Raw genomic sequence first — 115,343 nt, 5'->3', positions numbered from 1 at the left:
GTTGCTCTGCGAAATGAAGAAGCCGCACGCCAACAGAAGCGCGATCAGCGGCCCGATTTCAGCGAGTGACGGCAAGCGTTCGGCGAACGGGCGCGAGTGCCCGGCGGGCGCGGAGGGAGTCGACATGATAGGTGTCCTCAATGCATGAATCTGACGGACTGTGCGACAGGCACAGCCGTCATCCGTCGGCGGCCCGGGAAAGTGGGCCGCCATTCAGTGCCTGTTACTTGTTGCCCCAGCAGTTGTCGAGGCCGAACTTCGTATCCTTGCTGTCCACGCCGGACATCGGCTTGTCGGTGATCAGCGTCACGCCCGTATCCTGATAGCCGGAGACCTTCTTGCCGGTTTTCGCGTATTCGACACCGGCTGTCACGCCGAGCGCGGCCATCTTCAACGGATACTGCTGGGAGGTCGCCGCAATCGCCCCAGCCTTCACATTGCGTACACCTTCGCAGCCGCCGTCGATCGAAACGATCATCACGCTCTTGTCTTTGCCCGCGGCTTTGAGCGCGCGATACGCACCTGCGGCGGCCGGTTCGTTGATCGTGTAGACCACGTTGATGTCCGGCGATTTCTGCAGGCAGTTTTCCATTGCTGTCTGTCCCTTCGCCTGATCGCCGCGGGTGTCCTGGCTGCAGACGATCGACGGATCGCCTTCCTTCACGCCGAAGCCTTCCAGGAAGCCGTTATGGCGCAGTACGCCAACCGATACGCCGGGCGCGAGGTCGAGCGTGGCGATCTTCGCGGGCTTGCCGTTCATGGCCGTTTTCGCGTACTTGCCGATCAGTACACCGGCTTTGAAGTTGTCGGTGGCGAAGAGGGCGTCCGTGGCATCTTGCGGATCGGTCGGCGTGTCGAGCGCGATCACCATCACACCGGCGGCGCGCGCTTTCCTGATGCTCGGCACGATCGCCTTGGTGTCGCTGGGCGTGATCAGAATCGCTTTCGCGCCGGCCGTCATCATGTTTTCGATGGCGGTGACCTGGCTCGCGTTGTCGCCGTCGAACTTGCCGGCGGCGGTGAGCAGCTTGGCGCCGTCTTTCGCGGCGGCCGCCTCGGCACCCTGTTTCATCTTCACGAAGAACGGATTGGTGTCCGTCTTGGTGATGAGACCGACGACAGGCTGATCGGCTGCCTGGCTTGCGCTCGCGCACCACACCGCCGATGCAGCGACGCATACCGACACGATTTTCCTGGCGACAGGGTCCCTGCGGGAATTCAGATTCATGGGACGCTCCTCCGGTTATTGGTCACGACGTTATGAACTGCGGGCGGCGGCACGCGCGAACGCTGCGCGCTTGCCGCCTGTTTGCAATCCTTTTTGCAATCTGCCTGGAACCTGTTTGGAATCTGAAGCGATTCAGTTGCAGCCCGAAGCCGGACGACTAAATCACTTGAGTTGATTTAGTAAAGCAGGCGCGGCGATGCCCGTCAAGAACGCGATCGGCGGGAAGTCGGCGTGCGGAAGCGCCCGCCAGGGCGGCGGGGCATATGGGGCGGGGCTTTTCGGGAATGCTGCAATGCAGGATGGTGCGCCGGGACTTCGGGAAAGTCCTGGCATGCCTGCAAGTCAGTTGAAATACCAGATGGTCTTCGACGACGGACACCGGCTGCCGTCGCGCAGGTAATCGTCGGTGGCGGAGCCGAACGCGATGTGCGCGATGTACGCAATGTCCGTCGCGTTCGGCCGCATCACATTCTGATGACATCCATCACGGTCTTCTTGCTGCCCTTGAACTGATAGATCGTGATCGCAGCGTCCCGCAAGTCGCCGTGCGGGTCGAACGCAATGTGGCCGATCACGCCGTCATAGCTCGTGGCGGGCATCGCGGCGAGGATTTTCGAGCGGTCGGTCGAGTTCGCTCGCTGCATCGCGTTATAGATGACGTAGACGGCGTCATACGTGAACGGAGCGTAGGCGTCTATCGGTGTGCTGAAGCGCGCCACGTATCGTTTATCGAAGTCTTGACCCTTCGGCATTTTTGACAAGGCAAGTCCGGCTTCCGAGCATGTCACGTTGTCAATCGCGCTGCCGGCAAGTTGCGTCATGTTTTCCGTGCAGGCGCCGTCGCCACCCAGCATCTTTGCGGTGATGCCGAGGTTTGCCGCCTGTTTCGCCAGCGGCCCGGCCGTTGCGTCCGAGCCGCCGTACATGATTGCGTCGGGTTTCAGACCTTTGATTTTCGTCAGAATGGCCCGGAAGTCGATGGCTTTGTCCGTCGTCGCATCGTGGCTCACAATGACGGCGCCTCGTGCTTTGGCTGCCTTTTCGAATTCTTGCGCGAGACCCTGGCCGTATGCGGTCGAGTCGTCCACGATTGCAATACGCTTTGCGTGCATGGTGTCGACTGCATAGCGAGCCAGAGCCGGCCCTTGCAGTGCGTCGGTCGCGACGACGCGGAAGGTCGTTTTGAAGCCCTGTAGCGTATAGGTGGGATTGGTCGAGCCTTGCGAAATCTGCACGAGGCCGGCCTCGCTGTAGATCTTCGATGCCGGGATCGAAACGCCGGAGTTGATGTCGCCGACCACGGCTACCACGCCATCGTCGACGAGCTTCTGGGCGACTTGCGTACCGGTGCGTGGGTCGGCAGCGTCGTCCTGCGCGTCGAGCTGCAAACGGACCGGCTTGCCGCCGATAACCGGATGCTGGCTGTTGATCTCGTCGACTGCAAGCTTCGCCGCATTTTCGCTGTCCTTGCCCATATGCGCGAGCTGGCCTGTCAGCGGCGCGGCATGACCAATCAGGACCACGACCGGCTCCGCGGCGAAGCTCGCGCTGCCCGCACCAAGCAGCAGCGCGGCGGCGCCCGTTTGCAGCATACGATTCAATTGACTGGACGAGGGTGACATGGGCGGCTCCTTGATTTTCGGTTCAATGAGTGTTCGACCGCCAAATTCTTCCGTCCAACGACTTATTTTATTGACCGGCAATAGATAAATCTGATCGCTTCCCAGGGCTTTCCCGATAGGCCGCCCCTTGCGCGCCGAGCCGCGATGATCACAACAAAAAGTTGTTCCGGTCGGCCAGTTTTTGTTGTCACGCACCTGATTTTGCGGCGCTAAACTCTGCCCATCTACCGAAGCTGTCCGTTTGCACGGCCGCGACACCTGGAACCTGATGATGCGTTCGCTGACAGTACAAGGCGCCTGATGAATGTCCGTTTTCTCGAAACGTTTGTGTGGCTCGCCAAGCTGCGCAATTTCCGGCTGACTGCCGAGCGCCTGCATGCGACGCAGGCTGCGATCTCCAGCCGGATATCTGCGCTCGAGCAGGAGTTCGGCGTGCGTCTGTTCGATCGGGGGCCGCGCGATGTCAAGCTGACCCAGGAAGGGACCAAAGCGCTAGCGTTCGCCGAACAGATTCTGAAGCTCACGAACGACATGCTCGCAAGCGTAAGCGACCGCTCGCATGTGAGCGGATTGTTGCGGGTCGGCGTGATGGAGTCCGTCGTGCATACGTGGCTGCCCGAGCTGTTGCGGCAGGTGCGCGACGAATATCCGAACCTGACGATCGAGCTGACGTGCGACACCTCGACGAATCTGTCCGTGCAACTGGTGAATGGCAACGTGGACATCGCTTTTTTGAGCACGATGGTCACCGGCGCTGACGCGGAAAATGTTTCGCTCGGCGCATTGCCAATGCGATGGGTAGCGAGTCCATCGCTGAATCTGTCGGCTGAAGCACTATCGGAAGCCGAACTGGCGAGTTTCCCGATTGTGAGCTTTGCCCGTCATTCATCGCCGCATGTGTTTGTCGCCGGGCTGTTTGCAGCCGCCGGCGAGCCGCACGTGCAAATCAACTGCGTGTCTTCGGTCGCGGCGATCATAAGGCTCGTGCTCGACGGTTTCGGCATCGCGGTTCTGCCCACCGCGTTCGTGACCCGTGAGCTGGACTCCGGGCATCTGCAACTGCTGAAAGTGACGCATCGAGTCCCTGAACTGCCGCTTTTCGCATCTTTCCGGCGAAGTCCGGACAGCTTGCTATGCGAGTCGATCATGCATCTGGCGCAAAAGGTCATGCGAGAGTTCAGCCTCGAGAACGGCCCGGATATCGCGCTCTTTCCAGACACCGACGAAGCGCTGCCGACTCATTGAGTGGCACCCCGTGATGTTTTCTTCTATTATCAAAGGCCCGAACCGAGATGCCGACGACCACGCCTCTGAGCATTCAGGCGCTTACTGCCGACGCTTTCGAACCCTATGGATGGATGCTGGGCAAACCCTTCCCAACGGATAGCGCGGTGCCGTCGTTTGCAAGCCCGTCATCCGACTTCTGGCGCGAGCATCTGTTCGATGCCGGCCTGTCCGGAAATCCTGAAGTTTTGTGGGTCAGATACCGCGATCGCGAAGCCGAGGTGCTGCGGCTCGAGGCACATTGGCTTACGGAGCAGGCCGTGGTGCCGCTCACCGGACCTGTCGTGCAGATTGTCGCGACGAGTACGCCGGATGGGCAGCCGAACCTTGATTCGTTGGCTGCCTTCGAGGTGCCCGTAGGGGAGGGGATCTGCATGCGGCCGGGTTGCTGGCACGCCACGCGCGCCTTGCAGAACGAAGTGACGTGCCTCATGCTGACGCGCCGCTCGACGACGCTCGACCTTGCAATCCATCTGCTCACAGGCGCTCCCGCTGGCGAAAGCGCGATTCGGCAGATCCCGCCGCACCAGCTTGTCGGCGCGCGCGGCCTGAAGCCGGCGCCGATGCTTCAACGAGATGCTGAAGTTCGGTAGACCGGTTCGGAATCCTGCGCTATTTTCAAGCCAGCGGCTGCTCGAAGCAGCCTCGCCGCAGAAATTCAGCCGCGCGCCACCAGCGTTTGACGCCTGGTCTCGAGCTGGGTGACGACACGTTGCAAGACTCGCTCGGCGCGCCCGGGCGTCTGCACGAACTTGCAGCCAATCACGAAACGCCGGTCGCCCTTCGGCGTGGTCATTTGCCGTGGCGCGACGATTTCCAGATCGAGTTGCAGCGTGCCGAAGCTGCCGAGCTGCAGCGTGACATCGCGCAGCACGGTGCCGCTTTCCAGTGAGCCGAAGCGCTCGTCGGCGGTTTTCAGCGCCACGCCGCCCAATGAGAGATCCTGCAGTTCCAGCCGGAACGAACCGCCGTCCGCGCATGGTCCGCTGGCGGTGTAAGGATCCAGCACGGGCGTTTGCACGCGGAAGAATTCGCGGCGTTGAACGTAGTAGAGGAGGGTCGGGAAGGATGCCTCGAAAGCCGGCCGCCCTTCGAACATGACCGGATCAGCGTTCAGCGTCGTGAACTCCGTGCGTATGCCGTCCGGCAAGCTGCGGAAGATCAACTGGCGTGCGGACGCGAGCGCATGGTTGTCCACTTCCACGCTGCCGGCGTCGAAGATGAAGCGTGCATTGCGCGAATCGACGTCGAGCACTTGCGTCACGATCTGGCGACCGTTGAATTCCACCGTCACGAAGTCCTGCCCGCTCATCAGCTTGCGCAGGCAAACCGCGATCTGCAGGGGATGGTGTTGGGCGAAGGGCGAGTCCGCGTCGATGGTTTGTCCTGCGACGTCGGCGTCCTGCAGAAGGTCGGCAATCATTTGAATATCCCTGCGTGTTATGGCCTTGGCCCGGCCGGTTGGGGGAGCACGGGCGGCATGTGACGCATGCCGGCGCTCGGCCCTTTCCCTAACTGTTTGCAGGGACCGTGCCAACTGCATGGATAGACTGGTTGAAGCGGCGTTTTTCGGCGCGAAGCCACGTGCCACGGGCGTTTGCGGATTCTGGCTCCGCGCGCGAGGAGGGATGCACGCAAGCTTCGCTACGTAACGTCCGCAGCGCTGTTACGGCCACGTTACGCCGAACGCGACACGCCAGTGGACGCACGCACGACCAGTTTCGGCGCGGAAGAAACCCGCATCGGCACGCTGGCCGCGAGCGGGCGCTCCGCTTGCCCATACGACGATTCGATCAGTTCGCGCAGCAGCGAGACCGCGAGATCGGCGACTTCGACGGTCGGTACGGCGACCGTCGTCAACGCTGGCCGCGACTCGCGCGCGAGTTGAATATCGGTAATGCCGATCACGGACAGATCGCGCGGCACGTTCAGGCCGAGATCCGCCGCGGCATGCATTGCGCCGAGCGCCGGCAGATCGTTGGTCGCGAAGATCGCGGTGAGTGTCGGATCGGCTTTCAGCAGCTCGCGCGCCGCGGTGTAGCCACCCTGGATCGTATCGGGCGCATGCTCGACCCGGCCTTTCGGCACACCGGCTCCCTGCAGCGCATCGACAAACCCCTGATAGCGGGCCGCGTGAATGCCCGAGGCTTTGCTGCCGACGATCGCGCCGATCCGCCGATGGCCGAGTTCGAGCAGATGCGTGCCGGCCAATTCACCTGCCAGACGAAAATCGACCGCGACGCACGGCAAACCCGGCGGCTCGTTGGGTCTCTCCCACATGCACAGCACCACGGGCGTACCGCGCGATTCGGTCGTATGCAGGTCCGTGAAATCGAGGTTTGCATTTGTCACGAGCACGCCCTCGGAAAGCGTGCCGGCGATCTGATCGAGGTACGCCCGCCCGATCAGCGGATCTTCGTTGGTATTGCAGATGATCACGAAATGTCCACTGCTGCGCGCCGCATGCTCGACGGCGAGTGCGAACTCCGGATAGAACGGATTGGCGATGCTCGACACCATCAACGCCAGCGTCGGCGCGCGGCCCTCGGCAAGCGCGCGGGCCGCCAGGTGGGGGCGGTAGCCGAGCGCGTCGACCGCTTCCAGCACCCGCTGCCGGGTGCTCGCGCCGACCCTGCCGCGATTGCGCAACACGTTCGATACCGTGGCAGGCGTGACACCGGCACGGCGTGCGACTTCGCTGAGTGTGGGCATGGCGTTCCAATATATGAGATGACTGTCCGACATTTGCATCGCGGCTCAAGGCGCGGCACCATTTGCCGCACAGACAAAACGATATCGGAGACAGGCAAGGCCCACGATCGCATGCGATCGATTTTTTTCGGCCGTGCTGATTAAGCGCTTAATCTTCGATGTCGAGCCGATTAAATCACGGAGTTGATGCAATGGCGAGCATTTCGTTGAGAGGCGTGCAGAAGGCGTATGGCGACGGCGCACCGGTGATTCGCGACGTCGACCTGGAGATCGGTGAGAACGAGTTTTGCGTATTTCTCGGTCCGTCCGGCTGCGGCAAATCCACCTTGCTGCGGATGATCGCCGGCCTCGAAGACGTGACCGACGGCGACCTGTCGATCGCTGGGCGCCTCGTCAACGACGTCCCGGCGGCGCAGCGTGGCGTGGCGATGGTGTTCCAGAGCTACGCGCTGTTTCCGCATATGACCGTGTTCGAGAACATGGCCTTCGGCCTCAAGCTTGCCAAAACCCCGAAAGAAGAAATCGACCGCAAAGTGCGGGAAGCCGCGCGGATCCTGCAACTGGAGGCGCTGCTCGAGCGCCGGCCGAAGGCGCTGTCCGGCGGCCAGCGGCAGCGCGTGGCGATCGGCCGGGCCATTGTGCGCGAGCCGGGCGTGTTTCTGTTCGACGAGCCGCTCTCCAATCTCGACGCAACGCTGCGTGGCCAGACCCGCATTGAAATCGCGCGGCTGCATAAGCAGTTCGCCAAAGCCAGCGTGGTGTACGTCACGCACGATCAGATCGAGGCCATGACGCTTGCCGACAAGATCGTGCTGCTGCACGCGGGCAAGGACACCGAGCGCTACGGCAGCATCGCGCAGATCGGCGCGCCGCTTGAGCTATATCACCGGCCGAGAAGCCGCTTCGTCGCCGGTTTCATCGGCTCGCCGCGCATGAATTTCCTGCCGGGGAAGGTGAGCTCGGTCGATCCTCAAGGCGTGGTCATCACGCTCGATCACACAGATGAAAACGTGCGCGTGCCGGTCAACGGCGATGGCCTTCATGCATCGCAGGCCGTCACGCTCGGCGTGCGCCCGGAGCACCTGGAATTCCTCGGCGCGGAAGGTTCGGAAAACACGCAGGATGCCGTGCTGACCCGCACCGTGTCGCTCGTCGAACAACTCGGCGAGCACAGTTATGTCCACCTCGATCAACCCGGTGGCGCCGCGTTGATCGCCAAGGCGCCGGGCGACACCCGCCTCGCGCCGGGAAACCGCGCCGGCTTGCGCGTCCCCAGCCGCGCCTGCCACCTGTTTACCGAAGACGGCTTTGCCGCCGCTTCGCTCGAATCCGTCGAAAACTACGCATAGGGGACATTCGGATGCGCCTTGGAGTCTGTTATTACCCGGAACACTGGCCGGAGTCGATGTGGGAAGACGACGCTCGCCGGATGAAAGCACTTGGCATCCAGCAGGTGCGAATCGCCGAATTTGCATGGAGCCGGATGGAGCCGACGCCCGGCGAATATGACTGGGGCTGGCTGGATCGCGCGGTCGACGTACTCGGCGCCGCCGGATTGCAAGTGGTCATGTGCACGCCGACGGCGACGCCGCCCAAGTGGCTGATCGACCGCCATCCGGACATTTTGCCGATTGGCGCCGATGGCCGTCCGCGGGCGTTCGGCTCACGCCGTCACTACGATTTTTCATCGCCTTCGTATTTCACCGCGTCGCAGCGAATCTGCACGGCGGTTGCCGAGCGTTACGGCAAGCATCCGGCCGTTGCGTACTGGCAGACCGATAACGAATTCGGCTGCCATCACACGGTGGTTAGTTATTCGCCGGCGGCAGTGGGGCGCTTTCGCGAGTGGCTCAAGGCGCGCTATCAAACCATCGACGCGCTGAACCGCGCATGGGGCACGGTGTTCTGGAGCATGGAATACCGCAGCTTCGACGAAATCGACGCGCCGGTGGCGACCGTGACCGAAGCGCACCCGTCGCACCGGCTCGATTATCGGCGCTTCGCCTCCGACGAAGTGGCACGCTACAACCGCATGCAGGTCGAGATCATCCGCGCGCATTCGCCGGGGCGGCCGGTCGCGCACAATTTCATGCAGCTCTTTACCGAGTTCGATCACTACAAGGTGGCGGCCGATCTCGATGTGGCGACCTGGGACAGCTATCCGCTCGGCGCGCTGGAAGAGCAGTGGTTCGCGCCGGAGGTGAAGGCGCGCTGGCTGCGCTCCGGGCACCCTGACTTCGCGTCGTTCAATCACGACGTGTATCGCGGCATGTCGAAGCTGCCGCTGTGGGTCATGGAGCAGCAGCCCGGCCCGGTGAACTGGGCGCAATGGAATCCGGCGCCGCTGCCCGGCATGGTGCGGCTGTGGAGTTGGGAGGCATTCGCGCACGGCGCGGGCTGCGTATCGTATTTCCGCTGGCGCCAGGCGCCGTTCGCGCAGGAACAGATGCACGCCGGTCTGAATACGCCTGATAACCGGCTCGATGTTGGCGGCAACGAAGCCGCGCAGGTTGCCGACGAGATTCGCGCGGTGCTCGCCGCGAACGCCGATGCCAATGCCGCGATTCGCTCGAAAGTCGCGCTTGTCTACGACTACGAAGCGAAGTGGCTCTTCGAGATTCATCCGCAGGGAGCGGATTTTCACTATCCGCGCTTCGCATTCGAGTACTACTCGGCATTGCGCGCACTTGGCCTCGACGTCGATATCGTGCCGGTCGATGCGGCGCTCGACGGCTATCGTCTGATCGTCGTGCCGCCGTTGCCGGTCGTGCCGGCCGATTTCGCCGCGCGGCTGGCGAGTTCGGGCGCGCAGGTCGTGCTCGGCCCGCGTACCGGTTCGAAGACGCAGGACCTGCAGATTCCGGCCAATCTGCCGCCGGGCGCGCTTGCCTCGGTGCTGCCGCTGCGCGTGTGGCGCGTCGAATCGATGCGGCCGAATGTGACTGAAGCCGTGCGGCTTGAAGACAGCGGCAACGCGAGCGCGGAAGACGGCGTGGCGCGCCACTGGCGCGATTTCATCGAAGCCGCAGGCGACAGCGGCAACGATGCAACGGAGGCGCTCGACGTACGTGCCCGTTTCGCCGACGGCCATCCCGCCTACGTGAAAAGCGGCGCGTTCCATTACCTCGCGAGCCTGTTCGACGATGCGCTCACGGTTCGTCTGTTCGCGCGGATTGCGCAGGAGGCCGGCCTCGACCCGGTTGCGCTCGGCGACAGCGTGCGCCTGAGCCGCCGTGGCGAGTTGACCTACGTGTTGAACTACGGCGACCAGGCGCACACGCTGGCCGATATCGCCGACGACGCATTCGTGATCGGTTCACGCACCGTCGAACCGCAGGGCGTGGCCGTTTATCGATCAGGGAATTGATCTGAAGCGCTGAACGAAGGATTCCATGTAGTAACAACAACGACGCAAAATCACGGAGCAAAGGAGACAGCAACATGGCACTGAAACCTCGCAAGATTCTGCTGGCACTCGCGCTGGCCGCGGCGGCCGCAGGGGCCTCCGTCGTCAGCACGGCGCAGGCCGGCACGCTCGCGGTCAACATCGCGTTCAAGGGCGCGAGTCAACGCGCCGTCTGGCAGTCCATCATCGACGACTTCAAGAAAACGCATCCCGGCACCGACGTGAAGGTGTCGTTCATCGACGAAGAAGCGTACAAGGTCCAGCTGCCCGGTTGGCTCTCCACCGTCGCGCCCGATATCGTCAACTGGCATGACGGCGAACGGATGGCGTATTACGCGCAGCGCGGCCTGTTCGAGGATCTGAGCAGCGACTGGGTGAAGAACGGCTGGAACGACATGTATGCGTCGACGAAGGAAGCGTCCTCGTATAAGGGCAAGCAGTACGCCGCGCCGACCGTGTACTACTCGTGGGGCATGTTCTATCGCAAGGATCTGTTCCAGAAGGTCGGCATTGCCGGCGAGCCGAAAACGTGGGACCAGTTTCTCGACGACTGCAAGAAACTGAAGGCGGCAGGCATTGCGCCGATTGCCGTGGCAGGCCGCGATTCATGGACGCTGGCGGGCTGGTTCGATTATCTCGATCTGCGCTTGAACGGCAACGCGTTCCATCAGAAGCTGATGGCGGGCGATATCGCGTACACCGATCCGCGCGTGAAGAAGGTTTACACGACGTGGAAACAACTGATTGACGCCGGCTATTTCATCGACAACTCGCTCTCTTACGATCTGGACGCGGTGCAGCCGTTCCTGTTCCAGGGCAAGGCCGCGATGATGCTGATGGGCACGTTCATCACCGGTGGTTTCCCGCCGAGCGTGAAGCCGGAAATGGGTTACTTCCAGTTCCCGATCATCGACGCGAATGTGCCGACCGCCGAAGAGGGGCCGGTCGAATCGCTGAATATTCCGACGAAGGCGAAGAACAAGGCGGATGCGCGTGCGTTCCTCGCCTTCGTCGAAACGCCGGCAAACGGTGCGAAGCTCGCGGAGGGGCTCGGTTCGCTGTCGGCGAACAGCAAGTCGCCTGAACCCGAGGATCCAATCTCGAAGATCGGCTTCCAGATTCTCGCGAACACGAAGGGCGGCATTGCGCAGTTCTACGATCGCGACATGACGAAGGAAATGGCCGATGAAGGGATGAAGGGAATGCAGCAATTCATTTCCGATCCTTCGAAACTCGACGACATCCTTGCGCAACTGGAACAGACGCGTAAGCGGATCTACAAGAAGTGAGCGGAAGTGGCCCGTTGACGCATAAACGGGCCGCCAACCTAAGCGTCAACTCGCTACGTTCGATCGGGAGAATGATCGTGTCGCATTCCGTCACCCGTCATACCGTTGGCGGTCCTGCTGAACCCGGCGATTCCGGCTTGCCCGGTGCAGGCATGCCGGCATCGGGCGGTGCTACGCGCGGCGGGCCGCCTCGCGTGGCGCGCCGGCGCCGTCCGTCGCCGACCGCGCGACGGCAGCGCCGCGCCGCTTTTCTGTTTCTCGCGCCGGCCTGCGTGATGGTGGCGATCTACGTCGTATGGCCGATCATCTCGACCGTGCGCCTGAGTTTTTTCAATTGGGATGGGATGACCGACCCGTCTTTCGTCGGTCTCGCCAACTATATCGAGTTGTTCCATACGCCGACGTTCTACACGGCGCTGAAGAACAACCTCATCTGGCTGCTGCTGTTCCTGCTTGCACCGCCGATGGGGCTCGCCGTCGCCCTCTATCTGAACCAGGCGGTGGCCGGCATTCGCATCGTCAAATCGCTGTTCTTCGCGCCGTTCGTGTTGTCGGGCGTTGTGGTCGGTTTGATCTTCTCGTGGTTCTACGACCCGACCTTCGGCTTGCTTGCGCTGATCCTCGGGCACGGCGTGCCGGTACTGGGCGATCCGCGTTACGCAACGCTCGGGATTGTGTTCGCGGCGCTGTGGCCACAAACCGCGTACTGCATGATTCTTTATCTGACCGGTTTGACTTCGTTGAACGCCGAACAGATCGAGGCCGCGCGCATGGAGGGGGCGCGTGGCTGGTCGATGCTGTGGCACGTGATCCTGCCGCAATTGCGGCCCACCACCTTCATGGCGATCGTCGTCACGGTGATCGGCGCGTTGCGCAGCTTCGATCTGATTTCGGTCATGACCGGCGGCGGACCGTTCGAAAGTTCGACGGTGCTCGCGTACTACATGTACGACCAGGCGATCAAGTACTACCGTATCGGCTATTCCGCAGCGGTGGCCGTGGTGCTGTTCGCGATCATGCTGGTGTACATCGTTTATCACCTGCGCCGCATGCTGCGCACCGAGCAATAAGGAGCCGGTCATGTTTCCGATCCCGATCGACAAATGGAAGCCGCTCACGCGCCGCGCGTACAAACTGACTTTGCCGCTCGCGCTGCTGATCTGGCTGCTGCCGATGATCGCGGTGCTCGTGACCTCGGTGCGTTCCACCGAGGAGCTGAGCGAGGGCAATTACTGGGGCTGGCCGAAGCACTTCGCGATGTTCGACAACTATCGCGAGGCGCTGACGACTTCCCCGATGCTGCACTACTTCTGGAACAGCGTGCTGATTACGGTGCCGGCCGTGGTGGGGTCGATTGCGCTTGCGGCCATGGCGGGTTTCGCGCTGGCCATCTACCGGTTCCGTGGCAATTCCACGCTGTTTGCGACGTTTGTCGCGGGCAACTTCGTGCCGGTTCAGGTGTTGATGATTCCAGTGCGGGACCTGTCGTTGCAGCTTGGTCTGTTCAACACAGTGAGCGCGCTGATTCTGTTCCATGTGTCGTTTCAGACCGGATTTTGCGCGCTGTTTCTGCGCAACTTCATCAAGCAGTTGCCATTCGAACTGGTTGAGGCGGCGCGCATCGAAGGCGCGAACGAATGGACCGTGTTCTTCAAGATCGTGTTGCCGCTGATCCGTCCCGCGCTTGCCGCATTGGCAATTCTCGTATTCACCTTCGTGTGGAATGACTACTTCTGGGCCTTGTGTCTGACGCAAGGTGACGACGCCGCGCCGATTACTGTCGGTGTCGCGGCGTTGAAGGGACAGTGGACCACTGCGTGGAATCTTGTGTCCGCCGGGTCGATTCTCGCCGCGTTGCCTTCTGTCGCGATGTTCTTCGCCATGCAGAAGCATTTCGTGGCCGGCTTGACGTTTGGCGCGACGAAGGGCTGAGCTTCGCTAGTTCACGTTGAAATGCACGCGAATGTCTTGCCGGCTTTCGACAGGATGCCCTGCCTGCATCGCTGGAAAAAAACGCCATTTGCGCAGCGCTTCAAGAAGGATCTGGTTGAGCCGGGGATTGGGCGTCGGTTTGATGAGCTCCACATCGACCGATCCGTCAGTGTGGATCGCGAAGCGGGCCGTCGCGACGGTTTGATACGCCTGCTCGCGCAAATCGTCGGGGAGTTGCGGCAACGGTTGGGAAATGGCATGCGCCGCGGCGTCGCCAACTGATTTTGCGGACGGTATAGCGGTTGCGCTTTCGTCGGAGGGGGCGGCAGTGCGCGCGGGCGGCTCGGCGGCCGTCTTCGGCTCTTGCATTGCGGGCGTCGACTGAGCCGGCGGTACGTTTTGCACCGGACGCGCCTCCGGCTTCGACGGCACAGTGGGTGGCGTGCGCGAATGCGTCGACGTGTGAGCGCGCGGATCAGCAGCTTGCCGTGGTTTGCCCGCAGCGGGCTGGACGGGCTGAACGGGCGCAGGCGGAGCCACGGAAGGCGTCGCAACTGTAGCTTTCGGCGGATCGAGTTCCATCACCCGCATTTCGAGGGGCTTGTCCTGCACGCGCGCGGCGGGCGACGGACGCAACCAGTGCCCTACCTGAATCAGGAACGCTATCCATACGATTAGCGCGACCAGTACCGCCAGTGCGAACCGTATCGACGGAGAATCGCCTGCGGCGACGGCCACGCGCATCCGCTTATTCACGATGTACGGCGATCAGGAACCGCTCGGCGCCGGCACGGCGTGCGGCCAGCATTGCCTGAACCACCACGCCGTGGCCGGCAGCGTCGTCGGCGGCAATCACGACATTGCCGTCCGGTTGCAACAGCCGTTTCACCATCGGCTCGATCTGATCGAGACGAACTGACTGATGGTTCACAAAGATCGCGTTGCTGCTGTCCACGGAAATCGTAAGCGGTTCATGGGCGGCCATTTGCTGTGCGCGGCCGGCCGGGAGATTGACCTTGACGGCGTCGAGCCGTTGCATCGCGAGCGATGCGAGCATGAAGGTCGCCAGCAGAAAGAACATCACATCGATCATCGGAATGATTTCGATGCGGCCGCGCTTTACCGCGCGCGAACGCTTGAACTTCACGGCAGCGCTCCCGCGGGCGTGTCGGCAAGACGGATTTCGCCGAGCCGTGCATTGGCGAAGGACTCGAGTTCGTCCATGAGCCGTTCGAGCCGGCGCGAGAAATAGTTGAATGCAAAGAGCGCAAACAGCGCAACCACCAGGCCGATCGCGGTCGCCACCAACGACTGTGCCACGCCGCCTGTCACGCCGCCTGGATCGACGAGGCCATCGCCACCGAACAACTGGAACGAATGCATCATGCCGACAATGGTGCCCAGCAGACCCAGCAAAGGCGCTGCCGTCACGATGGTTTCCAGCACCCAGAAACCTTTGCTCATGTCGCGTTCGATCTGCGAGGCAACCGATTGCGCCTTTGCTTCGCGCAGCCACAGCGGCACGGAAGGATCGGGCGCCCACGGCGCGCTCATGCGTCTGAACGCGTTCTGACTGGACGCATCCTTTAATCTGCCGGCCCAATCGAGGGCCGAGCCGGGCGCGGCGATTTCGTGCGTGATGGTGTGCGCGTTACCCTGCGTTCCCGGCAAGCGGCCAAAGCGCAGAAACACATACGCCCGCTCGAGCGTAATCGCGACCGCCAGAATAGCGAGTAGCGTCAGCGGATAGATGACCCATCCGCCCACGCGTACCGCTGCCAGAACACTTGCCCAATCTTGCATGTCCTACCTCTTCTTCGCTCTGTATAGCCTGACGGAATCAGAAATTCTTGGTGATGCCGGCGTAGACGGCGAAGTGCGGGCCATACTGCGGTGCGCCCACGCCGATACCCGATCCGTCGCGCAACTCATAGACGCGGTTGAACGCGTTGACGACCATCAGCCGTGCGTCGAACTTCCCGATCAGCGGCTGATTGAAGTGCTGTATCACGCCGAGATTGACCTGCGCATAGAGCGGCAGCTTGTCGGTGTTCGCAAAGCCGCTACGCAAACCGCTTCCCACCAGCCCGTCGAACGTGAAAGTCGTTCTGCCGAGATCGTAGGTTCCACCGAATGAAGCGGTAATGCGCTGGTCGTGATCCAGGTAGACCCAGTGATCGTTGATATAGGCGAGTTCCGCGGGGTCGAAATTGAACTGTGCCGAATCGATCTGGGTTCCCTGTGCGCGGCTCCACGCGAGATTCATGTACGCCGATACATTGTTCTGCTTGTAGTTGGCCGTGAACTCGACCCCGTACACGCGACCCTGCCGGTAGTTGAACGGCGTGAAGATGAGCGCGGAACCGAACTGTCCTTCGTCGAGCAGGTTGGTCGACTTCTTGTAGTAAGCGTCGAGTCCGACCGTGACGTTCGAGCCCAGGCGCTGGGTCACGCCGAGATCGAAATAATGGCTGCGTTCCGGTTGTACCTGGCCGTTCTCGCTCGACGGACTCTGATTGGTCGTGCCGTTAAAGCGGCTGATCGTCGAGCCCGACACCAGTTCGAACGCCGGTGGCGTGAAATAGCGCGCGTAGCCGGCATGGAGCGTCGTTGTCGGCGTAAGCGCATAGACGAGGCCGATGCGCGGGCTAAGCTGGCTCGCGCTGACGTACTCGTCCATCTTGTCATAGCGCAGGCCATAGTTCAGCGTGAGCTTGTCGGTGAGTTTCCACTCGTCCTGCACGTAGGCGCTATACAGATAGCCGGTCTTGCTGCTGGAGTCCTGAATATTGAAGGGTTGATCGGATAGCTGGTTGCCGTTGCTGTCCGTCGCGAATACGTTGACACTGTCGTTGAACACCGCGTGTTCTTGCTGGAAGAAGATCCCGGCCCGAACCGTATGCTTGTCGTTCAGCCGCCAGGTCGTGTCTACCTGCGCGCCGTTGGCCGAATTGCTGTGAAAATCCTGCGACGCCACGCCGTTGAAGAGCAGATCGCCAACCGGATCGGGATTGAACTGGGTTCGCGTGTAGCGCGTAAAGAGGGCGACCTGATAGTCGAGCGCGCCGCCATTGGTGCCCTGAAGCGCGACCACGGCAAAGTTGTTCAACTCCGATTGCGTTTCGTTCAACTGGCTTGAGTCGAAGGTGTTGTTGCCGTTGAGCGTGAAGTTGGTCTGTAAGCCCGGCGTGTTCGGAATCTCGAACTGGTTGCTGGTGGTGCCGAACATCACGCTCACACGCGTGAGCGGGTTGATGATGTACGACATGTAGCCGAACGCATCGCCCTGACGGGTGTGGTCGTGAATCGCGTTGGCACTCGAAGTGGGATTCTCGATCCCGAGGTTGTTCATGCCGACCGAGCCGCTGAAGTAATAGCTGAACGGCCCCTGGCTGCCGAATACATCCGCGCTGGTCTTGATCGTCTGATGGCTGCCGCCGAACACGTCGATGGACCCGCCGTTGCCTGCATCGCCGGACTTCGTGCGGATGTCCACGACGCCTGCGGTGCGGTAGCCGTACTGCGCCGGCAATGCGCCCGTGAGCAGGTTGACCTGGTCGATGATGCGAGTGTCGAGCGACTGGCCGAAACCGCTGATCGGCTCGGGAATGATGATGCCGTTGATGCGGTATTGCAGGTTCGCGTGGTCTCCGCGCACGTGCAATTGACCATAGGAATCGCTTGCCACGCCGGGCGCCTGCAGCAACACCTGGTTCAACGGCGTGTCCTGTCCCGCGGGCAGGGCGTTGATATCGGCCTGGCTGAAGCGGTACACGCTGCTGCCGGTTTCCGGCTGCAGCCCATTGCGGGCCCGATCGAGACGTTTTGCATTCACCTGAACGTCGAGTGTGTCGCTTTGAGCGAGTTTGATGCTGACCGCGCCTGGCGCGCCCGCGGTGGTGGTCGCGATGCTGCTGCCGCTCGCGAACCCCGGTGCCGTGACGACAACCGCATAGGTGCCCGGACTCACGTGAGCGATCGCGAAATGGCCGTCCGCGTCCGTTTTTGCTTCGCTGATGGCGGCGCCGCTTGCGGTCTGAATGCTCACCGTGGCGTTCCGGACGGGCTTGCCCGCTGTGTCGGTGACGGCGCCCGTCACCGAAGCGTCGTCGGGCGCGGCATGGACATGAGCGGCGATAGCGAACAGCAGCAAGGCTGCGTGAGAGACGCGCGTGCGGTTTTTCATCTTTGTTTATTCAGGGTTGAGCACTGGATGGATGCGTTTCCGTCTTGTCGACGTTCTTCGGCTACGCCGTTCGACGCGCCAGAATGTTATATCATTACATCGGTAAACGAAAATAACAACTCGACGAAGAGCGTGCCGAGCGCTTTGGGGGCGAGAGATGGGTGTTTGATGCGCGAGTGGCGGCCCGGATTCGGACCGCCATCGGGTTAGCGCAGGGTGCGCCGCGATGGGGCTTACTTGTGCTGTGCCAGCTCCGGCACCAGCGAATGATGCGCACCGACGCCCGCTGCCACGCCGGCCGCCGACGCAAACGTCGCGTTGGTCATCTTGTTCGACACGTCGCCCGCCGCATAGACGCCTTCTACTGTCGTCTGCTTCAGGTCGTCGACCCTGATGACGGGCCCAAGCGGCGCGTCATCGAATGCACAGCCGAGTTGTTCAGCGAGCGTGCTGTTTATGTGCGTCCTCGGTGCGACGAACAGCGCGTCGATTGCGACAACGCGTCCATCGGCCAATCTGAGCGCCTCGAGGTGCGGAGCTTGTCCGAGCAATTCGACTACCGGCGAGCGCTCGATGCGAACGTTGCGCGCCGCCAGATGGGCAAGTTGTCCTGCGTCGGGCTCGAAGGTGCCCTGCGTGAAATACGTCGTCGGACCCCAGTCGGGAATGAGGAGCGCCTGGTAAGCCGACAACGGATGATTGCCCAGTACGCCGAGACGCCGGTCCCGAACCTCGTACCCGTGGCAGTACGGGCAATGCAGTGCCGTCCTGCCCCAGCGCTCCTGCAAGCCCGGTATGACGGGCAGTTCGTCTCGCACGCCGGTCGCGAGAATAAGCCGGGAAGCCGATTCAATGCGGCCGTCCGAAAGCGCGACGCTGAAGGCGTTGTCAGTCCGTTGCGCGGTGACAGCCTCGCCTTTGACCCACTGAACCGTTGGGTAGGCCGCAAGCTGCGACGCAGCTTCGCGAATGATCTCCGCGGGCGGTTTGCCATCCTGGCCGAAGAAGCCGTGAGCGTGCGAGGCAAAACGGTTGCGCGGCAAGCCGGTGTCGATGATAAGCACGTTCCTTCTGGCGCGCGCAAGCTGCATGGCGGCCGACAGGCCCGCGAAACTCCCGCCCACAACGATCACATCATGCTGGGTATGCATATCCTTTCTCCTGGTTTGTGCCGACGTCCACATCGATGGGCTATGGTCAAAATGACGTCAACCGCTTCATGAAACATCACGAGTTGCATGATAGGGCGATGCTATACTTAACGCAACTTCGAATGTTGCGTGAGTGGGTTCGTCCGCCATGCTTCCTGAACCTGAGGCGATGAATGAGAACGGATAGCCGCCTGTCGCGAATGCTGCATGCCCTGATTCACATGGACCGGCATGATGGCCCGCTGACGTCTGAAACGATCGCGCAGATGCTGGGCACGAACCCCGTCGTCGTGCGGCGCATGCTGGCCGGGCTAAGAGATCAGGGGTACGTGCAGTCCGAGAAAGGGCACGGCGGCGGTTGGATCGTGTCGAAAAATCTTGATGAACTGACGTTGCTGGACGTCTACCGGGCCGTCGGGGAGCCACCGATTTTTTCCGAACTTTTCACGGAAGATCATCCGGAATGTCTCGTCGAGCAAGCCGTCAACGTCCGTCTGTCAGAGACGGTTCGAGAGGCGGAAGCTGCGTTGCTTGCGCGGTTCGGCGCAATTACAGTCGGGATGCTGGTACGCGATTTCGACGAACGGTTTGCACGCAGCCAGCAGCCGGATTCGACGCGCCGGCCCGCGCGCCGGTCTAACGAAAAATCTCGGCAATGAGGTTAGCCACGGTCCGGATGCGCTCGCTATCGCGCAGGGCGGGATGCAGCACCATCCACACGTCCTGGTCGAGCGCCTTGATGTGCTTCTCGACGCAGACCAGGTCGCTCGTGGTGTCGCCCGCGAGTTGAGCCAGCACGCCGAGCCCGGAGCCTCCCAGCACGCCGTCGAATACGCCCATGCCATAGCTGCTGCGCAGCGAGGGTGCCGGCGCGCCGGGCAGGCTCTTCAACCATTGCGTGGCAGGGTGATCGGGCTGCCGGTCGTCATAACCGACGAACGACAGCTTGTCCCATTCCTTGCGCACGATCGCCGCCTTGTGGCGCAGATAGTAGTCGCGCGAACCGTAGAGCCCAAAACGGATCCTGCCGATGCGCCGGACATACAGATCGCCCTCGTCGGGGCAATCAGACCACAGCGCGATGTCCGCTTCGCGGCGGGCAAGGCTATATGGCCGCCTTGAAGTCAGCACTTCGATGGCGAGGCCGGGCAGCCGATCCTGGAACGAACCGAGCAGCTTAAGCAAAATGTAAGAAGGCCATTCGACGGCATTGATCCGCACCGTGCCGTGAGCGGCTGCGCCCCCGGTCACGTCCGCGGCGCGCTCGATCTGGTGGGCGAGATCCTCCATCTGCTCGGCCCAGGCCAGCACCCGCGCGCCGAAGGCCGTGACCGTGCAGCCCGACGGGACCCGGTCGATGAGCGGCTCGCCCAGCCGCCGTTCAAGCTCGGTCAGGCGGCGCGACAGGGTCGGCGCACTCAGATCGCATGCCGCAGCGGCCGCTCGCATGGTTCCGCCGCGCGCGATCTCCACCAGAATCCGCAGGTCGTCCCAGTCTATGTGTTCCATTTTTGTAACGCTAAGTTTTAAAATTGGGCATAGCATAACGTGGATCGCGAGGATAGCATTGGACCTGGCCGTACTCGTCCCAGCATCTGGCAAGGAACCCAAGGGTTTCACCGGGGGTGGCGGCAAGTGTGGCGAACCTGCCCATCACGCGACTCAACGGCTATCAGTACGTAGACCGAACGAGCAAAAAGGAGACATTAATGATTCGTCATTTCCAACCGGCGCGGCGTCGCGCTATCGTAGCCAGCGCGGCTTTCCTCGCCGTATCGATTCTGCCGATGCCCGCAGCGTTCGCCCAGACTGCCCACAAGCCGAAAGTCGCTCTGGTGATGAAGTCGCTGGCGAACGAGTTTTTCCTGACCATGGAAACCGGCGCGAAGAACTATCAGAAGCAGAATCCCACGAAATTCGATCTCGTCACGAACGGCATCAAGGACGAGACGGATACGGCTAACCAGATTCGCATCGTCGAGCAGATGATCGTCTCGAAGGTCGACGCACTCGTGATCGCCCCGGCCGATTCCAAGGCGCTGGTGCCGGTGCTCAAGAAAGCGGTCGACGCCGGCATTATCGTGGTCAACATCGATAACCAGCTGGATCCGGCCGTGCTCAAGTCGAAGGACCTGAACATACCGTTCGTCGGCCCCGATAACGCGAAGGGCGCGCAGAAGGTGGGCGATTATCTGGCCAAGCACCTCAAGTCGGGTGACAACGTCGCCATTATCGAAGGCGTGTCGACCACCACCAACGCGCAGCAACGCACGGCCGGCTTCAAGCAGGCCATGGCAACGGGCGGCATGAAGGTCGTCTCGCTGCAATCGGGTGAGTGGGAAATCGACAAGGGCAACGCCGTCGCGAGCCAGATTCTGAATGCCAACCCGGACGTCAAGGCGCTGCTGTGCGGCAATGACAACATGGCAATCGGCGCGGTCTCGGCGGTGCGCGCGGCAGGCAAGGCCGGCAAGGTGCAGGTGGTGGGCTACGACGACATCGACGCGATCAAGCCGATGCTCGCCGACGGCCGCGTTCTCGCCACCGCGAATCAGTACGCCGCCAAGCAGGCCGTATTCGGTATCGATACGGCGCTCAAGGCGCTCGCCGAGCACAAGAAGCAGTCGGAATTGTCGGGCGTCGTCGAAACGCCTGTCGATCTGGTCACCAAGTAAGACTGGCACAACGCGTGGCCCGGCCCGTACGCATGGCGGGCCACGCTGCCTGATCTTTGTCACCGCTTTATCGATCTGATGTCTACTCCCATCCTATCCTTGACCGATGTCCCGCCCGTGCTGAGCGTGCAAGGCATCGGCAAGACCTACGCCGGGCCGGTGCTCGCCGATATCTCGCTGGAATTGCACGCAGGCGAGGTGCTGGCGCTGACCGGCGAGAACGGCGCGGGCAAGAGCACCTTGTCCAAGATCGTCGGCGGTCTCGTCACGCCGACCACCGGCTCGATGACGCTGGGCGGCGCGGCTTACGCACCGGCCAGCCGCAAGGACGCCGAGGCGCTCGGCGTGCGCATGGTCATGCAGGAGTTGAACCTGCTGCCGACTCTCTCGGTGGCGGAGAACCTGTTTCTGAACCGTTTGCCGCAGCGCGGCCTGTTCGGCCGGATCGACCGTACGAAGCTGCGCGAAGACGCCCGGCACGCAATGGCGCAAGTCGGGCTCGACGCGATCCACCCCGACACGCTGGTGGGCACGCTGGGCATCGGGCATCAGCAGATGGTCGAAATCGCGCGCAATCTGATCGGCGATTGCCGCGTGCTGATTCTCGACGAACCCACCGCGATGCTGACCGCCCGCGAGGTCGACCTGCTGTTCGAGCAGGTCGAGCGGCTCAAGGCGCGCGGCGTGGCGCTGGTATACATCTCGCACAGGCTGGAAGAGTTGCGGCGGATCGCGCGCCGCGCCGCGGTGCTTCGCGACGGGCGGCTCGTCCATGTCGACGAAATGGCCAATCTGTCGGCCGACCGCCTGGTCACGCTGATGGTGGGACGAGATATCGGCGAGCGGATCGATCTGGGCGAGCGGCGCATTGGCGGCGTGGCACTCAAGGTCACGGGCATGACCCGCGAACCGGCCGTGCGCGATGTGTCCTTCGAGGTGAAGGCGGGCGAAATTTTCGGCATCAGCGGTTTGATCGGCGCGGGCCGCACGGAACTGATGCGGCTCATCTATGGGGCCGATCGCGCGGATGCCGGCATGGTGTCGATCGCCCATGGCGGCGGTCCACTCGAACCCGTGAAAGTCTCGTCGCCCGCGGATGCCGTGAAGAACGGCATCGCACTGATCACCGAGGATCGCAAGGGCGAGGGCCTGCTGCTGACGCAGCCCATCGCAGCCAATATCTCGCTTGGGCACCTGCGCGCGGTGTCGAAGCATGGCGTGGTGGACGGCCGTCGCGAGGCGGCGTTGGCGCGCGAACAGATCGACGCGATGAGCATCCGCAGCACGGGGCCGGCGCAACCGGTGTCCGAACTCTCGGGCGGCAATCAGCAGAAGGTGGTGATCGGCCGCTGGCTCGCGCGTGATTGCCAGGTATTGCTGTTCGACGAGCCCACTCGCGGCATCGACGTCGGCGCCAAGTTCGATATCTATGCGTTGATGGGCGCGCTGGCGCGCGAAGGCCGCGCGCTGGTGGTGGTGTCGAGCGATCTGCGCGAGTTGATGTCGATTTGCGACCGGATCGGGGTGATGTCGGCAGGGCGCATGACCGGCCTGTTCGAGCGCGGCAGCTGGACCCAGGACTCGCTGCTGGCTGCGGCGTTCGCAGGCTACACGAATCGTGACGCGCTGCTGCACGATCCGATCGAACCCGACGCACGGGCGCCCGGCACCCCGGCGTCCGACGAAAAATCTGTGGAGTATTGAAGCATGACCGCACCAACCAGCCTGCCTACCGTGCAGAACGAACCGCCCAAAGACGCGAAGCCGATCGGCACGCGGCTGGGATTCTCGAACTACCTCGGCCTGCTCGGCGCCTTGCTCGGGATGATCGTCCTGTTCTCGCTGCTGAGCTCGCATTTCCTCAGCTACGACACCTTCAGCACGATTGCGAATCAGATTCCCGATCTGGTCGTGATGTCGGTCGGCATGACCTTCGTGCTGATCATCGCCGGGATCGACCTGTCGGTCGGCTCCGTGTTGGCGCTCGGCGCGGCGCTCACGAGCGTCGCAGCCCTGCAGTGGCACTGGCCGGCGTTGCCCGCCGCGTTGCTCGGCATGGCGGGCGCGGCCTTGACGGGCTGCGTGACCGGGGCGATCACCGTGGCCTGGCGGATCCCTTCGTTCATCGTGTCGCTCGGCGTGCTCGAGGCGGCCCGCGGTCTCGCGTATCAGATGACCAACTCCCGCACGGCCTACATCGGCGACGCGTTCGACTTCCTGTCCAATCCGATTGCGTTCGGCATTTCTCCCGCGTTCCTGATTGCGATCGTCGTGATGATCGTGGCGCAATGGGTGCTGACCCGCACGGTGTTCGGCCGCTATCTGGTGGGCATTGGCACGAACGAGGAAGCCGTTCGCCTCGCGGGCGTCAATCCGCGGCCCTACAAGATTGCCGTATTTGCGCTGATGGGACTGCTGTCGGGTCTCGCGGCGCTGTTCCAGATTTCGCGGCTCGAGGCCGCGGACCCGAACGCCGGCTCGGGCATCGAGCTGCAGGTGATCGCGGCCGTGGTGATCGGCGGAACGAGTTTGATGGGCGGCCGCGGCTCGGTGATCAGCACCTTCTTTGGCGTGTTGATCATCTCGGTACTGGCCGCGGGTCTCGCCCAGATCGGCGCGACCGAGCCGACCAAACGCATTATCACGGGGGCCGTCATTGTGGTGGCTGTCGTGCTGGATACCTATAGAAGCCGGCGTCGCGCCGCATAATTGATCATTGGCGACCACGCATGGCGGGTCGGCGGGAGAGTGAAAGTGTCGAAAGAAGTGAAGCAGGGCCGCGTGCTCGTGGTGGGCAGCATCAATACCGATCTGGTCGCCCGTGCCCCGCATTTGCCGCGGCCGGGCGAGACGATCGGCGGACATGAGTTCTCGCAGGTTGCCGGCGGCAAGGGCGGCAACCAGGCGGTGGCGGCGGCCCGCATCGGCGCGCGCGTGGCGATGATCGGGCGGGTGGGGAAGGATGCGAACGGCGCGCAGCGGGTCCAGGATCTGGAAGCGGAGGGCATCGACTGCGCGGGTATCGAAGTCGACTCCGCGCAGCCTACCGGCGTGGCGATGGTAACGGTCTCGGACGACGGGCAAAACACGATCGTGGTGGTTGCGGGCAGTAACGGCGAACTCACCCCTGAGAGCGTTGCGCGTCAGGAAGCGGCGATCAAGGCCAGCGACGTCGTGGTGTGCCAGCTGGAAACGCCGTGGGATTCCGTCCACGCAGCACTTGCGCTGGGCCGGCGGCTGGGCAAGATCACCGTGCTGAACCCGGCGCCGGCAACCGGCCCGCTGCCCGCGGAATGGCTGCCGCTGGTCGACTACCTCGTGCCGAACGAGGTCGAAGCGGGGATACTCGCCGGCCTGCCGGTCGAATCGCAAAGCGGCGCGCGCCGGGCGGCGCTGGAATTGCAACGCGGCGGCGCCCGCAATGTGATCGTCACGCTCGGCTCGCAAGGCGCCTACCTGCTGCCCGAGGGCGGCGAAGGCACGCATTTCCCGGCGCCGCAGGTGCGGGCGGTCGACACGACTGCGGCCGGCGATACTTTTATCGGTGTCTTTGCCGCGCAACTCGCCGCGCGGCAGCCGCTGGAAGGCGCGATCAGCCTCGCGCAACGCGCGGCTTCGATTTCCGTCACGCGAGCCGGCGCGCAGCCTTCGATTCCGACTCGCGCGGAAGTCGACGGCGCAGTGTGAGGCGCATGCCTGTTGTGACATGACGCAGTTCGACCTGCAACTCTGGGTAGCTTGACGTTGAATGACCGGCACCATCTCCGGATGGTGTTCCGCTGGTTTAATCGCGATCTCTACTGGAATCAATGGACGAAACATGAAATCACAATATATAGGCATCCTGATGATGTCGCTGGTCGTCACCGCATGCGGCGGCAACGTGACGGCGACCGATCCACTCGCCAACGCGCCGAAGGTCATCATCGACTCGGACTTCAACACGATGGGCGACGACGGCCAGTTGTTCGCCATGACCACGCAGTTGATGGGGCAGGGCAAGGTCAACCTGCTCGGGTTGACTGTCGTGACCGGCAACGACTGGTTGCTCCAGGAAGAAGCGGATGCGCTGAAGGCCGTGGAGCGCATGGGCGTGCAGAACGTGGTGGGCGTCTACGGCGGCGCGGATTATCCGTTGCAATACGACGTGGCGAGCATTCGGGCGCAGCAGGCCGCCAATCCGCAAGGCTATTTCGGCGCGTGGATGCGGCCTGAACCGACCCAGCAGTCACAGCTTGTTGCGCCGCCCGATGGTTTCGCGGTGTCGACGAAACTGCAGGCTCAAAGCGCCGCGGACTTCATGATCCAGACCATCAAGCGCTATCCGAACCAGGTCACCATTCTCGAGGTGGGGCCGCCCACCAATCTCGCCACGGCGATCATGAAGGCACCGGAGATCGTGCCGCTGATCAAACAGATCGTGTACATGGGCGGGGCGATGGCGGTGCCGGGCAATGCGAACGCCGTGGGTGAACTGAACTGGTGGTTCGATCCGCTTGCCGTGCGCACGGTGCTTCAAACGACGATTCCGCAGGCCGTCATTCCGCTCGATGTTACGGATACGGTGCCGCTTACGCAGAGCATCTTCGATCAGATCGTCAACAACCCGAACAAGCAGACAGCGGTGACACGAGCGTACGGCATTGTGAATGCCGGTTCGTTCGGCGAGAACACCCATCTGTTCGATACGCTGACGATCGCGTATTTCATGGATCCGACCTATGCCACGCAGACGAAAAGCGCTTATCTGGATATCGATACCACGAGCGGCGAGGATCAGGGGCATGTGACGGTCTACCCCGACCAGCCCGCGCCGGGGGCGTCGCCGAACAAGATCACCTATGTCACGCAGTTCGACAACAACCGGTTTTTCAGCCTTTACGTCGACTTGCTAACGCGTCCGGTGCCGATCACGCTGCCTTGATGGCGCGAGAGGCCGGATGGAGTTGTCCGACATCGTGCAGGCAAAAAAGTTAAACTTTTCCGCACCCGGTGTCGATTTTGATGGTCCTGCTTCGTCGTCTCAGTGGTGGCACGCGGTTTTCCTCCGCATTTTGTCCATCCTGACAGGAGATTTGCCATGACGATTCAAAAGATCACCCCTTTCCTTTGGTACTCCACTCAAGCTGAAGAGGCCGCGGCGTTCTATACGAAGATTTTTCCGGACTCGCGCGTCGTCCGGGTGACGGCGGTGCCGAGTGCCGGTGCGACAAAGGTCGTCGAGTTTGTTCTCTTTGGGCAGCCCTTCATCGCGATGAACGCCTCGGGACCCGACTCGTTCAACCACGCGATCTCGCTGATGGTGAGCTGTGACGATCAGGCGGAACTCGACCGGTACTGGAATGCCTTTATCGAAGATGGCGGCTCGCCTGAGGCCTGTGGCTGGCTGAAGGACCGCTTCGGTGTCTCCTGGCAGCTCACCCCAACCGAGCAGATCAGCATGATCGCCGACCCCGATCCGGTCAAGGCCACCCGCGTTGCCGAAGCCATGATGAAAATGGTGAAGCTGGACGTCGAGGCGCTGAAAGCCGCCTATCTGGGCACGGCGAAATAACGGAAAATTCTGCTGCGGTTTCACCTTGCGCGTCACTGGCGGCGCGAAGGGCGAAACGCGACGGTAGCCGGGGGCTGCAGCGCATGCCCAGCCTGATCGCGCACCGACCGCCGCTGCTTCACTAAACGTTTGCGCCGTTGCAGCTATTCGACTGACGATTTGTCAGGTTAAAGATTTGCGTTTTGCATGTCGTTATCCTGTCAAACAAGTCAGGGCCATCGGCCATACCCGCGCCTCACGAGAGCGCGGGATGGCCGAGGCAATAGCTCTCCGGGGGAACATCTTGAATCACCAACGATCGCCATGGCCGCGCACAGCGGCGCCAGGTGAGGTCATCTATGCTGAAGGCTTCGCGGGCGACGCCGTCATCTACGTGATCGCAGACGGCAAAGTCGAAATTTCCACGCAATGCGATGACAAGAAGGTCATCCTCGCCACGCTCGGCAAGGGCGAGTTCTTTGGCGAGGCGTCCTTGCTGCCCGCCGAACCGCGCGCGCATACCGCGAGAGCCATCAGCTTCTGTCAATTGACCGTGATCGCGGCGGGCGTCGTCGAAGAAGAGCTCGAACGCGTATCGCCGCTGTTGCGCCATATCGTGCGCACCATGATTCGACGCGTGAAGAAGAAGGACGATGTTCTCGCCACCAATACGCATGCCGATTTTCTTCCGGGCGTGCTCTCGTACGCGCACGTCCTCTCGTTGATGGCGGGGATCGACAACACGGACCGCGTGGATGGACGCGCGCGCCGCGCTCAAGGAGAGGAGTGTTCGGTGCCGCTGCCGGAAGTCATCAAGAAGTGCCATGCGATTGCCGGCCATTCGCGTCCGCATGTGATGGCAATGCTCAAGCGTATGGAAAAACTCAATCTGGTGACGCTCGAACCGGGCCGCTCCGATCGCCTGAGCACGCTGTCGGCGCGCTATTCCGCGCAGGACGGCGCGGCCGGGCGGCAGCTCGTCACCTTCGATCCGGTGCGGATCACGGAACGGGCCCAGCAGGTGGCGGACCACGATCTCGACGTGTCCATCAACAGCGAGCTGGAGCTGATCGAGCTGGCCGACCTCGAAGCCCTGATAGGCGTCGAGAAGAACCTGATTCTCAACAAGCTCGCGCATGCGGAAATTGCCGAAGACGTCTTCGCGTTTCGCAAGACGCGGGTCCTGAACTACGTCGAGGAAAAGGGCATTACGTATTTTTCCCGGCGCAATCCGCGGGGCACGAGCGAGCTGAAGACGTTGGCCGACCTGGAACTGGTCGACCAGCGCACCCTGTTCGAAGCCGTGAGTGCGTTCGACACCTATGACCTCGCGAAATTGCTCGCCGCGGTAACCGGCGAGCCGATCTGCGAGCGCCTCTTTTCGGTGATGACCGAGGCGCGCAAGAAGGAGGTGTCGTGGGTCATGCGCCGCGAAATCAAGATCGATCCGCTCGAGATTGCCGAGATCGAGGAGCGCTTCATCGAGACCGTGCGCGCGCTCAAGTTCTCGGTCGCTGCTGCGGCGCCGCTTGCCAACGTGGGTGCCTGATGCCTGTGCCTGCCGGCGGGACGGCCGGGGGCTTTGCAGTATTGCTGCCCGGATGACCGGGCAGCCGTTCGAGAGGATGTATGGATCTTTTGACGCTATTTGGCGCCTTGTTTGGCGTAACGGCCATCGTGGCCGGCTTTTCGCTCGAGGGTGGGCATTTCACTTCGCTGTTTCAGACGGAGGCGTTCGTTATCGTCCTCGGCGGCACGCTCGGCGCGGTGATGATCCAGAACACCTGGGCCAGGTTTTACGACGGCATCAAGCAACTGCGGTTCGCCTTTGTGAAGGCGCGCCAGGTCGACCGGGACAGCCTCGCGGTCCTGCTCGAGTGGGGCGATCAGGCGAAGCTGAACGGCATGCTTGTGTTCGAGTCGCTCGAGGTGAGCGAGGCCGGCGGCTTCAATCCGTTCGCCAAACGCGGTCTGGAGCTTCTGGCCAACGGCGTGTCGACTGCCGTACTCGAAGACGCGCTGCAACGGGAGCTGGATGCCTATGAGCGCAACCACATGGCGGCCGCGCGCATCTGGCAGCAGGCGGGCGGCTACGCGCCGACGTTCGGCATTCTGGGGGCGGTGCTCGGCCTGATTCAGGTCACCGGCCACATGCTCGAACCGGCGCAACTCGGCGAGGGGATTGCCGTCGCATTCGTGGCCACCCTGTACGGCCTCGCGTTGGCGAATCTGGTGTTCCTGCCGTTGTACGGCAAGATCCGGGCGCAGGTGGACAGCGAGTTGCGCTTCCGGCGCTTGTACCTCGACGGCCTGCTCGCAATTTCACGCAAGGAGTCGCCGCATACGATCGAAACCCGGCTGGCGGGCGACATCCGGGAACGGTCGGCCGAGTTGCTGGGTTGAGCGCATTCGACCGCGCTCGCGAAGCCGGCCGTGACCACTCGGCACCGGCGAGCCGCGCACCTGATTAAACGCATTCGGAAACAGACGTTCCTGGCATGAACACCTCTTCGGCTAACAAGCGCCTTGCGGCGGACAAAACCGGCTATCGGCACGCTGACGGGAATGGCGACGCAGACGATGAAGCGCAGTCCGGGCGCTGGCTGATTTCCTATGCGGACCTCATCACCACGCTGATGGTGTTGTTCCTGGCGCTGTATGCGTTGCAGTTGGCAAAGAACCGCGAGCTTGAAGTAAAGATGCTGGCGCAGCGTGCGGTGAAAACGGCAACGGCCGCTCAAGTGGTTCAGGCCCCGCCCGCGGTGCCCGACGCGGCAAGACGGCAACTGCTTGCCTTGCTCGCGCCGCTTCAGGATAACCGGCAGATTACGATTTCGAACGCGTCGCAGGGCGTGGAGATCGCGATCAACGCGAAGGTGCTCTTCAACTCCGGCGATGCGCATCTGTTGCCGGAGTCCTTCGGCGTCTTGAACCAGATTGCGGGGGTCCTGCGCGAGCGTGCGAAGAACAACATCCTCGTCGAAGGGCACACGGACAGCGTGCCGATCTCGAGCGCGAAGTACGAGTCGAACTGGGAGCTGTCGTCGGCGCGGGCCGGCGCCGTTGTGCGATTTTTTGCGGGCCGGGGCATCGAGCCGCACAGAATGGCGGCGATCGGCAGGGCGGACAATTTTCCGCTGATCATCGGCGACGATGCGGCGGCGCGCGCCGCGAATCGCCGCGTGACCATTCTCGTGGCGTATTGAGTCGACGGGAGGGTGAGCGCATACGTGCTGAAAGCCCGCTTCGAACCCCGCATGGCAAGCTGGTAACCGGCGCAGCGTGCGGTACTTGCGCGCCGCGAAACAGGCTGCGAAGATCGCGTTAAATCGCGCTATCCTCTGATGTATTGCATTGTCCGACCCCTTTCGCCGCGGCGATGATTGTCTTCGGCGATTCAGGCGGCCCGACTGTTGCCGATCATGGCCAGACCGGGCTTGAGCGATCGAGCGACTGAGCGCACCGCACCGTATTGACCGGGGAATTACATGTTCGCGTCGAACCCGTTTGCCGGACTGCTGCACCATGCGAGCCAGTGGCTGCTCGGTTTCGCTCTCGTTCTGTTGACGATGGCCGCGGGTGCGGCGCTGGAGCGACGCTGGCCGGCCGAATTGCTGCAATCGCGGGCCGGCAAGCGCTTCAACATCGTCTACGCGGCGCTGTATTCGGCGCTCGCGGAAGCCGTGCGGCCGCTGTTGGCGATGATCAGCGTCGCGATCGTCAATGCACTCGGCGGCGGCTGGGTCGTGCTGGCCTCGCGCGGATGGAGCGCGTTGGCTTCCATCGTGATCGTGCTACTGACGATCGATCTGCTCGAATACGGGTTTCACCGCTTGCAGCATGCATGGCCCGCGTTGTGGAAATTGCATTCGCTGCACCACAGCGCCACCGAATTCAATATCACGGTGACGTTCCGGCATCACTGGTTCGAAGTGCTCATCAAGGGCTGCCTGCTTTATCCGTTGGTGGGCGTGCTGTTCAAGGTCGAGCCGTGGATTGTCGGTGTGACCTCGATCATTTTCATGTTCGGCAATTACTTCGCGCATATGAACCTGCGCATCGACCTGGGCCGCTTTACGGCGTGGGTCAACAATCCGCAATACCACCGCCTGCATCACTCGAACCGTGCTGAACACTTCGACCACAACTTCACGCAGTTGCTGCCGCTGTGGGATCACCTGTTCGGCACGTTGTGGCTGCCCGCGAAGCACGAATGGCCGGCCACCGGGCTCGACGACGGCGCGCAACCGCGCTCGCTGCTCGGCGCGCTGAGCTGGCCGCTGCGCGCGCACGCCGCGCCCGTTCTAGACCAGCCTCGCGCTGCGCACCGCTTTACCGCCCAGCAGGCAGACGACCATGGTGGCCAGGACGAGCACGCATAACGCGAGGCGCAAGCCGAACAGACCCGCGCCGAGGCCGATCAGCGGTGGGCCGACGAGGAAGCCGGCATAGCCCGCTGTCGCCGCCATCGACACACCGATAGCCGGCGTAGCCGTTGAACGGCCCGCCGCGCTGAAAATGACCGGGACGATATTCGCCAGACCGACGCCGACCATGGCGAAGCCCACGCAGGCGGTGACCACGCTCGGCAGGCTCAACACCAGCGTGAACCCGGCCACCGCCAGAAGCCCGCCGAAGCCGATCACCTTGCTCGAACCGAAACGGCGCACGGAGACGTCACCGACGAAACGGCAGGCGGCCATCGAGAAGGCAAACGCGGAATAGCCGACCGCGGCGACGCTGGCCTCGCCTCTCAAAGCCGAGCGCAGATACACCGCGCTCCAGTCAGCCACCGCGCCTTCCACCAGCATGCAAAGAAACGCCAGCAGCGCGAGCTTCATCACGGCGCCCGTGGGCCACGCGAATCCACTCGAAGACGCGGCCACGCGCGGGCCGAGATCGCGCAATGCGAGCAGCGCGGCGGCCAGAATCAGGGCGGCGATGAACACGTCCGGCAGCACGAGACCGCCGATCACACCGATGCCGCCCTTCTGCAGCATGGCGCCGGTTGCCGCGCCGAGCAGGCCGCCTGCGCTCCACGACGCATGAAACGACGACATGATCGGCGACTTCCATCGCGTTTCGATCGTGCTGGCGTGACCGTTCATCGAGACGTCGAGCGCGCCGTTCGCCGCGCCGAGCGCAAGCAGCGCGATACACAGTGCCGCCATGTTCGGCGCGAAAGCGGGCAGCGGCAGCGCAACGACAAACGCCGCGCCGAGCAGCGCGGTAGCCCGGCCGCTGCCGAAGCGCGGCGCCAGTTGTCCGGCGAGCGGCATCGCCACGATGGCCCCCAATGCGAAGGCGAACAACGCGATGCCGAGCGACGTGTCGCTGAGCGCCAGGCTTTCCTTGATGCGCGGTACTTCGACCGCCCAGGCGCCGATCCCGAATCCGTTGGCGAGAAACACGCCGAGGGTGGCCACACGCTCCTTGAGCGGCCGGGTGTCCGGCTGAACGAACGGCTTATTGAGTGTGTTCATGAGCGCGCCACCATGACGTTGTCGCAAACCGTTTCGAGCAGGGCGCGCCGCTCGGCCGTCACATCCGCTTCGACGAACAGGTAGTCCACGGCGCGCGCCGGCGCCACGAAAAACGGCGCGGCGGTGATCAGCTTTTCCGATGTCAGGGCAATCGCGACCTGGCTGCTGGCTTTGACCATCGCCCGTTTGAGCTCGGCCTCTTCAGCGTCGCACGCGGCGACCCCTTCGTCCGGATCGAACGCACATGTGCCGAGGAAGCATAGGTCGGGCTTGATCTGCTGGATCTGCAGCAAGGCTGTGGCGCCGGTCGAGCCGGCTGCGTGCGCGGCGATGCGCCCGCCGATCAGAATGATGTCGAAGCCGGGCCGGTTTAGAAGCCGCGCGCACGCCTCAGGCGAATTCGTTACGACGGTGAGATCCGCGTTGTCAGGCAACGCCGCCGCAATCGCTACGTTGGTTGAACCGGTGTCCAGCAGAACGATCTGCCCGGGCCGCACGATCGACGCAGCGGTGACGGCCAGACAGGCCTTGCGGTCCACCGCTTCGTGCATGCGGACTGCAGCGCTTCTGGCGGCGGGCGTGATCAGCAGGGCGCCGCCGTAGACGCGTTTGCAATGACCCTGATCGGCGAGTTCGCGCAGGTGACGGCGTACCGTATGTTCGGATGTCTGGAGTTCAGCCGCGAGTTCCGAAGCGAGGACGCGGCCCCGTGCTCGTAGCCGTTCCAGAATCAACTGTTGCCGTTCCTCGGGCAGAAGCCCGTCCACCGCGTCTTGCCGGGTTCGTTGCATGACGTTACCTTGCTCGGTTACGAAACGATCATAATCGAGCAAAATATAGCTTAATCGAGCATCGCGTGCAACGCCGGAAAACGGGGGCGGGTCGGGGCCGCCGGGTGCAGCATGCAGCGTGAATCCACGCGTTGCCGGCGGACCGTCGATCCACCGACATTCCGGTCTCTGTTACTGGCTCATCGTCCCCGCGCTTTTCACGGCGCAGTTGGCGGTGATTTTCTCGCCGTCGCTGAACGAGAACGTCAACGGGATCGTCGTGCCGACCTTGAGCGGCTGTTTCGGGTGCTCCAGCATCACGTGATAGTTACCCGGCGCAAAAACGAGGGAGCCGTGCGCGGGCACGGCCACCTGATCGACCATCGCCATCGACGAGGTGCTGCCCTGGCTTTGCGTTTGATGCAGCATGGCCATGCCGAACGCGTCGGCGCTGACGCCGACGAGATTGACCGGCTGCTCGCCCGAGTTGCTGGCCTTGAAATAGCCGCCCGACGGCAGATCGCCCGGCAATGCGCGGATCCAGCAGTCCGAGATGCTCGCCGCGGTGCCCGCGAAGGCCTGCAGGGATGCTCCGCTCAACAACGCGGCGAGTAGCAGTTGGCGTGATGCTTTCATGATGTACTCCTTGCTTTTGACAGCGGTAATGAAGCGCTAAGTGGATTGCCTACGCGGCTTGCCGCGCGGCGGGGCCGAAAATCGTGCGGTCCGCAAGCCATACCGCGAGCAGCGTGAGACCCATTAATGGAAAGACGATGCCGAGCAGAACGAGGCCGGTTTTCCAGCCACGCATCGGCGGTGCGGCGCGCTCGCGCGAGGGTGCGCCGAGCGAGCGCTGGGGGCGCCGTTTCCACCACATCACGCAACCGGTCACGGCCATCCCCGCCAGCCCGAGCGAAATCGCCGCGCAGAGAATCTGATTGGCGACGCCGAAATAGCGGCCCATATGCAGCGACGTGCCGTACGACACGGCCTTCGACACCACGCCGTAATCGCCGTAACGAATGTCTTTCAGCACGGCACCGCTGTACTGGTCGATGTAAAGCGTGCGCTCGTCTTTCGGGTCGGCGGGAAAGTGCGAAACCGTATAGACACCCGTCGCGGAGGTGGGCAGCACGATGTCGTAGCCGCTCGGGACACCGAGCGATGCAACGAGCGCGACGATGCGCCCGAGGGGCAGCTCCTGCACCGTGTGCGGATCGGCCGATTGCGGTACCGGAGTGTTGCCGACAGCCCATGGCGTGAGCGGCAAGGGCAGGTCGTCCATCACCATGCCCGGCATCGAATCCATGTTCGCTTCGTGTGCGCTGTGCTCGTCGTGTCCGCCGTGTTCAGTGTGTTCGGCGTGCTCATCGTGTTCGGGGACCGCGGCCCGGGCAGCGTGAGCCGCATCGATGGATTGTGTTCCGGCACGGCTATCCGCCGTGGCCGCCTGTCCGGCGGCGCCGGCGCCCGCGCCCGGCAGCGCGGAACGCAAGGGCAGGCCGCCCCATGCGCCTGGCGGCGCGCCGAGATTGGCGGCGCTTGCGAGTGCCTTGAACTGCTTACCCCATGAACCCGTCCACGGCAGACCGCTCAGCACGAAGACGAGCGCGCCGAGCGCGAGCCAGATACCCATCACGGCGTGCAGGTTCTTCCAGAGCGGGCGGCCTTTTAGCGAGAAACGCGGCACCAGCGCCGCGCGCGCGGTAGTTTTCTCGCGCGGCCACCAGAGTGCGACGCCGGTACCGATCATCACCAGCGTCCAGCACGCGGCCAGCTCCATCAGCAATTCGCCGGGCTTGCCGAGCAGCAGCTTGCGGTGAAGCATGCGGTCCACCTGCATGAAGCGGTGCTCGACGCTCAGCGTGCCCAATACTTCGCCGTTGTACGGGTTCAGATAAACACTCTGCTTTTCGCCGTCGGCGAGACGGAAGATGAACTCGGTGCTGCGGTTCGGTGCGTTGGAGATAGGAGCCATCACCGCGCGCGCATTGGCCGGCATCGCCGCGCGCGCTTTGGCGAGCAGGACTTCTTCAGTCAGTCTGGGCGTGGCCTGCAGTTCGACGATCAGCCGGTGCGGGTAAAGCAGCGGCTCGATTTGCGGCTGGAAGCAATACAGCGTGCCGGTGATCGCAAGCACCACCAGAAACGGCATCACAAAGAGGCCGGCGTAAAAGTGCCAGCGCCACAGTGTCCGGTAACCGGCGTTCGCAGCGCCGGTCGACGAAGTCGTGTGTTGAGCAAGGGTGGTGGACATTCAATCCTCCTGAAAACAGACAATGGGTCGATCGGTTTGCGCAGCGACGCATGGGCCGGTGTGCGACTCGCGAGTAGCTCGACCCGGACGACAGGACGACAGGTCTACAGCGCGAGTGCAAATGGCCCGGACACGCTGCGTGGTCACATGCGCAGCTTCGCTTCGACGTAAAACGTGCGGCCCGGATACGGGTGATAGACGAAATAGCGCTCGTCGAACAGGTTGTCCACGCCGATACCGATCTCACTCAGCTTCGTCGGCTTGAACGTCAGTTTCGCGTCGACCACCGTGTACGAACTGGTGCCGCCGAATACATCGGGATTCGTGTCGGTATTGGTGAGCGTGTTGTACTGACGGCCCGAGTAGCGCGCAGCGAGCGTGAGTGCTGCGCGTTCGTCGATGTGATACGTTGCGGCGAGATTGACGCGCCACAGCGGAATCCGATAGAAGTACTTGCCGACGCTGGCCGGGTTCTGCGCATTCGCGAGGATCTTCGACTGCGTGTATGCCACGCTTCCCAGCAGATCCAGACCGCGTACGAACACATCCTGTCCCACGTAGCTCGTTTCCACGCCACGCGAGCGCACCTTGCCGATGTTCTGGAAGTTCGTCACGTTCGGAATCACGGTCGTATCGGTCTGGCTGAAGATCGTGTTCTTCACGTCGTCCTGAAACAGCGAGAAGCGGAACACGCCGTTCCAGTGCGCCCATTCAGCGGTCAGCTCTTTCGAGAGATCGTCTTCGGGTTTCAGGTTCGGATTGTTGTTGACGATCGATGAACCGTTGATTTGCCCCTGGAACATCTCACCCACAGTCGGAAACCGATACGCACGGCCGATCGAAGCGCGCAAGGTGAGATCGTCGGTAACGTCGAACGATAACGAGGCTTTCGGCGAGAAGTGATGCTGGCTCGCGTCGGCGTACGGAATGCTTGCGCCGGGCAGCGCCTGCGAGCCGCCGTACGCTTGCCAGTCTTCGTACCGTACGCCGTAGACCAGCTTCCAGCGCGGCAGGAAACGCCATGCATCCTGCGCGTACAGCGCCTGGGTTTGCGTCTTGCCGGCGAACGCATTGGCAAACGAGGTGGCCGAACCATCGCGCCAGTTCAGCGTGTTGTAACTCTCGTTGTCGAGGAAGTAGTTGTCGTAGTGGTAGCCGAAGCTCAACGCGTGGTTCATCAACCCCGCTTGCGGCGTGACGGGGGTATAGGTGGTGCGCAGATCGAGCGTTTTCCAGCCGGTGCCGTCGCCGAAGATCACGGTGCCTGGCCCGTTGCCCGGCGCACCGGAATTCGCGGTGCGCGCCACGCTATTGCCTACGTCGTAGTACGAAGCAACTGCTTCGCCGTTCCAGCCGGTGGCGTTGCGTGTTTTCAGCGTGAGCCCGTATAGCCAGTTCTCGCTGTGGCCGAGACTCGGTGCGAGGGCGGCCGCCGGAATCGTGTACTCGTAGCCGCCGATCGCGACCTTGCCGCTGTATACGGGGTTGCCGTTCGCGTCGCGCAGGAAAGTCGAGGTCGCGCTGTTATAGGTCTGGTGCCAGTAGCCGAGCGTGAAGGCGCCCTGCAGCGTCGGCGTGAAGTCGTATTGCATCTTCAGCTTGAACTGGTCCTGCACCGTATGCTCGATCCCTTCGCCGTTCACGCCGAGCACCGCGGTCGGCGTATTGGTCTGGTTGTTGTAGAAGTACGCCCCGGTCACCGGCGTGTCACCGGCCTTCGCGGGCGTGCTTGACCTGGCGAGCGTGGCGAATTGCAGCGGCTGGCTGGTGTTCTCCAGGTGATTCACGCCCAGAAAATACGAGAACTTGCCGATCCGGTCGCCGATCGAAGCGCTCGCTTCGCTGCCGTTGAAATTCTGATTCACGCCGAACAGGCTGAAATGCTGGGTGAAGGCCTTGACGTCGGCGTTGGCTTCGAACTGCTTTGGCATGCGGGTGCTGATGAGCACCGTGGCGCCCAGTGAATTGCCCGGATAGAGCGCGGAAAACGGCCCGTAGAGCACGTCGACCTGCTGGACCTCGTCGGGGAATACCATCGACCAGCGTGGCGGAAACGAATAACTGTTGCCGAGCAGATTGCTGAGCAGCAGGCCGTCCGCGTAGACCAGACCGCGCGCGCTCTGCGAGTTGCTGGTGCCGCGTACGGCGATGATCGAATTCAGATCGCCGATAAAGCGTTTGCGCACCGCCAGGTTCGGCATGTACTTCAACACATCTTCGGTGTTGACGACATTCCAGTTGTCGAACTGCTCGCGCGTCACGGTCTCGACCGAGGCCGGCAAGTTAGGATCGACGGCGCGTGGTGCGGCAACGGCATTGGCAGTAACACTGACCGCGGGCATGGTGGCGTCGGCGGGGGCGTTCTGCGCGTGAGCCGGGGAGGCGATCAGGACCGGCACGAAGGCCGGCGCCAACACGGGAAAATACGCCGGAAAGTACGACAGCGGCCGCCGGCCGGACGGAATGCGCCGTGCGCCACGGCGGGCGCGGAAGGGCAGCCTTCGCAGAGCGAAGTTGAACATGAATGTTTCCTTGATGCATTGAACAGGCGATCGCGCGCGCCCTCAACGGGTGCGACAAGATGCGCGACCGGCAACAACGGCGATCAGGAAACGGCGGGTGGATCTCGTGGGCGCCCGGACGGGAACGCGCCAAGCGGTGTGAAGCGGGTGGAGAGGGCGGACGGCGCGGTGCCCGCCAGCGCGAGCGCGGCCGGCGGTTCGACGACCGCGATGCCCGGCAGGGCGACGTGGTGTTCGAGCAGGTGGCAGTAGCCGCATGCGCCGAAGGCGTCTTCGTGGCTGAGATGGACCGGTGCCGGGCTGGTTTGGGCGGACGGGCTCGCGAGGCTCTGGGTGCGCGGCTGGAGCGCCGAACACAGCACGGTGAAAGGATCGTGCGCGCGGTTCGACACCAGCATCTGACTCACGATCGGCGCGAACACGACGAGCCACATGGCGATCAGGCCAAGCCATGCGGTCATGCGGTTGCGGGAACGTAGAGTCATGATGGTCAACGTAAGGACGCGGGCGATTCTAGCATTCCCGCGCAGTCTTTTCTCGTCTGATTCCGCTTATAGCGCGGGATTAGACGCCCGAAACCCGCTCATTTCCGGGCGTTGCCGCGCGGCCGTTTGCCGTAAGCTGCGTGGTACAGGTTGCGCTTTCCGGGCGGACACTTCGGGCCGGCCCGAATACCGCCGACCCGAATACCGCCAGCCCCACTACGACGACTCATGGCATCCACGCAGACTTTCACGCCGACGCGGGCATCCGCGATAAGCGACCTCAATCAGCAGGCGGCGTCGCTCTGCTCGGCCGGACAATTCGCCGAGGCCCTGGCGCTGGTGAAGCCAATCCTCGACCCGCATGCCGCCGTACCGGAAGACGCGCGGGCCGACGCGTTGAATATTGCCGGAGCCTGCGCATATGGGATGGGCAATCTGCCGGACGCGGAAAACCATTGGCGCCAATGCCTGCGCGCCAGACCCGACTACGCCGAGGTGTACGGCAGTCTCGGCATGCTGCTCAAGTCGCTCGGGCGGCTCTCGGCGGCCAAGGCGGTCTATCGGCAACTGGTCGCATTGCGGCCCGGTCAGGCCGACGCGCACAATAATCTCGGCACCGTGCTCTACGGTCTGGGCTACAAGGACGAGGCGGAGGCCGCGTATCGACAGGCGGTCACGCTCCACCCCGGCTATGCCCAGGCCCATTACAACCACGCGATCGTGTTGCACGAATTGCACCGCCTGCATGAAGCCGAAGCCGCCTATCGCCACGCGCTAATCGGGCTGCCCGCGCATGCGGAGGCGTACAACAACCTGGGCAACGTGCTGATGGGTCTCGGACGTGTCGACGACGCCGATACCGCGTACCGGCAGGCGCTGACCCTCAAACCCCAGTATCCCGAGGCGCTCAACAATCTCGGCGGCGCACTGAAGGCCGCGTTGCGCCTGCCCGAAGCCGAACTCGCTTGCCGGCTCGCGCTGGCGATTCGCCCGGATTATCCCGAGGCGCACCTCAACCTCGGTGCGGTGCTGGCGGATCTCAAGCGTCTGCCCGAGGCTGAGGCGGCCTACCGGCAGGCCATCGCGCATCGCCCGGACTATGCGGAGGCTCACTATAACCTCGGCCTCGCGCTGTCCAATCTGGAGCGTCTGGCCGAAGCCGAAACGGCCTACCGGGAGGCGATTCGCTGCGGGCCCGAGATCGTCCATGCGTACAACAACCTGGGCTGCGTGCTGCGTTTGCTCGACCGCTTGCCCGAAGCCATCGAGGCATTCTCGCAAGCACTCGCGCTGCGCCCCGATCTGGCTGAAGCGCACTACAACGTCGGGACCGCGCTGGCGCAACTCAAACAGCTACCCGAGGCCGAAGCCGCTTACCGTCGCGCGCTGGCTTTACGCCCCGATTACGGCGACGCCAGATTCGGTCTGGCCGTGCTGTTGCTCGGCATGGGCCGCTTCGAAGAGGGCTGGCGCCTGTACGAGTGCCGCTACGACCAGCCGGGTTTCGTGCATCACAAGACGCGTTCCATGTTGAGCTGTCCGCAGTGGCAAGGCGACACGCTGGCCGGCAAATCCTTGCTGGTCTGGCAGGAAGACGGGCTCGGCGACATGCTGCAGTTCGGCCGCTATTTCGCGTTGCTGAAGGCGCAAGGTGCCGCGCATATCGCCTTTGCGTGCGCACCGGTGTTGCACCGGCTGATGGTTGCGGTGGACGGCATCGACGCCGTGCTCGATCACGACACGGCACTGGCCCGCGTGGCGGCCTCCACCTACGACTGCTGGACGAGCCTGTTGAGCGCGCCGCTGCATTTGCGCACAACGGTCGATACGATTCCGCGCGCGCTTCGTCTCGCGGCCGAGCCGTCGCACGTCGAAAAGTGGCGCCCGATACTCGAGACCATGCCGCCCGGCCGCAAAATCGGCCTGGTCTGGAAGGGCAACCCGAAACACCATAACGACGCGAACCGTTCGATCCCCACGCTGGCCACGCTCGCACCGCTCTGGAGCGTGCCCGGCATCGGCTTTGTGAGCCTGCAGAAAGGCCAGGGGGAGGATGAGGCGCGCAATCCGCCAGCCGCTCAGCCGCTGCTGGAGCTTGGCTCGATGGTGAACGATTTCGCGGACACCGCCGCGATCATCGAGCAACTCGATCTGGTGATTTGCGTGGATACGTCCACCGCGCATCTGGCCGCGTCGCTGGGCAAACCGTGCTGGGTGATGCTGCCGGAGAAAGACATCGACTGGCGCTGGATGCACGGGCGCAGCGATTCGCCGTGGTATCCGCACACGCTGCGGCTGTTTCGCCGGGCAGCGGGCGAAGCGTGGCCCGTGACGGTCGAACGCGTGCGGCAGGCGTGTGTGGAGCGCTTCTGCGTTGCGAACACGTCCGGACTCCTTAGCTGACTCGTTGCGCACGTTTGCGGCCGGATTGCGACGCGGTGTGGAACTGGCTCTCGGTTTGCTCGATCGCGTGGCCGAGGAACTGCAGGAACATGCTCATCGCGACGGTCGTGGTCAGGTCCGAGCGTTGATAGAGGCAACTGAACGACTTCGCGCCGGCATCGGCGAGCGCGGTCCACGCGAGCCTGCGCTGCGCGACATCTTCCGCCACGTTCTCGCCAATCAGGAAGCCGATGCCGATACCGTCGGCGATCAGCCGGCGCACCATTGAAACCGAACTCGTCTCCACCAGCGGGCGTGCCTTGCGTTGCTCGCGGTGATCGATCTGATCCACCATGGCCCGCAACTCCGTATCCGGAGTCATCAGAATGAGCGGGTAGTCGAGACAGTCGCGCAACCGGGGCCGCTTGCCCAGCTTCGTGAGTGGATGTCCCGGCGGCGTGACGAGCCCGAGGTGCTGGGAAAACGCGCGCACTTCCACGACGCCAGGCGGCGGCTTGCGGCGCAAGCCATAGCCGATGTCGGCTTCGCCGGTCTCCACCCACTTGAGGATGCTTTCGCCATTGCCGGAGCGCACGCTATACGTGACGCCCGGATAGCTTTTCATGGCCGCCTGGATAGCTTCGGGCACCAGGCGCTCGGCCGTCGACGGCGACACCGCGAGGTTGATATGTCCGCGGCGCAGCGAGCGCAAATCCTCCACCTGCGTCATCGCGTTATCGAAATCGCGCTGGCCGCGCCGCACCGCAGCAATGATGATCTCGCCCGCCGTGGTGAGTTGCATGCCGCGCGGCAAACGGTCGAACAGCGGCGAGCCAACCTGCTCCTCCAGGTTGAGGATTTGCTGGTGAACCGCAGCAGCAGTCAGGTGCAGCGAGTCGGCCGCTTTGCGGATCGAACCACGTCTGACCACTTCGTCGAAACAACGGAACGTCTGTGATATTGGACGCATAAATCAACCGTATAGTTTTTCCATACGGCCCGTAAAGAATAATCAGGTTTTATTGACGGAACGGATAGCCTAGATTTCGCTTCATCATCTTAACGGAGCGAATCGTGACCACGACAGTCGATCAAATTACCCAGCGCCGCCGCGGCGTCGGCCTCATCGCTCATGACCCCAGGGTTTCATTCGGCGGGTATACGCTGATCGCTCCGCAGACGGCGGGCGGCCACGTCTATCTGATCGATATCGAGGGCACGGTGGTGCACGAGTGGAAGATGCCGGTGCGGGCCGGCCGCCACGCGGTGATTCTTCCTAACGGCAATCTCGGCTACAACGGCAACCATGCAAAATCGGAAAACCGTTACGCGCCGTGGTCGATGTGGCACGGCGGCGATTTCTCCGAGGTCACGCCTGAGGGCGAGGTGGTCTGGCATTACGAAGACCCGGCGCACCACCATGACGCGCAGTGGCTCGCCAACGGCAACCTGCTGTACGCCGCGTGCGCACCGGTGCCGGCGGGGTTTGCCGAGCGCGTGCCGGGCGGCACCGCGCACGGTCCCGAAGAAGTCATGTATAGCGACGTGATCCGCGAAGTGAATCGCGCGGGTGAACTGGTCTGGGAATGGAAGGCCTGGGAGCACCTGAAGCCCGAAGATTTTCCGATCGCGTCCGGTTTCGGCCGGTATCACTGGCCGCTCGTGAACGGCCTGGGGGTAAATGCGAAGGGCGAGGTGCTGATGAGCCTGCGCACCACGTCGGGCATCATCGCCGTCGATCGCCGGAGCGGCGAGCTCACGCTGCATATTCCGCCGAGCGTGGTATCGCACCAGCACGCTCCGGTGGCGCTGGCCAACGGCAACATTCTCACGTTCGACAACGGCAATTTCCGCAGCGGCGCACATGTGGCTTTCTCGCGCGTGCTCGAGATCGATCCGAAGAACAACGAAGTCGTGTGGTCGTACGCCGACGACATGGTGAATGCGTTCTACAGCGCGTTCATGGGCAACGCGCAGCGGCTCGCGAACGGCAATACGCACATCACCGAGTCCGCGACGGGTCGTCTCTTCGAAGTGACGCCCGCGGGCGAGGTGGTGTGGGAATACGTGATCCCGTGGTTCGGCGAGTACCCGGACGAAGCGGCGCGCAAGACCGGCCCCGGCCAGTTGAACAGCGTGTTCCAGACCTTCCGCTACAGCCGCGAGCAATTGCCGTGGCTGCGTGCCTGAACGCCGCGTTTTCGATCCCCCGGGGGTAACGTGAATTCTGACCCAGCCACACATAGCGTCGATACGCGCTTGCCCGCATGGCAACTCGTGCTGTTCGGCCTGCAGCATGTTCTGTCCATGGCGGCTTCGCCCGTCACCGCGGTTTTTCTGGTGTCACGGATGCTGGCGCTTTCGCCGGGCATGACCGTGCAACTGATCGGCGCGACTTTCTTTGCCTGCGGTGCCGGCACGCTGCTGCAATCGCTCGGGGCCGGGTCGATCGGTTCACGGCTGCCCTTCGTGATGGTGCCGGGTGGCGCGCCCGCCATGCTGTTCGCTGTGATCGCCACGCAGACGGATCTGCGCACGGCCGCTGGTGCGGCGATTCTCACCAGCCTGTTCTACTGGCTCGTGTTGCCGGTATTCGCGCGCTGCCTGCGCTTTTTCCCGCGTGTCGTGGTGGGGACGATGCTGCTGCTCGTCTCGGTGAGCCTCATCAAGATCTACGCCGGGATCATCGTCGGCCAGCCGGGAACGCCTGGCTTCGCGCGGCCGCAGTCATTGGGGCTCGCACTGCTCACGATCGTGGCCACGCTGGCGGTGGCGCGTCTGTTCAAGGGCACCGCGGGACGGCTCGCCGTGCTGCTGGGTCTCGCGATCGGCACCTGTGCCGGTTGGGCGATTGGACTGATGCCGGCGGGCGGCATGTGGGCCGGTCCAATTTTCACGTTGCCGGTCTTGCTGCCTTTCGGCATGCCGCGCTTCGATGTGCTTGCCGCGCTGCCCATGCTGATTTTCAGCGTCATTTCGATGGCCGAGGCAACCGGGCAGACGGTGGCCGTGGGCGAGATCACGGGCAAGAGGATCGACATGCGCCGCGACGTGCCGAGAACGATTCGCGGCGATGCGGTGGCGTCGCTGCTCGGCTCGCTATTGGGTACCTCACTCATCATCACGAGCGCGGAGAATATCGGTGTCGTGCAGACCACCGGCGTGCGCTCACGCTACGTGACCGCGACAGCGGGCGCGATGCTGATGGTCATCGCGCTGTTTGCGCCGCTCGGGCGCTTTGCCTACGCGATTCCCGCGCCGGTGGTGGGCGGCACGGCACTGATCGTATTCGCGATGATCGGTGTGATGGGCGTGAACCTGCTCGGCAAGGTCGACCTGCATGCACGCGGCAATCAGTACACGCTTGCGGCCGCGCTGGTGGTGGGCCTGCTGCCGATTCTTGTTCCCAACGTGTATGCGTCGTTCCCCGGCTATTCGCAGATCATCCTGGGCAACGGCATGGCCGCGGGGACACTCACCGCAATCGTCGTCAACCTGGTGTTCGGCGCATGGCGTGTGAGGCCGGTGGAGAAGGTCCAGGCAATCTGATCGCGGGTTTCAGTGCCTGCCTTTGGTTTTTTTAGCTTTTAACGCAAGCCCTCGCAGTTCTCCCTCAAACGCTTCAATCCTTTTTCCATGAAAACCAATTTCGCTTTCCGCGCGACGGATGTCGCGTGCATGGCCGCGCTCGTCGTTTCCACCGCGGCCAACGCCCAAAGTAGTGTGACGCTATATGGAAGTCTCGACGCGGGCCTCGGCTACGTGAGCAATCTGCACGGCGCGCATGCTTATATCGCCGAGCAGGGCACCTTTCAGGCCGACCGCTTCGGCTTCCAGGGCGTCGAAGATATCGGCGCGGGCCGTTCGGTGGTATTCAGGCTCGAAAGCGGTTTCGTCACGACAACCGGTGCGTCGGCGAGTAGCAGTACCTTCTTCAATCGTCAGGCTTACGTAGGGATGTCCGATCCGATGTTCGGCACCGTGACGCTCGGCCGCCAGACCGACTGGAATTTCGATTGGCTCGGCTCGGTGTCGACCGGTCAACTGCTCGGCGACTTCTCCGCATTTCACCCCGGCAATCTCGACGGCCTGGGAAGCACCTTGCCGGTACAACTGTCGAGTACGGTGAAATGGAAAAGCGCGAACTACAGCGGATTGAGTTTCGGCGCGCTATACGGGTTTCCCGGCGCTTCGGCCAGCAACACGAATGGGCGGACCATCAGCTTCGGCGCCAACTATACGAATGGGCCGCTCAAGCTGGTGGCGGTCTACTCCGAATACCGCGATCGTTTGTTGCCGCTCTCTAACGGACTCGGTCTGACTTCGTTCGAAGGACAAACGCTCGCGCCCGGCGCGAGCTTCAACGCGAAACAGGTGCGCGACGCGGGAATAGGCGGATCGTATCGCTTCGAACGCGTGACGCTGCATGCACTCGCGACAGATGTGAGGATTCAGTCGGCCGGCGGCAGCGAGCACTTTCGCACCGTGGACGGCGGCGTCAACGTGCGCCTGACACCGGCGGAAGAAATCGCGGCGGGAGCCTGGTCCGCGACGCTTGCCGGGCATCGCTGGACGCAACTTACGGTGGCGAACGTGTACTCGCTGTCGAAAACGACGCAAGTCTACGCGGACTTGATGTTCGAGACCGCCGGTGGCGGGGCCGTGGCGAATACCCTTGGGATCGGCGCGGCGTCGGGCGGCAGACAGACGGTGTTGCTGAGCGGGATACATCACCTGTTCTGATTCGAGCGTGGAGCGATGCTGATGGTGGCCGCCGGCTTCGACGTGGCCGGCGGTGTGTCGGGTTGCGCAGCCTGATCCGATAAGAAGGCAAGCAGCTTTTGTCGCTGATCAGAATATTAGGTATTGCGACAATGCGCGTGGGTTGTAATAAATATTTCGCAATGTATGGGTATAAGGTCGCCGCATTAAAACGCTGGTCCGTAAATATAATATTCACGTATAAATAGAAGCCAGGCGACATAGAAGTGAATTGATATTGTTATGTAAGCGATCTTTTAAAATCCCGGGAGATCGGTCGAATTCGCCTGTCTGCCTTGCGAGGCGGTGATCCGTGGCCTTGGGCGAGACGCGTCTGGACGTCATTCAATACAAAAATATTAAGCAGACGAAACAGAAATCAACAGACAAAATGGCTGCCTTGATAAAACGCAAGCCACATATTGCAATTGAAAATTTACCGGTTATGATGGCGGCTCCGTGAAGCGGTTTCTCGAATGATCGCTCTACAGAGGCGGCAGAAATATTTGCCGGGCATTCAGGCTGGAGGGGGGTAATTAATGCTCCCCACGTCAGATAGACCAAATCGAGGAGACGATATGTTGAGTCCCCATGAATTCGCTACCTTAATGCTCATCAAGAACGCGCCGGATCAGATCGAATTGGGCCGCGCCGAGCTCGACGCGCTGATCGAGCGACAACTCATATCACTGGAAAACCTCGCGTCGGGACGCTCACGTCCTCAGATCACCAGCGAAGGCGATTCCATTCTTAAGGCGGTCGCCCGGATGCGCTAGGCATCGGCGATATCTGCTGCGATTTATTCGTTATCGCGATCCACCGAAATCTGTCGGCCCGTCCGGGTGGGCGTTCGCGCGTCGGATCGAAATTTGAGGAATTCAACCATGAGTCTATTGAGTCCCGAGCAGGCTGTTGCCATCAAGACCAACGTCGACACGTTCTTTGAGGTGGCCGGAAAGATTTTTGAGGGTGTCGAAAAACTGGCCGCACTGAACCTGCAAGCGCTCAGGGCCACGCTGGCCGAGACGCAGGAGAACATGAGCAAAATGTCCGCTGCGGGCGAGCCGCAGCAATGGTTCACGCTGCCGGCAGATTTCGCCGGCCCCTGCGCGGAAAAATCGCTGTCGTACGGCCGGCAGGTGTTCGACATCGCAGCGGCTACGCAGGCTGAAGTCACGCAACTCGTCCAGGCCTACTACGAGCGGTATAACGATCGCGTGCAGACTCTCGTCGACGAAGCGGCGAAACGTGCTCCCTCAGGGTCGGAAGCCGCGATCGCCGCATGGAGATCCGCGATTGCCGCCACCACGACCCTGTGTGAAACACTGCAGAAAACGGGGCAACAGGCCGTGAAGATGGCGGAGAGCAATCTTGAGGCGGTTACCGCCTCAGCGTCGAAACCGGCACGCAGCAACGGCGAACTGACTCCTGTAGCCGCAAGTACCAGGCGATAGCAGTGACGCGGGCAGCAACACCCGCAGTGAAGCTGGCCGTTCCGCCATGGAGGGTGCGATGAGTGAAGCAGTGGGAATCGTGATGGGTTCGTTCGTGCTGGCGATGGCGCCCGTGTTCGTCGCCGCTCATTATTACCGCGAGCTGATGCATCGAAAGCGGCTCAGGCAACTGGATCATTTTCATTACTGGCCGTACTGGAGCATGAGGCGGCCGGAGCGCGCCAATCAACGCACGCGGGGCAGGTGAGGGCGTGACGGCGGCTCGAATTTATTACATCCGAGGTAATTGGCGAGCCGCACGCACACGCCTAATCTTCGGTCGTCGCGCCGCTCATCCCGAGCGGCGCATACGATCGAGGACCTGTCATGTCGACCTTCCAGATTCATACGATTGATTCCGCACCCGAACCATCCCGGCCGGTGCTGCGGCAACTCCAGCAGAACTTCGGCCTTATCCCCAACATTGCGGGAGCCATGGCTGAATCGCCGGTGCTGATCGGCGGCTTCATCGGTATCTTCCAGAAAGTCCATTCGGGCACGTTTACGGAAGCGCAGATCCAGACCCTTTTGCTGACTAACGCGGTGACGAACGCGTGCTCGTGGGCCGTTGCGTTTCACACGGCTCTCGCGCTGAAAGAGGGGCTTTCATCCGCCGATGTCGAAGCGATTCGCGATGGCCGGACGCCTGCCGACAAGAAGCACGCGGCGCTCTCGACGCTGACGAAAACGGCGATCGAAAAGCGCGGACACCTGAGCGACCATGAAGTGAACCAGTTTATCGAGGCGGGTTTCCGCAAGGACCAGGTGCTCGAGGTTCTCACGGTGCTGGCTGCTTCCACGATCACGAACTACACCGGCAACATCACGAAGCCGGCACTCGAAGCACCTTTCCAGGAGCACGCCTGGACCGCGCCGGTCGCCTCTCGCCGAGCCGTTCAGTAACAGGGAAGGGAGTATGCTGATCGACGCGGTTCTAACTACCGCGTGGCGCCGGACATCCACGGATGCGCCGGCGCCGCCGCTCACCCAACCCGATCTGCACCGACTGGCGAAAAAATACACCGATGAATCCCGCGAATCCCGAACGGAAGACGCCGTCGAATGAACTTGGCGCGTTGTTGCGTCACTGGAGAGACATGCGCGGTATCAGCCAGTTGGACTTATCGTTCAACGCGGGCGTGTCGCAGCGGCACATCAGCTTTGTCGAAAGCGGCCGCAGCGTGCCGAGCCGTCAGATGCTGCTGGATCTCGCCCAGGCGCTCGATATCCCACTGCGCGAACGCAACACGCTGCTGCTGGCCGCAGGCTATGCGCCGATGTATGCCGACAGCGCGTGGAATGCACAGGAGATGCGCAGTGTCACCAGCGCACTCGGGCGCATGCTGCGGCAGCATGAGCCGTTTCCCGCGCTCGTGATGGATCGCTACTGGAATGTGCTGATGACCAACGATGCGGCGCCGCGTTTCTTCAATTGCTTTATCGACATGGCGGCGCGCAAGGGGCCGCGCAATATGCTGCATCTGATTTTCGATCCGGACGGCATGCGGCCGTTCGTGGCCGATTGGCAAACAGTGGCGGATAGCCTGATTCAGCGCGTCTATCGGGAGTCGGTCGGCCGTGTGGTCGACGCTCAGACACGCGAGTTGCTTGCCGCGTTGCGTGCCTATCCGGACGTGAAGCCGGACGTGAAACCGGACGCGAAATCTTCCCAGGACTCACTGGGAGCCGGCGCCGCGACAGCAGGCATGCCGGTCATACCCATCGGCTTCGTCAAGGACGGCAAGGTCCTCAACTACTTTTCAATGGTCGCCACGGTGGGCACACCACGCGCCGTCGCCGCGCAGGAACTGCGTATCGAATGCATGTTCCCTGCGGACGACGAAACGGAAGCACGGCATCTTGAACTGATCGACGCGCTCCCGCAACAGCACTGAGCCTCGTCAGAACCGGTGCCGCAAGCCAATACTGACGATTGCCTGCGACTGCGTGTCCGACGAGTGGCCGTTGCCCTTGTCGCTGACCGATGCGGTTGCCGCGACCGGATTGCCGAGCGCATCCAGCGTGACACCGGACGCGTGCTGATAGCCGCCCATCAGATACACCGTGGAGCGCTTCGACATGTTGTACTGCGCGCCGAGCGTGACGTTGTGATATTGCGCACGCTCGTCAACACCTTGCACCTCGCCGCCACGCGTGTAGCTATAGCCCGCGAACAGTTGCACGGCCGGGCGGATGGTCCACTGTCCGAATACGCCCGCGACGTTGAATGTTGCATGCCCGTTGAACAATGAATCGGCGCCCGAGCGGTATTGCACATTGCTGTAGTTCACGCCGAGAATGGCCGGTCCGAAGTTGTACGTCGCGCCCGCGGCGATGATCTGTTGCGATTGCGCGCTCGCGTAACCTTCATTGATCGACGAGTTGAACAGGCCGTCGTCGGTGCCGCTCCATTTGCCGTATGTCGAATCCTTCGTTCCGCTCTTGCTGTTGTCCGAACGCTCATAGCCGACGCCCACATGCAACGGGCCATTGCCGTACCCGGCGCCCACGCTCCACGTGTTCTGCTGCTTCAGGCTGCCCGGTTGGCCGCCGAACCCATACAACGCGCCGAACGTGAAGCCCGAGTAGTTCGCGCTCGTGTACTTGACCGAGTTGTTGACCCGCGCGGTCTGATCGAGATCGTCGATGTCGCCCGGATGCGCGCCAAAGCCGCCGGCCATCGCGACCGGCGCAACCGGCGCGACGAAGTCGTTCAGCGACGTGTACTGGCGGCCGAGCGTGACCGTGCCGTATTGCTGGCTGCCAATCCCGACGAACGCCTGACGGCCGAACAACCCGCCGTTCTGGCCGGTCTTGCCGTTCGTGATGTCGAAACCGTCCTCCAGCAGGAACAGGGCGTTCCAGCCGCCGCCCAGGTCTTCCTGACCCTTGATGCCGAAGCGGCTGCCGGAGAGATTGCCACTCGTTACCGCGACGTTCGAGTGTCCCGAGTAAGCGCCGGTGGTGCCGGTGCGTTCGTTGCTGCGATACGTGATACCCGCATCGACGATGCCGTACAGCATGACGGAACTCTGCGCGGACGCAATACCCGCGAAAGACAACAACAGGGGTGCAGCAAGCAAGTGCTTTTTCATCGTAGTGGTAACTTGGTTGGATCGTCGATGTCAGGTCGCCTGCATGGCGATCTCTCTTTTTTCCGCGCACCCGCAGTCCGCTCCTGAACAACGGAGCAGACTGCGGGAAGCGGGGGAAGCGGCTTGCGATTTCTGGCGGCGCGAGCTTATCGGCTTAGTGAAGCGCCGGGAGGCATCTCCGGCGCCGTCACCTTGACGGTCTTGCGGACCTTGGCGACATCCGCGGCACTGACCGTCGAACCGGTGTTGCCCCAGCTATTGCGCACGAAGTTCGTGACGTCGGCGACTTCCTGATCGTTCAGACGCCAGCCGAAAGGCGGCATCGTGAACGAGGACGGCGCGCTCTTCGTGCCTTCGAGCGTGTTGCCGGTCAGCAGCACGTGAATCAGCGAGGTCGCGTCCTTGCCCTGCACGACCGGATTGCCGCCCAGTGCCGGGAAAACGCGCGTGTAACCCCGGCCGTCGCTGCGGTGGCAGGCGGTGCAGTTGTCGCGGTAGACGGCGGCGCCGGGAGCCGTGGCGTCGCCGGTACGCAGCGCGTGAGCGGCCGTATCGTTGTACACGTATGGCGTTTCCTGCGGATCGGTCGACGGCAGCGTCTTCAGGTAGCGCGCGATCGCGCTCAGGTCGGCGTCGCTCATGTGCTGCATGCTGTGCTGAACGACGTCGGTCATACCGCCGAATGCCGCGCTGTGCTGCGTACGTCCGGTCTTCAGGAACTGCACGAGATCGGCCTCGCTCCAGCCGCCGATACCGGTACGCGGGTTGCCCCGCAGGCTCGACGGAACCCAGCCGTCGATTGCCGCGCCGCCGGCAAGAAATTCGCTGCCGTCCAGATCGCTCAATGCGCGCTCCTGCATCGTCACCGCGCGCGGCGTGTGGCAGGCGCCGCAGTGGCCGAGACCCTGCACGAGGTACGCACCGCGCGCGACCACAGGATCGGCATAGTGCTGCGCGTCGAACGTCATGGGCTGCGGTGCGAACAGATGACGCCAGATGCCGAGCGGCCAGCGCATCGACAGCGGCCAGACGATATCGACCGCACGGTTCGCCTGGTTCACCGGCGCGACACCCTGGGTGAAGTACGCGTACAGCGCGTGCATGTCGGCGTCGCTCAGGCGCGCATACGACGGGTACGGCATCGCCGGATACAGCGTGTCGCCGTTCGGCCGCACGCCCGCGCGCACCGCGCGATCGAACTGCGCGAAGGTCCACGAGCCGATACCGGTATCGCGATCGGGCGTGATGTTGGTCGAGTAGATCGCGCCGATCGGCGTGTCGAACTTCAGGCCGCCCGCGAATGGCTTGCCCGATTGCGCCGTGTGACACGCAATGCAATCGCCGGCGCGCGCGAGGTATTTGCCGTGCGCGATCAACGCGGCGTCGGCGGATTGCGGCGGAGTGGGTGCCGGAGTTGCCGCTTGCACGGCAAGCGGTGCGCACAGCGCCGCAGCGGCGCAAACAGAGGCCGCGCTCACGCGTTTGAATGCCTGTCCCAGGCGTTGGATGTCGATTTTCTTCATACGCTCACCAGCGGCCCGGGGTTCTTCAGATACTGCTCGCGGATCGCGCGCGCCGACCAGTAGGCAAGCGCGGCGACGAGGCCGGTCGGGTTGTAGCCGATGCCTTGCGGGAATGCCGACGCGCCCATCACGAACACGTTGTGCACGTCCCAGCTTTGCAGATAACGGTTCAGCACGCTGGTCTTCGGATCGGTGCCCATAATCGCGCCACCGACCAGGTGAGTCGTCTGATAGCGGCGCGAATCGAAGTGCGCGCCGAATTCGCGCGTATAGACGCCGATGGACTTCGGCCCCATCTGTTGCGCGATCTTGTGCATCTGCCCGGTCACGTATTGCGCCATCTTGATGTCGTTGTCCTTCCAGTCGAAGGTCATGCGCAGCAGCGGCTGGCCGTACGAATCGCGATAGGTCGGATCGAGATCGAGGAACACGTCGCGGTACGACATGTTGGAGCCGTGCGCATCCATCGAAATGGTGTGCGCGTAGTGATCCTTCACCGACTTCTTCCAGTTCGCGCCCCAGTTCGGCGTGCCCGCCGGTGTCGCGATGCCGCTGATCGGTTTGGTGCCCGCCTGGTTCACCCACAACGGCGAGCCGCCGACGAAACCGAGCGGGCCGTGATCGAAGTTGTCGGCGTTGAAGTCGTCCACCGCGACGCCATTGCCACCCGCGCCGATGAACGGATTGGTGAAGGTGTCCTTGTCGAAGAACGCCGTGATCGTCGAGAGGTTCTGGTACGCGAAATTGCGGCCGACCACGCCTTCGCCCGAGATCGGGTCGTACGGCTTGCCGATGCCCGAGAGCAGAAGCAGGTGGACGTTGTGATACTGGAACGCCGCGACGATCACGAGATCGGCGGGTTGAAAGACTTCGTTGCCCGCCGGATCGACGTACGTCACGCCCTTGGCGCGCTTTTTCGTATCGTCGAGTTCGACGCGCAGCACGTGGCAGCGCGAACGCAGTTCGAAGTTCGGCAACGGCTTCAGCGCGGGCAGAATGTTCAGATTCGGCGAGGCCTTCGAATACATGTAGCACGCGTAGCCGCTGCAGAATCCGCAGAAGTTGCACGGCCCCATCTGCACACCATACGGGTTCGTGTACGGACCCGACGTATTCGCCGAAGGCAGGCGGTAAGGGTGCAGCCCGAGTTCGCGCGCGGCCTTGCCGAAGCGCTCGGCCGAGTAAGTGTTCAACTGCGCGGGGAGCGGGAAGTTGTCGCTGCGCGGCGCGTCGAACACGTTGCCGTCGCCGACTATCTTGCCGTTGACCTTATACGCCTGGCCCGACGTGCCGAACACTTTCTCGGCGAAGTCGAAATGCGGTTCGAGTTCCTCGTAGCTGACGCCGTAATCCTGGATCGTCATGCCTTCCGGAATGAAGCGCTTGCCGTAGCGTTCTTCGTAGTGGCTCTTCAGACGCAGCTCTTCCGGCGTGATGCGGAAATGCACACCCGACCAATGCAGGCCGGCGCCGCCGACACCTTCGCCCGGCAGGAATGCGGCAAGCTGACGATACGGCAGCGCCGTTTCGCCGACGTTATGACGGATCGAGACGGTGGTCTTCGAAAGATCGAGGAACAGCTTCTTGCGAACGTTGTAGGTCAGCTCGTCGATCGTGTTCGGGTACGCGCCGTCCGGATAGGTGTCGCGATACTCGCCGCGTTCGAGCGCGACCACGTTGAGGCCGGCCTCGGTGAGTTCCTTCGCGAGGATCGCACCGGTCCAGCCGAAGCCGATGATTACCGCGTCGGCGTGGGGTTTGGTTTGCGTGGTCATCAGGTGCGCTTTCCTTCGATCGACACGGGGCCATACGGATAGGCCTGGCCGTCCTGGTTGACGAAGTCCATGAAATCGGCGCGCGCGCCGGGGAAACCGATCATCTTCCAGCCGCCCATGTCGCGATTGCCGCCGTGGATCGGGTCGCAGAAGTAACCTTCGCGAGTGTTTTGCAGTAACTGGCCGAAGAAAACGGTAGCCGGGACGTCCGCCAGATCGATCTTTCCGGTCTCGAGCGCGGCGAGCACGGTGTCGCGCGTGGGCGCGTCGAGGGCGTCGAACGGATGCGAATAGGTTTTGCTGCAGTAGGCGTTCACCGCGGCGATGCCCAGCCGGTACAGATCGCGCGGCACGAGCTTCAACTGGTAGCCGAGCTCCGGTGCGCCTTGCTGGAAGGGGCCTTGCATATACCAGAGCGCGCCGTGCGCGTACGGCGTGTCCATCTGCCGGTCGATGAATTCGGGCACGCCGGCTTCGACCGCTCCGGGGCCTTCGCTGTCGGCGGGAATCAGACGGTCGACCGCCGCGTGGACGAAGGCCCATTCCTTCGCGTCGAAGAAATGCGGCTTGTAGTCGGCGCCGGAAGCCTGGCCTGCGGTAGCTGCGCCGCTCGCGCCCTGGGCGCCCGTGCCCGCCTGCTTGACTTCGCAGCCGGCGAGCGTTCCGACGGGAACCAGCGCGATGGCCGTGCGTAAGAAGCCGCGGCGGGAGGTAAGAGGAGATTGAGCCATATTGTTCTTTGTCACGAGAAGGGAGCGCGCCATGACGCTCCGAGGCAGTCATCGGATTGCGGCGTCATGGTAAATGGAACCGGTTCCAAAGTGTTTCTACTTTTTTACAATAAGCTGTTTCCTGAAGTGATTAAATGCTGCTTTTTGACAAAAAGCGCTTTTAAATCATAGGTGTTTTTTAGTCAGTGTGGCCTGCGGGTGCAGCGGCGGGCAGGAGTTGAAACTGACGCGAAAAAGCGACGCTTCGGGATGCACGCGGCAAAGCAAGCCTTCCTGGTGGCATGCCGGCGCCGCCCGCCGGCGTGTGCGGCCCTCCCGGGAAGTGCTTTGGCGAATCAGGCAACGCACGTCACAATCGAGGCATTCCCGCCAGGCGAGCCCATGGAAAACCTTCTGAAGAAACTCGATCTCACCTCGCTGCGCCTGTTCGTCGCCGTCTGCCAGGAGCAGAACATCGCGCGCGCGGCCGAGCGCGAGTTCATTGCGTCGTCCGCCGTGAGCCGGCGCATTGCCGAGATCGAGGCGCTGATCGGCCTACCGGTGATCCAGCGGCAGTCGCGCGGCATTACGGTGACGCCGGTCGGCGAGACCGTGCTGCGCTATGCGCTGGCGATCATCGGCAGCATCGAACAGATGAGCGCGGAGTTGTCACGGTTTTCGTCGGGAGCGAAGGGGCGGGTGCGGGTGGTGGCGAATCTTTCGTCGATCGTGCAGTTCTTGCCCGAAGACGTAGCGGCATTCGGGCGGGTGTTCCCGGAGGTGTCGATCGAACTGGAGGAGGAGAACAGCGCGGACGTGTTGCGGATAGTCGGCGAACATGGCGCGGACTTTGGCATCTGCAACCCGGTGGCGGGCAGCGAAGCCTTCGAGCAGGTGCTGTATCGGGAAGATCGCCTCGCGGTGCTGGTGCCGTTCGGTCATCGTCTCGCCGACGCGTCGCACGTGGCGTTCGAGGCCTTGCTCGACGACAGCTTTGTCGGCCTGCGCAGCGAGAGTGCGCTGACGCAACTGCTTGCGCAGCAGGCGGCGGCCGGCGCGGGGCGGCAACTCGACGTGAAGATCCGCGTCAGCAGCCTCGACGCGCTGTGCCGGATGGTCCATGCCGGCCTCGGCATCGCGATCGTGCCGGAGCAAGTGGGGCTGCTCTACGTGAATGCGCTCGACGTGCGTCTGCTGTCCCTGAGCGATCCCTGGGCGTTACGGCGTCTCGTCATGATCTTCAAGTCGCGCGATCAGTTAAGCGCGAGCGCGGCGGCGCTTGTCGGCTTCCTCGGCGGCGGGGCTTAGCGGGGCGATCAGGCCGGCACCGCGACCGCGGCTGCGTCACGATGCGCCACGACAACGCGAGGAAGAACGGCGCGCCGATCATCGCCAAACAAGACGTCTGCGTTGCTCGACCAGCACTTCGGCATCGCCGTTGCGCGCCGTATAGTGCGTGCAAGGAGAATGCTGATGAGCGACACGATTCGTCTGGACGGCCGCGTGCTGTACCTGTCCCAGGACCCCGCTGTGATCGAGGCACAACTGGCGGGTGAAAACTTCACGCGTGCCAGCGTGGGCCCGCTGCGCGACAACGTCTCGACCGACGAAATCACACCGGTCACCGTCATGCTCACCTATGACGAACGCCTCGGTCAGTATCCGTACGTGGGCTTCAAGGCAGGCGAGCGCCTGCCGGTTGGTCGCAATGCGGTCAAGGACGGCGGCTTTCAGGTAACGGTTGCGGGCAAGCGCTACGGCAAGGGCTCTTCGCGTGAATCGAGTCCATTGGCGGAGTTGTCGGCGGGCATCCGCCTGATCGTTGCCGAGAGTTTCGAGCGCATCTATCAGCAGAATTGCGACAACATCGGTATCCTCACTACCACCGATTTCTCCGTGCTCGATCGCCTGATCGCAGGAGAGGCGGTGCCGATCGACGAGTTTCTCAAGGGCCGCGACGCGCTCACGCAGCAGATCATTCGCAGCGGCGGATTGCTCGCGTACAGCAAGTTCGCCGACTGGCCCGCGCCGCGTGTGCGGAGCGGGGAGAATGCCGAGTCCGCAGCGGGCGAGGCCGAGCCGAAGACGCTGGTCGAGAAGATCATCGAGCGTCATCTTCATCCTGGCATTGAACACGCGCAGCGCGGCGACGGTGTGTTCATCGCCGCCGACTGGCGCTTCAGCCACGACTACTTCACCGGCATGTGCGCGCATCTGATGCATCGCGCGTTCGGCAAGCCGGCGCCGCTGCATGCGCCGGACCACATCATCGCGTTTCAGGATCATCTGGTGCTCGCTTCACAAAGCATTCCGCACGTCCGCGACGGATTGCTGCCGGGTGTCGCCAATCTGATGGAAGGGCACACGTCGTTCTCGCGCGACTATCCAGTGCGCTCGCACGGCGCGCTCGATAACTCGCCGGGGTCCGAGGGTATCTGTCATGCGTTGATGGCCGAGCAATACGCGTTGCCGGGGCAGGTGGCGTGCGGCACCGATTCGCACACGCCGCATTCGGGCGCACTCGGCTGCCTCGCATTCGGTGCGGGCGCGACAGAAATCGCCAATAGCTGGGTGACGGGCTATGTGCGCTGCAAAGTGCCGGAAACCTTGCGCATCGAGATCGACGGCGTATTGCGCGACGGCGTGACCGCGAAAGACGTCGTGCTGCATCTGTTGCAGATGGACGCGATCCGCTCGGGCGGGGCGATCGGTCTGGTGTTCGAATACGGCGGCGCGGCGGTGCGCGCAATGTCGATCGACGAACGCGCCACGCTGACCAATATGGTTGCGGAACTGGGCGGCTTCACGGGCATCGTGGAACCGGACCAACGCACGGTGGCGTTTCTGAAGGAGCGTCGCGGGGTCGACTTCAGCCTTGAAAGCTGGATGAAAAGCGATGCCGGCGCCACGTATCGCGACACGATTCGCATCGACGCTACCGCCATCGAACCGATGCTCGCGCGTCCGGGCGATCCGGGCAATGGCGTGCCGGCGCCGCAACTTGAGAGCGATGTCGCGATCGATATCGCGTATGGCGGCTCGTGCACGGCAGGCAAGCGCGAAGACTTCGACTTCTATCACGAGGTATTGCGTTGGGGTGTGGAGCACGGCATGCATGTGCCTGACAAGACGCGCCTGTTTCTGCAATTCGGCACGATGGCAGTGCGCGCCTATTGTGAGGAACAAGGCTATTTACCGGTTTTCGAGCGCGCGGGGGTGACGCTCGTGATGCCGGGCTGCGGCTCGTGCGCGAACTGCGGACCGGGGCAGTCGGCCAACGCGAACGAGGTAACGATCAGCGCGATCAACCGCAATTTCCCTGGCCGCTCCGGTCCGGGCAACGTGTGGCTCGCGAGCCCCTACACCGTTGCAGCGAGCGCGCTGGCTGGAAAAATCACCACCTTCGAACAATTGAAGCGCGCACGCGGCTAGAATGCTGGCCGGACCTTGGGGCCCGGCATCGTGGTGCGTGCGATACGCAAAAGTAACCAGAAGGCCGGCACGAGACCGGACCCGGCGAGCATCGTCGTGCATCGCCTGCATGAGCGCACTACCAGGAGACAAACAATATGGCATCCCCCGATCACGCCGGGTCCGTCGCGCGCAGCACCGGCGGCGCGGCGTCTTCCGCAACGGCTGCGGCGTCTGCTGCGTCCATCACGCTCGACGCCGGTAGCATCTCCGCGCGCCTCGACCGGCTGCCCGCCACACGCTCCATCTGGAAGCTGGTGGTGCTGCTAAGCCTCGGCTTCTTCTTCGAACTGTACGACCTGCTGTACTCCGGCTATGTCGCGCCAGGCCTCGTCAAAAGCGGGCTGTTGACGGCGACCACGCACGGTCTGTTCGGCTCGACCGGTGTCGCGAGTTTCATCGCCGCGCTGTTCAGCGGTTTGTTCATCGGCACGATCGCGTGCGGCTTTCTGGCGGATCGCTTCGGGCGCCGCGCCGTGTTCACGTATTCGCTGCTGTGGTACACGGCGGCCAACGTCGTGATGGCGTTTCAGGAAACGGCCACGGGTTTGAACTTCTGGCGCTTCGTGGCGGGGATCGGCATCGGCGTCGAACTGGTGACGATCGGCACGTATATCTCGGAGCTGGTGCCCAAGCAGATTCGCGGCCGGGCTTTCGCGTGCGAACAGGCCGTCGGTTTCACAGCGGTGCCGGTAGTCGCATTTCTCTCTTACGTGCTGGTGCCGCGCACGCTGCTTGGTCTCGACGGCTGGCGCTGGGTGGTGCTGATCGGCGCGCACGGTGCGCTGTTCGTGTGGTGGATCCGACGAGCGTTGCCGGAAAGCCCGCGCTGGCTCGCGCAACAAGGGCGTCTTGCCGAAGCCGATCGCGTGATGAGCGAACTTGAAGCGAAGGTGCGCGGCGAATATGGCCGTGAACTGCCGCCGCCCGCAGCGCCGGTGCCGGTTGCGCCGCGCGGCAGCTTTCGCGATATGTGGGTGCCGCCGTACCGCGGCCGTACCGTGATGATGACGCTCTTCAATATTTTCCAGACGGTCGGCTTCTATGGTTTCGCGAACTGGGTGCCGACGCTGCTGATCAAGCAGGGCATTACGATCACCACAAGCCTGATGTACTCGAGCGTGATTGCGCTGGCCGCGCCGATCGGTCCGATAATCGGCCTCTTTATCGGCGACCGCTTCGAGCGCAAGACGGTGATCGTGGTGATGGCGGCCGTGAATATCGTGTGCGGCCTCTGGTTCAGCCAGGCATCCGGCGCGGTGCTGCTGGTGAGCCTCGGGGTGTGTCTGACGCTCGCGGGCAACATCATTTCGTACAGCTACCATGCGTACCAGGCCGAACTCTTTCCGACCAGCATTCGCGCGCGGGCGGTGGGCTTTGTTTATTCGTGGAGCCGTTTCTCGGCGATCTTCACGGCCTTTCTGATCGCGGCGGTGCTGAAGCACTTCGGCACCACTGGCGTGTTCGTCTTCATCGCCGGTGCGATGCTGATCGTGATGCTGGCGATCGGTCTGATGGGGCCGCGTACGAAGGGTCTGGAGCTGGAGAAGATTTCGAAGTAGAACGAGTCAGAACAACTGTTCCTGCCCCGACATCAACGTCGTGAAATCGTCGCGCAACAGCGGCAGGATCGCATCCGCAACCGGTTGCAACTGCCGCGTCAGATAGTGTTCGTAGTCGATCGCCGAGCGCAAGGTCTCGAGCGGTTCCGGTCCGGCGGTTGTCATCACATAGCTGATCCAGCCGCCGTTCTGGTATTGCAATGGACGTCCCTGTTGCCGGTTGAACTCGTCGGCCACGCGTGCCGCGCGCACATGCGGCGGCACGTTGCGTTCGTACTCGCCGAGCGAGCGGCGCAAGCGCTTGCGGTACACGAGCTGATCGTCCAGTTTTCCCGCCAGCGTATCGCGCACATAGTCGCGTACATAGTCCCGATACGGCTGTTGCCTGAAGATTCGCCCGTAGAGTTCCTGCTGGAACTGCTGGGCAAGCGGCGTCCAGTCGGTGCGCACCGTTTCGAGCCCTTTGTAGACGATGTTTTCGCTGCCGTCCGGCAAAACAGTCAGCCCGGCATAGCGTTTCTTGCTGCCTTCCTCGGCGCCGCGAATCGTCGGCATGAAAAAGCGCTTGTAGTGCCGCTCGAATTGCAGCTCCAGCGCGCTCTCGAGTCCGAAGCGTGCCTGCAGATCCTGCCGCCATTGCGCATTGATATGCTCGACCAGCGCGCGGCCGATCCGGCTCGCATCTTCTTCGCTGTGCGCGTGCTTCAGCCAGACGAAAGTCGAATCGGTGTCGCCGTAAATGACTTCGTAGCCTTGCGCCTCGATCAGCTCGCGCGTGGCGTGCATGATTTCGTGGCCGCGCATCGTGATCGACGACGCGAGGCGCGGGTCGAAGAAACGGCATCCGGTGGAACCGAGCACGCCGTAGAAAGCGTTCATGATGATTTTCAACGCCTGCGAAAGCGGCCCGTTGTGCGCGCGTTTGGCGGCTTCGCGTGCCTGCCACACCTGGCCGACGATCGAAGGCAGGCAATGGCGCGTGCGCGAGAAGCGCGCGCCGAGAAAACCCGGCACCGATTGATCGTCGGCGGGATTCAGCATGCCTTCCACGAGCCCTAGCGGGTCGATCAGAAACGTCCGGATGATCGACGGGTAGAGGCTCTTGTAGTCGAGCACCAGCACGGAATCGTAGAGGCCGGGCCGCGAATCCATCACGAATCCGCCGGGGCTCGCGGCACCGGCTACGTCGCCGAGATTCGGCGCGACGTAACCCTGACGATGCATGCGCGGCATATATAGATGCGTGAACGCCGCGACCGATCCGCCGCTGCGGTCCGCGGGCAGACCGGTCACGGTTGCGCGCTCCAGCAGGAACGACAGCAGTTCGGTTTTCGCAAAGATGCGCGTGACCAGCTCGCAATCCTTCAGGTTGTAGCGCGCCAGGGCCGGCTTGTCCTCGTCGAAACGGCGCTGGATTTCGTCCATGCGTTGATAAGGATTGTCGATCGCCTTGCCTTCGCCCAATACGGAACGCGCCACATATTCGAGGCTGAACGAAGGGAAACTCCACGTCGCGGAGCGCAACGCTTCGATACCGTCGATGATCAATCGTCCCGCGGCGCCCGCGAAGAAATGATTCTGTTTGTGGCCGTGCTCGCGCCATTCCATCACGGCGCCACCGCGGCCGAGTCGCAGCGGCACGCGATACTGTTCGGCGTGCTGCTGCAACACACGCAAGTCGAACTGCACGAGGTTCCAGCCGATGATCGCATCGGGGTCGTGCCGTTCCAGCCACGTATTCAGTTTTTCCAGCAGCTGTGCGCGGCTTTCGCAGTATTCGAGGTCGAAGTCGATACCACCGGCGTCACCGTTCGGCGGTCCCAGCATATAGACCTGACGCTGTCCGCACCCTTCGAGCGCGATGGAATAGAGTTCGGCGTGCGCGCTGGTTTCGATATCGAGCGACACCAGCTTCAACGACGGACGGTAGTCCGTAGCCGGTTTCAACTCGCCGTTCATGAGCGGGCCGCCATGCTGCGCGTCGCCGCCGAACCATACCGGCGCGGTGATGAAGCGCTCCATCATGTAGCGCTCGGGCGGGAAAATATCCGCCTCGTAGACGTCGACGCCGCCTTGTTTCAGGCGCTTCTCGAGGCCTGTCAATTGCCGGTATTGCGGACAGTAGAGTCCCATGACCGGCCGATGCTGGAAATCGCATAGATCGAGCGGACGCAGATCGAGCGGCGCCTCACGGCGCAGGATTGTTTCCGCGCGTTCCCGGTGCGCGGCCGGAATGAACGCCACTGAAGGCTGAGGGCGCAAACGGATGTGACGGGGCCCGCCGTCTGTTGCCAGCCAGAAATCCACTTCCGTGCCGGCGGGAGTATCCCGCCAATGTCGGGTCAGAATGAAACCCTGTTCAAGCTCAGTCAAACTGCCACCTCTAAACGGGCGTCATCGCCTGGCTCGATTTTACCGTTATGCGCTTTGAGCCGTGCCGTCACTCTTTCGGAGGCAACGATGAGTGATGGGTCGGTTCAGATGAACGCGCTGGATGCAGACGCGCCGGCTAGTCTGTATGATCGTTTTGCAGCGATTCCTTCGGCGTGGATCATGCGCCGGTCAAGCCCATCAGAAACGGAGTGAACGATATGAAGTTGAGCAAGCTTGTGATTGTGGTCGCGGTAGCTGCAACCAGTTTTGGCGCGCAGGCCCAAGTGGCCGGCACGCAGCCCTTGAGCGTCACAGTCGAGCAATCGAATGCGCTGCTGAGCGGCTGGAGTGTGAAAAAGAGCATTCTCGGCAAGGGCGTGTATAACGACCAGAACGAAAAGATCGGTACGATCCGCGATCTGGTGGTCGCCCCCGATGGCTCGCTGTCCGCCGCCATTGTCTCCGCGGGCGGATTCCTGGGCGTGGCGTCGCATGACGTAGCCGTGCCTATCGCCGCACTGGATATTCGCTCGGGGAATTTCTATCTGGCAGGCGCGACGAAAGATGCGTTGAAGGCGACGCCCGCGTTTCAGTACAACAAGGTTCAGTCGCCGCCGAAGCCTAAAAAGCTGACTGGCCAGTAATGTGTCGAGCCGGCGAGTTCGCCGGCCGGGTCGTTAAGCGCGCTTCAAATCCGGCCCGCTTAACGACGGTTCTGCTAAAGCACGCTTATGCTTCCAGCGCGAGCGTGGCGAACGTGCCCAGCCAATGTTCGCCCATGTAGTCGCCGGCCACGTGCGGCAGGGCGCTCTGAAGATGACGCTCGGCCGAATCGAACAATACGGTGCGGCGCACGTCGCCGGCCGGCAACGCGCGCGCCAGCGAACGCTGGCACCACGCGCGGCTCAGGTTCAGGCCATCCAGGTGGGCAATCTTGCCGTCGGTGCGATCGGTCACGGTGACAGGTTCAAACAGCGTGGCCGGCTTCTTCGCACCGAGATCCGGCAGAAAGCGCCTGAACCATTCGCTGAATTGCGCGGGCGGCAACACCCGCCGCATCAGTTCCGCTTCCATTAGCGAAGGCGACAGGAACTCGTCGCCGGCCGGCTCCCAGGCCTGGCACGCGACATCGTTCAGGAACCAGCGTTCCGCCGTGTTGACCAGCAGCGCTTCGAGCGATTCACGCGAGGTTTGCCGCGCAAAATCGAGCGTGAGCGCAAGCGCGAATGCCATGTTGAAATGCGTGCCGACGCGCAACGGGTAGGTCGCTTTCGGCAGAAATTCCTCGAAGCGTTCGACAAAGGCCTCGGTCAAGGGCGCAAAAACCTTGGACCAGCGCGCCGCTTCCGATAGCTTCAGCGTGTGCAGTTGCGCGCTTAGTGCAAGCAGCCAGGCCCATCCATACGGGCGCTCGAAACCGCGGTTATGCGCCAGATCGAGATACGCCAGTTCGCCGGCCACATTCGCCGGGGTGAAATGCTCGTCGACCACCGCGACAATGCGCGCTGCTTCAGGCAGATCGGGGAAGCGGTCGAGCAGATGCAGGATGAGCCAGTAACCATGCACGCACGAATGCCAATCGTAGCTGCCATAAAAAATCGGATGCAGCGCGCGCGGGCCCTGCACGTCTTGCGGACCGGCAAGCGAATGGGTCAGCTTGTTCGGATACTCGCGCGTGAGATGGGCGAGTGCGAGATTGGCGAATTTAGACGCGAATTCGGGCGTGAGTTGAACAGTCATCGGCGCCTCCTCAAAAGCGGAATACGAACAGGTACAACAGTATGGTATTGACGATCAGCAATAGTAAAGCAGTTGGCCACTGCGCCTTGATCACGCCATTCTGGTCTTTCAGTTCAAGCAGCGCAGCCGGCACGATATTGAAGTTGGCGGCCATTGGGGTCATCAAAGTGCCGCAGAAGCCGCACAACATGCCGATCGCACCGAGAATGGCCGGGTTGCCGTGGAACTGATGCACGATCAATGGCAGGCCGATGCCGGCTGTCATCACCGGAAACGCGGCAAACGCGTTACCCATGATCATCGTGAAGATCGCCATGCCGAATGTATAAGCCGCGACCACCGCGAAAGCGGAGTCGACCGGAATCCACGTTTTCACGAGATCCGACACGACGTGGCCTACACCGGCAATTGCAAACAGCGCGCCGAGGGCGGCCAGCATCTGCGGCAGAATCGCGGCCCAACCCACGGTATCCATGGTGTGCCGCGCGTCTTTCAACGCATGCACCGGCGAGTCGCGCAACATGAACAGCGCGGCGCCGAAGGCGACCAGCGTGCCCAGCACCAGTGAAATCAGCGTGACGTTCTTCGGCTCGACGAACGGTACATATTTCAGCGTCAACGTGCCGAGCAGGGTAATGACCGGAATCAGCAGCGCCGGGATGAAAAGCTTATTGCCGAAGCGCCGTGCGTTGGCTTCGCGGCGCGTGGCGGCCGCTTCGCTATTGCCGTCGGTTTTGCCTTTGCCGAGCTTGCCGGACCCGGCGATCAGGGCGAGTGCAATCGCGAGACAGCCGGTCACGAAATGCGGCAGTTCCCCGCCGAACATAAAGGTGATCGCGTAGATGCCCCAGAACAGAAAGTTGACGATACGGCGTGGATTCGAGCGGTCTTGCAGATTGAAAAGCGCGAACGCGGCAAACATCAAACCGGCCAGCACGTAGAGGGATTCGAGCTTGATCGTCATCGTGCAATACCTCGTTGCTGTCCTGCCGCCGCGCCCAGCGCATTCATCTTGTGCGAGAGATTGCGATCGAGCAGCAGCAGGCGCACGACGTGAATCACGAGTGCCGCCACCGCCGTGGGAATCGCCCATACGGACACGTGCAGGGGCTCGACGACGATGCTGTTCTGCTCGAGAAAACCTTTGATCAGCAGGATCGACTGGATCGCAATGAAAATATCTTCGCCGAAGAACACGGCAATGTTGTCGACTGCCGACGCATTCGCGCGGATCTGCTGACGCACCACGTCGGGCAGTTCGCCATAGCGGTTCGCGGCGGCCGCCTCGGCCATCGGGGCGATCAGCGGGCGCACCATCTGCGCATGGCCGCCGAGCGAAGTGAGCCCAAGCGCGGCGGTGATCTGGCGAATCACGAAATAGAGCATCAGCACGCGGCCCGTGGTGGCGGCGTGCAGGCGCGAAATCAGGTGTTTGGCCTGTTCCTTCAGGCCGTTGCGTTCGAGCAGTGCGATCACGGGCAGCGTGAGCCAGATCAGGCCCATGTAGCGGTTATCGGCGAATGCCTTGCCGAACGCGCTGACGATCTCCACCGGTTGCAGGCCCCCGGCGATGCCGGTGGCGATTCCCGCGATCGTTACCACCAGTAGCGCGTTGAAGCGCAATGCGAAGCCGAGTACGACGATCGGCACGCCAATCAAGACCCACATGCTGTTCTCCGGTATTGCTGCTATGTCGTTGTTTTGCCGCTGTGCGTGTTGTTTCGGATGTCTCGCGCAGACTGGTTGCGCCCGCGATGCGACGGGTTGCGCCAGGTTGCAATGACGCGTAGGCGAGGAAATCTAACACGATAATTTATCGATAAATAGTCGACAAAATGCCGTTTTCGGGTAAACGCCAGGTGGCAGGTTGATAGGCCGGTGAGTTTGCAGGGTGGGAACGGGACGTGTGGTGCGGGAGGCGTGGCTCAAGCCGGCAGCCTGCCTTGCGTCAGCAGGGGCAGCGCGGCACTGCGCAGCGGAGTCCGGTTTCGCGCCGCGCCGCGCGTTCAGGCAGGCAGCGCGTTGTTCTTCAGACAGTCGATGAAATATTCCGCCGCATCGCCCAGCACGCCATCCTTGCGATGAATCAGGCTGAGCGCGAGGGGCGGCAGTGCGAAATCGAGCGCGACGCGCTCCAGCGTGCCGCACTCGATTTCCTCGTTCAACTGGAAATCCGGCCAGACGCTCACCACGCCCGCTTCGCTGGCGAGTTCGGCATAGAGCCGCCGCGCGGTGCAGACCGTGATCCTCGAAGGCGGCGCCAGCGTCGCGCCTGTATTACCCGCGCGCGCGGTTAGCGCGGCCCAGAATGCGGGCACGCTCTTGCGCGTGTAGTTGTAGAGCCAGTGCGCTTCCCGCAAACCAGCAAGCTGTGTTGCGCCCGCCAGCGGATCGCCCGACTTGACCGCCAGCGATTGCGACACCGTGCCGAGCGGTGTCACGCGGAATTCGTTGCTGGGGTCCCCTTCGCCGGTAAAACCGATGCACATGTCGAATGAGCCGTCGCGCAGGCCGTCGATGAGACGCGTGGTCTGGTACTCGTGCACGTCGAGCTGCACATCGGGAAATCGCTTGCGGAAAGCGTGAATTGCTTCAGGCACGACGATTGACGCCGCGAGCAGCGACACGCCGATCTCGAGTGTCCGCCCAGCCGACGACTTCATCTCCTCCAACTCCTGCTCGGCCCGTGCGATCTCGGTCACGACAGTTCGCGCACGCCGGAGCAGCGCTTCGCCATACGGTGTCAAACGAATTCCCGAGCCACTGCGTAGCAGCAGTTGCACACCGAGGCGCGCCTCCAGTTCCTTGATGCTCTTGGTGACGGCCGGCTGCGACAGGCACAGCGCATCAGCGGCGGCCATCAGCGTGCCGTGCTCGGCAATCGCCACGAGGGTGCGTAATTGAGTGGTTTTCATGGTGTCCGCGGCCCATAAGCGTTGGCTATGTACATAAAAAACTGGAAATTGACCAGTCGCGGGGCTGGCTAGTATAGCCACTCCGCCGCCGGTGACGAGGCGCGCGGCCGGCAGCACTCAAGACAAGGAGCGAAAGTGGGACTGAACGTAATCGATGCGGACATCGACGAAGTGGTGGCATTGCGGCGAGACATTCACGCCAATCCGGAGACGGCTTTCGACGAGACACGCACAAGCGAACTCGTTGCCGCGAAACTGCGCGCCTGGGGTATCGAAACACACACGAGTATCGGCAAAACGGGCGTGGTCGGCGTGATTCGTGGCACGGGTGCGGCGCCCGGCATGGGGCGCACCATCGCATTGCGCGCCGACATGGATGCGCTGCCGATGGAAGAAGAGGGCCGGCCGTTGCACCGCTCGTTGCGGCAAGGGGTATTTCACGGTTGCGGCCACGACGGCCACACCGCGATGCTGCTGGGCACGGCACGCCATTTCAGCCGTCATCGCGATTTCGCCGGGACGCTCGTGCTGATTTTCCAACCCGCCGAGGAAACCGGCGGTGGTGCGCTGGCCATGCTGGCCGACGGGCTCGAAAGCCGTTTTCCGTACGACGAGATCTACGGCATGCACAATGCGCCGCATTTTGCGCCGGGTACGTTCGGTGTACGTGACGGCGCCATGCTGGCGTCGTGCGACGAGATGCGGATCGACGTGACCGGTGTTGGCGGTCATGGCTCGTCGCCTGAAAAGACCCGGGACCCGATCGCGGCTGCCGCACAACTCATTTGCGCGCTGCAGACTGTGGTGAGCCGCGCGATCGATCCTGCTTCGGCTGCCGTACTCAGCATCGGAAGCATTCATGCGGGCACCACGTCGAACGTGATTCCTTCGCATGCGCAGATGACGGGCACCGTGCGCACGTTCGACGAATGCGTGCGCGAACGGATGAAGGCGCGCATCGAGTCGATCTGCGCGGGCGTCGCACTCGCGACCGAATGCGAGATCGCGGTGACGTTCTATGGCAGCTCGCCCGCGACGATCAATCATCGTGTGCAGGCCGAAGCAGCGGCAGCGGCGGCGGAGCAAGTGTTCGGCGCGGAGAACGTGCTGCGCGATTTTCCGCCGCTCAACGGCTCCGAGGACTTCTCTGAGTTTCTATTGCGTCGCCCCGGCGCCTATGTGCTGCTTGGACAGGGCGGGGTCTATTGCCATCACCCCGAGTTCGATTTCAACGACGACGTGCTGCCGCTCGGCGTGCGCTTCTTCGTGACGCTGGCCCTCGCGCGCCTCGACGCCTAGCCCGTCCTTTCGCATCAGCCGCATCAATTGCAGCGCGTTGGCGCGAATGCCGCGGGCGCAGCAGCGATGACGCATCCGGATATCGCCTAGAACAACTCCAGAATCCGGTGATACATCATCCCAAGTTCCAGCGCCGGTCCGCGAAACGCCGGCCCACCCGGAAAGCGCGCATGCCGTAATTGAGCGAACAGATCGAAGGCCGCTGTTTCACCGGCCATGGCCTTCGCAACGACGCGCCCGGCAATCCCGGTCAGCGCCACGCCGTGACCGGAAAACCCCTGCACGTAGAAGTAATTCGGGTCGATCGAGCCGAAATCGGGCGCCCGATTGCGCGTCACGTCGACGAAACCACCCCACGCATAGTCGATTCGCACGTCGTCGAGCTGCGGAAACACGCCAATCATGCGCTGGCGAATCTCTTCGCCGAGTTGTGCGGGCGACGCACCGGTCGAACTCGCGCGTCCACCGAACAGCACCCGATGATCCGCCGACAGACGGAAGTAATCGAGGAAGAAGTTGTTGTCGCAAATCGCTTCGCGCCCTTTGATCAGGGCGTCCGCGCGTTCTTTACCGAGCGGCTCCGTGGCGACGATATACGACGCGATCGGCGCGATACGCGCGGCCACCGGCGCGGGCAGCACGTCGCCGAGCGTGGCGTTGCCGCACGCGGCGACGAAGCGGCAGCGCACTTCACCGCCGGCCGTCCGCACAACGGGTCGCGCGCCGCGCACAACTTCGATCACCGGCGAATGCGCGAACAATTGCGCGCCTTCACGACGCGCTGCATCGGCAAGACCGAGGCAGTATTTGAGGGGATGCAGGTGGCCGGAGAACGGATCGTAGACCCCCGCCAGATAACGTCGCGACGCGACCCGTGAACGCACCTCATCGGTATCGAGCCACGAGAGTTTCGTGTAACCCCAGCGTTGCGCGGCCGACTCCATCCACGAACGCAAATCCGGCACGCGTTTGGGCTTGGTCGCGACCGTCAGATAACCGGCGGTGAAATCGCAATCGATGCCGTAACGTTCAATGCGCTCGCGCACCAAAGCGACGCCTTCCACCGACATCGCCCACGCGGCGCGCGCACCGTCGAGACCGAGCTGACGCTCGATGATCTCGTCTTTCGCGAAACCCACCAAGGTCTGTCCGCCGTTGCGGCCGGACGCTCCCCAGCCGGGGCGGTGCGCATCGAGCACGATCACCGACAGGCCGCGCGCCCGGCACTCGAGCGCCACCGACAAACCGGCGAAGCCGGCGCCGATCACGCAGACGTCGGCCTCCACAGTGCCGTCGAGCGTCGGATCGTCGGTAAGCGGACGGGTCGCGCTCGCCTCGTAGTACGAGTTGGCGATCAGCGCATCGGCGCGGTGGTCGAGGGTGTTGAAGCCGGGAGTCGGAGCGTTCATCAGAGCAGATCCTTCATTCGATACCAGGCCATCGCGAGCACGAGGGCAGGGGTGCGAAGTGTAGCGCCGCCGGGGAAGTCGCGGTGACGAATCTTGCCGAACAGATCGAAGCGCGATGCCTGGCCGTCGATCGCCTCGGCGATCAGCTTGCCGGCGAGGCCGGTGGTGTTCACCCCGTGACCGGAGAAGCCTTGAGCGAAATATACCGTCGGCGACAGGCGCCCGAAATGCGGCGCGCGATTCATCGTAATGTCGACGAAGCCGCCCCACGCGTAGTCGATTTTGACATCGTCGAGTTGTGGGAAGGTCTTCAGCATATCGCGGCGCATCGCCTCGCCGAGGTTGCGAGGCGCGAACGTCGAGTAGCTGACTTTACCGCCCCACAGCAAGCGGTTATCGGGCGCCGGGCGGAAATAGTCCAGTACGAAGCGGCTGTCGCACACGGCTGCTTTCGCCGGCATCAATGCTTCGGCGCGATCGGGGTCGAGCGGTTCGGTGGCGATCACGTAGGTGCCGACCGGCATGATCTTGCTGGCGATGTCCGGTGCGAGTTGGCCGAGATAGGTATTGCAGGCAAGCACAACGAATTGCGCATTCACCTGGCCGCGCGCTGTTTCGGCCACATGCCGGCCGTTTTCCTCGCGCAACGCGGTGACGCAACTGTCTTCGAAAATCCGCACGCTGGCCTCGCGTGCCGCACGCGCCAGGCCGAGCGTGTAGTTGAGCGGGTGCAGATGGCCGCTGTCCGCGTCGAACAGGCCGCCAAGATAGCGTTGCGATTGAACATACTCGCCGACGCCATCGGCGTCGACATAGCTGAAGCGCTCGTAACCGAAGCGGCGTTGCGCTTCGTCGCGCCATTTTTGCAACGCGTCCGTATCGCGCGGCTTGTTCGCCGCCGTCAGATAACCAATGGTCAGATCGCAATCGATCTGATGCTTCGCGACGCGCTCCTTGACGATATCAAGGGTTTCAAGCCCCATGTCCCAAACACGCTTCACGTCATCCGCGGGCATGAACTTCGCGAATGTATCGATATCGCAGGCGAAGCCGCCGATCAACTGGCCGCCGTTGCGGCCGCTCGCGGCCCAACCGACTTTCGATGCTTCAAGCACCGCGACCGAGTGGCCGCGTTCGGCGAGGTTCAACGCAGTCGAGATGCCCGTGAGGCCCGCGCCGATCACACAGACGTCGACGTTGAGCGTTTCTTCGAGCGGAGGGTGGCGTGTGCTGTCGTTGGCGGTTGCTGCGTAATACGAGGCGACGTGAGGCTGGTTTGAGAATCGGAGCATAGGCAGAGCATGCGGAAGAGGCCTTGGCGCGTGACCCGCCATAAGGCCGGGCCACGCGGTGAGGCGGGTCGTATTAGAACGAGTAGATGAACTGCGTCGCGAGCAGGTCGTTGGACTTGCCGTACGAACCGTCGTTCTTCAGGAACACCTGTTTGTTCGCCCAGTCGTGGCGGTATTCCACCTTGACCGTGATCTGCTGGGTCGGGTAGAACAGCAGATCGAGCGAAACGTCCTGACGGGTGGCCCCCTTGCACTCGAAGCCCAGACCGCCGTTCGCCTTCGAATTGGCCAGACAGTCCGCGCCAATGCCGAAGCCGTCAGCCGTGTCCATGCCGTTCGAGTTCAGCGCAATACCACCGCCGCCGCCACCGTTCTTGCTGTCGACCAGCAGGTCGTAGCGCACCGTCGCACCCATGCGACCCACCACCGGCAGATTGAACTTGCGGTGCGCGAGCAGCGACAGGCCGTACCACTGCGCCTGACCGCCGTTGAACGCGGCATTCTGCTGCTGACCGTAATCGACTTCGGCGTTGTACTGCACGTCGGCGAGGGTATAGGTCAGGTCGGCTTCACCGAAGAAGAATGTGCCGCCCGCGCTGGGCGACTGGCCGCCTACGCCGTAGGAGACCGCACCGGTGTTCGCATCGATCGCGCTGGGTAGCGTCTGACGTCCGATATTGAACGACCCGCCGATATCCAGTGCGCTCGACCACGTGTAGTCGGTACGCGCGGTGAAGGTCGGGATCTTGTTGCTGGTCGTGATCGGATCGCCCAGCGCGTTGGTGCCGATCTGGGTGGTCGCGCCATACGTACGGTACTGCTCGTTGCCGAGGAAGAACTTCCACGCCCAGTTACCCGTCGTATAGTTCGCGCCGATCCCGATGTAGCTGCCCGGGTCGGAGAAGTCATACAGCAGGTTGTGCGTGAGCGTGAGCATCTGGTTCGACTGCTGTACTTCATAGCCGCCGAAGCTCGGAATCAAACCGGCCACGAGCGTCGTGGTCGCCGTCAGGGGTACATTGACGACCGCCGTGTTCAGGATGTTGTTGCCGATATTGCCGTGCTCGTTCTGCAGCAGCGTAATACCGTTGCCGCGGTTCGGCATCAGGGTGATCTCGGCCGACGGCGCCATCGGGCCGACACCGAAGGTCTTCTTGATGTCCAGGTACAGATCGCCGAACGTGCTGTTGAAGTAGTTGTAGCTGCTTTCGTGGTTCGCGAACAGGAACGACGAGCTGCTCTGCGCGCGGTTATACAGGTACGTCGGATCGATATAACCCGTCACCGACAAACCCGCGATCGGGCCCGTGTTCGCCGCGTCCACCAGCGAGTCGACCTTCAGCTGCTGATTGGCGATCTGCTGCTTCATCGCATCGACCTGATCGTTGGTCAGCGTCGCCTGCGCCTTGCCGTAATCCGGCGAGGAGATGTCGACCGGTGCCGCCACCACAGCCGGAGCCGGCGCCGCGGTACTGGCTGCGGCTGCCTTCGGCCTGGACGCTACCTCGGAACGCAACTGCTTCACCTCCTTTTGCAGTGCGTTGAGTTGGGCCTGGAGCGCCTTGATCTGGTCGCTGGTGGCGTCTGCCATGGCCATGCCCGGCAAACTCCCCGCCACCAACAGACAGATGAGCTTCTTTCTCATGCAAATTCTCCTTATTGGTCGTATTGCAAAGGACTTCTTATGCGCGTGCCGTATCGAGTGACTTCCGTACGGTGGCTTGTTGTGGTGCTGTCGGTAACGGGTCGGCGGCATCGGCGAGTGCGAACGCCATCTGCATATCGCGGTTGCGCCTGCGCTCACGCACCTGCATCCAGCGATTGACGGCGATCACGCCGATCGTCACCGTGGTGATGAAGATCGTGGCAAGCGCGTTCATTTCCGGATTCAAACCGAGGCGCACACGCGAGAACACGACGAGCGGCAACGTGGTGGAGCCCGGACCGGACAGGAACGCGGAGAGCACGAGATCGTCGAAAGACAGCGTGAACGACAGCAGCCAGCCGGACATCAGCGCCTGCGAGATCAGCGGCAGCGTGATCAGAAAGAACACCTTGAAGGGCGTCGCGCCGAGATCGAGTGCGGCTTCTTCAAGCGACCTGTTGAGTTCCTTCACCCGCGATTGGACGATGATCGCCACGTACGAAACGCACAGCATCACGTGGCCGATCCAGATCGTGAAGAGACCACGCCCCTTCGGCCAGCCGAGCATCTGTTCGAGCGCGACGAACAGCAGCAGCAGCGAGATGCCCTGAATCACTTCAGGAATCACGAGCGGCGCGTTGATCATGCCGGCGAACAGCGTGAAACCGCGAAAGCGTCCGAAGCGGGCCAGCACGAAACCCGCCCACGTACCGATCACCACCGATGCACACGCGGTCAGCAGACCGATTTTCAGCGACAGCCACGCTGCATTGAGCAGTTCGCCGTCCTGCAGCAGTGCGCCATACCATTTGAGCGAGAAGCCGGACCAGACCGTGACGAGCTTCGATTCGTTGAACGAATACACCACCAGGCTGATGATCGGGATATACAGGAACAGAAATCCGAACGTCAGCACGCTATTGGAAAGCGTTCTATTTGGCTTGATCATTTCGCGCCCTCCAGTTCCTTGACCTGGTAGTACTGGAACACGGCCATTGGCACGAGCAGCAGTAGAACCATGGCGACGGTGACGGCGGATGCCATCGGCCAGTCCATATCGTTGAAGAATTCATCCCACATCACGCGGCCGATCATCAGCGTGTCGGCGCCGCCGAGCAGCTCAGGAATCACGTACTCGCCGACCGCCGGAATGAACACCAGCAGACTGCCGGCGATGATGCCGTTCTTCGACAGCGGCAAGGTAATGCGCGTGAACGCGGTCCACGGTTTGCACCCGAGGTCATAGGCCGCTTCGAGCAGCGTCAGATCCATCTTCACCAGGTGCGCATACAGCGGCATCACCATGAACGGCAGGTACGAATAGACCATGCCGATATACACGCCAATATCCGTGTGGTAGAGGCGCAACGGCGAATGAATCATGCCGATGGCCATCAGCGTGTGATTGAGCAGGCCGTCGTCCTTCAGGATGCCGATCCAGGCGTAGACGCGGATCAGGAACGACGTCCAGAACGGCAGCATCACGCCCATCATCAGCAGGTTGCGCTTCGTGGGTTCCGAGCGGGCGATGTAGTACGCAATCGGATAGCCGATCAGCAGGCAGAAGAAGGTCGAGATCGCCGCCATCTTCAGCGAACTGATATACGTCGCGACGTACAGATCGTCTTGCAGCAGGAACGCGTAGTGGCCGAGCTGCATCGCGAAATGCACCATGCCGTCCTTGACCGTCACGAGATCCGTGTACGGCGGAATGCCCAGGCGCAGATCGGCGAAACTGATCTTCAGCACCAGCACGAACGGCAACGCGAAGAACACCGTGAGCCACAGGAACGGCACGCCGATCACCGTCGTGCGGCCCGACGGCACCAGCAACGGGAGGCGTTTCTTCAGCCAGCCGCTGAGACGGCCGCTGGACGGCGCGCCGAGCGCCGCGGGGGAGGTAGTGGGATTGCTCATTGCGTCAGCACCACGCCGCTAGCCGGCGACCAGTAGACGAACACGTCGTCGTTATAGGAAGGGGCACCCTCGCTCATCAGGTGCGAGCTGGAGAGATTCGACACGACCGTCTTGCCGCTCGGCAGGCGCACGTGGTACAGCGAATAGCTACCCATGTACGCCACGTCGGAAACCACGCCGCGCGTCCAGTTGTGCGGCGTAGCCGGTTTTTCGCGCGACACCTTCACGCGCTCCGGGCGCACCGAAATACCCACCGGCATGCCGAGCGGCCCGGTAATGCCGTGGCTCACGTAGATGCGTGTTTCGAGGTCTTCGCTCTCGACGAAAATATGGTCCGGCTCGTCCGCCACCACCGTGCCTTCGAACAGGTTGGTCGAGCCGATGAACTCCGCCGAGAAGCGGCTGTTCGGAAACTCGTACACCTGGCTGGGCGAGCCGATCTGCACGATGCGGCCTTCGCTCATCACCGCGAGACGACCGGCCATCGTCATGGCTTCTTCCTGATCGTGCGTGACCATCACGCAGGTCACGTCGACCTTGTCGATGATGTTCACCAGTTCCAGCTGGGTCTTCTGGCGGATCTGCTTGTCGAGCGCCGACATCGGCTCGTCGAGCAGCAGCAGCTTGGGGCGCTTGACGAGCGAGCGCGCCAGCGCCACGCGCTGCTGCTGTCCACCGGAGAGCTGATGCGGCTTGCGTTGCGCGTATTTACCCATCTGCACGAGATTGAGCGCGTCGGCAACACGCTCCTTGATCTCGTTCTTCGGCGTGCCTTCCTGCTTGAGGCCGAAGGCAATGTTCGCTTCGACCGTCATGTGCGGGAACAGCGCATACGACTGGAACATCATGTTGACCGGCCGCTTGTACGGCGGCATCGCGGCAAGATCTTCACCGTCGACGAAGATGCGCCCGGACGTCACCGTCTCGAGCCCCGCGAGCATGCGCAGGAGTGTGGACTTGCCGCAGCCGGAGCTGCCGAGCAGGGCAAACAGTTCGTTCTTGGCAATACTCAGGTTGACGTTGTCGACAGCCGTGCTGTCGCCGAATTTCTTCACGACATTTTCGATGCGAACGAATTCGTCCGATTTCGATTTTGTCGTCGGGGCGGGGCGGGCCATCTGGGTGGCGCCGGCTACGCTATGGGATGTCGTCGAGTTCATGATGTAACCATTCCTTGCGGATCGCGAGCGCAAGTGTCTCCATACGAGACGCGGAAAGCGACTCGCAAGATGCGCTGCGATCGGAAAACATGGGACTGCGCGTGGACGGCGCAGGCTGACTGCCGTTACTGCCATTCATGCGCTCAGGGTTCGAGCGATCCCTGAGCGCGGGATCAAAGTGATTGGTTTGCCTTTAATTAATGGCCGGTTTTAAGCTGCGCCCAAAGACGGTTTTCGAGGCGCAGAATGTCGGTGGGCATCGGCTTCATGAGCGTCATTTTGCTCAGGACTTCGTCGCCCGGATAAACAGTCGTATCTTGCGCAACCGCTGGCGTAACGAATTGACGTGCCGCCTTGTTCGCAGTCGGATAGAACACTTCATTGGTGATCGCTGCGTTGACCTTCGGGTCTTCGATGTAATTGATCCACTTCAATGCGGCTTCCGGATGCGGTGCGTCTTTCGGAATCACCATCACGTCGAACCACAGCAAACCGCCTTCCTTCACATTCGAGAACTTCACCTGATACGAACGCTTGGCTTCCGCGGTACGGCGGCTGGCGATGCCGACGTCGCCGGACCATGCCACCGCCACGCACACGTCGTTATTGGCGAGGTCGTTGATGTAGCCGGAAGAATTGAACTGGGTGATGTACGGGCGGACTTTTTTCAGCACTTCGTACGCGGCCTGGTAATCGGCGGGATTCGTGCTGTTCGGATCCTTGTGCATGTACTGCAACGTGGCCGCGAATACGTCAACCGCCTGATCGAGGAACGACACGCCGCAGCCTTTCAGCTTCGACAGATTCGCCGGGTCGAACACGAGTGCCCAGCTATCGACCGGCGCGTTCGCACCGAGTGCCTTCTGCACGGCTTGCACGTTGTAGCCGATACCATCCGTGCCGTAGGCCCAAGGCACACCGTACTGGTTGCCCGGATCGGCGTCGCCAATCATCTTCATCAAAACGGGGTCAAGGTTCGCAAGGTTCGGCAGCTTCGACTTGTCGAGCTTCTGATAGACGCCGGCCTGAATCTGCTTGGCCATGTAGTTCGACGTCGGGACTACGATATCGTAGCCGGAGCTGCCCGCGAGCAGCTTCGCCTGCAACGTATCGTCGCTATCGTAGTTATCGTATTTGACATGGATGCCGTCCTGTTTCTCGAAGTTCGGAATCGTGTCCTTCGCGATGTAATCCGACCAGTTGTAGACATTCAGTTCCGTGTCGGCCGCAAGGGCCGGCGTGACCGACAACGCCGCAAAACCCGTGAAGGCGAGAAACGCGGCCCCCGCGACCGCATGACGAAGATGACAAACGCTCATGGTTTTTTCCCTTGATGTGAAGAACCGGCATGAGCGTGTATCGTGGGTGCGCGCATGCCGGAACGAACTGCCGTTACGAAATTCCGAGTTGTTGTGCGGTCGCGTCGATGGCTTTTTTGGCCTTCGAAACGATCTCGTCGATTTCCAGCTTATTGATCACGAGCGGCGGCGACAGCAGCATCCGGTCGCCGGTAGCGCGCATGATGAGGTTGCCGTTGAAGCAGAAGTCGCGGCAGATCGTGCCGACGTCACCGCCATTGGCGAAACGCTTGCGCGTTTTCGGGTCTGCCGCGAGTTGCAGGCCGGCCACCAGACCCGCGCCGGAGATTTCGCCAACGATCGGGTGATTGGCGAAGGTGTCGCGCAGCTTCTTCTGGAAGTACGGACCCGTGTCGGTCTTGACGCGTTCGACGATTTTCTCGTCGCGCAGCAGTTTCAGATTGGCGAGTGCCACGGCGGCGGCCACCGGATGGCCGGAGTAGGTGAGGCCGTGATTGAAGTCGCCGTGCTCGATGATCGCCTTGGCCACGCGATCATGCAGACCGACCGCGCCCATCGGTACATAGCCGCTCGTCAGGCCCTTGGCCAGCGTGATCAGATCCGGCTCGAAGCCGAAGTGCTGATGCGCGAACCATTCGCCGGTGCGGCCGAAGCCGCCGATGACTTCGTCGGCGACCAGCAGGATGTCGTACTTGCGGCAGATGCGCTGGATTTCCGGCCAGTACGTCGAGGCCGGGAAGATCACGCCGCCGGCTCCCTGGAAAGGCTCACCGATAAAGGCGGCTACTTTGTCCGCGCCGATTTCGAGAATCTTCGCTTCGAGTTGTTGCGCACGGGCCAGCGCGAATTCTTCCGGCGTCAGATTGCCTTCTGCTTCGCCGAAGAAATACGGCTGGTCGATATGAACGATGTTCTCGACTTTCGAGGGCATCTGTTCATGCATATAACCCATGCCGCCCAGCGTGCCGCCGGCGATCGTCGAACCGTGATAACCGTTCTTGCGTGAAATGACGACCTTCTTCGACTGCTTGCCTTGCGTTGCCCAGTATTGGTGAACGATGCGCAGCACGGTGTCGTTGCCTTCCGAACCGCTGTTGCAATAGAAGAAGTGATTGAACGGTTCCGGCGTCAGCTCCGCGAGCAAGGCCGAGAGTTCGATGACCGGCGGGTGCGTCGTCTTGAAGAAGGTGTTGTAGAAGGGCAGTTCCTGCATTTGCCGGTACGCGGCGTCGGCCAGTTCCTTGCGGCCATAACCGACGTTCACGCACCACAACCCGGCCATGCCGTCGATGATCTTGTTGCCTTCCGAATCCCACAGGTACACGCCTTGCGCCTTGACGATCACGCGGCTGCCGGCGCGATTGAGCGAACCCATATCCGAAAACGGATGGATGTGATGGGCCGCGTCGAGCGCGCGGTATTCAGCGGTGCTGCGTTGCGCGGCTTGCGCATTCGCGGCGGGGAGCGCCGCGGGTTGCACGTAAGCGACTTCTTCTGTTCTGTAGCTCATACTGCCTCCAGGTTTTTATGCGTTTGCGGCTGACGTCTTAAACGTGCAACAGCAAATGTCGGCGTTCCCACGAACTGATCACGCGGAAGAACGCTTCGTATTCGGTTTCTTTCAGTGCCAGGTAGGCCTTGACGAATTTTTCACCCAGCACTTCGGCGATCGGTTCGCAGGCGCCCATCAACGTCAGACCCTCTTCGAGGTTGCGCGGCAACTGGTACGGCAGCTCGTAACCGTCGCTGAGCAACGGTTCGGTGGCCTCGAGCTTTTGCGTCATGCCGAGATAGCCGGCGGCCAGCGTTGCGGCAATCGCCAGATACGGATTGCAGTCCACGCCAGGAATGCGGTTTTCGATGCGGCGCGCGGCCGGCCCCGAATGCGGAATCCGGAAACCCACGGTGCGGTTGTCGTAACCCCATGCCACATTGATGGGCGCGGCCATGAAGCGCGACAGGCGGCGGTACGAGTTGATGTACGGCGCGAAGATCGGCATCAGCGCCGGGGTGTATTTCTGCAGACCCGCGATATAGCTCGTAAACAACGAGGTGGGCTTGCCGTCCGGACCGGTGAACAGGTTGTGGCCGGTTTCTTCGTCTACGAGGCTCTGGTGCATGTGCATGGCCGAGCCCGGTTCGCCTTCCATCGGCTTGGCCATGAAGGTCGCGTACATCTTGTGGCGCAGCGCGGCTTCACGCACCGTGCGCTTGAACAGGAACACGCTGTCGGCGAGTTTCAGCGGATCGCCGTGCATGAAGTTGATTTCCATCTGCGCGGCGCCGACTTCGTGAATCAGCGTATCGACTTCCAGTTCCTGCACTTCGCAGTACTCGTAGATGTCTTCGAAGAGCGGATCGAATTCGTTGACCGCTTCGATCGAATACGCCTGGCGTCCGGTCTCCGGACGGCCGGTACGGCCGATCGGCGGTTGCAGCGGCAGATCCGGGTCCTTGTTCATGTCGACCAGGTAGAACTCGAGTTCGGGCGCGATAACCGGCTTCCAGCCTTTGGCCTTATAGAGTTCGAGCACACGGCGCAGTACCCGGCGCGGCGAGATGGCGACCGGCGTGCCGTCGAAATGAACGCAGTCGTGGATCACCTGGGCGGTCGGATCGACGGCCCACGGAATCATGCGGATAGTGCTGGGGTCGGGCACGCATACCATGTCCGGGTCGGTGACGCCGGTGAGCGTGCCGTCTTCCGGATAGTCCCCCGTGACGGTCTGGATCATCACCGCCTGCGGCAAGCGCATGGACTCGCCGGATTCGAACTTGCTGCGCGGAATGATCTTGCCGCGTGCGATCCCGGCCATATCCGGAATGATCGCTTCGATTTCGGTGACGCGGTTCTGTTTCAGGAAGTCGTCGATTTCATGCATGGTTATTCTCTCAGTTTTGGTGCGCGACCGGCTCAGGCATGCGTGGCAGCGGCGGATGCCGCGCCATAGCCGGCCTTGGTGCGCATTCGATCGCGGCAGGCATCGCCGAAGGCGCGGAAGATCGCGGTGGAAAGCGCGTCGTTGGCATGCTTCCATTCCGGGTGCCACTGCACACCCAGCGCGAAGGCACGCGCATCTTTCACACTCACCGCTTCGATCAATCCATCAGGGGCGGTGGCTTCGGCCACCAATCCCACGCCCAGCCGCTCGACGCCCTGACCGTGCAATGAATTCACACGCGCTTCACTCGTGCCGCCCGCGAGGCGCTGCAACAAGCCGCCCTGCGTCAGCGTGATCGAATGCGACGGTGCGTATTGCACGTCGAGGTCGTCTTCCTTGTTCTCACGATGGTCGTTCAAGCCGGCCACCGCGTGAACGCTTTGATGCAACGTCCCGCCGAACACCACGTTCATTTCCTGGAAGCCCCGGCATACCGCCAGTACCGGCACACCCGCGGCGATCGCCGCGCGCAGCAGCGGCAGCGTCGTCGCATCGCGTGCGGCGTCGTGCAACGTGCCCGGCGCGCTGGGATGGCCGCCGTAGCGGTGCGGCTCGACATTCGAATAGCTGCCGGTGAACAGCAGCCCGTCGACAGCGTCCAGTACGTCCGCGGTGGACTGACGCTCGCCGAGCGCCGGCACCAGCATGGCCAGCGCCTGTGAGCCGTCCACGATCGCGGCGATGTACTTTTCGCCGGTGACGTGCGATGGGTGAACTCCCATCATCGTTCTGTCGGCGCTGATGCCGACCAGGGGTTTGTTTCGCATAACTGATAGACGTGTGTGTTCCCCGCGGAACGCGGCATGAACAACGTTAAACACAGCGCGGCACGATTCCGCAGCCGGACGCGAGGCGTCAGGCCACCGGGGTAGTGCGGGCGGCTTTCGCCAACTGAACGCGCCGCGCGTGGTAATCAGGCTGGCCGTTCGATTCGCTCCGCTGCGGCGCGCAACGTCTCTGATCCGCGTGAAATGCACAGGCGGCAGACAGCACCGCACAGGCACGAACGCACGGCTCGATAGAGCGCGTTCACGCAAACGGATGAATCGAACGGCGAAAAAGGGGGAGGCGCTACGGCAGCAGCGAGGCGACTTCGTCCGTGCGCACAGCAATGAAGGCACGCGCGGAGATGGAGTTGTGACGTCGTACTGAACGACGGGACAGGATTGTGAAGACGGACAGGAAGCGGCGGAACGCAAGGCTGCCGTTGCTGCCGTCGGCGATGGCGCCGTCAGCGCGAGGACAACTCGCCTGACTTCGATTCCATCTCACCAAAGGGCCTCGGACTCTCACGATTACACTCTAATGTCTATTGAACGACTTGCTCAAAAACGCTCGGGGCGTTTAAAGAAACAGGACGCTGGGATGGTCGGAGCTACCGGTTGCGAAACTGCTTCGCTGCGCCACAAAACACATTCTCGTATCTCGTGACACCGGCATGACGACCGCCTGTGAACCATCGTATACGAGCCAATAATGCCGTCAAATCATTTTTATAAAAGATTTATCAGGGCTTTCCCGGGGGTGTCATAAGAATACCCAGGCATGGGAACATTCGTTGCGGCTACTATATTTCGGAAGCCTTTCAGGGGTTTTCCCCAGCGGCGCGAAGATTAAAGTGATTAGAATATTCAACACTCGCGGGCAACTGTTGCCCGAGTCCACGGGTTCCGATCGTCTTCCATGTCAGAGAATTCAGCGATGTCTATTGAAGTAGCAACCCGTCTGCAATACATCCGTAAGAAGAATGGCCTGTCTCAGCGTGAACTGGCAAAACGGGCGGGGGTGACCAATGGCACGATTTCGCTGATTGAACAGAACCGCGTGAGTCCGTCGGTCGGGTCGTTGAAGAAACTGCTCGAATGCATACCGATGAGTCTCGCCGAGTTCTTCACCTTTGAAGTCGAGGCGGAGCGTTCGGTTGTATCGCGGCGCGCCGACATGCCGAATCTCGGCAATGAGTCGATCGAGTTCTATCTCGCGGGCTCCAGTGTGAAAGACCGCAACATGGGCATTCTGCGCGAGGTCTATCAGCCGCTGTCCGACACGGGGCCGGAAATGCTGGAGCACGAGGGGCACGAGGGCGGAGTGGTGGTCAGCGGTCAGATCGAACTGACGGTGGACGGCGTCACGTGGCTGCTCGACCCTGGTGACAGCTATTACTTCGAAAGCCGCCTGCCGCATCGTTTTCGCAATCCCAGCGCGGAGCATCTCTGCGAGATCGTGTCGGCCAACTCGCCGCCCACGTTCTAAAGACTCCGCGCCAACGCGCCGCGACGCAGTTCCAAGCCGCCTGAGGTCGATGCCGGCGTGCGTCGAGCGCATAACATTGAGGCATCCTGATGGACAAGAAATCTCTCGCCTTCTGGCAAGACAAAGCCGCTACGCTTTCTATTGAAGGCCGTGCGTTTATCGACGGCGAATACCGTGCTGCTGCGGGCGGCCGTACGTTCGACTGCCTGAGTCCGATCGACGGCAGGCTGCTTGCCAAAGTCGCCGACAGTGGCGCGGCGGATGTCGACGCCGCCGTGGCGGCCGCGCGCCGCGCGTTTGACGCGGGCGTCTGGTCGGACCTCAATCCACGCAAGCGCAAGGCGATTCTGTTGCGCTGGGCGGCGTCGATCCGCGAACACATGGACGAACTCGCGCTGCTCGAAACGCTGGACGCAGGCAAGCCGATTGCCGACACGACCACGGTGGATGTGCCAGGTGCGGCGTACTGCGTCGAGTGGTTTGCCGAAGCGATCGACAAGGTCGGCGGCGAAGTCGCGCCGGCCGATCATCACCTGGTGGGTCTCGTCACACGCGAGCCGATCGGCGTGGTTGCCGCGGTGGTGCCGTGGAATTTTCCGATCTTGATGGCTTCCTGGAAGTTCGGCCCGGCGCTCGCCGCGGGCAACAGCGTCGTGCTCAAGCCTTCGGAGAAATCGCCGCTCACCGCGATTCGCCTCGCCCAGCTCGCGCTGGACGCCGGTATTCCCGCCGGTGTGTTCAACGTGGTGCCGGGCGCGGGCGAGCCTGGCAAGCTGCTGGCGCTGCATCAGGACGTCGACTGTCTCGCCTTCACCGGTTCGACCAACGTCGGCAAGCTGATCATGCAGTACGCCGGTCAGTCGAATCTGAAGCGCGTCTGGCTCGAACTCGGCGGCAAGTCGCCGAACATCGTGATGCCCGACTGCCCCGATCTCGATCGGGCGGCGAATGCGGCGGCCGGTGCGATCTTCTACAACATGGGCGAAATGTGCACCGCCGGTTCCCGCCTGCTCGTCCATCGCGACATCAAGGAGGTGTTCCTCGACAAGCTGATCGCCGCCGCGCGTAGCTATACACCGGGCAACCCGCTCGATCCGCAAACCTCGATGGGCGCGATCGTCGACAACGTGCAGCTCGAACGCGTGCTCGGCTATATCGAAGCGGGCCGTGCCGAAGCAAAGCTGTTGCTGGGTGGATCGCGGGTCAGGCAGGAGACCGGCGGTTACTATATCGAGCCGACCATCTTCGAGATTCCGGCTGCCGGGGCCAAAGTTGCGCGCGAGGAAATCTTCGGGCCGGTGTTGTCGGTGATCACGTTCGACACGGTCGAAGAGGCGATCAGGATCGCTAACGATAGCGAGTATGGTCTTGCCGCCGCATTGTGGACCTCGAACCTCACCACCGCGCATGAAGTGTCGCGCAAGCTGCGTGCCGGCACGGTATGGGTCAACTGCTATGACGAAGGTGGGGATATGAACTTCCCGTTCGGCGGCTACAAGCAATCGGGCAACGGACGCGACAAGTCGTTGCACGCGCTGGAGAAGTACACCGAGCTGAAGTCCACGCTCGTTCGGCTGCGCTAAAGGATTCGCAAGCCAGCGCGGCGGCTTGCAGGAATGCAGTCGCCGCGTTCCCAATGAATCCGGGGCCGGACGTTGCACGCATCACCAGGAAGCCCCGTGTGCAACGCCGGCATGTTTATCAGGTATCAGGTCATCCATGACTGAACTCATCTACGGCGACGGTGCGATCCGTCGTGCGTCGCTTTATGGCTCGTCGATCGAGAACACCTATGCGGGTGTGTTGTCGTTCATGCGCCGCAAGTACACTCGCGAACTCGACGGCGTCGACGTCGTGGTCTCCGGCGTGCCGCTCGATCTGGCTACCACGTTCCGCTCGGGCGCGCGTCTCGGTCCGGCGGCCGTGCGCGCGGCGAGCGTACAGTTGTCGGAATTGCATCCGTATCCGTGGGGTTTCAATCCGTTCGACGATCTCGCCGTGACGGATTACGGCGATTGCTGGTTCGACGCGCACAATCCCATGACGATCAAGGAATCGATCGTCGAGCATGCGCGGACGATCCTGCGTTCGAACGCAAAGATGCTGACGCTCGGCGGCGATCACTACATTACTTATCCGCTGCTGATCGCGCATGCGGAGAAGTACGGCAAGCCGCTTTCATTGATCCATTTCGACGCTCACTGCGATACCTGGGCCGACGACAGCCCGGACAGCCTGAATCACGGCTCGATGTTCTACAAGGCGGTGAAAGACGGCCTGATCGATCCGAAGACCTCGGTGCAGGTCGGCATTCGCACATGGAACGACGACTTCATGGGGATCAATATCCTCGACGCCGCGTGGGTCCACGAACACGGCACGCGCGCGGCGGTGGAGCGGATCACGTCGATTGTCGGCGAGCGGCCCGCGTATCTGACCTTCGATATCGACTGTCTCGATCCGGCCTTCGCGCCAGGCACGGGTACGCCGGTGGCGGGCGGTTTGTCGTCGGCACAGGGGTTGGCCATTGTGCGCGGGCTCGGCGCGTTGAATCTGGTGGGCGCGGATGTGGTGGAAGTGGCGCCCGCTTACGACCAGAGCGAGATCACGGCGATCGCCGCCGCGCATATTGCCTGCGATCTGTTGTGTCTTTGGCGGCAGCGGAAAGTGGCTGAACACGTGGTTGAACAGGCAACTGAACGTTAGGCACTTCAGTTGAACTGAAGAGGTTTGAAACGGAACCGGCGCAGTGCAGGCTCAGCCCATCGACGACGATCGATCGGGTTGACGCCTGCCTTCGCGCAAGCCGAGCGTATAGGCGACGAGTGTGCCACTCATGATCGCCAGTTGCCACATCAGCATATCGCTGCCGCGCGCTTTCATGGCGAAACCGGCGATAAGCGGCCCCACGATCGAACTGACGGTGAAGGTGATCGACACCAGCCGCATGTTGCGCGTGAGCGCGGCTTTGTCGCTGCAGGCCGCGGCAACCATGCCGAGCGTGATGTACGCGCTGTTCATGCCGCCGAGCAGCAATGCGCTCGCGTCCGCGAGCCATGAGGCGGGCGCGGCGAGCGCGAAACCGAAGATCGCCAGCGTGCTGAGCGCGGCGCAGACGATCACCGTGGCAGCCAGACCCGCGCGATCGGCGAACCAGCCGACCGGAAATTGCAGCGCCATGCCGCCGATACCGAACAGCGTGAGGAGCGTGGCCGTTTGCGTGGTGCTGAGGCCGTGAGCATCGGCAAAGAGCGGGAAGAGGCCATAGAGCGCGCCATCGCCGATGCCGCCCGCGGCGACGACCACCATGCCGAGACTGACCAGGGGGCCAATCGGGACGCGTTTTGCAACGCTATGTTTTCCAGCCCTGCTGCTTCGCGCGGACCGGGCTGCGCCGGCAGCCGGCCGCGCATCGTCCGATGCGGTTAGCCACAGCGGCAGGGCCGCCGCGAAGGTGAAGGCCGCGCCGGCCGCGAACGTGATGCGTCCGTCGACCGCGCACCACACCGCCAATGCCGGGCCAATGACGCCTGCGCTGGCAATTAGCGCTTCGTGCACGCCGACTACACGTCCACTCGATTCAGCCGGCACCAGCCGGTAGAGCCACGTTTCATTGGCGATCCAGCGCAAGCCGATACCGAAGCCGGTCAACAGGCCGGGTACGAGCCATAACGGCCAGCTCAGCGAGCTCATCGTGGCGAACGCAAGCACCGTGGCGGCGAGACCCAGTGACACCGTGCGCTTTGCCCCGATACGCTCCACCAGCCACGGCGCGATCAGCAGGCCGGCGAGCATGCCAGTCCATTGCGAAGCGGAGAACAGGCCGGCGCGCGGTGCGTCGAGGCCCTGATGGGCCAGCCACACCGGCAGCACCATGAAGCCGATGCCGAACTGACCGATCTGCGAGAGCGCTGAGACCGCGGTCAGCGCCGCGATCGCCGGCCAGCGTACCGGCGCGGCGGCACTCATCGACAGCTCTGCGCGGGCATCGGCAGACCCTGTTCGCGGCATTCGACGGGGCAGCCGGCTTTCAGGCAGGGGCCGTCGTCGCAGAGGCGGCATAGTTGCATGGCGTGTGCGGGATCGCGGGTCTCGTGCCACAGGATCTTGATCAGCAGGTTTTCGAACACCTCGCGCTCACGCTCGTCCAACTGCCCGACGATGCGTTGGAGTATCCGGTCGCGTGCCGATTGCAGACGTTTGACTTCGCGCTTGCCGGACGCCGTCAAAGCAAGCGCGACGGAACGCTTATCCGCACCCGTTTTCTTTTCGACGAACGCTGCCTCCACCAGACCGGCGACTGCACGCACCGCGGCCGGATGCGAAAGATCGACCGCTTCACGCAGCACTTCAATGGATGAATCGGGATACTGACCGATCGCGTTGAGCATGGCGCGGGCCGTGGAACCCGCCAGTGCCGGCTCGGTAGGCTGCGCGTTCATCTCGTCCGTGACCAGCAGGGCGAGCACGCCAAGCAGATTTTCCGTGCGCTGCGTCATAGGGATGCCTCAATGTGTGCAATGTGCATATATGTATGTTGCACACATTGAAGGTGACGCGCAAGCGGTTTTTTGTGACCGTCAATGGGTCGCCGCAAGTCGTGCCGAAGATGCGCGGCGCCGTATCAGGACTGTGGCTGCTGCTCGACTGGCGAGCACACCGGCGTCACAGGCTGGCCTGCCAGCACCTTCCTGACGAAAGGTAGCGAATCCTCCAGCGACGTGTTGACCGTGCCGTTATGTTCGCGGCCTGCATACAGATGCGCCTCGACCGTGGTGCCTGCCGCGCAGGCGTCTTTTGCCAGCGAGAGTTCCAGCGGCGCGAGACCGTCGTCCGCACCGATCCCGATGAACACCGGCGACTTGATCTTCAGGGTCGGAAACTTCAGATAGTCGTCCCACCATGCCTGTAAGCGTGCGTTGGCGCCTGGTTTCACGGTGTTCGCGGTGCTCAACCCGGCGAGCGCGGCGTCGTCTTCGAGCGACGCGAGGCAACTGATGCGCGACTGTTCGAGAATGGGCAGTGCCGAATCGGTGAGGATGTCGGAAGCCTTCAACGCAGGGTCGATCTGTTGCGCCGACAGCACGGAATAGAACTGGTACGCGAGCGTTGCATCGATCCGATTGGGGTCACGCTTATAAGCCGTCTTGAACGGGGTAAGCGTTGCAAGGGTTTGCTTCGGTGCGTTGTAAATCACACCGGTTGCGACCGTGCCGCGAATATTCAGTTCAGGCGCGTACGTGCTCGCGTAGCCGGCCGCGGCGAATACCGCGGAGCCACCCTGTGATTGCCCGACCAGCACCACCTGATTGGCGAGTCCGGGCACGCTGTGCAACACCGCCCGCACGCTGTCGAGCATCGTGTAGCTATTCGAGCGATTGTTCAGTTGCGGATTGGGCCCAGGCGTGCCGAGCCCTTGATAGTCGGCTGCCACAACCGCGAAGCCTTGCTGAAGCCACGCATTCAGATAGCGTACGTCGCGATACGAGCGTCCGAACCACGAGGGCGCGCAGATATCCGCCATACCGAAGGTGCCGTGCCCCCACGCGACGATCGGCCATCCTCCCTGCGGCGGCTGGCCTTTGGGCAGGAACAGCGCGCCTGATACGGCAATCGGTGTTTTACCGCCGACGCCATCCGTTGAACTGTATAGCAGTCGCAATTGCTGACCGGCATTGGCGAGGCCGAGCGTGGGCGGCAGTTGTTCCGAGCGGAGCAACTCGCCTGGCTGCGCGGGAATCTCGTTCTCCCACGTATAGAACGCGGACACGCGGCCGTCGCCTTGCAGCGGATCGGGGGCCGGTGCTCTTGCGCCTGCGGCGAAAACCAGACTTGAAACCAGCAAGGCCGCTAATGGCGCGGCAAACCATCTGCCGGGTTTGACACGAGCCGATGCGCGTGTAATCCGCGCTCGAATATTTTTTGCTTTCATGCTGATGCCTTGAACGATGGTGAGAGGAGTGCGGGCCACACGAAGCCCACTGGCGTGAACTCAGTGGACCCGGGCGGCTTTCAACGCAAGTTCTGAACCATCGTTGCTCGTGGACGTTGGAACCCGCCTGACATCGACCTGCAACGATGCGGCGCGAGCGGTGCGTGGGTCCCGTTTGCATCGTGCGCAACAGCCGTTGATGATGCGCTGTTGGTCCAGCAGCACAATGACTTCGGTCGGGCACAGGGCGTCATGTGCGGTGCGCGGCGAAAAGGCTGCTGCATATGAGACCGTGCGAGATGCGTGGATTGGCACGCTTGCTGCTAACTACCGCTCGCATCGATCCCTCACTTGTCCAAGGACCCATCATGTCAGTCACACAAACGCTGGAAAGCGGCGAACTGGTCGCCTTCGTCGAACGCATCCGGCGCGAGTTCGCGCAAGCCGCGCGTGTCCTCAAGGAAACCCGCACCTTGTCTGCCACCAACACCTTCCAGGCCTATCAGCGTGTGCCGGGCACGGACCTCGTCGTAGCCGTGTCGGCGCCCACGCCGTGGGCGCAATCGCAGGAGGTTCAGGCGGTCGTGGTGTCGTTCGACGGCAAGGTGATCCACGGCGATCCGAAAGCGTCGGGCCATGGTCCGCGCTATGCAGGCGTGTTCCAGGAAGCGCCCGAAGTCGACGTGGTCATTCACGTGCATGGTCCGTATCTCGGGGCGTGGGCTAGTGCGCATCGTCCGTTGCCGATTCTGTATGCGCCGGCTCAGCGTCATACGAAGGCCCGCGAAATTCCGGTCTATATCGACCGGCGGCCGGGCGAACCGCGTTTCATCGTCGACACGATCCGGCGCGATCCGAACATTCCGGCGATTCTCGAGGCAAACGGCGGCGCGACATTCTGGGGTAAAAACATCCTCGACGTCTCGCAGTACATTCTGATTCTCGAAGAGGGGGCGTACTTCCAGGCCCTCGCAGAGTCGCTTGGCGGGTCGAAGGAGTTCGGCCCCGGCGTGCTCGAACAGCAATGGAAGATGACCGGACTAGCTTGAGAACCGGCCTGAACGGCAACGAGTGACGACAGGCGGCGCGCAGCGATCAACCGCGCCGCTGCCGTATCGACGCAGCCGGGCAGCGTTATTGCCGGTTCCGTCATACTGTTAGCTCGATGTATTGGTTCGCAACGCACGATCGGCTTGATATTGTCGAGGCTCCCTTTGGATTCCTTGCTGGTCGATCAATGGCTGTCTTCAGTTTCCCCGATCCCACGTCGCACGCCATTACGATACGTGCGAAAGCGCTGACATTCGACGACCCGAAGTCGCTGGTGCTGCTCGAACGTATCCATCTGGTCGCGCCGAGCGACGCCACCGTACTTGTCACCGGCGAAAGCGGCACAGGCAAGGAACTGATTGCACGGCTCGTGCATTCACTGAGTGAACGCCGTGACGGGCCGTTCGTGGCGGTAAATTGCGGCGCCTTCTCGGAGACGCTGATTGAGAGCGAACTGTTCGGTCACGAACGAGGCGCGTTCACCGGCGCGATCAGCAGTCAGCCTGGCTGGTTCGAATCCGCCAATCGCGGCACGCTGTTTCTCGACGAAGTGGGAGACTTGCCGCTTGCCGCCCAGGTCAAGCTGCTGCGTGTATTGCAGGAGCGCGAAGTGGTGCCGGTAGGCTCGCGCAAAACCGTCAAGATCGACGTGCGTCTGGTCACGGCGACCAACGTGAATCTCGAAGCCGCGGTACGCGCCGGGCACTTTCGGGAGGATCTGTATTACCGCCTGAACGTCGTCAAACTGAGCCTGCTGCCATTGCGTGAGCGGCCAGGCGACATCGGACCGTTGATCCAGCACTTTCTCGAGAGCTACGCCAGGCGCTTGCGGATCACGCCGCCGGCGCTCACAGACGCCGCGCTCGAGCGGCTTCATGCACACTCGTGGCCGGGCAATATTCGCGAGCTGGAGAACGTGATTCATCATGCGCTGCTGGTGAGCAGCGGCGGTTTCATCGATGTCGCCGATCTGCAGTTTTCCGCACTCTCGCTGGCGCCTCACACGCCGGCAGCAGATGCGCCTGCGGCAACGGCGGCGCTTGCGGCCAATCCTGCGCGCCGTCCGCGTGATATCGCGGAAGCCACCGGCGCTTTGCGCGAGGCCATTGTCGATCTGCTGGAACTCGGTACGCCCAGGCTTTGGCAGCACATCGAAGACACGGTCTATCGCAGCGCCTTCGAATTCTCCGAGAACAATCAGCTGCGTACCTCACGTCTGCTCGACTTGTCGCGCAACATCGTGCGGGCACGGCTCGCGCAACTCGGCATCCTCAAGCTGCGTGACGCCGGCGAGCCGGATTCCGCCGACGCGAGCGAAGCCGGCGACCGCCGTCAGGCGTGATCGCGCCAGCGCAGCAAACGCTGTGCGACGCGCTCGCACAGCATGCCCATTGCCACCGCCAGCACCGTGACGCCTGTCACGCATACCAGCAGCACGTCAACGCGCGCGCCGGCCTGCGCTGTCTGCATCAGATTGCCGACGCCAGCCCCGGCGTTGAATAACAGTTCGCTGCTGGTCGCCGTAATCCATGCGAACGGTACCGCTTGCAGAATGCCGGCGAACACGTCCGGCAACGCACCTGGAATCAGCACGTCGCGCAGCCAGCCACGCCGCGTCAATTCGTACGACTGCGCGAGTTCGAAATAGCGCTGATCGATACGGCGCAGTCCATCGAAACTGCTTGTCACCGTCGGATAGAAAGCCGCGAGGAAGACGATGAATACCTTGGCGACCTCGCCCGTGCCGCACCAGAGGCTGATCAATGGAATCAAGCCGAGCAGCGGGACGTGGCGCAGGGCCTGAAATAACGGATGCACCAGTTTTTCGGCACTGCGCGACAACGCGGTCAACGCGCCTACCGCGACACCGGCGATCGTACCGGTGACAAGACCCAAGGTAGTACGACGCAGACTCGCGCCGAGGTCGACGACCAGTTCTCCGCTTCTGGCCAGTTCGAGAAGGGCGCTGAACACCTGCTCGAGCGGCACGAACGCGTACTGATGCACGGCATCACGATAAGCGGCGAGTTGCCAGAGTCCGAGTAGGACAAGCGGCAGAACAAAGCCGCGGGCGCGTCGGCGTAGCGGGGACGTAGCGTGCAGGGCGATCATGGAGGGCGTTTTGCAGAGAGAAGAGTTCAACGGTTAGGCGTTTGCCAACGCAACACGCGGCGCTGCACGAGGGCGATGCTCTGATCGAGGGTGAAGCCGATCAGGCCGATGGCGATTACGTCGACCATCACGATGTCGATACGCAGCATCTGCCGCGCCATTTCCATCATTTCGCCAATGCCGCTGTCGGCGCTCAGCAACTCGACCGCGACCAGCGCGAGCCATGAACGCGCAATCGCAATGCGAATGCCGGTGAGTAGCGAGGGAATGGCCGAAGGCAATAGCACGTCGCGCAACAACCCGGCGCGACCCAACCCATAGTGACGCGCCATTTCGATCAGATCGCGCGGTACGCCTTGCACCCCGCCGTAGGTGGCTAGCGCGACGGGAAAGAATACGGCCTTGGCGACCACGACTACCTTTAACGGCTCGTCGATGCCGATGAGCAGAATCAGGATCGGGATCAGGGTGAGCGTCGGCACCTGCCGCAGGATGTCGAAGAGCGGGCGTACGTAGTCGGAGAAGGTACGGTTCACGGCGAGCAGGGTGCCGCACACGATGCCGGACAGGCAGCCCCACGCGAAACCGGTTGCCAGACGACGCAACGTGATCAGCAGGTTGTCCTGCAGGTCGCCGCGGGCAGCAAGCGTACGGAAGGTGTCGTAGACCTTGTGCGGCGGGACGAGGAGTTGCGGCGCGAACCAGTGCCGCGCGCTTGCGTACCACCAGAGCAGAAACAGCAGTGCCGGCGAAACCCACCACAGCAACCACGAAACGCGGCGCGTCAAGGCACGCGCCTGGGCGAACGCTGCGGATGGCGTGGATGGTATGGGTGGGTTGGATGCCGTGGCATCCACCACCGTATCAGCGGTTTGCGACATTCGTCGTAGCGCTCGCATCCCAGTAGTGCTCCAGCTTGAGTTCCTTCAACGCGTTGTTCACGAACTGTGGCGCGAGCAGGCTATTGACGTCCACGCCGCCGGACGTGAGTCTGGCCTGCTGGCTGTAGGCCGACACATCGCGGTAATGCGCGCTGAGCGACGGTGTGAAAAGCGGCGCCCATTGTTCTTTCCACGGCTGTTTTTCGTCGTCGTACTCGCGCCGCACCACGTTTTCAGGTTGACCCGAAGCACTGAGAATCTTGATGAACGCATCGCGATTCTGAGCTTGCGAGATCCAGTAAGCCGCTCGTACATAAGCGGTTGCGACCAGTTGCGTGACGTCGGGGTACTGACGCACGAAATCGTCGGAGGCCCAGAGTTCCGCGCGCATCTTCCATGCGTCGGGGGCTTCCTTAGTCGACCAGATGATCTTGCCGACCTGCTTGTCCACTAGCGGATAAGCGTCCGAGAGCGTAAAGAATCCGTCCACCCGGCCTGCGCTGACGGCGGCGGCGCCCGCTTGCGGATCGAGGTTATAGATCTTGAAGTCGGACAGTTTCAGGCCGTTGGCCGCCAGCAGTTTGCCGAACGTGACTTCCCACGGGCGGCCGCGATTGAGCGCAATCCGCTTGCCTTTCAGATCGACGATCGACTTCGCCGTCGAATTGGCCGGCACCACCAGATAGGTATTGCTGCCCACGCCGCCCGGCACAATCAGTTTCGTATGCGTGCCGGACGCGTTGACCACGACCGAGGGCAGGTCACCGTAGCCGGCGAAGTCGATGCTGTGATTCGTGAAGGCCTCGTTGACCAGCGTGCCCACGGCGGCGGTCGAGACCGGCACCCATTGCAACTGGATATGGCGTGCGGCAAGCGCTTTTTCCAGCGACTTGTCGGCGTCGATTAAAGCGGACGCACCCGCGTACTGCGTTTTGCCGCCGCTCGAATAGGCGACCACGGCGATTCGCACGACTTTCGGCGCGTCCTCCGCGCGTGCGAGGCAGGGGCCCAGCAGCGCGGCAGCGGTGAGCGGCAGCGTCATCGACCATGCGACGAACGCGCGCCTTAACGCAGGCCTCAACAACGGGGAGAGAGCAAATGAGCGTTTCATGATGTGCGGATCAGACCTTGAACGTAATGTGTGGAAGCGGGCGGCGCATTCATTCATGCCCGGCGCTTAAGTGGCGAATGCAGCGCATCGGCCATCGGGCGCGGATCGATCCAGTCGGCGATCTCAAAGTCGGCTTCGAGGAAACCCCACTCGAACAGGAACTTCTTGAAGTCGTCGAGCGCCGCGACCGATTCGGCTTCGAGGTTCACGCCGAGATGGTGATGCAGGTTGCCGCCATAGGCCGCGTGAACCCACTCGACCGCCGATGCGGTTTCGTGCGATACGTACTGCGCGGTTTCGTCAGGATGCGTGCGCGCCCAGTCGCCCGCGGCGACCACGAGCTTCAGAAAACCGGCGACGATATCCGGATGATTGGCGAGCACTTCCGCGTTCACCGTGAGCGGACGCGGCGTGCCGTTGTTATTGCGGATATGCGGTTCTGGATGAAACCCGATATCGATTACCGCTTGCGCACCGATCAGTTGCGCAACCTCCAGGCCAACCGAGCCCTTCACGTAGATCGCATCCACCGCGTCGCGCAGCAGGGCGCTCGCTTCGGCGGCATACAACGCGCGGCTCGAAAGGCCGAGCGGCAAGGTAAAGAGCTCCGTAGCGGGATCGTCTCCGACAGCCTGCAGCGTGCGGGCTTCAACATCGATCAACTCGACATCGCGCGTTGTCATGCCCTCCAGGCTCAGTGCATTGAGGAAGCCACGCAATGCGGATGCGCGAAAAATGTCGATGCGATCAGTCGGGCGGCGCGGAATCGCGAGGCGCCGGCCGCGTAACTGCTTCACCGACTGAATGCCGGAGCCCGGCAGCGTCAGGATCAACTGCGATTCATCGACCCACGATAAACCGATCACGCGCGTATCCGCTCGATGCGAGCGCGCCCACATCGCCGGGATGCTGCCGCCCTGACGAAACGACATCGCCAGCGTGTGGTCGCTGATCGACGACGCGTCGTGTCCGGCCGAGTCGCGCAATGAGCGGATCGCGACGCCGTCGGCCGACGATTCGCCGTTGAGCCAGCCGAGATGCACGGCGATGCCGAGCGGCGTCGGTACCGGTGAACGTGCGTACCAGAAGGGATGCTGTTTGTCCGATGACGAATCGGGCCTGTCTGTCATGTGTGTTTTCCATATCGAGGTTCGTCTTGCGCACTGGCCGGCGCGCGAAAGCGGTAGCGGCGGCGCGGACGGATAAATGCAAATTCCAGGCCAGGCACGCGCGGTCGCTGTGGCAGGCCTTGGCAGGCATGCGGCTCGGCTGCGCACGCCGGGGCAGGCTGCGCGGATCGAGTGGCGACCGCGCGGGCGAGTGTTGCTGCAGCAGCAGTTGCGCGAAGCGATGTTGCGCTGGCAACACGTGGGGTGCTGATGCAGCACCTGGTGCGCGCTCCGGCAGAGCAGGGATCGATGCGTGTTGATGCGGGCCGATGAGGCCGCAACGCGTGTGGCCGTCGCGCATTCGCATGCCGACCGGAGACCGGGTCATTGCAATTGGCATAGGCCGTGCTTAGAGAGGTGCCGAACCGGTTGCGGCTCGTGTCAGTGCGAGTCCGACCTGACGCTTAAACCAAGGAGAACAGATCAATGGCTGTCGAATTTCTGTGGCGCTTGCCGATGCATGGCGACGGCAGACGCGCGCACGACCGGCATACCCGTGGCGAATGGAATAACCAGACGGCCTCGCGGGTCGCGCCGAAAACGGATAGCGACGAGTTCGGCTACATCGACTACCTGTCCCAGGTGGCGCGCGCAGCGGACCTGGTCGGCTTTCATGGCGCGTTGATTCCGATCTTCCGCTTTACGGAGGAGCCGTGGGTGGTGGCCGCCGCGCTGGCGCGTGAAACCCGCAACCTGCGTTTGCTGATCGCGATGCAGCCATGGTTCATGCATCCGGCGTATGCCGCGCAAATGGCCGCCAGTCTGCAGCGGATCAGCCGCGGCCGGGTGGAGTGGAACATCGTGACGGGCGGCGGCGGAGCCGATCAGCGCGCGTACGGCGACTTTATCGATCATGACAGCCGTTACGCCCGCACCGATGAATTTCTCGACGTGGTGAAGGGCTACTCCGCCGGAGAACCCTACACGCACAAGGGCCGCTTCTATCAGGTCGAAGCGGGCGGCCTGGTCGCGCCGCTCTCCAGTCAGCCCGTGCCGCGCATCTATCTGGCCGGCGCCAGCGACGCCGCGATGGCGGTGGCCGCCAAACACGGCGACGTGCATCTGAGTTGGGGCGAGCCGCTGGCCAGACAGAAAGAGGTGATCGACCGCGCCCGCCAGGCGCTCGATGCGCAAAACGCGGAGCGCGATCTGCGCTTCGGCATGCGCATCGACATTCTCGCGCGAGAGACGGAAGAGCAGGCGTGGGCCGAGTTGCGGCAGATGTTCGCCACCGTCAGCGAATCGACGCAACTGGTTGGCACGCGGCGCGCATCAGGTGTCGGCGATTCGGAGTCGGTTGGGGCAAAGCGGCAGTTCGCGCTGCACCAGGGCAATACCCAGCATTTCGACAATCTGATTGTCGGGCCGAACCTGTGGGCCGGTATGTCGAAGATCCGCGGCGGTCCCGGCTGCGTGATCGTGGGCAGCCACGAGCAGGTCGCCGAGCGGCTGGCCGAGTACGTGGACATTGGCGTATCGACCTTCATTCTGGCGAGCAATCCACATCTGGAAGAAGCGTACCGCGTGGGCGAGGAGGTTCTACCGCTGGTGGCGGGAGCGATCGATGCGCGCAGAACGGCCTCGGCATTGCGGGTCGCGCTGGCGTAAGCCGGTGGCGCTCAGGTCCACAGACAACAACCAAGGAATTCAACGATGAGTACAACCGTTGCGCAAGCCGCGACGTCCACTGCACTGTGGTACACCCGCTGTCCCGTGCCGACCGCGCTCGGCATTGCGGTTCACCGTGGCTGGTTCGACGAGGAGTTCGGACCGGACGGCATCACCCTGAATTCGCTGCAGGAGACCCGCGAGCCCGCCAAACGCGAGTCGCATTTCGATCACAGCTTGCCCTCGTCGTTTCGTCAGGGCGGCAACATCCCGGCGCTGTGGGCACGTTCACGAGGCGCAGCGACGCGCGTCGTCGGCCTTTCCTGGACCAATGAATTTCAGGCGATCGTCACGCTGCCTCGCAGTGGCATCCGCCACGCGCGCGATCTGCGCGGACGGCGTCTCGGTCTGCCCCAGCATGCGATCAGTATCGACTTCTGGCGCGCTGCGGCGCTCAAGGGCTTTCTAACCGCGCTTGAGCTCGAAGGTCTCGGACACGGCGACGCGCAATGGGTCGATCTACCCGAGCCGACGCGCGCCGAGGCCGAAGCGCGGATCGCTATCGGCCGCCTGGAGGACGCGCGAGGCAGTGCATCGCCGTTTCGCCGGCCGCATGAGTACGGGCTCGAGGTTGCTGCGCTGGTGCGCGGCGATGTCGATGCGATTTTCGTGAAGGGCGTGGCCGGACTCGAAACCGTGCATCTGATCGACGGGCACGTGGTGATCGACCTGGGCGCGCATCCCGATCCGCTGGTGCGTATCGGCAACGGCACGCCGCGCACGTTGACAGTGGATCAGGCGCTCATCGACGAGCGCCCCGATCTCGTCAGCCGGTTCGTGTCCGTCGTGGTGGCGGCCGGCGACTGGGCGACGAAACATCCGGCCGAGACCGTTGCCTACATCGGCCGTGAGACCCGTTCATCCGACGAGTGGGTGCGCTACGCGTATGGCAGCGATGTGCACCGGCATCTGGAAACCAATCTCTCGCAGACCTCGATCGACGGTCTGGTGGCGTTCAAGGACTTCCTGTTCGAGTGGGGCTTTCTCGAACACGACTTCGATGCGCGCGCCTGGGTCGAGCCGCAACCGTACACCGACATATCGAAGTATCGCCGTGCCTGGGTCGCTTAGTTGGAGCGCTCTTGCGCGGCACGCAAACCAGTAAGGAGTAGACCGTGACGTTTCTCACCATGGAGGGTTCGGGTACGCCTGCGCGCCGTCATGCGGCGCGCTGGCGCGGCTCGGCGGTGCAGCGGTTCAATGCGCCCGCGGCCACGCAGCCGCCGCCGCAGCGCGTGCCTGCGGTGCGGCATGAGGCTGAACCTGAGACCCGCGCGACACACAGGACATGGGGCGAGACCGGCGCTGCCGCGCTGCTGATCCTCGCGTTGCACGCAGGATTCCTGCTTGTGGCACGGCATAGACACGACGCACCGCTCGCGCCTGTCGTGCCGCCCAGGCCGCTGCCGATGACGGTCGAGCTGACGCGGCCACCGGTGCCCTTGCCACAGGCGAAGCAGGCGCCGCCGCCCGTGCCGCAGCCGCTCAAACAGCAGGCGCCGCCGCCACGCCCGCTGACGCGAGCCGCGCCGAAGCCTTCGCCCGCGCCACTCGCGCCACTGGTGGCAGCCGCGCCGGCACCGGCCCCGGCCGACACAGCCGTCGTGCATGTTCCGGCGCCGCCTGCGCCCGTGCCGGCGGCGCCATCCGCGGCGCCGGCCGAAACCGCGCCGATCGGCAACGCCGCGTATCTGCACAACCCGGCACCCGACTATCCGCCGATCGCGCAGGACCAGGGATGGGAAGGACATGTGCTTCTGCGCGTGCATGTGCTGGCGAACGGCAAACCTGACTCGGTCGATATCAGGACCAGCAGCGGCCGCAGGATGCTGGACGACGCCGCGTTGGCCGCGGTCCGGCGCTGGATTTTCGTGCCGGCCAAACGGGGAGACGAAGCGATCGACGGCTGGGTCAACGTACCGATCGACTTCAAGCTGGGTTGACCTGCGCTATCCGCATGGCGGCCGAAGCGCGTGCTGACTCTTCAACACCGGATCCGGATCTTGAACGGAGTTTCGCGCCGGATTTTGAACTACAAGGAATCGATCATCATGAATGGCATTTCAACGACTTTTATCGTGCAGGGCGCCCTCTGGCTGCTGGGGATTTTCTCGGTGGTGACGTGGACCCTCATTGTCGTCAAGGCGCTGCAAAGCGTGCGCGCGAGCGTGCAGAGCCGGCGCTTCACCCGGCAATTCTGGGCGGCCAGCAGTTTCCACGCGGCCGCCGCGGTGGAACCTGGGCTGAGCCCGGTGGGCCGCGTGGCCGCGACTGGCTTCGAGACCTTGCAGCGCGCCGACGAAGGCAATGGTCAGGACCTCGAACATAGCTGGAGCCGCCACGATCTGCTGGAGCGTCACCTGCGCCAGCAGATCCAGAATGAACGCCGCCGTCTCGAAGCAGGTCTCGCCGTGCTCGCGTCGATCGGCAGCACCGCGCCGTTTGTCGGCCTGTTCGGCACCGTGTTCGGCATTATTCACGCGCTGACGGCGATCACACACAGCGCGTCGGCCAGTATCGACGTGGTGGCGGGCCCAATCGGCGAGGCGCTGGTGGCAACCGGCATCGGCATCGCGGTCGCGGTGCCTGCCGTGCTTGCGTATAACTTCTTCGTACGCCGGGTGAAAGCGGCCTCCGCCGATCTCGACGGCTTTGCCACCGACTTCGTTACGCTCGCGCAGAAAGCCGGATTCCGCGTGCAGGGCGCGGCCGCCCGTGCGCAGCCGAGTCTGAAAACCGTCAACGAGGCATTCGCATAATGGCCTTCTCATCCTCTTCCGATAACGACGACGTGCTGAGCGAAATCAACATCACGCCGCTCGTCGACGTAATGCTCGTGCTGCTGGTCGCGTTCATCGTGACCGCACCGCTGCTGAACAATGCAGTGCACGTGAATCTGCCCAGAACGGTCGCCACCGCAGCCGCCGACCAGAAACCGGCGGTGACCGTCAGTGTCGACGCGAAGGGCGTGGTGTACCTCGACAAACGGGCCACCGATCTACACCTGATTGGCGCCGAGCTGTCGGCGCTCAAGGCGAGCAACCCGGACGTCGCGCTCAATCTGCAGGCCGATGAAGGCGTGCCCTACGGCACCGTGGCGAAGCTGATGGCGGCGATCGAGCACGCCGGCATCAGCAGGCTATCGGTATTGACGGCCAACAACGGCTAATCAATCGCGTCGGCTTCTCAACCTCGCGATCTCGCGATTCCTCACCGGAACACTTCATGAGCACTTCGGTTTCAGACAACATCCAGTCGATCTGGTACACGCGCTGTCCGGTGCCGACGCCACTTGGCATCGCCGCGCATCTCGGCTGGCTCGACGATGAATTCGCGCGCGACGGCATTACCGTACGCTCGTTGCAGGAAACGCAGCACGCGGCGCTGCGCGCCTCGCACGTCGATCACACATTGGACAATTCGTTTCGCCAGGGTGGCAGCATTCCAGCGCTGTGGGCGCGCTCGGCCGGGGCGGATACCCGGGTGATCGCGCTAACGTGGGTGGACGAAGCGCAGGCGATCGTCGCGCTGCCCGAATCGGGCATTCGCACGGCGAAGGACCTGCGTGGGCGCCGCGTCGGTTTGCCCAGGCGCGCGGGCGAGAGGATCGATATTTTTCGCGCGGCGGCGTTGCGCGGTTTCGTCAGCGTGCTGGAACTCGAAGGCTTGTCCGCGCGCGACGTCGAGCTGATCGACATCGCGGCTGTCAACGTGCGCGAGCCTGTGGATGGTGGCGCGTTACCCACGGCGTCGTTCAGCAATCCGGGCAGCGTCAGCAGCCGCCGTCTCTATTCCGCGGAAATCGCGGCGCTGGTGCGGGGCGAAGTCGACGCGATCTATGTGAAGGGCTCGCTCGGTCTGGAGAGTGCCTACCTGATCGGCGCACGCATCGTGATCGACATCGGCTTTCATCCGGAGCCGAAGGTTCGCATCAACAACGGCTCGCCACGGCCGTTGACCGTCAATGCGGCCACACTCGACAACCATCCGGACATCGTTAGCCGCTTTCTGGCCCGGGTGATCGACGTGGACGGCTGGGCGCGCGGGCACAAGCAGGAAGTGCTCGGTTATCTGGGCCGGGAAACCGGCTCGGGAGACGACTGGCTGCGACTTGCTTATGGCGACGACGTACATCAACGCCTGCGCACCGATCTTGACGATACATCGATCGCCGCGCTCGATGATTTCAAGCGTTTCCTCGTGGAATGGGATTTTCTGCCGGCTGACTTCGATATCCACGCGTGGATCGATCCGCGCGCGCTCGCCCAATCGCATCGTTACGCGGCGCCGCGTTAGCAGCATGAGTTGCGAAGTGTGCTGTGGCTCTTGCGCCAGAACAGATTCGGCATCCTGATGGACTGATTCAGAATCATCTTTTCCCATCGCTAATTCGTAGCCGTTCGTGTTGAGGTGCTGCGTATGCAACACCTCAACACCATCTCACGGGTGCACCAGCAGCAATACCTCCTCGCTTCATTCACGCAAGCCTTGCGTGACGGACCTCCTCGCCTGGCATCCGACTTGCATTAGAGAACGCCATGCGTGGTGCATCGCTCGCGCACGAAGATGGGAGCCCCGTTGCGGGCGAAATCAAACAACGATTGAATAAGGATAGCGAAGTCAATGTTCAAGAGAAAAACACTCGTCGTCGCGCTCGGGGGAGTGCTTGCTGGTGGCGTGCTGATATCGCCTGCATGGGCCGCTGATAACACGTCAACCGGTGCGGCAGGCGGCGCTTCTGCTGACGCAACCGGACCAGCGGTACAGGGGAAGCCGAAAGCGAAGAGTGCGAACAAGGCCGTGGCCGATACCAATCTGGGAACCGTCACGGTGACCGCGCGCCGACGCAAGGAAAGCATTCAGGAGGTGCCGGTTGCGGTGACCGCATTGAGCGGCGACAGCATCAAGAATAATGAACTGCGGGTGGTCAACGACATCACCAAGTACGTGCCGAACTTCACGGCGCAGTCCACCGAAGGGCGTGAAAGGCCGCGTTGGTTCCTGCGCGGTGTCGGCAGCAACGATCCGTCGGATCTGTCGTTGAGCCCGATCGGTGTCTATTTCGACGACGTTTATATCAACAGCGTGTTTGGCCAGGGCTTTCCGCTCTTCGACCTCGACCATATCGAGGTGTTGCGCGGTCCGCAAGGCACCCTGTGGGGCAAGAACACGATTGGCGGCGCAGTCAGTCTGACGTCGAAGAAGCCGACCTTCGACGTGGATGGCTACGGCAAGGTCGGTATCGGTCAGTACAACAGCCGCCTCGCCGAAGCCGCGATCGGCGGTCCGATCGGCAGCAACGACGTGCTGGCGGCACGCCTTTCGGTCTATCACGAGAACGGCGATAGCTTCTACACCAACACCGTGTCGGGCGGCCGTTTCGGCGGCTTCCACGATAACGCGGTGCGCTTCCAGTTACTGGCGGTGCCGACTTCGAATTCCGACTTCCTGCTGAATATCCATGGCCGCAATTACACGGGCGGCGGCGACCCGTGGCACGCACAAGGGGCCGGCGCGAACGGTGCCAACCAGTTCGGTTTCGTCGGGTCGAGCGATCCGCAAACGGTTTCGCTCAATGCGGCGTCGAGCGATCATATTGCCTCGTATGGCGGCTCGCTGACCGCGCATTGGCATATCAACAGCGCGTTGACGCTCACCTCGATTACCGCGCTGGAAGGCCTGAACCGCTGGTATCAGGACGATGAAGACTATTCACCTTACGACGCCGCGCGTTCGCACGATACGCTCGCATCGCATCAGTTCTCACAGGAGTTCCGTCTCGAGTCGCCGCAGAACGATCGGCTGAGCTGGATCGCCGGCGCGCATTTCTTCACCGAGGAACTGAGCGAGGAGGGGGCGGGCGGCGGCTTGCCGGATGCGCCGGGTGGTCCGTCCTCAACGTATTACCACCTGACTGAACTGACCCAGCATACGCAAAGCGCCGCCGTGTTCGGCAGCGCAAAGTATCGTTTCACCGATCGCTTCAACCTGACTGGCGGCCTGCGCTATACGATCGAACGCAAAACGATCAATCTGACCGGCTTGCAGAATAGCGGCCCCGTTTCGTTCAGCGATGTGAACAACTGGTGGGACCCGTCGTCGATCACGTCGCCACTTGCCGTCAGCGCGCGGCAGAACCAGACCAACACGTGGCGCGCGCCGACTTGGGATTTGACGCCCGAATACGCGATCAGCAACAACGTGCGGGCCTATATCCGTTATGCGCGCGGCTTCCGCTCAGGTGGCTACAACGGCAGCGCCTATACGCAAAGCACGGTTTCGACAGTCACGCCCGAGTACCTGACCGACTACGAGGCGGGCATCAAAAGCGAATGGTTCGACAAGCGCCTGACCGTGAACGCCAGCGTCTTCCACTACGACTATCGCGACATTCAGGTGTTTGCACTGGCGCCGAATCCATTGGGCGGCGCGCCGGTGTCTACCTTGTCGAACGCCGGGCAGGGGCGCGCCGATGGGTTTGAGCTGGAATTGAAGGCGCAGCCGACTAACAGCCTCTACCTGTTCGCTAACCTCGGGCTGCTAAATACGCGCTTCACTGAGTTTGCCAATGTGCCAACCGCAGTGGGCAATTCGTTCGCACGTTCGCCGCACACGACGATCGACGTCGGCGGCGAGTACCGTGTGCCGTTGCCGGTCGGCTCGATTGCAGTAGGGGGCGATATCAACTATCGCAGCACCGAGTACTTCAGCGCGACGCGTCAGACTATTCCGCAGTTGTGGCAGTCGGGCTATACCGTGATGAATGCGCACGTGTCCTATGTGTCGTCGAATCAGAAATATATTCTCACCGGCTACGTGACGAACCTGACTAACAAGGTCTATAAAAAACTGGAGCTGTTGCCGTCTTATGGCGCGTATCCGGTGTTGTATGGCGACCCGCGTGTTTTTGGCCTGACGTTTACCGCCAGGATCTGACCGGGAACCCGTACGGCGTGGCGTAGCAGTCAGGCTGAATGGCGGGCTGCCACGCCACAACTTTCGTGGCGCGCAGTCGTGCCGGGTGTCACTTCGCCAATCTCGCTCTCACGGTGTACTCGCCTTCATCGCCCGCGTCTTCCGCCATATGAGCCATCGCCGTCTCGAAGTCGGGCGGCAGCGGCTCGACCGGATAGCCGCGCTTTTCCCATGCGTCGAGACCGCCCTTGAGCGCGCGGACGTGGTGGATGTTCTTCCGGTGCAGCTGATTGACGATCCGCTTGGCCGTTGCTTCGTTAGGGCAGACGCAATAAACGACAATCGGCCGCTTCAGTAACTCGGGATCCAGCGGCTCCGGTGAATCGAGGTCGAGCAACTGCGCACCCGCGATCCGGTGCGATTCTTTCGCGCGTATGCTGCGTGGCCGCGCGTCGAGGATCAGTGGCGGCTCATTGGATTTCATCAACTCGTCGAGTTGATCCGGCGAGATGCGCACGTGCGCGAGCCAGCGTCGAAATTGCCAGCGGCGTACGCAGCGATAGAGGAGTGCGACAACGAAGATCGCCGCGAATGCGTCGAAAATCGTGCCGCCGTTATGGCGCACGAGCAGTACGAGTTGCACGATCTGATCATGCAGTGCCGCGCCGCCGATCACCCAGACGCTGGCCCACAAGGCCGCGCCGATAAAATCCCACAGCAGAAATACACCGACATTGATGGGTGTGGTGCCGAGCAGCGGCGCCGAGACCAGGCCGAGGCCGGGCAGGAACTTCGCGACGGTGAGAATCGGCGCGCCGTACCGTTCATAAGTGTTGCGGGCGACACGCACGGTGGTGTCGAGCGAGAGCGAGAAGCGCACCAGTTGATTCAGCAGGCGCCGGCCGTACGTCCGCCCGGTGAAGAACCATAGCGTGTCCGCGATCAGGGTTGCGCCGACAGCGGCGCCCACGACGCTGGCGTAAGTGGTCTGTCCCATTGCGGCCATGGTTCCGCCGAGGATCAGCATCGGCGCCGCTGGAATCGGCAGGCCCAGTTGCGTGACGAGCACGCTCATGAAGACGGCCCATACGCCCAGCGAGGGTGGAATCGCAACCGGAAAATGCCACACAACCACGCTCCTCTTGATACCCTGGAAGGATTTGAAACAGTCGGCGCCGAGTCCCTGCTCAGGTTTCCGCTCGGTTCCTGCTCAGTCGGCGTGCGCTGCGAATACGTCACGCATTGCTACTTCCTGCCGGACGGCGGGAAACGGGATGAGGCAGCACGTTCAACCGGCCGCCGCGCATGCCGCCGCGCACTTTGTGGATTTAAGCACAGGTTTGTGAAAAGACGCTGCGAGGCGGGCTGAACACCCGCGGAAACTCAAGGGGGCGGGGCGGCCGCATGTGCCGCCCCGCCGCCGAGCAACCGGTCCCTGTCGCTCCTTAGCGCAGCGCGCAAACGCGGCGTTGCGAAATCAATAAAACTGCGGGTTTTCAGCGGCAATGGCCCTTGTCCCGCGTGCATCAGGCTCACCGGTATCGGTTCGGGTTCAAATTCCCGCAGCACCAGTTGCAGCTTGCCTTCTTCGACGGCCCGCGCGGCCTGGTATGAAAGCACGTGGGTGAGGCCCACACCGGCGACAGCCGCATCGATGGCGGCCTCAGCATTATTGACGGACAGCCGTGGATGGACCGGCACGGCCTGCTGTTTCGCGCCGCGCGGCGCGAAGGTCCAGATAGGCCCGGACGGCAGCGAGTCGACATTGATGCAGGCAAAGCGGGCGAGGTCGGCGGGGCTTTCCGGTGCGCCGGCTTGCGCGAGGTAACGTGGGCTCGCGCACACCACCCGGCAGACCGTGCCGACCTGGGTCGCGACCATGCTGCTGTCCGGCAGTTTGCCGATGCGCAGGGCAACATCGATATGTTCGTCTTGCAGATGCAGCGTGCGGTCAGCCAGCACCAGACGCACGGCGATCTGCGGGAAGGTCGCGAGAAAGTCGTTGATGATGGGCAGCAGGTGCAGGCGTCCGAACACCATCGGTGCTGTGACGACGAGTTCGCCGCGCGGCGTGCTGTACTCGCCCGCCGCCGCGCTTTCAGCTTCGTTCACCTGTTCGAGGATCTGCTTGCAGGCGGCGAGGTAGGCCTCGCCCGCGTCGGTCAAGGTCAGCTTGCGGGTGGAACGCACCAGCAGCCGCACGTTCAGATGCGCCTCCAGCTCCGCCACCTTGCGGCTGACGGTGGGCAGCGGCGTTCCCAGTTTGCGGCTCGCGGCCGAAAAACTGCCGGTCTCCACCGCGGCCACCAGAATTGACATTGCCTCCAGACGATCCATGGATCCTCTCGGTCTTCGAGAATTAATCCAGCGAAAATACAGGAATACATGGACGTCTGGAAGGCGGGTTATGGGAATGCGCGTCGCGCAACTGTGTTTCGCGGCCCGGTTGCTACAATCGCCGCATAGACAGAGACAACGGAGACACCGCATGGCAACGCTTCAGCCGATCAGCCGCTACCCCGTGCCCGAACCGGGCGAATGGCCAGACGATATCCGGGCGCGCATCCTTGAAGTGCAGGAGAAAGCGGGTTTTGTTCCAAACGTGTTTTTGACGTTGGCGCACCGGCCAGACGAATTCCGCGCGTTTTTTGCGTACCACGACGCGTTGATGCTGAAAGAGGGCGGCTTAAGCAAAGGCGAGCGCGAGATGATCGTGGTCGCCACGAGCGCCGTGAATCAGTGCCTGTACTGCGTGGTCGCGCACGGCGCGATTCTGCGCATTTACGAAAAGGCGCCGCTGCTGGCGGATCAGGTGGCCGTCAATCATCGCAAGGCGGATATCACGGCGCGCCAGGCGGCGATGCTCGACTTTGCCCTGAAGGTTTGCCGTGACTCCGGCGCGGTCGGCGATGCCGATTTTCAGATCTTGCGGGAGCATGGTTTTTCCGATGAAGACGTGTGGGATATCGCGGCCATCACGGCATTCTTCGGTTTGTCGAACCGGATGGCCAACGTCATTTCCATGCGCCCGAACGACGAGTTCTATTTGATGGGGCGCGTGCCGAAAGCAGCGGCGGATGCGCCCCGCAAATAGCCTCGGAGCGCTTGCCGCGGGTCCGCGGCTGACAGGCGGCGTGCGGCTGCGTGTTCACGCACGCTTGCCCCTACGTCCACGCGCTCGCCTATGCGCCCGCCGGCTCGGCCCTGATGGCCGGCGTACCGACCGTCCTGTCGTCGATCGGGAAATGCAGCATCGCGGCGATGAGTCCGGCGACCATCGTGGCTTCCCACAGCAGCGAATAGGAGCCGGTCAGATCGAACACCAGGCCACCTAGCCACGCGCCGAGAAACGAGCCGATCTGGTGGCTCAGAAAGCAGACCCCAAAGAGGCTGCCGAGGTGCCGCGTGCCGAACACTTTTGCCACGAGCCCGCTCGTAAGCGGCACGGTTCCGAGCCAGGTGAGCCCCATCACGGCCGCAAAGATGACGACCGACGCGGAGGTTTTAGGCAGCAGGAAGAACGCGCCGATCGTCACGCTTCGAATCAGGTAGAGCCAGCCGAGCACATGGTGCTGCCGGAAGCGGCCGCCGAGCCAGCCGCATCCCCAACTGCCCGCCATGTTGAACAGGCCGATCAGCGCCAGCGCCGTGGCGCCCAGGCCGATCGGCATATGACAGAGCGTCAGATATTCAGGCAGATGGGTGGCGATGAACGCGAGTTGAAATCCACAGGTGAAGAAGCCGAGTGTGAGAAGCAGGTAGCCGCGATGCCGCATGGCCTGGCCGAGCACCTTGCGAAGCGGTGCGGCGGGTGGCTCCTGAACGAACGTGCCGACACGCTGGCGCCGATCGAGCGCCATGCCGAGCGGTGCGACGAGCAGCATCAGAAAAGCCAGCGCGAACAGCGAGGTGGCGATACCGGCACTGAGGCGGATGCTCTGCGTGAGCGGAATCATCAACACCTGGCCTGCCGAGCCGCCCGCGCTAACGAGACCCATCGCCATGCTGCGTTTTTCGGGCGAGGCGACGCGGCCGACCGCCGGCAACACCACGCCGAAGGTCGTGCAACTGACACCGATCCCGACCAGCAGACCCATGCCGACGATCAGCATGGGGCCGGACGGCGCGACTGCCGCGATACCTAGGCCGGCCGCGAACGTCGTGGCACCGAACGCGACTACCGGCGCCGAGCCGTAGCGGTCGGCGGCGGCGCCCGCGAACGGTTGCGCGAAACCCCACACCAGATTGTGCAGCGCGATGGCGAAAGCGATCAGCGTGACGGGCAGGCCGCGATCGAACGAAAATGGCCCGATGAAGAGGCCGAAGGTCTGCCGGATGCCCATTGCGGCGCTCAGAATCAGCGCGCCGGCGATGATTACGAGCGTCGTGTGGCTCAGGGGGAAGGCGAAGCGTTTGCTATTGGCGGTGGACATGGTTCTGATCTCCTTCGACACCATGGTCGCAGCGAGCGTCAGACGCGGCAAAGGAAATGATTTTGACGACAGGTGAGTGTGGCTCACCTGTTCGGGGTGACGTCGCGGTTCAGAGATTCGTAGATTTAGCGCTTCGGAGATGCAGCGATTCAGCGATAGGGGTGAGGCGGTTCAGTGACTTCGCTACCGGACGGATTGGCGAATTGCGCTGCCTCGCCGAGCAGCCACTGTTTGAAGTCGAGCAATTCCGGGCGATGCGCCGCGCTGTCCGCGTCTTGCGCGCTCACGAGCCAATACGCGTTGGCCGAGGCGATGGTTTGTGGACAAGCCTCGACCAGTGCGCCGCTCGCCAGATCGCGGTCCATCAGCGGACGTCTGCCGAGTGCGACGCCGAGACCCATGCTCGCGGCTTCGAACGCGAGCTGGATCGTGTCGACGCGCAACCCGTCGCTGAGGTCGACGGGGTCGCCCTCGACGCCGACACCATCGAGCCACGCCTGCCAGTCCTCGCTGGCCGAGTTCACGTGAATAAGTGTCGCGCGGCGCAGATCGAGATGCCCGTGCCCGTTGCGCAGATTGTCCAGATAGGCGGGACTGCACACCGGCACGAGGCGTTCGCCGAACAGACGGGTCCAGGCGGTTCCCGCGACCGGGGCACGGCTCAGGCGAATGGCGAAATCGAAACCGTCGACGGGAAAACCGACCTGACGATGCGATGTGTCGACGGTGATGTTCGCGTCCGGCCAGCGCGAGCGAAACGCGCCGAGGCGCGGCAGCAGCCAGCGCGAGGCTAGCGTGGGCGCGCAACTTAGCGCGATCGGGCGATTCGCGCGGTGGTTCGGCAGGCGCTGCGTGCCGATTGCGATCAGCGAAAACGCTTCGGATACGTACGACAGATAGTCGGCGCCCGCTGCCGTAAGCGAAATGCCACGCGGCTCGCGCACGAACAGTTCCACACCGAGCGACTGCTCGAGGCCAACGATGCCGTGACTGATCGCGCTAGGCGTGACGTTCAACTCGGCGGCGGCGAGCTTGAAACTCTGATGCCTGCCGGCCGCCTCGAAGAAGCGAAGCGCGGGCAGAGGTGGCAGACGAAGCGGCATGGTGCATCCCCAAGGCGGCGGGCGCCGTAATAACGGTGACGGTGCAAGAGCGCGTCGGTGCGCGCGGGTTGATTCGCGAAAGGATACCTTGCAATAGGGTTTCGATTGTCAGCCGAGGGGCGGCTACGGCTTGCCACGGTCTTGTCCGTTTGCCGAACGGCGGTGCCCGGATGCGGTCGCGGACACGGCGGACGGCGCGCAGAAAAATTTCATCGACATTGTCGATTTGCCGGCACGTCGTTCGTCGTCGCTCTATAAGGGCAAAAAATGCGCGCTTGCCGTCCGCCGCAATCGTGCCCTTTATCCTTTTTTTCGTGAGAGGAGGTGGCTGATGAGCAATGTAGACCCATCCGCATCAACGCTGAAACCGGCCCGCCTGCTGGCCGACTCGCCGCGCCGGTTTCCCGGCGAGAGTACGGAATATCGCCGTGCCCGCAACGATCTGTTGGCCGAGGAAATCGAGTTGCGCCGCCACATCGAACGCGTGGCCGCGCAGCGCCGCGCGCTGCCGCCCGGCGGGGTCGTGCCGCAGGACTATCGCTTCGAGGGCGAAGCGGGCATGGTCACGCTCGCGGAGATGTTCGGCGCGCACGACACGCTCGTCACCTACAACTGGATGTACGGCCCGCAGCGCGCGCGGCCCTGTCCGATGTGCACCTCGCTGCTGGGCGCTTACGACGGCGAAATGCCCGATATCCTGCAACGCGTCGCTTTTGCCGTGATCGGGCGCTCGCCGATCGACAAGCTGGTGGCATTCAAGAAAGAGCGCGGCTGGCGGCATCTGCGGATGTATTCGTCGAACGGCAATACTTTTAACCGCGACTACGCCGATGAAGATCCGGAAGGCGGCGATGTTCCCGCCTTCAACGTGTTCACACGTTCAGGCGGCACGGTGCGGCACTTCTGGGGCGCGGAAATGGGGCCGTGGACCGCGGACCCCGGTCAGGATCCGCGCGGCGCCCCCGACGTGATGCCGATCTGGACGGTGCTCGACATGACGCCCGGCGGCCGTGGCAGCGACTGGTATCCGAAGCTGGAATACGACACCGTGCCGCGCTAGTCGCGCGTGGGGCATCTGACGCGCATCGCGCTGATTCGCGCAATCAGGTGGAGGCGAGCGTTGTTCACGTCGCAAGAATGTGACTCTGCGCGCGCGCCGCCTCCAGATAGGTCGGCACCGCGCTCGCCCGCATCGGCCTGCCGAACAGATAGCCCTGCATGGCGCGAGCGCCCAACGCCTTGACGACGTCCGCTTGCGATGAGGTTTCGAGTCCTTCGACGATGCATTCGAGTCCGAGGTTTCTGCACAGGTCGAGCACGGACTTGACGATCTTCTTCGATGCGCTATTGGAATCCACATCGGTCATGAAGCTGCGGTCGATCTTGATCGTATCGAAAGGCAGGCGATGCACGTAGCTGAGGCTTGAATAACCGGTGCCGAAATCGTCGAGCGAGACGCGGCAGCCGGCTTGCTTGATCATCGTGAGCGAACTGTGGGCCTGCTCGAAATCGCGGGTGACCGCGGTTTCCGTGATCTCGAAGTTGACATGGTGCGCGGGCACGCCGCTGGCCAGCACGATATCGACCAGACGGCGGGCGCGCGGCGAAGTCGAAATATCGATCGCGGAGAGATTGAACGACAGATAGAGATCGGACGGCCAGCGCGATACTTCATCGAGTGCCTTGCGCAGCAGGACTTCGGTGACGCGCAGAATCAGATCGGTACGCTCGGCAATCCGAATGAATTCCTCCGGCTTGACCGCGCCTAGCCGCTCGTTGTGCCATCGCCCGAGCGCCTCCATGCCGATCGTGCGTTGCGAGTGCGCGTCGTAAATCGGCTGAAACTCAAGGAACAGTTCGGATTCCAGGTTCGCATGGCGCAGTTCCTGGGCGACGAGACTCGAGCGCCGGATCCGCGTTTCGTGTTCGGTCGAGAAGATCACCGGCGTGCCGCGACGGCCTTCCTTGCCGACGTACAAGGCCGCGTCGGCGCGCTCGAAAACCTGCTGCACTGTCGTGCCCGCTTCAGGAAACGCGGCCCAACCGATCGTTCCTGTCAGTTCGGCAACATTGCCGGCCACCCGATACGGCTGGCTGAGCGCTTCGCAGATACGCTCGCCCAACTCGACGAGTGTCTCGTTCGCCAGTTTGTGCTGAGCCAGCACGCCGAATTCGTCACCGCCCAGGCGCGCGAAGAAGATGCCGGGCTCGGCCAGCGCCAGCAGGCGTACGCCGACTTCCTGCAGCACGAGATCGCCGCTTGCATGTCCGTAGATGTCGTTGACCTGTTTGAAGCCGTCGAGATCGATCAGTCCGACATTGAAACCGCCGCCGATGCCAAGCGCCTGTTCCGATAGCGCGCGCAGCGAGGCGAAGAAGCTGCGCCGGTTGGGCAGGTCGGTCAGGCTGTCGATGCTCGCGAGCCGGAAATTGTCGTCGCTGAGTCTTTGCGTGTTCTGCTGGCTCACCTGCAATTCGTGCTGCGCGTGCACCACACCGACAAAATTCCGGTAATAGAGTTCGATGATGAAGGCGAGTGCGACGCCGACCAGCATCATGTCGACCGCCATCGCGATGAAGACAGACGAACCCGTGGCAACGAGAAACGTCGAAAAGCTTAGGATGACGATTGAAAGCGGAAGCAACGCGGCCGCTCGCAGATGGTTCAGGCAGAACACGCAGCCGATCACCGTCGTCGCCATGTAGAACGCGACGTGTGCCTGCTCATAGGGCGAGCCGTAGGAAAACAGTAGCAGTGACCAACTGCTGAAGGCGACGCCGAAGATACCCGAGAGCCAGATCAGCTTGCGCAGTTCGAGCACGGCCTGCGCGTGCGTCAGCGTCCGGTGCCGGACACGCCACCAGCGCACGCAACGGATGATGCACAGTGCGCAAAGCGCCCCAGGACAATAGATCGACAACCATGCGGGTGCCGACGCCAGATGCGTAACGGCGACCGCCAGCGTGTTCACGAGCAGAATGAAATAGAGCAGCGGAACCTGGCGGCTGAATGCCTGGAGTTGCGCGCGTACGAGTTCAGGGTCGCTTCTCGCGACCGACAGCGCCTCCCTCAATCTGGTTAATCGAACCATTCCCGTCCTTGTAACGTTTGCGCCGCACACGCAGCTTTGTATATCGGCGGCGTAGCGCCAAACCTTGAGGGCGTTTTCACGGGAAAAAAGCGCGCGCCAGGATTGGGCGGTAAATACGCCCGGAGGGCCGCGCAGGTTTGAGTCATTTGTGCTGCATCAATCTACGCACGAGCCGTCGGTTTTCGGCGCCGGGAATGGGCGGATTCGTCGTGCCGGCCTGCCCGGCGCGGGCGATATCACAGGACGGAGCGGTGGCGCGGGACCATGCGACGAGCGTTGCGCATGTTGCAATATGGAGAATTTTCATTGTTTTAATCTTCCCGGATTTTTTTATTACTGAGCGCGCAGGGTGCTGAATGTCGAATCTCTACGATCCACCATAACATAGTAAAAAAGCATGGCGGCGATCACTTTGCCGACCCTAAAGCACTGAAATTGCAACGGATTGTGATACGGCGTGAGGCACTGTAAAGCGGGAGAAATGCGTAAGCGCGCGATTCTTATAGGACTTTGGCGCAAAAAAACGTCAAATTGCCGCTGGGCGGGCGATACAAGGCTTACATCCAACGTTTGCGCGAATATGCGCCTATGCGTTAGTGTGTCGGTCCCGGCGCAACAGATGTGGCGCCGGTTCCATGATTACCATACGGGAAGTGCTATGAACAAACAGGAACTGATTGATGCAGTCGCCGCAGCGACGGGCGAAAGCAAAGCGGCCACCGGCCAAACCATCGACGCTATCGTCGAAGCGGTGACCAAAGCCGTGGTGGGTGGCGATACGGTGCAACTGGTCGGTTTCGGTTCTTTCTCGACCGGCGCGCGCGCAGCACGCGTGGGCCGCAATCCGTCGACCGGTGCCGAAATCCAGATCGCCGCAGCCAAGACGGTGAAGTTCACCGCCGGCAAGGCATTCAAGGAAGCCGTCAACGCGTCGTAATGCAACGCGCCTCGCGCCGGAGCATCCACGCGGGTTGTTGTAACGCGCGGCGTCCGATGCATCGGGTGTGAGGAATCACGCGCTGCCTGACCTCGTGAGCGTGTTTAATCGGTGGTTAGTGCGGCGCGTGTGGCGCTGGTTGCCTGGACGTTGCCCGGATGTTGCCTGGACGTGGAGCGGGCATGAGTTGCGCGCTGACGTTCATGCCGTCGTTGCTTGCTTCTGGTTTTGCGTCATGCACGCTCGCCTCCTCGCCGTTAGTTCCGGTTACCGGTTGGGCGAGATCGTGCAGGCCGCGTTGGCGAGTTCAGCCCGCGCGCCGTTTCCGGGTTGCTTCGGCCAGCGTTGCGAGCACCGGCTCGGTTTGCGCCCAGCTCACGCAGGCGTCCGTAATCGATATGCCGTGACGCAGCGGCACACCGGCTTTCAGATCCTGACGGCCTTCTTCCAGATGACTTTCGAGCATGACGCCGATAATGCGGCGCTCGCGCTGCGAGAGTTGCTGCGCCAGATCCTGTACTACCTCCAGTTGACGCAAATGCGACTTGCCCGAGTTCGCATGCGAACAGTCGATCATGACCTGCTCGCGCAGCCCGGCTGACCTGAGTGTCGCGCAGGTGGCTTCCACCGATGCGCTGTCGTAATTCGGCCCTTGCTTGCCACCGCGCAGGATAACGTGTGCGTCGTCATTGCCACGCGTTTCGAAGATCGCCGCCATCCCCATCTTGGTCATACCCATGAACGCATGGCTTGCGCGTGCCGCGACGATCGCATCCGCGGCGATCTGCACGCCGCCGTCGGTGCCGTTCTTGAAGCCGATCGGGCAACTCAGCCCCGAGGCAAGTTGACGGTGACTCTGGCTCTCCGTGGTACGCGCGCCGATGGCACCCCACGCGATCAGATCCGCGATGTATTGCGGGCTGAGCAGATCGAGAAATTCCGTGGCCGTAGGCAAACCGAGACCGCTGATGTCGAGCAGCAGTTGCCGCGCGAGACGCAGGCCTTCGTTGATGCGAAAGCTGCCATCGAGACGCGGGTCGTTGATATAGCCTTTCCAGCCTACCGTTGTGCGCGGTTTTTCGAAGTAGACCCGCATGACGATCAGTAGATCGTCCCTGTAGGTTTGCGCTGCGGCTTTGAGCTTGCGGGCATATTCGATCGCCTGGTCATGGTCGTGAATCGAACACGGGCCGACGATCATCACGAGCCGGTCGTCACGGCCGTGCAGAATATCGGCGATTTCCGCGCGGGTTTTCTCGACGAGCGTCTGCACCGAAGGCGGCACGGGCAATTCGTCCTGCAGCAGGGCGGGGGAAATCAGCGGACGTACCGCGCCGATACGAACGTCGTCGATGCGCGTGGTGTCCTGGGTGGCGTCGGCCGAGCCGACTTCCTGATCGTGCAAAGGATTGTCGATGGCGCTCAAAATATTCTCCCGGACTTGTATGTGAAGCGGCCTTGCGGCCTGAAGGCGTGGGGGCGGTGCGTTGCCTGGCTGCCGGGATTATGACACTCGCGCGTGCCGACTGGATGACCGTTATTCGAGGCGTTTGATCAACGCCATGGCGGCGGCCGGGTTGCGTTCCTTGAAGCCGCTGATGACATAGAGGTAGACGTCGCGAGCGGTGGTTTTCGCGGGCGGCGCGGCCGAGGTTTCGAGGTCGACCGGCGTCGTGCCTGCGGCGAGCTGGCGGGCGCGTTCTGCCCAGGCGTCGAGCGCTTTGGCCGAATAGCCTTTGGCTTCCTTGTCGCTGGTGCCCATGATGCGGGCGTAGACGAAGGGCGCGGTGATGTCGGCGATTTGCGGGTATTCGCTGTCGGCGGCCAGCACGATGGCGACTTTGTACTTTCTGGCTAGCGCGATGAATTCGGGGGTTTTGAAGGTGTCGTTACGCACTTCGATTGCGTGTTTCAGCTTTTGGCCTTCTATGCTGGCGGGCAGCAGTTTCAGAAAGGCTTCGAAGTCTTCGGGGTCGAACTTTTTGGTGGTGGCGAATTGCCAGTTGATTGGGCCTAGTTTCTGTTTCAGCAGTAGCACGCCGCTGGCGAAGAAACGTTCGATGGTTTCGCTGGCGTCTGCCAGGATTTTTCGGTTGGTTGCGTAGCGGGGGGCTTTTAGCGAGAAGACGAAGTCTTCCGGGGTTTCCTGATACCACTTCTCGTAGCTTGCCGGTTTTTGCAGGCCGTAGAAGGTGCCGTTGATTTCTATCGATGTGAGGTTTTTGCTCGCGTGCTGGAGCTCGCGGGTTTGGGTGAGGTCCGAAGGGTAGAAGGTGCCCCGCCAGGGGGCATAGGTCCATCCGCCTATGCCGATGCGGATTTTGCCGGTTTTCGGTGAGGGCATTTGGGGGCTCGGTTTTTAGCTTCGCTGGGAGGGGTAGATTAGCGTATTTTTTGGTTTTTTTGCCTGCTCGGCGGGTTTGTTGTTGATCTGACTCTTTGGCGTTGCTTTTTTGTGTGTCCGTGGTCTGCACTGTTGTTGGTCTTTTGGTGCTTTGGCCTTTCCTTGTTTTGTTAGTGGTCTATTAGCGTTGCCCCTGTGCGGGGCGGCACCTACTTTTCTTTGCCTGCCGCAAAGAAAAGTAGGCAAAAGAAAGCGGCTCAAACCGCTAATTCTTAAGTGGGTCCCCCGCACAGCCACGGTAGTGGTGCATCTGGAATCCGTGCCCCCGCACACTCCCCGCTAGTGACAAGGCGCTCATCAGCTCCCACTCCGCACTACGTGCGTCGCGGACGGGGCTGCCTGGGAAAACAGCGGCTTCGCTTCGCGCAGCGGGAGCCATCGGCTTCGCCTCGGCGAGGTACTCCCGCTTTGATTGGCCAACCCCGCTTCAATGAAATTGCGTGCGTCGCATTCGCGGTGCAATCGCGATCGCTGCCGCCGTTGTGCTGGCAGCAGCGAGGCAACGGCGAATCAGGGAACAAGGGAACAAGGGAACAAGGGAAAGCGGGAAGGCGGAAAGCGAACGCATCTGGTGGCAGCGATGCAACGACGAACCGGGAACGGGGTAAATGGGTGGAGCAAAAAAACTTGGCGGGCGGTGTTATGAACTGGGTATCGGCGCGCGCAGCGCCGCCGGAGGTATGATGGCCTTGTCGTTAGGGCTGAATGTGCGAGGGCACGGATTCCAGATGCACCACTACCGCTACTGTGCGGGGGACCCGCTTAAGAATTAGCGGTTTGAGCCGCTTTCTCTTGCCTACTTCTCTTTGCGGCCGGCAAAGAGAAGTAGGTGCCGCCCCGCACAGGGACCTATCCGTAATTTCGTGGGCGGGGCATATCATGAAGGATGGAAATCATGGATATGCCGATCATGAAGAAGAAACGTACCGTCGCCTCGCAGGCAGCGGCCCGAGGGCCGCTGCCTG

102 protein-coding genes (1 of these 102 running past the window's edge) are annotated in these 115,343 nt (G+C 62.5%); 49 read left to right on the top strand and 53 right to left on the bottom strand.

Features of this window, described 5'->3' with window-relative positions; translation table 11 throughout:
- The 4 genes from AC57B6_RS06415 to AC57B6_RS06400 all read right to left on the bottom strand — a co-directional run.
- Positions 1-126 carry the 5' end (the start) of an ABC transporter permease gene (locus AC57B6_RS06415; RefSeq protein WP_028194896.1) on the bottom strand. 861 nt of this gene lie to the left of the window's left edge, so only the first 126 of its 987 coding nucleotides appear in the window; its start codon is at positions 124-126; its stop codon lies off the left edge, out of view.
- A 97-nt stretch (positions 127-223) separates the two neighbouring features.
- On the bottom strand, positions 224-1,228 hold the full coding sequence (locus tag AC57B6_RS06410; RefSeq protein ID WP_496420869.1) for a sugar ABC transporter substrate-binding protein: 1,005 nt from the start codon (positions 1,226-1,228) through the stop codon (positions 224-226).
- Positions 1,229-1,570: 342 nt separating this feature from the next.
- Positions 1,571-1,696 (bottom strand): hypothetical protein, encoded by a 126-nt coding sequence (locus AC57B6_RS06405; protein WP_278495217.1) that lies wholly within the window; start codon positions 1,694-1,696, stop codon positions 1,571-1,573.
- Positions 1,693-2,820 carry a branched-chain amino acid ABC transporter substrate-binding protein gene (locus tag AC57B6_RS06400; protein WP_235430140.1) on the bottom strand — a complete coding sequence of 376 codons (1,128 nt, stop codon included), beginning with the start codon at positions 2,818-2,820 and terminating at the stop codon, positions 1,693-1,695. The genes AC57B6_RS06405 and AC57B6_RS06400 overlap by 4 nt, the downstream gene beginning before the upstream one ends.
- 330 nt (positions 2,821-3,150) lie before the next feature.
- On the opposite strand from AC57B6_RS06400, the gene AC57B6_RS06395 reads away from it, so the two are divergent.
- Positions 3,151-4,095, top strand: a complete 945-nt coding sequence (locus AC57B6_RS06395; protein WP_028194893.1) for a LysR family transcriptional regulator — start codon at positions 3,151-3,153, stop codon at positions 4,093-4,095.
- Positions 4,096-4,142: 47 nt separating this feature from the next.
- Positions 4,143-4,727, top strand: a complete 585-nt coding sequence (locus AC57B6_RS06390; protein WP_183799681.1) for an ureidoglycolate lyase — start codon at positions 4,143-4,145, stop codon at positions 4,725-4,727.
- A 65-nt stretch (positions 4,728-4,792) separates the two neighbouring features.
- On the opposite strand, the gene AC57B6_RS06385 is transcribed toward AC57B6_RS06390, so the two are convergent.
- Positions 4,793-5,557, bottom strand: a complete 765-nt coding sequence (locus AC57B6_RS06385; protein ID WP_028194891.1) for a flagellar brake protein — start codon at positions 5,555-5,557, stop codon at positions 4,793-4,795.
- A gap of 254 nt (positions 5,558-5,811) precedes the next feature.
- Positions 5,812-6,846 (bottom strand): LacI family DNA-binding transcriptional regulator, encoded by a 1,035-nt coding sequence (locus tag AC57B6_RS06380; RefSeq protein WP_496420868.1) that lies wholly within the window; start codon positions 6,844-6,846, stop codon positions 5,812-5,814.
- A 191-nt stretch (positions 6,847-7,037) separates the two neighbouring features.
- Here AC57B6_RS06380 and AC57B6_RS06375 point away from each other — a divergent pair, with 191 nt between their 5' ends.
- From AC57B6_RS06375 to AC57B6_RS06355, 5 genes are all read left to right on the top strand, one after another.
- Positions 7,038-8,195, top strand: coding sequence for an ABC transporter ATP-binding protein (locus AC57B6_RS06375; RefSeq protein WP_496420867.1), 1,158 nt, complete (start codon positions 7,038-7,040; stop codon positions 8,193-8,195).
- An 11-nt stretch (positions 8,196-8,206) separates the two neighbouring features.
- Positions 8,207-10,213, top strand: a complete 2,007-nt coding sequence (locus AC57B6_RS06370; RefSeq protein WP_496420866.1) for a beta-galactosidase — start codon at positions 8,207-8,209, stop codon at positions 10,211-10,213.
- 74 nt (positions 10,214-10,287) lie between these two features.
- Positions 10,288-11,541, top strand: coding sequence for an ABC transporter substrate-binding protein (locus tag AC57B6_RS06365; RefSeq protein WP_496420865.1), 1,254 nt, complete (start codon positions 10,288-10,290; stop codon positions 11,539-11,541).
- 71 nt (positions 11,542-11,612) lie between these two features.
- Positions 11,613-12,611 (top strand): carbohydrate ABC transporter permease, encoded by a 999-nt coding sequence (locus AC57B6_RS06360; RefSeq protein ID WP_030100277.1) that lies wholly within the window; start codon positions 11,613-11,615, stop codon positions 12,609-12,611.
- A 10-nt stretch (positions 12,612-12,621) separates the two neighbouring features.
- Positions 12,622-13,473 carry a carbohydrate ABC transporter permease gene (locus AC57B6_RS06355; RefSeq protein ID WP_028194885.1) on the top strand — a complete coding sequence of 284 codons (852 nt, stop codon included), beginning with the start codon at positions 12,622-12,624 and terminating at the stop codon, positions 13,471-13,473.
- Positions 13,474-13,479: 6 nt separating this feature from the next.
- Here AC57B6_RS06355 and AC57B6_RS06350 read toward each other — a convergent pair whose 3' ends face one another.
- From AC57B6_RS06350 to AC57B6_RS06330, 5 genes are all read right to left on the bottom strand, one after another.
- Positions 13,480-14,229, bottom strand: coding sequence for an energy transducer TonB (locus AC57B6_RS06350; RefSeq protein WP_496420864.1), 750 nt, complete (start codon positions 14,227-14,229; stop codon positions 13,480-13,482).
- Positions 14,222-14,620 carry an ExbD/TolR family protein gene (locus AC57B6_RS06345; protein WP_106352419.1) on the bottom strand — a complete coding sequence of 133 codons (399 nt, stop codon included), beginning with the start codon at positions 14,618-14,620 and terminating at the stop codon, positions 14,222-14,224. The genes AC57B6_RS06350 and AC57B6_RS06345 overlap by 8 nt, the downstream gene beginning before the upstream one ends.
- Positions 14,617-15,276 (bottom strand): MotA/TolQ/ExbB proton channel family protein, encoded by a 660-nt coding sequence (locus AC57B6_RS06340; RefSeq protein ID WP_178371041.1) that lies wholly within the window; start codon positions 15,274-15,276, stop codon positions 14,617-14,619. Before AC57B6_RS06340 ends, AC57B6_RS06345 begins: the two co-directional genes overlap by 4 nt.
- A gap of 37 nt (positions 15,277-15,313) precedes the next feature.
- Positions 15,314-17,659 (bottom strand): TonB-dependent receptor, encoded by a 2,346-nt coding sequence (locus tag AC57B6_RS06335; RefSeq protein ID WP_496420863.1) that lies wholly within the window; start codon positions 17,657-17,659, stop codon positions 15,314-15,316.
- 233 nt (positions 17,660-17,892) lie between these two features.
- Positions 17,893-18,810 carry an NAD(P)/FAD-dependent oxidoreductase gene (locus AC57B6_RS06330; RefSeq protein WP_496420862.1) on the bottom strand — a complete coding sequence of 306 codons (918 nt, stop codon included), beginning with the start codon at positions 18,808-18,810 and terminating at the stop codon, positions 17,893-17,895.
- A gap of 173 nt (positions 18,811-18,983) precedes the next feature.
- Here AC57B6_RS06330 and AC57B6_RS06325 point away from each other — a divergent pair, with 173 nt between their 5' ends.
- The gene (locus tag AC57B6_RS06325) at positions 18,984-19,469 is read left to right on the top strand and encodes an Rrf2 family transcriptional regulator (RefSeq protein WP_042274091.1); all 486 of its coding nucleotides are present in this window, start codon (positions 18,984-18,986) and stop codon (positions 19,467-19,469) included.
- On the opposite strand, the gene AC57B6_RS06320 is transcribed toward AC57B6_RS06325, so the two are convergent.
- The gene (locus AC57B6_RS06320) at positions 19,447-20,319 is read right to left on the bottom strand and encodes a LysR family transcriptional regulator (protein WP_496420861.1); all 873 of its coding nucleotides are present in this window, start codon (positions 20,317-20,319) and stop codon (positions 19,447-19,449) included. The two genes, AC57B6_RS06325 and AC57B6_RS06320, sit on opposite strands and share 23 nt — an antisense overlap.
- 200 nt (positions 20,320-20,519) lie before the next feature.
- On the opposite strand from AC57B6_RS06320, the gene AC57B6_RS06315 reads away from it, so the two are divergent.
- From AC57B6_RS06315 to AC57B6_RS06270, 10 genes are all read left to right on the top strand, one after another.
- Positions 20,520-21,485: a sugar ABC transporter substrate-binding protein gene (locus tag AC57B6_RS06315; RefSeq protein ID WP_028194878.1), complete on the top strand. Its 966-nt coding sequence runs from the start codon at positions 20,520-20,522 to the stop codon at positions 21,483-21,485.
- 78 nt (positions 21,486-21,563) lie between these two features.
- Positions 21,564-23,189, top strand: coding sequence for a sugar ABC transporter ATP-binding protein (locus AC57B6_RS06310; protein ID WP_496420860.1), 1,626 nt, complete (start codon positions 21,564-21,566; stop codon positions 23,187-23,189).
- 3 nt (positions 23,190-23,192) lie between these two features.
- Positions 23,193-24,194: an ABC transporter permease gene (locus tag AC57B6_RS06305; protein WP_028194876.1), complete on the top strand. Its 1,002-nt coding sequence runs from the start codon at positions 23,193-23,195 to the stop codon at positions 24,192-24,194.
- 45 nt (positions 24,195-24,239) lie between these two features.
- Positions 24,240-25,172, top strand: coding sequence for a ribokinase (gene rbsK, locus AC57B6_RS06300; RefSeq protein ID WP_496420859.1), 933 nt, complete (start codon positions 24,240-24,242; stop codon positions 25,170-25,172).
- A gap of 133 nt (positions 25,173-25,305) precedes the next feature.
- Entirely contained in the window at positions 25,306-26,409 is a 1,104-nt protein-coding gene (locus AC57B6_RS06295) for a nucleoside hydrolase (RefSeq protein ID WP_496420858.1), read from the top strand.
- A 156-nt stretch (positions 26,410-26,565) separates the two neighbouring features.
- Positions 26,566-27,039, top strand: coding sequence for a VOC family protein (locus AC57B6_RS06290; protein WP_496420857.1), 474 nt, complete (start codon positions 26,566-26,568; stop codon positions 27,037-27,039).
- 283 nt (positions 27,040-27,322) lie between these two features.
- Positions 27,323-28,567: a Crp/Fnr family transcriptional regulator gene (locus AC57B6_RS06285; RefSeq protein ID WP_183799624.1), complete on the top strand. Its 1,245-nt coding sequence runs from the start codon at positions 27,323-27,325 to the stop codon at positions 28,565-28,567.
- Positions 28,568-28,647: 80 nt separating this feature from the next.
- Positions 28,648-29,421: a flagellar motor protein gene (locus AC57B6_RS06280; protein WP_028194871.1), complete on the top strand. Its 774-nt coding sequence runs from the start codon at positions 28,648-28,650 to the stop codon at positions 29,419-29,421.
- 95 nt (positions 29,422-29,516) lie between these two features.
- Positions 29,517-30,224 carry an OmpA family protein gene (locus AC57B6_RS06275; protein ID WP_474632231.1) on the top strand — a complete coding sequence of 236 codons (708 nt, stop codon included), beginning with the start codon at positions 29,517-29,519 and terminating at the stop codon, positions 30,222-30,224.
- A 282-nt stretch (positions 30,225-30,506) separates the two neighbouring features.
- Positions 30,507-31,400 carry a sterol desaturase family protein gene (locus AC57B6_RS06270; RefSeq protein ID WP_496420856.1) on the top strand — a complete coding sequence of 298 codons (894 nt, stop codon included), beginning with the start codon at positions 30,507-30,509 and terminating at the stop codon, positions 31,398-31,400.
- On the opposite strand, the gene AC57B6_RS06265 is transcribed toward AC57B6_RS06270, so the two are convergent.
- The 6 genes from AC57B6_RS06265 to AC57B6_RS06240 all read right to left on the bottom strand — a co-directional run bounded on the left by AC57B6_RS06265 (position 31,323) and on the right by AC57B6_RS06240 (position 38,535).
- Positions 31,323-32,501: an MFS transporter gene (locus tag AC57B6_RS06265; RefSeq protein WP_496420855.1), complete on the bottom strand. Its 1,179-nt coding sequence runs from the start codon at positions 32,499-32,501 to the stop codon at positions 31,323-31,325. The two genes, AC57B6_RS06270 and AC57B6_RS06265, sit on opposite strands and share 78 nt — an antisense overlap.
- Positions 32,498-33,292 (bottom strand): DeoR/GlpR family DNA-binding transcription regulator, encoded by a 795-nt coding sequence (locus tag AC57B6_RS06260; RefSeq protein ID WP_106352458.1) that lies wholly within the window; start codon positions 33,290-33,292, stop codon positions 32,498-32,500. The genes AC57B6_RS06265 and AC57B6_RS06260 overlap by 4 nt, the downstream gene beginning before the upstream one ends.
- A gap of 171 nt (positions 33,293-33,463) precedes the next feature.
- A complete protein-coding gene (locus AC57B6_RS06255) occupies positions 33,464-33,907 on the bottom strand; it encodes a copper chaperone PCu(A)C (RefSeq protein ID WP_496420854.1) in 444 nt (147 codons plus the stop codon).
- 49 nt (positions 33,908-33,956) lie between these two features.
- Entirely contained in the window at positions 33,957-35,528 is a 1,572-nt protein-coding gene (locus AC57B6_RS06250) for a PepSY-associated TM helix domain-containing protein (protein ID WP_496420853.1), read from the bottom strand.
- Positions 35,529-35,671: 143 nt separating this feature from the next.
- Positions 35,672-38,050 (bottom strand): TonB-dependent receptor, encoded by a 2,379-nt coding sequence (locus AC57B6_RS06245; RefSeq protein WP_496420852.1) that lies wholly within the window; start codon positions 38,048-38,050, stop codon positions 35,672-35,674.
- Positions 38,051-38,133: 83 nt separating this feature from the next.
- On the bottom strand, positions 38,134-38,535 hold the full coding sequence (locus AC57B6_RS06240) for a DUF2946 domain-containing protein (protein ID WP_216751298.1): 402 nt from the start codon (positions 38,533-38,535) through the stop codon (positions 38,134-38,136).
- A 228-nt stretch (positions 38,536-38,763) separates the two neighbouring features.
- On the opposite strand from AC57B6_RS06240, the gene AC57B6_RS06235 reads away from it, so the two are divergent.
- The gene (locus AC57B6_RS06235) at positions 38,764-40,938 is read left to right on the top strand and encodes a tetratricopeptide repeat protein (protein ID WP_496420851.1); all 2,175 of its coding nucleotides are present in this window, start codon (positions 38,764-38,766) and stop codon (positions 40,936-40,938) included.
- Here AC57B6_RS06235 and AC57B6_RS06230 read toward each other — a convergent pair.
- Positions 40,931-41,887, bottom strand: coding sequence for a LysR family transcriptional regulator (locus AC57B6_RS06230; protein WP_028194862.1), 957 nt, complete (start codon positions 41,885-41,887; stop codon positions 40,931-40,933). The genes AC57B6_RS06235 and AC57B6_RS06230 overlap by 8 nt on opposite strands.
- Before the next feature lie 104 nt (positions 41,888-41,991).
- Between AC57B6_RS06230 and AC57B6_RS06225 the strand changes: the two genes are divergently transcribed.
- The 10 genes from AC57B6_RS06225 to AC57B6_RS06180 all read left to right on the top strand — a co-directional run bounded on the left by AC57B6_RS06225 (position 41,992) and on the right by AC57B6_RS06180 (position 49,066).
- A complete protein-coding gene (locus tag AC57B6_RS06225; protein WP_496420850.1) occupies positions 41,992-43,107 on the top strand; it encodes an aryl-sulfate sulfotransferase in 1,116 nt (371 codons plus the stop codon).
- Positions 43,108-43,137: 30 nt separating this feature from the next.
- On the top strand, positions 43,138-44,466 hold the full coding sequence (locus tag AC57B6_RS06220) for a uracil-xanthine permease family protein (RefSeq protein ID WP_028194860.1): 1,329 nt from the start codon (positions 43,138-43,140) through the stop codon (positions 44,464-44,466).
- Positions 44,467-44,553: 87 nt separating this feature from the next.
- On the top strand, positions 44,554-45,660 hold the full coding sequence (locus AC57B6_RS06215) for a porin (RefSeq protein WP_144193435.1): 1,107 nt from the start codon (positions 44,554-44,556) through the stop codon (positions 45,658-45,660).
- A gap of 331 nt (positions 45,661-45,991) precedes the next feature.
- The gene (locus AC57B6_RS06210; protein WP_167440569.1) at positions 45,992-46,141 is read left to right on the top strand and encodes a hypothetical protein; all 150 of its coding nucleotides are present in this window, start codon (positions 45,992-45,994) and stop codon (positions 46,139-46,141) included.
- Between the two features lie 115 nt (positions 46,142-46,256).
- Entirely contained in the window at positions 46,257-46,454 is a 198-nt protein-coding gene (locus tag AC57B6_RS06205) for a hypothetical protein (RefSeq protein ID WP_028194858.1), read from the top strand.
- A 108-nt stretch (positions 46,455-46,562) separates the two neighbouring features.
- Positions 46,563-47,132 carry a phasin family protein gene (locus AC57B6_RS06200; RefSeq protein ID WP_106352435.1) on the top strand — a complete coding sequence of 190 codons (570 nt, stop codon included), beginning with the start codon at positions 46,563-46,565 and terminating at the stop codon, positions 47,130-47,132.
- Positions 47,133-47,190: 58 nt separating this feature from the next.
- Positions 47,191-47,379: a hypothetical protein gene (locus AC57B6_RS06195; RefSeq protein WP_035519566.1), complete on the top strand. Its 189-nt coding sequence runs from the start codon at positions 47,191-47,193 to the stop codon at positions 47,377-47,379.
- Positions 47,380-47,498: 119 nt separating this feature from the next.
- A complete protein-coding gene (locus AC57B6_RS06190) occupies positions 47,499-48,074 on the top strand; it encodes a carboxymuconolactone decarboxylase family protein (protein ID WP_028194856.1) in 576 nt (191 codons plus the stop codon).
- Between the two features lie 13 nt (positions 48,075-48,087).
- On the top strand, positions 48,088-48,237 hold the full coding sequence (locus AC57B6_RS06185) for a hypothetical protein (protein ID WP_252890378.1): 150 nt from the start codon (positions 48,088-48,090) through the stop codon (positions 48,235-48,237).
- On the top strand, positions 48,197-49,066 hold the full coding sequence (locus AC57B6_RS06180) for a helix-turn-helix domain-containing protein (RefSeq protein WP_183799588.1): 870 nt from the start codon (positions 48,197-48,199) through the stop codon (positions 49,064-49,066). Before AC57B6_RS06185 ends, AC57B6_RS06180 begins: the two co-directional genes overlap by 41 nt.
- A gap of 6 nt (positions 49,067-49,072) precedes the next feature.
- On the opposite strand, the gene AC57B6_RS06175 is transcribed toward AC57B6_RS06180, so the two are convergent.
- From AC57B6_RS06175 to AC57B6_RS06160, 4 genes are all read right to left on the bottom strand, one after another.
- Positions 49,073-50,266, bottom strand: coding sequence for a porin (locus tag AC57B6_RS06175; RefSeq protein ID WP_252890377.1), 1,194 nt, complete (start codon positions 50,264-50,266; stop codon positions 49,073-49,075).
- A gap of 146 nt (positions 50,267-50,412) precedes the next feature.
- Positions 50,413-51,789 (bottom strand): c-type cytochrome, encoded by a 1,377-nt coding sequence (locus tag AC57B6_RS06170; RefSeq protein WP_106352439.1) that lies wholly within the window; start codon positions 51,787-51,789, stop codon positions 50,413-50,415.
- Entirely contained in the window at positions 51,786-53,564 is a 1,779-nt protein-coding gene (locus tag AC57B6_RS06165; RefSeq protein WP_252890376.1) for a GMC family oxidoreductase, read from the bottom strand. Before AC57B6_RS06165 ends, AC57B6_RS06170 begins: the two co-directional genes overlap by 4 nt.
- On the bottom strand, positions 53,564-54,328 hold the full coding sequence (locus AC57B6_RS06160; protein WP_496420849.1) for a gluconate 2-dehydrogenase subunit 3 family protein: 765 nt from the start codon (positions 54,326-54,328) through the stop codon (positions 53,564-53,566). The genes AC57B6_RS06165 and AC57B6_RS06160 overlap by 1 nt, the downstream gene beginning before the upstream one ends.
- A gap of 348 nt (positions 54,329-54,676) precedes the next feature.
- Between AC57B6_RS06160 and AC57B6_RS06155 the strand changes: the two genes are divergently transcribed.
- The 3 genes from AC57B6_RS06155 (at position 54,677) to AC57B6_RS06145 (ending at position 59,307) form a co-directional block, all read left to right on the top strand.
- A complete protein-coding gene (locus tag AC57B6_RS06155) occupies positions 54,677-55,582 on the top strand; it encodes a LysR family transcriptional regulator (protein ID WP_030100309.1) in 906 nt (301 codons plus the stop codon).
- 165 nt (positions 55,583-55,747) lie between these two features.
- Complete coding sequence (locus AC57B6_RS06150) at positions 55,748-57,706, top strand: aconitase family protein (protein ID WP_281664336.1); 1,959 nt, start codon at positions 55,748-55,750, stop codon at positions 57,704-57,706.
- Between the two features lie 137 nt (positions 57,707-57,843).
- Positions 57,844-59,307: an MFS transporter gene (locus AC57B6_RS06145; protein ID WP_144193442.1), complete on the top strand. Its 1,464-nt coding sequence runs from the start codon at positions 57,844-57,846 to the stop codon at positions 59,305-59,307.
- Between the two features lie 6 nt (positions 59,308-59,313).
- On the opposite strand, the gene AC57B6_RS06140 is transcribed toward AC57B6_RS06145, so the two are convergent.
- The gene (locus tag AC57B6_RS06140) at positions 59,314-61,680 is read right to left on the bottom strand and encodes a DNA polymerase II (protein WP_144193443.1); all 2,367 of its coding nucleotides are present in this window, start codon (positions 61,678-61,680) and stop codon (positions 59,314-59,316) included.
- Between the two features lie 218 nt (positions 61,681-61,898).
- Here AC57B6_RS06140 and AC57B6_RS06135 point away from each other — a divergent pair, with 218 nt between their 5' ends.
- Positions 61,899-62,324, top strand: a complete 426-nt coding sequence (locus tag AC57B6_RS06135; RefSeq protein WP_028194846.1) for a PRC-barrel domain-containing protein — start codon at positions 61,899-61,901, stop codon at positions 62,322-62,324.
- 85 nt (positions 62,325-62,409) lie between these two features.
- On the opposite strand, the gene AC57B6_RS06130 is transcribed toward AC57B6_RS06135, so the two are convergent.
- The 4 genes from AC57B6_RS06130 to AC57B6_RS06115 form a co-directional block, all read right to left on the bottom strand.
- Positions 62,410-63,420, bottom strand: a complete 1,011-nt coding sequence (locus AC57B6_RS06130; protein ID WP_028194845.1) for a DUF2891 domain-containing protein — start codon at positions 63,418-63,420, stop codon at positions 62,410-62,412.
- 10 nt (positions 63,421-63,430) lie between these two features.
- Positions 63,431-64,384 carry a DUF979 domain-containing protein gene (locus tag AC57B6_RS06125; RefSeq protein WP_028194844.1) on the bottom strand — a complete coding sequence of 318 codons (954 nt, stop codon included), beginning with the start codon at positions 64,382-64,384 and terminating at the stop codon, positions 63,431-63,433.
- Positions 64,381-65,088 (bottom strand): DUF969 domain-containing protein, encoded by a 708-nt coding sequence (locus AC57B6_RS06120; protein ID WP_496420848.1) that lies wholly within the window; start codon positions 65,086-65,088, stop codon positions 64,381-64,383. Before AC57B6_RS06120 ends, AC57B6_RS06125 begins: the two co-directional genes overlap by 4 nt.
- 338 nt (positions 65,089-65,426) lie before the next feature.
- A complete protein-coding gene (locus AC57B6_RS06115) occupies positions 65,427-66,335 on the bottom strand; it encodes a LysR family transcriptional regulator (protein WP_496420847.1) in 909 nt (302 codons plus the stop codon).
- Positions 66,336-66,470: 135 nt separating this feature from the next.
- Here AC57B6_RS06115 and AC57B6_RS06110 point away from each other — a divergent pair, with 135 nt between their 5' ends.
- Positions 66,471-67,634, top strand: coding sequence for a M20 aminoacylase family protein (locus tag AC57B6_RS06110; protein ID WP_496420846.1), 1,164 nt, complete (start codon positions 66,471-66,473; stop codon positions 67,632-67,634).
- An 86-nt stretch (positions 67,635-67,720) separates the two neighbouring features.
- Here the strand turns inward: AC57B6_RS06110 and AC57B6_RS06105 are convergent, their stop codons facing one another.
- The 11 genes from AC57B6_RS06105 to AC57B6_RS06055 all read right to left on the bottom strand — a co-directional run bounded on the left by AC57B6_RS06105 (position 67,721) and on the right by AC57B6_RS06055 (position 80,611).
- Positions 67,721-69,043 (bottom strand): NAD(P)/FAD-dependent oxidoreductase, encoded by a 1,323-nt coding sequence (locus AC57B6_RS06105; protein WP_496420845.1) that lies wholly within the window; start codon positions 69,041-69,043, stop codon positions 67,721-67,723.
- Complete coding sequence (locus tag AC57B6_RS06100; RefSeq protein ID WP_496420844.1) at positions 69,043-70,335, bottom strand: NAD(P)/FAD-dependent oxidoreductase; 1,293 nt, start codon at positions 70,333-70,335, stop codon at positions 69,043-69,045. Before AC57B6_RS06100 ends, AC57B6_RS06105 begins: the two co-directional genes overlap by 1 nt.
- Before the next feature lie 73 nt (positions 70,336-70,408).
- Positions 70,409-71,980, bottom strand: coding sequence for a DUF3138 family protein (locus tag AC57B6_RS06095; protein ID WP_046572769.1), 1,572 nt, complete (start codon positions 71,978-71,980; stop codon positions 70,409-70,411).
- 37 nt (positions 71,981-72,017) lie between these two features.
- Positions 72,018-72,929, bottom strand: coding sequence for an ABC transporter permease subunit (locus tag AC57B6_RS06090; protein WP_046572770.1), 912 nt, complete (start codon positions 72,927-72,929; stop codon positions 72,018-72,020).
- Complete coding sequence (locus AC57B6_RS06085) at positions 72,926-73,897, bottom strand: ABC transporter permease subunit (RefSeq protein WP_106357846.1); 972 nt, start codon at positions 73,895-73,897, stop codon at positions 72,926-72,928. The genes AC57B6_RS06090 and AC57B6_RS06085 overlap by 4 nt, the downstream gene beginning before the upstream one ends.
- Positions 73,894-75,057 (bottom strand): ABC transporter ATP-binding protein, encoded by a 1,164-nt coding sequence (locus AC57B6_RS06080; protein ID WP_028194836.1) that lies wholly within the window; start codon positions 75,055-75,057, stop codon positions 73,894-73,896. The genes AC57B6_RS06085 and AC57B6_RS06080 overlap by 4 nt, the downstream gene beginning before the upstream one ends.
- A 197-nt stretch (positions 75,058-75,254) precedes the next feature.
- A complete protein-coding gene (locus AC57B6_RS06075) occupies positions 75,255-76,376 on the bottom strand; it encodes a polyamine ABC transporter substrate-binding protein (RefSeq protein ID WP_028194835.1) in 1,122 nt (373 codons plus the stop codon).
- 73 nt (positions 76,377-76,449) lie between these two features.
- On the bottom strand, positions 76,450-77,886 hold the full coding sequence (locus AC57B6_RS06070) for an aspartate aminotransferase family protein (protein WP_496420843.1): 1,437 nt from the start codon (positions 77,884-77,886) through the stop codon (positions 76,450-76,452).
- Positions 77,887-77,923: 37 nt separating this feature from the next.
- On the bottom strand, positions 77,924-79,258 hold the full coding sequence (locus AC57B6_RS06065; protein ID WP_028194833.1) for a glutamine synthetase family protein: 1,335 nt from the start codon (positions 79,256-79,258) through the stop codon (positions 77,924-77,926).
- 32 nt (positions 79,259-79,290) lie between these two features.
- On the bottom strand, positions 79,291-80,085 hold the full coding sequence (locus tag AC57B6_RS06060; protein ID WP_030100322.1) for a gamma-glutamyl-gamma-aminobutyrate hydrolase family protein: 795 nt from the start codon (positions 80,083-80,085) through the stop codon (positions 79,291-79,293).
- A 304-nt stretch (positions 80,086-80,389) separates the two neighbouring features.
- Positions 80,390-80,611, bottom strand: coding sequence for a hypothetical protein (locus AC57B6_RS06055; RefSeq protein WP_171983793.1), 222 nt, complete (start codon positions 80,609-80,611; stop codon positions 80,390-80,392).
- A 408-nt stretch (positions 80,612-81,019) separates the two neighbouring features.
- On the opposite strand from AC57B6_RS06055, the gene AC57B6_RS06050 reads away from it, so the two are divergent.
- From AC57B6_RS06050 to speB, 3 genes are all read left to right on the top strand, one after another.
- On the top strand, positions 81,020-81,571 hold the full coding sequence (locus AC57B6_RS06050; protein WP_028194831.1) for a cupin domain-containing protein: 552 nt from the start codon (positions 81,020-81,022) through the stop codon (positions 81,569-81,571).
- Between the two features lie 89 nt (positions 81,572-81,660).
- Positions 81,661-83,154: an aldehyde dehydrogenase gene (locus tag AC57B6_RS06045; protein WP_496420842.1), complete on the top strand. Its 1,494-nt coding sequence runs from the start codon at positions 81,661-81,663 to the stop codon at positions 83,152-83,154.
- 136 nt (positions 83,155-83,290) lie between these two features.
- Entirely contained in the window at positions 83,291-84,277 is a 987-nt protein-coding gene (gene speB / locus AC57B6_RS06040; RefSeq protein WP_028194829.1) for an agmatinase, read from the top strand.
- Between the two features lie 51 nt (positions 84,278-84,328).
- On the opposite strand, the gene AC57B6_RS06035 is transcribed toward speB, so the two are convergent.
- The 3 genes from AC57B6_RS06035 to AC57B6_RS06025 form a co-directional block, all read right to left on the bottom strand.
- Complete coding sequence (locus AC57B6_RS06035; RefSeq protein WP_496420841.1) at positions 84,329-85,540, bottom strand: MFS transporter; 1,212 nt, start codon at positions 85,538-85,540, stop codon at positions 84,329-84,331.
- On the bottom strand, positions 85,537-86,070 hold the full coding sequence (locus AC57B6_RS06030) for a MarR family winged helix-turn-helix transcriptional regulator (protein ID WP_046572778.1): 534 nt from the start codon (positions 86,068-86,070) through the stop codon (positions 85,537-85,539). Before AC57B6_RS06030 ends, AC57B6_RS06035 begins: the two co-directional genes overlap by 4 nt.
- A 125-nt stretch (positions 86,071-86,195) precedes the next feature.
- A complete protein-coding gene (locus AC57B6_RS06025) occupies positions 86,196-87,503 on the bottom strand; it encodes an alpha/beta fold hydrolase (protein ID WP_496420840.1) in 1,308 nt (435 codons plus the stop codon).
- A 368-nt stretch (positions 87,504-87,871) separates the two neighbouring features.
- Between AC57B6_RS06025 and AC57B6_RS06020 the strand changes: the two genes are divergently transcribed.
- Both AC57B6_RS06020 and AC57B6_RS06015 read left to right on the top strand, forming a co-directional pair.
- Positions 87,872-88,552, top strand: a complete 681-nt coding sequence (locus AC57B6_RS06020; RefSeq protein WP_028194825.1) for a class II aldolase/adducin family protein — start codon at positions 87,872-87,874, stop codon at positions 88,550-88,552.
- A gap of 188 nt (positions 88,553-88,740) precedes the next feature.
- Positions 88,741-89,895 (top strand): sigma-54 interaction domain-containing protein, encoded by a 1,155-nt coding sequence (locus AC57B6_RS06015; protein WP_028194824.1) that lies wholly within the window; start codon positions 88,741-88,743, stop codon positions 89,893-89,895.
- On the opposite strand, the gene AC57B6_RS06010 is transcribed toward AC57B6_RS06015, so the two are convergent.
- The 4 genes from AC57B6_RS06010 to AC57B6_RS05995 are packed head-to-tail and all read right to left on the bottom strand — an operon-like array spanning position 89,886 to position 93,787.
- On the bottom strand, positions 89,886-90,665 hold the full coding sequence (locus tag AC57B6_RS06010) for an ABC transporter permease (RefSeq protein WP_496420839.1): 780 nt from the start codon (positions 90,663-90,665) through the stop codon (positions 89,886-89,888). The two genes, AC57B6_RS06015 and AC57B6_RS06010, sit on opposite strands and share 10 nt — an antisense overlap.
- 26 nt (positions 90,666-90,691) lie before the next feature.
- Positions 90,692-91,546, bottom strand: a complete 855-nt coding sequence (locus AC57B6_RS06005) for an ABC transporter permease (protein WP_082094526.1) — start codon at positions 91,544-91,546, stop codon at positions 90,692-90,694.
- Positions 91,530-92,657, bottom strand: coding sequence for an ABC transporter substrate-binding protein (locus tag AC57B6_RS06000; RefSeq protein WP_082094527.1), 1,128 nt, complete (start codon positions 92,655-92,657; stop codon positions 91,530-91,532). The genes AC57B6_RS06005 and AC57B6_RS06000 overlap by 17 nt, the downstream gene beginning before the upstream one ends.
- A 53-nt stretch (positions 92,658-92,710) precedes the next feature.
- Entirely contained in the window at positions 92,711-93,787 is a 1,077-nt protein-coding gene (locus AC57B6_RS05995) for an ABC transporter substrate-binding protein (RefSeq protein ID WP_178371075.1), read from the bottom strand.
- Between the two features lie 465 nt (positions 93,788-94,252).
- Here AC57B6_RS05995 and AC57B6_RS05990 point away from each other — a divergent pair, with 465 nt between their 5' ends.
- The 7 genes from AC57B6_RS05990 (at position 94,253) to AC57B6_RS05960 (ending at position 102,430) form a co-directional block, all read left to right on the top strand.
- The gene (locus AC57B6_RS05990; protein ID WP_496420838.1) at positions 94,253-95,434 is read left to right on the top strand and encodes an LLM class flavin-dependent oxidoreductase; all 1,182 of its coding nucleotides are present in this window, start codon (positions 94,253-94,255) and stop codon (positions 95,432-95,434) included.
- A gap of 45 nt (positions 95,435-95,479) precedes the next feature.
- Positions 95,480-96,565, top strand: coding sequence for an ABC transporter substrate-binding protein (locus AC57B6_RS05985; RefSeq protein ID WP_496420837.1), 1,086 nt, complete (start codon positions 95,480-95,482; stop codon positions 96,563-96,565).
- 44 nt (positions 96,566-96,609) lie between these two features.
- Positions 96,610-97,437, top strand: coding sequence for an energy transducer TonB (locus tag AC57B6_RS05980; protein ID WP_496420836.1), 828 nt, complete (start codon positions 96,610-96,612; stop codon positions 97,435-97,437).
- A gap of 108 nt (positions 97,438-97,545) precedes the next feature.
- Positions 97,546-98,253 carry a MotA/TolQ/ExbB proton channel family protein gene (locus AC57B6_RS05975; RefSeq protein WP_496420835.1) on the top strand — a complete coding sequence of 236 codons (708 nt, stop codon included), beginning with the start codon at positions 97,546-97,548 and terminating at the stop codon, positions 98,251-98,253.
- Positions 98,253-98,663 carry an ExbD/TolR family protein gene (locus tag AC57B6_RS05970; RefSeq protein ID WP_153140454.1) on the top strand — a complete coding sequence of 137 codons (411 nt, stop codon included), beginning with the start codon at positions 98,253-98,255 and terminating at the stop codon, positions 98,661-98,663. Before AC57B6_RS05975 ends, AC57B6_RS05970 begins: the two co-directional genes overlap by 1 nt.
- Positions 98,664-98,719: 56 nt before the next feature.
- Positions 98,720-99,790 (top strand): ABC transporter substrate-binding protein, encoded by a 1,071-nt coding sequence (locus tag AC57B6_RS05965; RefSeq protein ID WP_496420834.1) that lies wholly within the window; start codon positions 98,720-98,722, stop codon positions 99,788-99,790.
- 327 nt (positions 99,791-100,117) lie between these two features.
- Complete coding sequence (locus AC57B6_RS05960) at positions 100,118-102,430, top strand: TonB-dependent receptor (protein ID WP_496420833.1); 2,313 nt, start codon at positions 100,118-100,120, stop codon at positions 102,428-102,430.
- Between the two features lie 88 nt (positions 102,431-102,518).
- Here AC57B6_RS05960 and AC57B6_RS05955 read toward each other — a convergent pair whose 3' ends face one another.
- Complete coding sequence (locus AC57B6_RS05955) at positions 102,519-103,538, bottom strand: VTT domain-containing protein (protein ID WP_030100326.1); 1,020 nt, start codon at positions 103,536-103,538, stop codon at positions 102,519-102,521.
- A gap of 254 nt (positions 103,539-103,792) precedes the next feature.
- The gene (locus tag AC57B6_RS05950; RefSeq protein ID WP_496420832.1) at positions 103,793-104,746 is read right to left on the bottom strand and encodes a LysR family transcriptional regulator; all 954 of its coding nucleotides are present in this window, start codon (positions 104,744-104,746) and stop codon (positions 103,793-103,795) included.
- Positions 104,747-104,897: 151 nt separating this feature from the next.
- On the opposite strand from AC57B6_RS05950, the gene AC57B6_RS05945 reads away from it, so the two are divergent.
- Positions 104,898-105,503 carry a peroxidase-related enzyme gene (locus AC57B6_RS05945; protein ID WP_025496449.1) on the top strand — a complete coding sequence of 202 codons (606 nt, stop codon included), beginning with the start codon at positions 104,898-104,900 and terminating at the stop codon, positions 105,501-105,503.
- Between the two features lie 88 nt (positions 105,504-105,591).
- Here the strand turns inward: AC57B6_RS05945 and AC57B6_RS05940 are convergent, their stop codons facing one another.
- Positions 105,592-106,842, bottom strand: coding sequence for an MFS transporter (locus AC57B6_RS05940; RefSeq protein ID WP_030100329.1), 1,251 nt, complete (start codon positions 106,840-106,842; stop codon positions 105,592-105,594).
- A 149-nt stretch (positions 106,843-106,991) separates the two neighbouring features.
- Positions 106,992-107,945, bottom strand: a complete 954-nt coding sequence (locus AC57B6_RS05935) for a LysR substrate-binding domain-containing protein (protein ID WP_496420831.1) — start codon at positions 107,943-107,945, stop codon at positions 106,992-106,994.
- A gap of 331 nt (positions 107,946-108,276) precedes the next feature.
- Between AC57B6_RS05935 and AC57B6_RS05930 the strand changes: the two genes are divergently transcribed.
- Positions 108,277-109,005 carry a DUF899 family protein gene (locus AC57B6_RS05930; protein ID WP_496420830.1) on the top strand — a complete coding sequence of 243 codons (729 nt, stop codon included), beginning with the start codon at positions 108,277-108,279 and terminating at the stop codon, positions 109,003-109,005.
- Positions 109,006-109,069: 64 nt separating this feature from the next.
- Here the strand turns inward: AC57B6_RS05930 and AC57B6_RS05925 are convergent, their stop codons facing one another.
- A complete protein-coding gene (locus AC57B6_RS05925) occupies positions 109,070-111,037 on the bottom strand; it encodes a putative bifunctional diguanylate cyclase/phosphodiesterase (RefSeq protein ID WP_454807306.1) in 1,968 nt (655 codons plus the stop codon).
- 658 nt (positions 111,038-111,695) lie between these two features.
- Between AC57B6_RS05925 and AC57B6_RS05920 the strand changes: the two genes are divergently transcribed.
- The gene (locus AC57B6_RS05920) at positions 111,696-111,974 is read left to right on the top strand and encodes an HU family DNA-binding protein (protein WP_006049832.1); all 279 of its coding nucleotides are present in this window, start codon (positions 111,696-111,698) and stop codon (positions 111,972-111,974) included.
- A gap of 307 nt (positions 111,975-112,281) precedes the next feature.
- On the opposite strand, the gene AC57B6_RS05915 is transcribed toward AC57B6_RS05920, so the two are convergent.
- Both AC57B6_RS05915 and AC57B6_RS05910 read right to left on the bottom strand, forming a co-directional pair.
- Positions 112,282-113,400, bottom strand: coding sequence for a 3-deoxy-7-phosphoheptulonate synthase (locus AC57B6_RS05915; RefSeq protein WP_275956810.1), 1,119 nt, complete (start codon positions 113,398-113,400; stop codon positions 112,282-112,284).
- A 111-nt stretch (positions 113,401-113,511) separates the two neighbouring features.
- Complete coding sequence (locus AC57B6_RS05910) at positions 113,512-114,318, bottom strand: DUF72 domain-containing protein (protein WP_216751278.1); 807 nt, start codon at positions 114,316-114,318, stop codon at positions 113,512-113,514.
- Between the last annotated feature and the right edge of the window lie 1,025 nt (positions 114,319-115,343).

The organism is Paraburkholderia sp. BGA-UO-ETr-F12 (assembly GCF_059567945.1).
This window is presented reverse-complemented; position numbering and strand designations above follow the sequence as displayed.

Bases quoted from the DNA above. Each gene is read 5' to 3' on its own strand.
- AC57B6_RS06410 (WP_496420869.1), bottom strand. From the start codon at position 1,228: ATGAATCTGAATTCCCGCAGGGACCCTGTCGCCAGGAAAATCGTGTCG.
- AC57B6_RS06400 (WP_235430140.1), bottom strand. From the start codon at position 2,820: ATGCTGCAAACGGGCGCCGCCGCGCTGCTGCTTGGTGCGGGCAGCGCG.
- AC57B6_RS06395 (WP_028194893.1), top strand. From the start codon at position 3,151: ATGAATGTCCGTTTTCTCGAAACGTTTGTGTGGCTCGCCAAGCTGCGC.
- AC57B6_RS06390 (WP_183799681.1), top strand. From the start codon at position 4,143: ATGCCGACGACCACGCCTCTGAGCATTCAGGCGCTTACTGCCGACGCT.
- AC57B6_RS06385 (WP_028194891.1), bottom strand. From the start codon at position 5,557: ATGATTGCCGACCTTCTGCAGGACGCCGACGTCGCAGGACAAACCATC.
- AC57B6_RS06380 (WP_496420868.1), bottom strand. From the start codon at position 6,846: ATGCCCACACTCAGCGAAGTCGCACGCCGTGCCGGTGTCACGCCTGCC.
- AC57B6_RS06375 (WP_496420867.1), top strand. From the start codon at position 7,038: ATGGCGAGCATTTCGTTGAGAGGCGTGCAGAAGGCGTATGGCGACGGC.
- AC57B6_RS06370 (WP_496420866.1), top strand. From the start codon at position 8,207: ATGCGCCTTGGAGTCTGTTATTACCCGGAACACTGGCCGGAGTCGATG.
- AC57B6_RS06365 (WP_496420865.1), top strand. From the start codon at position 10,288: ATGGCACTGAAACCTCGCAAGATTCTGCTGGCACTCGCGCTGGCCGCG.
- AC57B6_RS06360 (WP_030100277.1), top strand. From the start codon at position 11,613: ATGATCGTGTCGCATTCCGTCACCCGTCATACCGTTGGCGGTCCTGCT.
- AC57B6_RS06355 (WP_028194885.1), top strand. From the start codon at position 12,622: ATGTTTCCGATCCCGATCGACAAATGGAAGCCGCTCACGCGCCGCGCG.
- AC57B6_RS06340 (WP_178371041.1), bottom strand. From the start codon at position 15,276: ATGCAAGATTGGGCAAGTGTTCTGGCAGCGGTACGCGTGGGCGGATGG.
- AC57B6_RS06335 (WP_496420863.1), bottom strand. From the start codon at position 17,659: ATGAAAAACCGCACGCGCGTCTCTCACGCAGCCTTGCTGCTGTTCGCT.
- AC57B6_RS06330 (WP_496420862.1), bottom strand. From the start codon at position 18,810: ATGCATACCCAGCATGATGTGATCGTTGTGGGCGGGAGTTTCGCGGGC.
- AC57B6_RS06325 (WP_042274091.1), top strand. From the start codon at position 18,984: ATGAGAACGGATAGCCGCCTGTCGCGAATGCTGCATGCCCTGATTCAC.
- AC57B6_RS06320 (WP_496420861.1), bottom strand. From the start codon at position 20,319: ATGGAACACATAGACTGGGACGACCTGCGGATTCTGGTGGAGATCGCG.
- AC57B6_RS06315 (WP_028194878.1), top strand. From the start codon at position 20,520: ATGATTCGTCATTTCCAACCGGCGCGGCGTCGCGCTATCGTAGCCAGC.
- AC57B6_RS06310 (WP_496420860.1), top strand. From the start codon at position 21,564: ATGTCTACTCCCATCCTATCCTTGACCGATGTCCCGCCCGTGCTGAGC.
- AC57B6_RS06305 (WP_028194876.1), top strand. From the start codon at position 23,193: ATGACCGCACCAACCAGCCTGCCTACCGTGCAGAACGAACCGCCCAAA.
- AC57B6_RS06295 (WP_496420858.1), top strand. From the start codon at position 25,306: ATGAAATCACAATATATAGGCATCCTGATGATGTCGCTGGTCGTCACC.
- AC57B6_RS06290 (WP_496420857.1), top strand. From the start codon at position 26,566: ATGACGATTCAAAAGATCACCCCTTTCCTTTGGTACTCCACTCAAGCT.
- AC57B6_RS06280 (WP_028194871.1), top strand. From the start codon at position 28,648: ATGGATCTTTTGACGCTATTTGGCGCCTTGTTTGGCGTAACGGCCATC.
- AC57B6_RS06275 (WP_474632231.1), top strand. From the start codon at position 29,517: ATGAACACCTCTTCGGCTAACAAGCGCCTTGCGGCGGACAAAACCGGC.
- AC57B6_RS06270 (WP_496420856.1), top strand. From the start codon at position 30,507: ATGTTCGCGTCGAACCCGTTTGCCGGACTGCTGCACCATGCGAGCCAG.
- AC57B6_RS06265 (WP_496420855.1), bottom strand. From the start codon at position 32,501: ATGAACACACTCAATAAGCCGTTCGTTCAGCCGGACACCCGGCCGCTC.
- AC57B6_RS06260 (WP_106352458.1), bottom strand. From the start codon at position 33,292: ATGCAACGAACCCGGCAAGACGCGGTGGACGGGCTTCTGCCCGAGGAA.
- AC57B6_RS06255 (WP_496420854.1), bottom strand. From the start codon at position 33,907: ATGAAAGCATCACGCCAACTGCTACTCGCCGCGTTGTTGAGCGGAGCA.
- AC57B6_RS06250 (WP_496420853.1), bottom strand. From the start codon at position 35,528: ATGTCCACCACCCTTGCTCAACACACGACTTCGTCGACCGGCGCTGCG.
- AC57B6_RS06245 (WP_496420852.1), bottom strand. From the start codon at position 38,050: ATGTTCAACTTCGCTCTGCGAAGGCTGCCCTTCCGCGCCCGCCGTGGC.
- AC57B6_RS06240 (WP_216751298.1), bottom strand. From the start codon at position 38,535: ATGACTCTACGTTCCCGCAACCGCATGACCGCATGGCTTGGCCTGATC.
- AC57B6_RS06235 (WP_496420851.1), top strand. From the start codon at position 38,764: ATGGCATCCACGCAGACTTTCACGCCGACGCGGGCATCCGCGATAAGC.
- AC57B6_RS06230 (WP_028194862.1), bottom strand. From the start codon at position 41,887: ATGCGTCCAATATCACAGACGTTCCGTTGTTTCGACGAAGTGGTCAGA.
- AC57B6_RS06215 (WP_144193435.1), top strand. From the start codon at position 44,554: ATGAAAACCAATTTCGCTTTCCGCGCGACGGATGTCGCGTGCATGGCC.
- AC57B6_RS06205 (WP_028194858.1), top strand. From the start codon at position 46,257: ATGTTGAGTCCCCATGAATTCGCTACCTTAATGCTCATCAAGAACGCG.
- AC57B6_RS06200 (WP_106352435.1), top strand. From the start codon at position 46,563: ATGAGTCTATTGAGTCCCGAGCAGGCTGTTGCCATCAAGACCAACGTC.
- AC57B6_RS06195 (WP_035519566.1), top strand. From the start codon at position 47,191: ATGAGTGAAGCAGTGGGAATCGTGATGGGTTCGTTCGTGCTGGCGATG.
- AC57B6_RS06190 (WP_028194856.1), top strand. From the start codon at position 47,499: ATGTCGACCTTCCAGATTCATACGATTGATTCCGCACCCGAACCATCC.
- AC57B6_RS06185 (WP_252890378.1), top strand. From the start codon at position 48,088: ATGCTGATCGACGCGGTTCTAACTACCGCGTGGCGCCGGACATCCACG.
- AC57B6_RS06180 (WP_183799588.1), top strand. From the start codon at position 48,197: ATGAATCCCGCGAATCCCGAACGGAAGACGCCGTCGAATGAACTTGGC.
- AC57B6_RS06175 (WP_252890377.1), bottom strand. From the start codon at position 50,266: ATGAAAAAGCACTTGCTTGCTGCACCCCTGTTGTTGTCTTTCGCGGGT.
- AC57B6_RS06170 (WP_106352439.1), bottom strand. From the start codon at position 51,789: ATGAAGAAAATCGACATCCAACGCCTGGGACAGGCATTCAAACGCGTG.
- AC57B6_RS06165 (WP_252890376.1), bottom strand. From the start codon at position 53,564: ATGACCACGCAAACCAAACCCCACGCCGACGCGGTAATCATCGGCTTC.
- AC57B6_RS06160 (WP_496420849.1), bottom strand. From the start codon at position 54,328: ATGGCGCGCTCCCTTCTCGTGACAAAGAACAATATGGCTCAATCTCCT.
- AC57B6_RS06155 (WP_030100309.1), top strand. From the start codon at position 54,677: ATGGAAAACCTTCTGAAGAAACTCGATCTCACCTCGCTGCGCCTGTTC.
- AC57B6_RS06150 (WP_281664336.1), top strand. From the start codon at position 55,748: ATGAGCGACACGATTCGTCTGGACGGCCGCGTGCTGTACCTGTCCCAG.
- AC57B6_RS06145 (WP_144193442.1), top strand. From the start codon at position 57,844: ATGGCATCCCCCGATCACGCCGGGTCCGTCGCGCGCAGCACCGGCGGC.
- AC57B6_RS06135 (WP_028194846.1), top strand. From the start codon at position 61,899: ATGAAGTTGAGCAAGCTTGTGATTGTGGTCGCGGTAGCTGCAACCAGT.
- AC57B6_RS06130 (WP_028194845.1), bottom strand. From the start codon at position 63,420: ATGACTGTTCAACTCACGCCCGAATTCGCGTCTAAATTCGCCAATCTC.
- AC57B6_RS06125 (WP_028194844.1), bottom strand. From the start codon at position 64,384: ATGACGATCAAGCTCGAATCCCTCTACGTGCTGGCCGGTTTGATGTTT.
- AC57B6_RS06120 (WP_496420848.1), bottom strand. From the start codon at position 65,088: ATGTGGGTCTTGATTGGCGTGCCGATCGTCGTACTCGGCTTCGCATTG.
- AC57B6_RS06115 (WP_496420847.1), bottom strand. From the start codon at position 66,335: ATGAAAACCACTCAATTACGCACCCTCGTGGCGATTGCCGAGCACGGC.
- AC57B6_RS06105 (WP_496420845.1), bottom strand. From the start codon at position 69,043: ATGAACGCTCCGACTCCCGGCTTCAACACCCTCGACCACCGCGCCGAT.
- AC57B6_RS06100 (WP_496420844.1), bottom strand. From the start codon at position 70,335: ATGCTCCGATTCTCAAACCAGCCTCACGTCGCCTCGTATTACGCAGCA.
- AC57B6_RS06095 (WP_046572769.1), bottom strand. From the start codon at position 71,980: ATGAGAAAGAAGCTCATCTGTCTGTTGGTGGCGGGGAGTTTGCCGGGC.
- AC57B6_RS06090 (WP_046572770.1), bottom strand. From the start codon at position 72,929: ATGATCAAGCCAAATAGAACGCTTTCCAATAGCGTGCTGACGTTCGGA.
- AC57B6_RS06085 (WP_106357846.1), bottom strand. From the start codon at position 73,897: ATGAGCAATCCCACTACCTCCCCCGCGGCGCTCGGCGCGCCGTCCAGC.
- AC57B6_RS06080 (WP_028194836.1), bottom strand. From the start codon at position 75,057: ATGAACTCGACGACATCCCATAGCGTAGCCGGCGCCACCCAGATGGCC.
- AC57B6_RS06075 (WP_028194835.1), bottom strand. From the start codon at position 76,376: ATGAGCGTTTGTCATCTTCGTCATGCGGTCGCGGGGGCCGCGTTTCTC.
- AC57B6_RS06070 (WP_496420843.1), bottom strand. From the start codon at position 77,886: ATGAGCTACAGAACAGAAGAAGTCGCTTACGTGCAACCCGCGGCGCTC.
- AC57B6_RS06065 (WP_028194833.1), bottom strand. From the start codon at position 79,258: ATGCATGAAATCGACGACTTCCTGAAACAGAACCGCGTCACCGAAATC.
- AC57B6_RS06060 (WP_030100322.1), bottom strand. From the start codon at position 80,085: ATGCGAAACAAACCCCTGGTCGGCATCAGCGCCGACAGAACGATGATG.
- AC57B6_RS06050 (WP_028194831.1), top strand. From the start codon at position 81,020: ATGTCTATTGAAGTAGCAACCCGTCTGCAATACATCCGTAAGAAGAAT.
- AC57B6_RS06045 (WP_496420842.1), top strand. From the start codon at position 81,661: ATGGACAAGAAATCTCTCGCCTTCTGGCAAGACAAAGCCGCTACGCTT.
- speB (WP_028194829.1), top strand. From the start codon at position 83,291: ATGACTGAACTCATCTACGGCGACGGTGCGATCCGTCGTGCGTCGCTT.
- AC57B6_RS06035 (WP_496420841.1), bottom strand. From the start codon at position 85,540: ATGAGTGCCGCCGCGCCGGTACGCTGGCCGGCGATCGCGGCGCTGACC.
- AC57B6_RS06030 (WP_046572778.1), bottom strand. From the start codon at position 86,070: ATGACGCAGCGCACGGAAAATCTGCTTGGCGTGCTCGCCCTGCTGGTC.
- AC57B6_RS06025 (WP_496420840.1), bottom strand. From the start codon at position 87,503: ATGAAAGCAAAAAATATTCGAGCGCGGATTACACGCGCATCGGCTCGT.
- AC57B6_RS06020 (WP_028194825.1), top strand. From the start codon at position 87,872: ATGTCAGTCACACAAACGCTGGAAAGCGGCGAACTGGTCGCCTTCGTC.
- AC57B6_RS06015 (WP_028194824.1), top strand. From the start codon at position 88,741: ATGGCTGTCTTCAGTTTCCCCGATCCCACGTCGCACGCCATTACGATA.
- AC57B6_RS06010 (WP_496420839.1), bottom strand. From the start codon at position 90,665: ATGATCGCCCTGCACGCTACGTCCCCGCTACGCCGACGCGCCCGCGGC.
- AC57B6_RS06005 (WP_082094526.1), bottom strand. From the start codon at position 91,546: ATGTCGCAAACCGCTGATACGGTGGTGGATGCCACGGCATCCAACCCA.
- AC57B6_RS06000 (WP_082094527.1), bottom strand. From the start codon at position 92,657: ATGAAACGCTCATTTGCTCTCTCCCCGTTGTTGAGGCCTGCGTTAAGG.
- AC57B6_RS05995 (WP_178371075.1), bottom strand. From the start codon at position 93,787: ATGACAGACAGGCCCGATTCGTCATCGGACAAACAGCATCCCTTCTGG.
- AC57B6_RS05990 (WP_496420838.1), top strand. From the start codon at position 94,253: ATGGCTGTCGAATTTCTGTGGCGCTTGCCGATGCATGGCGACGGCAGA.
- AC57B6_RS05985 (WP_496420837.1), top strand. From the start codon at position 95,480: ATGAGTACAACCGTTGCGCAAGCCGCGACGTCCACTGCACTGTGGTAC.
- AC57B6_RS05975 (WP_496420835.1), top strand. From the start codon at position 97,546: ATGAATGGCATTTCAACGACTTTTATCGTGCAGGGCGCCCTCTGGCTG.
- AC57B6_RS05970 (WP_153140454.1), top strand. From the start codon at position 98,253: ATGGCCTTCTCATCCTCTTCCGATAACGACGACGTGCTGAGCGAAATC.
- AC57B6_RS05965 (WP_496420834.1), top strand. From the start codon at position 98,720: ATGAGCACTTCGGTTTCAGACAACATCCAGTCGATCTGGTACACGCGC.
- AC57B6_RS05960 (WP_496420833.1), top strand. From the start codon at position 100,118: ATGTTCAAGAGAAAAACACTCGTCGTCGCGCTCGGGGGAGTGCTTGCT.
- AC57B6_RS05950 (WP_496420832.1), bottom strand. From the start codon at position 104,746: ATGGATCGTCTGGAGGCAATGTCAATTCTGGTGGCCGCGGTGGAGACC.
- AC57B6_RS05945 (WP_025496449.1), top strand. From the start codon at position 104,898: ATGGCAACGCTTCAGCCGATCAGCCGCTACCCCGTGCCCGAACCGGGC.
- AC57B6_RS05940 (WP_030100329.1), bottom strand. From the start codon at position 106,842: ATGTCCACCGCCAATAGCAAACGCTTCGCCTTCCCCCTGAGCCACACG.
- AC57B6_RS05935 (WP_496420831.1), bottom strand. From the start codon at position 107,945: ATGCCGCTTCGTCTGCCACCTCTGCCCGCGCTTCGCTTCTTCGAGGCG.
- AC57B6_RS05930 (WP_496420830.1), top strand. From the start codon at position 108,277: ATGAGCAATGTAGACCCATCCGCATCAACGCTGAAACCGGCCCGCCTG.
- AC57B6_RS05925 (WP_454807306.1), bottom strand. From the start codon at position 111,037: ATGGTTCGATTAACCAGATTGAGGGAGGCGCTGTCGGTCGCGAGAAGC.
- AC57B6_RS05920 (WP_006049832.1), top strand. From the start codon at position 111,696: ATGAACAAACAGGAACTGATTGATGCAGTCGCCGCAGCGACGGGCGAA.
- AC57B6_RS05910 (WP_216751278.1), bottom strand. From the start codon at position 114,318: ATGCCCTCACCGAAAACCGGCAAAATCCGCATCGGCATAGGCGGATGG.